The 115,343-nt window shown below is 51.4% G+C and carries 89 protein-coding genes and 1 riboswitch (1 of these 90 cut by a window edge); of the genes, 54 read left to right on the plus strand and 35 right to left on the minus strand.

Going from position 1 to position 115,343, the window contains the following annotated elements; all coding sequences use genetic code 11:
* The first annotated feature begins 1,417 nt into the window (after positions 1 to 1,417).
* Together ACFWUL_RS04925 and ACFWUL_RS04930 are read left to right on the plus strand one after the other, a co-directional pair.
* Complete coding sequence (locus ACFWUL_RS04925) at positions 1,418 to 1,840, plus strand: Rpn family recombination-promoting nuclease/putative transposase (protein ID WP_416177971.1); 423 nt, start codon at positions 1,418 to 1,420, stop codon at positions 1,838 to 1,840.
* Entirely contained in the window at positions 1,833 to 2,279 is a 447-nt protein-coding gene (locus tag ACFWUL_RS04930) for a PD-(D/E)XK nuclease family transposase (protein ID WP_416177972.1), read from the plus strand. The genes ACFWUL_RS04925 and ACFWUL_RS04930 overlap by 8 nt, the downstream gene beginning before the upstream one ends.
* A gap of 666 nt (positions 2,280 to 2,945) precedes the next feature.
* Here ACFWUL_RS04930 and ACFWUL_RS04935 read toward each other — a convergent pair.
* Positions 2,946 to 3,701: an ATP-binding protein gene (locus ACFWUL_RS04935; RefSeq protein ID WP_273185728.1), complete on the minus strand. Its 756-nt coding sequence runs from the start codon at positions 3,699 to 3,701 to the stop codon at positions 2,946 to 2,948.
* Positions 3,698 to 5,275, minus strand: a complete 1,578-nt coding sequence (gene istA / locus ACFWUL_RS04940; RefSeq protein ID WP_416177973.1) for an IS21 family transposase — start codon at positions 5,273 to 5,275, stop codon at positions 3,698 to 3,700. Before istA (ACFWUL_RS04940) ends, ACFWUL_RS04935 begins: the two co-directional genes overlap by 4 nt.
* 657 nt (positions 5,276 to 5,932) lie before the next feature.
* Between istA (ACFWUL_RS04940) and ACFWUL_RS04945 the strand changes: the two genes are divergently transcribed.
* Together ACFWUL_RS04945 and cobN are read left to right on the plus strand one after the other, a co-directional pair.
* Positions 5,933 to 7,870, plus strand: coding sequence for a TonB-dependent receptor plug domain-containing protein (locus tag ACFWUL_RS04945; RefSeq protein WP_416177974.1), 1,938 nt, complete (start codon positions 5,933 to 5,935; stop codon positions 7,868 to 7,870).
* A gap of 80 nt (positions 7,871 to 7,950) precedes the next feature.
* A complete protein-coding gene (gene cobN / locus ACFWUL_RS04950; RefSeq protein ID WP_416177975.1) occupies positions 7,951 to 11,676 on the plus strand; it encodes a cobaltochelatase subunit CobN in 3,726 nt (1,241 codons plus the stop codon).
* An 896-nt stretch (positions 11,677 to 12,572) separates the two neighbouring features.
* A riboswitch (cobalamin riboswitch) is annotated at positions 12,573 to 12,751 on the plus strand.
* A gap of 15 nt (positions 12,752 to 12,766) precedes the next feature.
* Here cobN and ACFWUL_RS04955 read toward each other — a convergent pair.
* Positions 12,767 to 13,987 (minus strand): ISAzo13 family transposase, encoded by a 1,221-nt coding sequence (locus ACFWUL_RS04955; RefSeq protein ID WP_416176758.1) that lies wholly within the window; start codon positions 13,985 to 13,987, stop codon positions 12,767 to 12,769.
* 350 nt (positions 13,988 to 14,337) lie between these two features.
* Here ACFWUL_RS04955 and ACFWUL_RS04960 point away from each other — a divergent pair, with 350 nt between their 5' ends.
* The 22 genes from ACFWUL_RS04960 (at position 14,338) to ACFWUL_RS05065 (ending at position 38,703) form a co-directional block, all read left to right on the plus strand.
* Complete coding sequence (locus ACFWUL_RS04960) at positions 14,338 to 16,506, plus strand: TonB-dependent receptor (protein WP_416177976.1); 2,169 nt, start codon at positions 14,338 to 14,340, stop codon at positions 16,504 to 16,506.
* A 20-nt stretch (positions 16,507 to 16,526) separates the two neighbouring features.
* Complete coding sequence (locus tag ACFWUL_RS04965; protein ID WP_416177977.1) at positions 16,527 to 17,558, plus strand: FecCD family ABC transporter permease; 1,032 nt, start codon at positions 16,527 to 16,529, stop codon at positions 17,556 to 17,558.
* Complete coding sequence (locus ACFWUL_RS04970; protein ID WP_416177978.1) at positions 17,558 to 18,325, plus strand: ABC transporter ATP-binding protein; 768 nt, start codon at positions 17,558 to 17,560, stop codon at positions 18,323 to 18,325. Before ACFWUL_RS04965 ends, ACFWUL_RS04970 begins: the two co-directional genes overlap by 1 nt.
* Positions 18,322 to 19,335, plus strand: a complete 1,014-nt coding sequence (locus ACFWUL_RS04975) for a FecCD family ABC transporter permease (protein ID WP_416177979.1) — start codon at positions 18,322 to 18,324, stop codon at positions 19,333 to 19,335. The genes ACFWUL_RS04970 and ACFWUL_RS04975 overlap by 4 nt, the downstream gene beginning before the upstream one ends.
* Before the next feature lie 89 nt (positions 19,336 to 19,424).
* Entirely contained in the window at positions 19,425 to 20,339 is a 915-nt protein-coding gene (locus ACFWUL_RS04980; protein ID WP_416177980.1) for an ABC transporter substrate-binding protein, read from the plus strand.
* Between the two features lie 443 nt (positions 20,340 to 20,782).
* Positions 20,783 to 21,136 carry a CGGC domain-containing protein gene (locus tag ACFWUL_RS04985; protein WP_416177981.1) on the plus strand — a complete coding sequence of 118 codons (354 nt, stop codon included), beginning with the start codon at positions 20,783 to 20,785 and terminating at the stop codon, positions 21,134 to 21,136.
* Between the two features lie 410 nt (positions 21,137 to 21,546).
* Positions 21,547 to 22,869, plus strand: coding sequence for an IS4 family transposase (locus ACFWUL_RS04990; protein ID WP_416177617.1), 1,323 nt, complete (start codon positions 21,547 to 21,549; stop codon positions 22,867 to 22,869).
* Positions 22,870 to 23,260: 391 nt separating this feature from the next.
* Positions 23,261 to 23,881 (plus strand): lactate utilization protein, encoded by a 621-nt coding sequence (locus ACFWUL_RS04995; RefSeq protein ID WP_297019288.1) that lies wholly within the window; start codon positions 23,261 to 23,263, stop codon positions 23,879 to 23,881.
* 214 nt (positions 23,882 to 24,095) lie between these two features.
* Complete coding sequence (locus tag ACFWUL_RS05000) at positions 24,096 to 25,532, plus strand: IS5 family transposase (protein WP_416176801.1); 1,437 nt, start codon at positions 24,096 to 24,098, stop codon at positions 25,530 to 25,532.
* Positions 25,533 to 26,021: 489 nt separating this feature from the next.
* Entirely contained in the window at positions 26,022 to 26,306 is a 285-nt protein-coding gene (gene gatC, locus ACFWUL_RS05005; RefSeq protein ID WP_296096970.1) for an Asp-tRNA(Asn)/Glu-tRNA(Gln) amidotransferase subunit GatC, read from the plus strand.
* 12 nt (positions 26,307 to 26,318) lie between these two features.
* The gene (gene gatA / locus ACFWUL_RS05010; protein WP_416177982.1) at positions 26,319 to 27,779 is read left to right on the plus strand and encodes an Asp-tRNA(Asn)/Glu-tRNA(Gln) amidotransferase subunit GatA; all 1,461 of its coding nucleotides are present in this window, start codon (positions 26,319 to 26,321) and stop codon (positions 27,777 to 27,779) included.
* Positions 27,776 to 29,221 (plus strand): Asp-tRNA(Asn)/Glu-tRNA(Gln) amidotransferase subunit GatB, encoded by a 1,446-nt coding sequence (gene gatB / locus ACFWUL_RS05015; protein ID WP_297019284.1) that lies wholly within the window; start codon positions 27,776 to 27,778, stop codon positions 29,219 to 29,221. Before gatA ends, gatB begins: the two co-directional genes overlap by 4 nt.
* A gap of 8 nt (positions 29,222 to 29,229) precedes the next feature.
* Positions 29,230 to 29,562, plus strand: coding sequence for a hypothetical protein (locus ACFWUL_RS05020; protein ID WP_297041568.1), 333 nt, complete (start codon positions 29,230 to 29,232; stop codon positions 29,560 to 29,562).
* 1,068 nt (positions 29,563 to 30,630) lie between these two features.
* Positions 30,631 to 31,221 carry a bifunctional adenosylcobinamide kinase/adenosylcobinamide-phosphate guanylyltransferase gene (cobU, locus tag ACFWUL_RS05025; RefSeq protein ID WP_297021980.1) on the plus strand — a complete coding sequence of 197 codons (591 nt, stop codon included), beginning with the start codon at positions 30,631 to 30,633 and terminating at the stop codon, positions 31,219 to 31,221.
* 8 nt (positions 31,222 to 31,229) lie between these two features.
* Positions 31,230 to 32,753 carry a cobyric acid synthase gene (locus ACFWUL_RS05030; protein ID WP_416178116.1) on the plus strand — a complete coding sequence of 508 codons (1,524 nt, stop codon included), beginning with the start codon at positions 31,230 to 31,232 and terminating at the stop codon, positions 32,751 to 32,753.
* Entirely contained in the window at positions 32,754 to 33,731 is a 978-nt protein-coding gene (cbiB, locus tag ACFWUL_RS05035; RefSeq protein WP_297021983.1) for an adenosylcobinamide-phosphate synthase CbiB, read from the plus strand.
* A gap of 309 nt (positions 33,732 to 34,040) precedes the next feature.
* Entirely contained in the window at positions 34,041 to 34,793 is a 753-nt protein-coding gene (locus ACFWUL_RS05040) for an adenosylcobinamide-GDP ribazoletransferase (RefSeq protein ID WP_416177983.1), read from the plus strand.
* Positions 34,778 to 35,665, plus strand: coding sequence for a GHMP kinase (locus tag ACFWUL_RS05045; RefSeq protein ID WP_297021988.1), 888 nt, complete (start codon positions 34,778 to 34,780; stop codon positions 35,663 to 35,665). The genes ACFWUL_RS05040 and ACFWUL_RS05045 overlap by 16 nt, the downstream gene beginning before the upstream one ends.
* On the plus strand, positions 35,646 to 36,725 hold the full coding sequence (gene cobD, locus ACFWUL_RS05050) for a threonine-phosphate decarboxylase CobD (protein WP_416177984.1): 1,080 nt from the start codon (positions 35,646 to 35,648) through the stop codon (positions 36,723 to 36,725). Before ACFWUL_RS05045 ends, cobD begins: the two co-directional genes overlap by 20 nt.
* On the plus strand, positions 36,722 to 37,348 hold the full coding sequence (gene cobC, locus ACFWUL_RS05055) for an alpha-ribazole phosphatase (RefSeq protein ID WP_297041571.1): 627 nt from the start codon (positions 36,722 to 36,724) through the stop codon (positions 37,346 to 37,348). The genes cobD and cobC overlap by 4 nt, the downstream gene beginning before the upstream one ends.
* A 359-nt stretch (positions 37,349 to 37,707) precedes the next feature.
* Positions 37,708 to 37,884 (plus strand): hypothetical protein, encoded by a 177-nt coding sequence (locus tag ACFWUL_RS05060; RefSeq protein ID WP_297021995.1) that lies wholly within the window; start codon positions 37,708 to 37,710, stop codon positions 37,882 to 37,884.
* A gap of 213 nt (positions 37,885 to 38,097) precedes the next feature.
* Entirely contained in the window at positions 38,098 to 38,703 is a 606-nt protein-coding gene (locus ACFWUL_RS05065) for a hypothetical protein (protein ID WP_416177985.1), read from the plus strand.
* Positions 38,704 to 39,104: 401 nt separating this feature from the next.
* Here ACFWUL_RS05065 and ACFWUL_RS05070 read toward each other — a convergent pair whose 3' ends face one another.
* The 4 genes from ACFWUL_RS05070 to ACFWUL_RS05085 all read right to left on the minus strand — a co-directional run bounded on the left by ACFWUL_RS05070 (position 39,105) and on the right by ACFWUL_RS05085 (position 43,706).
* The gene (locus ACFWUL_RS05070; RefSeq protein WP_297022000.1) at positions 39,105 to 39,746 is read right to left on the minus strand and encodes a DNA-3-methyladenine glycosylase family protein; all 642 of its coding nucleotides are present in this window, start codon (positions 39,744 to 39,746) and stop codon (positions 39,105 to 39,107) included.
* Between the two features lie 490 nt (positions 39,747 to 40,236).
* Positions 40,237 to 41,433: an MFS transporter gene (locus ACFWUL_RS05075; protein WP_416177986.1), complete on the minus strand. Its 1,197-nt coding sequence runs from the start codon at positions 41,431 to 41,433 to the stop codon at positions 40,237 to 40,239.
* Positions 41,434 to 42,248: 815 nt separating this feature from the next.
* Positions 42,249 to 42,812 carry a methylated-DNA--[protein]-cysteine S-methyltransferase gene (locus ACFWUL_RS05080; RefSeq protein WP_416177987.1) on the minus strand — a complete coding sequence of 188 codons (564 nt, stop codon included), beginning with the start codon at positions 42,810 to 42,812 and terminating at the stop codon, positions 42,249 to 42,251.
* A gap of 57 nt (positions 42,813 to 42,869) precedes the next feature.
* Positions 42,870 to 43,706, minus strand: coding sequence for an isocitrate lyase/PEP mutase family protein (locus tag ACFWUL_RS05085; RefSeq protein ID WP_297022012.1), 837 nt, complete (start codon positions 43,704 to 43,706; stop codon positions 42,870 to 42,872).
* A 139-nt stretch (positions 43,707 to 43,845) separates the two neighbouring features.
* On the opposite strand from ACFWUL_RS05085, the gene ACFWUL_RS05090 reads away from it, so the two are divergent.
* From ACFWUL_RS05090 to ACFWUL_RS05130, 9 genes are all read left to right on the plus strand, one after another.
* Complete coding sequence (locus ACFWUL_RS05090) at positions 43,846 to 44,772, plus strand: LysR family transcriptional regulator (protein WP_416177988.1); 927 nt, start codon at positions 43,846 to 43,848, stop codon at positions 44,770 to 44,772.
* Between the two features lie 242 nt (positions 44,773 to 45,014).
* Complete coding sequence (locus ACFWUL_RS05095) at positions 45,015 to 45,983, plus strand: NAD(P)-dependent oxidoreductase (RefSeq protein WP_416177989.1); 969 nt, start codon at positions 45,015 to 45,017, stop codon at positions 45,981 to 45,983.
* A 749-nt stretch (positions 45,984 to 46,732) separates the two neighbouring features.
* Positions 46,733 to 47,272 (plus strand): ribosome hibernation-promoting factor, HPF/YfiA family, encoded by a 540-nt coding sequence (gene hpf, locus ACFWUL_RS05100; RefSeq protein WP_416177990.1) that lies wholly within the window; start codon positions 46,733 to 46,735, stop codon positions 47,270 to 47,272.
* A 142-nt stretch (positions 47,273 to 47,414) separates the two neighbouring features.
* Positions 47,415 to 49,892 (plus strand): preprotein translocase subunit SecA, encoded by a 2,478-nt coding sequence (secA, locus tag ACFWUL_RS05105; protein WP_416177991.1) that lies wholly within the window; start codon positions 47,415 to 47,417, stop codon positions 49,890 to 49,892.
* Between the two features lie 488 nt (positions 49,893 to 50,380).
* Positions 50,381 to 51,497, plus strand: a protein-coding gene (gene prfB / locus ACFWUL_RS05110; protein WP_363143116.1) for a peptide chain release factor 2 whose coding sequence is annotated in 2 segments (ribosomal slippage) — positions 50,381 to 50,449 and positions 50,451 to 51,497 — 1,116 coding nt in all. Because the reading frame shifts where the segments join, the coding sequence is not laid out codon by codon here.
* 17 nt (positions 51,498 to 51,514) lie between these two features.
* A complete protein-coding gene (locus ACFWUL_RS05115; protein ID WP_416177992.1) occupies positions 51,515 to 53,548 on the plus strand; it encodes a DUF5693 family protein in 2,034 nt (677 codons plus the stop codon).
* Complete coding sequence (gene csaB / locus ACFWUL_RS05120) at positions 53,535 to 54,629, plus strand: polysaccharide pyruvyl transferase CsaB (RefSeq protein ID WP_416177993.1); 1,095 nt, start codon at positions 53,535 to 53,537, stop codon at positions 54,627 to 54,629. Before ACFWUL_RS05115 ends, csaB begins: the two co-directional genes overlap by 14 nt.
* Positions 54,629 to 55,465 carry a transketolase gene (locus ACFWUL_RS05125; protein ID WP_416177994.1) on the plus strand — a complete coding sequence of 279 codons (837 nt, stop codon included), beginning with the start codon at positions 54,629 to 54,631 and terminating at the stop codon, positions 55,463 to 55,465. Before csaB ends, ACFWUL_RS05125 begins: the two co-directional genes overlap by 1 nt.
* Complete coding sequence (locus ACFWUL_RS05130; protein WP_416177995.1) at positions 55,465 to 56,400, plus strand: transketolase family protein; 936 nt, start codon at positions 55,465 to 55,467, stop codon at positions 56,398 to 56,400. Before ACFWUL_RS05125 ends, ACFWUL_RS05130 begins: the two co-directional genes overlap by 1 nt.
* A gap of 86 nt (positions 56,401 to 56,486) precedes the next feature.
* Here the strand turns inward: ACFWUL_RS05130 and ACFWUL_RS05135 are convergent, their stop codons facing one another.
* Both ACFWUL_RS05135 and ACFWUL_RS05140 read right to left on the minus strand, forming a co-directional pair.
* Positions 56,487 to 57,077 carry an IS630 family transposase gene (locus tag ACFWUL_RS05135; protein WP_416177881.1) on the minus strand — a complete coding sequence of 197 codons (591 nt, stop codon included), beginning with the start codon at positions 57,075 to 57,077 and terminating at the stop codon, positions 56,487 to 56,489.
* Positions 56,959 to 57,582 carry a helix-turn-helix domain-containing protein gene (locus ACFWUL_RS05140; protein WP_416177882.1) on the minus strand — a complete coding sequence of 208 codons (624 nt, stop codon included), beginning with the start codon at positions 57,580 to 57,582 and terminating at the stop codon, positions 56,959 to 56,961. The genes ACFWUL_RS05135 and ACFWUL_RS05140 overlap by 119 nt, the downstream gene beginning before the upstream one ends.
* Before the next feature lie 724 nt (positions 57,583 to 58,306).
* Here ACFWUL_RS05140 and ftsE point away from each other — a divergent pair.
* Genes ftsE through ACFWUL_RS05160 form a run of 4 tightly spaced genes read left to right on the plus strand, consistent with a single transcriptional unit; the run spans position 58,307 to position 62,230 of the window.
* Entirely contained in the window at positions 58,307 to 58,993 is a 687-nt protein-coding gene (gene ftsE / locus ACFWUL_RS05145; RefSeq protein WP_296097471.1) for a cell division ATP-binding protein FtsE, read from the plus strand.
* Entirely contained in the window at positions 58,986 to 59,870 is an 885-nt protein-coding gene (gene ftsX, locus ACFWUL_RS05150) for a permease-like cell division protein FtsX (RefSeq protein ID WP_297022804.1), read from the plus strand. The genes ftsE and ftsX overlap by 8 nt, the downstream gene beginning before the upstream one ends.
* 6 nt (positions 59,871 to 59,876) lie before the next feature.
* Positions 59,877 to 61,076 (plus strand): murein hydrolase activator EnvC family protein, encoded by a 1,200-nt coding sequence (locus ACFWUL_RS05155; protein ID WP_297022801.1) that lies wholly within the window; start codon positions 59,877 to 59,879, stop codon positions 61,074 to 61,076.
* Positions 61,076 to 62,230: a S41 family peptidase gene (locus tag ACFWUL_RS05160; protein WP_416177996.1), complete on the plus strand. Its 1,155-nt coding sequence runs from the start codon at positions 61,076 to 61,078 to the stop codon at positions 62,228 to 62,230. Before ACFWUL_RS05155 ends, ACFWUL_RS05160 begins: the two co-directional genes overlap by 1 nt.
* Before the next feature lie 1,267 nt (positions 62,231 to 63,497).
* Here the strand turns inward: ACFWUL_RS05160 and ACFWUL_RS05165 are convergent.
* A complete protein-coding gene (locus tag ACFWUL_RS05165) occupies positions 63,498 to 64,646 on the minus strand; it encodes an IS110 family transposase (RefSeq protein ID WP_416177997.1) in 1,149 nt (382 codons plus the stop codon).
* A 1,031-nt stretch (positions 64,647 to 65,677) separates the two neighbouring features.
* Between ACFWUL_RS05165 and obgE the strand changes: the two genes are divergently transcribed.
* The 9 genes from obgE (at position 65,678) to ACFWUL_RS05210 (ending at position 72,660) form a co-directional block, all read left to right on the plus strand.
* Positions 65,678 to 66,973 carry a GTPase ObgE gene (gene obgE / locus ACFWUL_RS05170; RefSeq protein WP_297022796.1) on the plus strand — a complete coding sequence of 432 codons (1,296 nt, stop codon included), beginning with the start codon at positions 65,678 to 65,680 and terminating at the stop codon, positions 66,971 to 66,973.
* A gap of 15 nt (positions 66,974 to 66,988) precedes the next feature.
* Positions 66,989 to 67,276: a ribosome assembly RNA-binding protein YhbY gene (gene yhbY, locus ACFWUL_RS05175; RefSeq protein ID WP_297022807.1), complete on the plus strand. Its 288-nt coding sequence runs from the start codon at positions 66,989 to 66,991 to the stop codon at positions 67,274 to 67,276.
* Positions 67,263 to 68,402, plus strand: coding sequence for a glutamate 5-kinase (gene proB, locus ACFWUL_RS05180; protein ID WP_416177998.1), 1,140 nt, complete (start codon positions 67,263 to 67,265; stop codon positions 68,400 to 68,402). Before yhbY ends, proB begins: the two co-directional genes overlap by 14 nt.
* Positions 68,399 to 68,554 carry a hypothetical protein gene (locus ACFWUL_RS05185; RefSeq protein WP_297022792.1) on the plus strand — a complete coding sequence of 52 codons (156 nt, stop codon included), beginning with the start codon at positions 68,399 to 68,401 and terminating at the stop codon, positions 68,552 to 68,554. Before proB ends, ACFWUL_RS05185 begins: the two co-directional genes overlap by 4 nt.
* Entirely contained in the window at positions 68,539 to 69,144 is a 606-nt protein-coding gene (nadD, locus tag ACFWUL_RS05190; protein WP_297022790.1) for a nicotinate-nucleotide adenylyltransferase, read from the plus strand. The genes ACFWUL_RS05185 and nadD overlap by 16 nt, the downstream gene beginning before the upstream one ends.
* Before the next feature lie 3 nt (positions 69,145 to 69,147).
* Positions 69,148 to 69,732 (plus strand): bis(5'-nucleosyl)-tetraphosphatase (symmetrical) YqeK, encoded by a 585-nt coding sequence (gene yqeK, locus ACFWUL_RS05195; RefSeq protein WP_416177999.1) that lies wholly within the window; start codon positions 69,148 to 69,150, stop codon positions 69,730 to 69,732.
* On the plus strand, positions 69,719 to 70,600 hold the full coding sequence (locus ACFWUL_RS05200) for an LCP family protein (RefSeq protein ID WP_416178000.1): 882 nt from the start codon (positions 69,719 to 69,721) through the stop codon (positions 70,598 to 70,600). The genes yqeK and ACFWUL_RS05200 overlap by 14 nt, the downstream gene beginning before the upstream one ends.
* Before the next feature lie 829 nt (positions 70,601 to 71,429).
* Entirely contained in the window at positions 71,430 to 71,786 is a 357-nt protein-coding gene (gene rsfS, locus ACFWUL_RS05205) for a ribosome silencing factor (protein ID WP_297022653.1), read from the plus strand.
* Positions 71,779 to 72,660, plus strand: a complete 882-nt coding sequence (locus ACFWUL_RS05210; RefSeq protein WP_416178001.1) for a S1 RNA-binding domain-containing protein — start codon at positions 71,779 to 71,781, stop codon at positions 72,658 to 72,660. The genes rsfS and ACFWUL_RS05210 overlap by 8 nt, the downstream gene beginning before the upstream one ends.
* A gap of 668 nt (positions 72,661 to 73,328) precedes the next feature.
* Here ACFWUL_RS05210 and lexA read toward each other — a convergent pair.
* Positions 73,329 to 73,961, minus strand: a complete 633-nt coding sequence (gene lexA / locus ACFWUL_RS05215) for a transcriptional repressor LexA (RefSeq protein ID WP_416178002.1) — start codon at positions 73,959 to 73,961, stop codon at positions 73,329 to 73,331.
* A gap of 336 nt (positions 73,962 to 74,297) precedes the next feature.
* On the opposite strand from lexA, the gene ACFWUL_RS05220 reads away from it, so the two are divergent.
* Positions 74,298 to 74,558 carry a LysM peptidoglycan-binding domain-containing protein gene (locus tag ACFWUL_RS05220; RefSeq protein WP_297022645.1) on the plus strand — a complete coding sequence of 87 codons (261 nt, stop codon included), beginning with the start codon at positions 74,298 to 74,300 and terminating at the stop codon, positions 74,556 to 74,558.
* A 643-nt stretch (positions 74,559 to 75,201) separates the two neighbouring features.
* Here the strand turns inward: ACFWUL_RS05220 and ACFWUL_RS05225 are convergent.
* The 4 genes from ACFWUL_RS05225 to ACFWUL_RS05240 all read right to left on the minus strand — a co-directional run bounded on the left by ACFWUL_RS05225 (position 75,202) and on the right by ACFWUL_RS05240 (position 80,661).
* Positions 75,202 to 76,500 carry an IS4 family transposase gene (locus tag ACFWUL_RS05225; RefSeq protein WP_416178003.1) on the minus strand — a complete coding sequence of 433 codons (1,299 nt, stop codon included), beginning with the start codon at positions 76,498 to 76,500 and terminating at the stop codon, positions 75,202 to 75,204.
* 107 nt (positions 76,501 to 76,607) lie between these two features.
* A complete protein-coding gene (locus tag ACFWUL_RS05230) occupies positions 76,608 to 77,363 on the minus strand; it encodes an ATP-binding protein (RefSeq protein WP_273185728.1) in 756 nt (251 codons plus the stop codon).
* Positions 77,360 to 78,937, minus strand: coding sequence for an IS21 family transposase (gene istA / locus ACFWUL_RS05235; RefSeq protein WP_416178004.1), 1,578 nt, complete (start codon positions 78,935 to 78,937; stop codon positions 77,360 to 77,362). The genes ACFWUL_RS05230 and istA (ACFWUL_RS05235) overlap by 4 nt, the downstream gene beginning before the upstream one ends.
* 752 nt (positions 78,938 to 79,689) lie before the next feature.
* Complete coding sequence (locus ACFWUL_RS05240; RefSeq protein WP_416178005.1) at positions 79,690 to 80,661, minus strand: site-specific integrase; 972 nt, start codon at positions 80,659 to 80,661, stop codon at positions 79,690 to 79,692.
* A 365-nt stretch (positions 80,662 to 81,026) separates the two neighbouring features.
* Here ACFWUL_RS05240 and ACFWUL_RS05245 point away from each other — a divergent pair, with 365 nt between their 5' ends.
* Positions 81,027 to 82,169 (plus strand): LPD23 domain-containing protein, encoded by a 1,143-nt coding sequence (locus ACFWUL_RS05245; protein ID WP_416178006.1) that lies wholly within the window; start codon positions 81,027 to 81,029, stop codon positions 82,167 to 82,169.
* 157 nt (positions 82,170 to 82,326) lie between these two features.
* Complete coding sequence (locus ACFWUL_RS05250; protein WP_366461198.1) at positions 82,327 to 82,458, plus strand: LPD23 domain-containing protein; 132 nt, start codon at positions 82,327 to 82,329, stop codon at positions 82,456 to 82,458.
* Positions 82,459 to 83,981: 1,523 nt separating this feature from the next.
* Here ACFWUL_RS05250 and ACFWUL_RS05255 read toward each other — a convergent pair.
* The 8 genes from ACFWUL_RS05255 to ACFWUL_RS05290 all read right to left on the minus strand — a co-directional run bounded on the left by ACFWUL_RS05255 (position 83,982) and on the right by ACFWUL_RS05290 (position 97,235).
* Entirely contained in the window at positions 83,982 to 85,268 is a 1,287-nt protein-coding gene (locus ACFWUL_RS05255) for an amidohydrolase (RefSeq protein WP_416178007.1), read from the minus strand.
* 11 nt (positions 85,269 to 85,279) lie between these two features.
* Positions 85,280 to 86,524 carry an adenosylhomocysteinase gene (locus ACFWUL_RS05260; RefSeq protein ID WP_416178008.1) on the minus strand — a complete coding sequence of 415 codons (1,245 nt, stop codon included), beginning with the start codon at positions 86,522 to 86,524 and terminating at the stop codon, positions 85,280 to 85,282.
* Positions 86,521 to 87,579, minus strand: a complete 1,059-nt coding sequence (gene mtnA, locus ACFWUL_RS05265) for an S-methyl-5-thioribose-1-phosphate isomerase (RefSeq protein WP_416178009.1) — start codon at positions 87,577 to 87,579, stop codon at positions 86,521 to 86,523. The genes ACFWUL_RS05260 and mtnA overlap by 4 nt, the downstream gene beginning before the upstream one ends.
* A complete protein-coding gene (gene mtnP, locus ACFWUL_RS05270) occupies positions 87,576 to 88,373 on the minus strand; it encodes an S-methyl-5'-thioadenosine phosphorylase (protein WP_416178010.1) in 798 nt (265 codons plus the stop codon). Before mtnP ends, mtnA begins: the two co-directional genes overlap by 4 nt.
* On the minus strand, positions 88,370 to 89,242 hold the full coding sequence (locus tag ACFWUL_RS05275) for an Hsp33 family molecular chaperone HslO (RefSeq protein WP_416178011.1): 873 nt from the start codon (positions 89,240 to 89,242) through the stop codon (positions 88,370 to 88,372). The genes mtnP and ACFWUL_RS05275 overlap by 4 nt, the downstream gene beginning before the upstream one ends.
* 219 nt (positions 89,243 to 89,461) lie before the next feature.
* Positions 89,462 to 90,955, minus strand: a complete 1,494-nt coding sequence (locus ACFWUL_RS05280) for an ISLre2 family transposase (protein ID WP_416176748.1) — start codon at positions 90,953 to 90,955, stop codon at positions 89,462 to 89,464.
* A 993-nt stretch (positions 90,956 to 91,948) separates the two neighbouring features.
* Positions 91,949 to 95,284 carry a DEAD/DEAH box helicase family protein gene (locus ACFWUL_RS05285; RefSeq protein ID WP_416178012.1) on the minus strand — a complete coding sequence of 1,112 codons (3,336 nt, stop codon included), beginning with the start codon at positions 95,282 to 95,284 and terminating at the stop codon, positions 91,949 to 91,951.
* A 1-nt stretch (position 95,285) separates the two neighbouring features.
* Positions 95,286 to 97,235, minus strand: a complete 1,950-nt coding sequence (locus ACFWUL_RS05290; RefSeq protein WP_416178013.1) for an Eco57I restriction-modification methylase domain-containing protein — start codon at positions 97,233 to 97,235, stop codon at positions 95,286 to 95,288.
* A gap of 216 nt (positions 97,236 to 97,451) precedes the next feature.
* Here ACFWUL_RS05290 and ACFWUL_RS05295 point away from each other — a divergent pair, with 216 nt between their 5' ends.
* On the plus strand, positions 97,452 to 98,681 hold the full coding sequence (locus ACFWUL_RS05295; protein ID WP_416177577.1) for an IS30 family transposase: 1,230 nt from the start codon (positions 97,452 to 97,454) through the stop codon (positions 98,679 to 98,681).
* Positions 98,682 to 99,373: 692 nt separating this feature from the next.
* Here the strand turns inward: ACFWUL_RS05295 and ACFWUL_RS05300 are convergent.
* Genes ACFWUL_RS05300 through ACFWUL_RS05310 form a run of 3 tightly spaced genes read right to left on the minus strand, consistent with a single transcriptional unit; the run spans position 99,374 to position 100,700 of the window.
* Positions 99,374 to 99,595 (minus strand): hypothetical protein, encoded by a 222-nt coding sequence (locus ACFWUL_RS05300; RefSeq protein WP_416178014.1) that lies wholly within the window; start codon positions 99,593 to 99,595, stop codon positions 99,374 to 99,376.
* Positions 99,595 to 100,188, minus strand: coding sequence for a hypothetical protein (locus tag ACFWUL_RS05305; protein WP_416178015.1), 594 nt, complete (start codon positions 100,186 to 100,188; stop codon positions 99,595 to 99,597). Before ACFWUL_RS05305 ends, ACFWUL_RS05300 begins: the two co-directional genes overlap by 1 nt.
* Positions 100,185 to 100,700: a hypothetical protein gene (locus tag ACFWUL_RS05310; protein WP_416178016.1), complete on the minus strand. Its 516-nt coding sequence runs from the start codon at positions 100,698 to 100,700 to the stop codon at positions 100,185 to 100,187. The genes ACFWUL_RS05305 and ACFWUL_RS05310 overlap by 4 nt, the downstream gene beginning before the upstream one ends.
* A 450-nt stretch (positions 100,701 to 101,150) precedes the next feature.
* On the opposite strand from ACFWUL_RS05310, the gene ACFWUL_RS05315 reads away from it, so the two are divergent.
* Together ACFWUL_RS05315 and ACFWUL_RS05320 are read left to right on the plus strand one after the other, a co-directional pair.
* Entirely contained in the window at positions 101,151 to 102,218 is a 1,068-nt protein-coding gene (locus ACFWUL_RS05315) for an IS630 family transposase (protein ID WP_416178017.1), read from the plus strand.
* 621 nt (positions 102,219 to 102,839) lie between these two features.
* On the plus strand, positions 102,840 to 104,144 hold the full coding sequence (locus tag ACFWUL_RS05320) for an IS110 family transposase (protein ID WP_416178018.1): 1,305 nt from the start codon (positions 102,840 to 102,842) through the stop codon (positions 104,142 to 104,144).
* A 561-nt stretch (positions 104,145 to 104,705) separates the two neighbouring features.
* Here the strand turns inward: ACFWUL_RS05320 and ACFWUL_RS05325 are convergent.
* From ACFWUL_RS05325 to def, 9 genes are all read right to left on the minus strand, one after another.
* On the minus strand, positions 104,706 to 105,425 hold the full coding sequence (locus ACFWUL_RS05325) for a hypothetical protein (RefSeq protein WP_416178019.1): 720 nt from the start codon (positions 105,423 to 105,425) through the stop codon (positions 104,706 to 104,708).
* A gap of 1,029 nt (positions 105,426 to 106,454) precedes the next feature.
* Positions 106,455 to 107,096 (minus strand): ribulose-phosphate 3-epimerase, encoded by a 642-nt coding sequence (gene rpe / locus ACFWUL_RS05330; RefSeq protein ID WP_416178020.1) that lies wholly within the window; start codon positions 107,094 to 107,096, stop codon positions 106,455 to 106,457.
* A gap of 2 nt (positions 107,097 to 107,098) precedes the next feature.
* Positions 107,099 to 107,968, minus strand: coding sequence for a ribosome small subunit-dependent GTPase A (gene rsgA, locus ACFWUL_RS05335; protein WP_416178021.1), 870 nt, complete (start codon positions 107,966 to 107,968; stop codon positions 107,099 to 107,101).
* 3 nt (positions 107,969 to 107,971) lie between these two features.
* A complete protein-coding gene (pknB, locus tag ACFWUL_RS05340) occupies positions 107,972 to 109,831 on the minus strand; it encodes a Stk1 family PASTA domain-containing Ser/Thr kinase (protein WP_416178022.1) in 1,860 nt (619 codons plus the stop codon).
* Between the two features lie 12 nt (positions 109,832 to 109,843).
* A complete protein-coding gene (locus tag ACFWUL_RS05345) occupies positions 109,844 to 110,578 on the minus strand; it encodes a Stp1/IreP family PP2C-type Ser/Thr phosphatase (protein WP_416178023.1) in 735 nt (244 codons plus the stop codon).
* A 1,322-nt stretch (positions 110,579 to 111,900) separates the two neighbouring features.
* Entirely contained in the window at positions 111,901 to 112,935 is a 1,035-nt protein-coding gene (gene rlmN / locus ACFWUL_RS05350; RefSeq protein ID WP_416178024.1) for a 23S rRNA (adenine(2503)-C(2))-methyltransferase RlmN, read from the minus strand.
* Positions 112,936 to 112,937: 2 nt separating this feature from the next.
* Positions 112,938 to 114,287: a 16S rRNA (cytosine(967)-C(5))-methyltransferase RsmB gene (gene rsmB, locus ACFWUL_RS05355; RefSeq protein ID WP_416178025.1), complete on the minus strand. Its 1,350-nt coding sequence runs from the start codon at positions 114,285 to 114,287 to the stop codon at positions 112,938 to 112,940.
* A complete protein-coding gene (gene fmt, locus ACFWUL_RS05360) occupies positions 114,268 to 115,212 on the minus strand; it encodes a methionyl-tRNA formyltransferase (protein WP_416178026.1) in 945 nt (314 codons plus the stop codon). Before fmt ends, rsmB begins: the two co-directional genes overlap by 20 nt.
* Positions 115,202 to 115,343: the 3' end of a peptide deformylase gene (def, locus tag ACFWUL_RS05365; protein WP_416178027.1), read on the minus strand. The gene runs 326 nt beyond the window's last position; 142 of the gene's 468 nt are visible here — the last part of the coding sequence; the start codon falls outside the window, past its right edge; its stop codon occupies positions 115,202 to 115,204. The genes fmt and def overlap by 11 nt, the downstream gene beginning before the upstream one ends.

Raw genomic sequence — 115,343 nt, forward strand, 5'->3', positions numbered from 1 at the left:
TCTGAACGGATGGGGGCTTCTAGCTGCTAGCTTCTAGCAACCAGGAAAGCTGATCCGCCTGCGGCGCTTGTGTGGATGAGGGGCGTGTGAACGGGCGGGGCCTTGAGCATTCAGCCTTGAGCCTTGAGGTGGACAGCCTGCGGCGCTTCCGCCAGTTCCCATCAGCTAACCCCACCCCGTTGGGGAGCCCCTTCCCCGAGGAAGGGGCCTCGTGCTGAGGCATTTGCACGTTATTGGTTCAGAGTCGTTAGGAATCCATCCGCGGCGAAGCCGCTGTTAACCTCAATCTCGATCTCGGTCTCACTTGACGGAGGTTAGCCGTTGGGTGCGCCGCAGGCGAATGACTCGCTTCCCCCTTCGGGGGAAGTCCCGCGAAGCGGGGATAGGGGTGCATTTGCGGCGCCAGCCGCTGTACTTTAACTCTCAACTCTGTCTTTGTAATACCGTCATAGTCAATCACCAGGGAGATTTCTCGACTCATCGTAGCTTTAGCGATTTTTAAAGGTAGAGTCACCTGGCATGCTAACACCGCTCGAAATGACGAGTTAAGGGCAGTGTCAGATGGTGCGGCGAAGCCGCTAATGAATAGCCTCCTTCCTTGGGAAGGAGGTGGCTGCGAAGCAGACGGAGGTTAGCTGATGGGTGCGCTGCAGGCTGATTTATGTGGCGGAGCCGCTGATGGATAGTCCCCCTTTTTCAAAGGGGGATGTCTGCGAAGCAGACAGAGGGATTCTGATGGGTATGCGGCGAAGCCGAGGGGCCTCAATTCTCTTCGTCAAATCTCAATTCTTCTTGAAACCCCGTCATAGTCATTTACCAGGGAGATTTCTCGACTCATCGTAGCTTTAGCGATTTTTAAAGGTAGAGTCACCTGGCATGCTAACACCGCTCGAAATGACGAGTTAAGGGCAGTGTCAGATGGTGCGGCGAAGCCGCTAATGGATAGCCTCCTTCCTCGGGAAGGAGGTGGCGCCGAAGGCGACGGAGGTTAGCTGATGGAGCGCCGCAGGCTGATTTTATGCGGCGCCAGCCGCGAATGGTTAGTCCCCCTTTCCCAAAGGGGGATGTCACGGAGTGACAGAGGGATTCTGATAGAAATGCGGCAAAGCTACAATCAGGCATCATAAGGCGGCGCTATATGAATTGTGCGCCGCCACCGTTACCTTAGTCACTTCAGCCACCTTAGCCACCCCTCGCCGCAGGCGACTGAGCAACCGGTGAGACACTATCCGGCGCAGTCGGTGCGTATTTGCGGCGAAGCCGCTGGGCTTCAATTCTTGATTCGTCTCCATTCAGCTTTGGCTCTGTATCTCTGGAAATATGGTGAAAATATTTTGCATCAGGACCTGCTTATCGTTTCTTGCCACGCCCCTTTTTTTGATTTACAATAAAAATGGGTGAGGAGGTGGATTTTTCTATGGTTAAAGATCTGATGTTTCCCGGACTCGATGAGTTTAATTATAATCCCATGAATGATGCTATTTTTAAATTTATTTTTGGGAAAGAGGAGAGGAAACAAATTACCATTGATTTTCTTAATGCTGTGTTGGAAAAGAGTTTGGGACATCCTATCCAGGATTTGATATTTTCCGGTACAGAAATGAATCCGGAAAATGCAATGGATAAATTGACAAGACTGGATGTAGCTTGCATTCTTGATTCCGGTGAGCAGGTCATCAATGAAAGAAATATGGAGCGGCGTACGCTGTTCTATTGGGCTCAAATGTATCTCATGTCTCTTCCGGCAGGGAAAACCTATGACCAGTTGAAACCGGCAATTACTGTAAATCTTTTGGATTTTATTTTTTTTTCCACAGAAAAATCCCCATGCCATGTATAGTATTTATAATAAAGAAAATGGGGATAGGCTTACCAGGGATTTGGAGATACATTTTCTCGAGGTTCCCAAATATGCGAGAAGACCGGACCAGCCCATATCAGGAATGACTAAAATGGAACGGTGGCTGGCATATTTTGCAAATCAGTTGGATAAAAAGGGGAAGGAGGAACTGGCTATGAGTGATCCGGAAATCCGGAAGGCTATGGAGGCAGCGAGAATTTTTTTGAATAATACCGAAGAACGAAGACTGTATATTAACCGTGAAATGGCTCGTATGGACCGTCAGTCCCAATTGGAGAATGCTAAAGCAGAAGGAGAAAATCGGATGGGGCGGCTGATGATGAGACTGGTGTCAGAAGGAAAAATGGATCAGTTGGAAAAAGCAGCATCTGATAGGGATTTGCGAGAGAGATTATATAAAAAGTACAATATTGAATGATTGTAGAAGCAGTATCTTTAAAAAAGAAGGTACTGCTTCTTATTTTAATTTTGAGAAGATGTCTGAAAAGCAGACAGAGGGATTCTGATGGGTTTGGTCGATAAAGTTGGCTATAACAAGTAGCTGGCAGTTCGGCTCTTAGACGATAGAAGATAGATGGAAGAAGATAGATGCTGTCTGGCCCTCCAGGCCGAGCCCATTAGACCCCATTACCATCTCTCAGCCCGGTGGGCAGCTCTCTTCTGGGAAGAGAGCCTGCTGTAGAGGCAATCATATGTTTTAGGGACAGAGTCATCAGGTCCCATCTGCGGCGCCAGCCGCTGGACCTCAACTCTCAACTCTCAAATCTCAAATCTATCTTTGAAAACCCCGTCATAGTCATCTACCAGAAAGATTTCTCGACTCATCGCAGCTGTAGCGATTTTAAGGACAGATTCACTTATCATGCTCACACCGCTCGAAATGACGATTGATAGGCAGAGTCACTAAGGAAAGTGACCGTATCCGTGAATGGAGAGAGATGGAATCGGCCCGAAGGGCCTGATTGAATATTCCGCAACAGGTGTACCGCCTATCCGAAAAAGCGGTACCGCCTTTCCGCGGAAAGTGTACCGCTTATCCGCCAAGGTGTACCGCTTATTCTTTAGGTTATGATGTTAAAATAATTTAGTCATTTTTCGCATCGGTGCTATTCAAATATTCTCTCATATTCATTGATCCGCAATTGATGTGGTAGGCATTGTGAATGATCCTGTCCATAATCGCATCGGCCAGAACCCCATCACCGAGGCGCGGATACCATTCTGAGCTTTTGTACTGGGAACAGAAAATAGTAGAATGGGCATCGTACCTGTTTTCCAAGATTTCAAGAAGATACTGCTGCTCCACTTCCGTCGGCATCTCGAGAAGCCATTCGTCGATGATGAGGAGATCGTAGCCGGAGAACTTCTTTACAATGCTGGCCACGCTCCGTCCGACTTCGGTTCCATAATTGAACTGTTCCATAAGCTCCGGCATGCGGAAATACTTGACCCTGTACAGATGGCGGCAGGCCTCTTTCCCTAAAGCACAGGCGAGGTGGGTCTTTCCTACTCCGGTAAATCCGTTGATGATCAGGTTCTTATGGCGCTCAATGTAACCGCAGCTGGCATAGCCAAGGATTTCTTCACGGCTGAATCCTCTTCCCTGCAGGATAAGGGTGTGAACATCGGCATCAGGATAGCGGAACTTAGCAATATGCGTAAGCCTCCGGATGCGATCATCCAATTTTACTGAATAGCATTCATCGATGGCCAGTGTCAGCCTCGAATCGAAGTCCAAAGGGGCATAAGATTCCAGATCACTCTGCTGGTTCTGCAGGGCTTCTACCAGAGGTTCCATTTTCATGTTGCGGAGTTTCCGCTGTGTTTCTTCATTGATCATTTTGTCTTTCCTCCATAATAGTCTGCGCCGCGGATGTAAGCGCCTTTTTCGGAAATACTGTGTTTTCCGGTATTTTCATAACGGGCGGAATGTACGCCGTCCAGGATTTTGTCTTGATTGTTCCCTAATACAGCTTTAAGATAGTTGTAGCGGGGCGATGTTGTGTGGGCTAAAGCATACTGGCAGGCATTCTCGAAGCGGTCCTTCGGATATTTCTGACTGAGATGCAGAACGGCCAATGCAGCATTATAGCCCTGCTCTTTTATGGTTACACTGTCAAAAATCCTCCTGATGACTTCCGACGTACAAGGTCCGATCTTCTCTGCCCAGGCACAGATGCGGCCCTTGTCCATTTCCGGCTGGTTGAATGCATCCGGCATATCTCCCGGGCGTGTGGAATAGTGGTTGGTCATGTAGTCAGGAAATCTGATATGGGAGGCAATACGCCGGTTTCCGCAGTAGATTTCCACAAGTTTGTCGGTGTAACGGATGTCCACGGACTGCCCGCGGTATACGTAGGGAACGGAGTACCAGTTTTTCTTAAAGGAAACGTGGAAATTGGGATATACTTTCCTTCCCAGAATAACCGAGGCGATTTCATAAGGAGCTCGTGGAAGAGCCCGGAGATATTTCTTCTCGTCCAGCCATACTTCATAGCGGCTTCCCTGCCTTTTCTGGAAGGGCTGCCGGTTGTACTTATCTGTAGCAGTTACTACATCCTTCTGCAGCTCGCCAAGAGTGAAGTAAACCTTGTTGCGAAGACGGGCGATGATAGCGGTGGCAATATTTCCAACCGTATTCTCCACGGATGCTTTCTGCTTGGGCTTCCGCACACCGGCAGGCATAATAGCAGTTGAATAATGAAGCCCAAGTGCCTCATAGGCGTCGGTGAGAACCACTTCACCCTCTTTGGGATGCTTCACAACGCCGGTTTTGAGATTGTCACAGACTGTCCGCACAGGAACGCCGCCAAATGCCTCGTACATGTGAACATGGCACCGGAGCCATGTATCCATCTTCATATCCAGCGTGGCCTCCACGTAGGCATACCTGCTGTATGTGAGGCAGGAAACAAAGAGATGCACGGAAATGGTCGCGCCGGTGTCACGGTCGATGATCTGCATGGTCGGCCCGCTCCAATCGACCTCGCACTGGGCTCCGGGCTTATGCTCCAGATGATTGGTCAGGTCATGGGTTGTGCAGTACCGGCCGTAATCCTCACAGAACTTGGTATGCCCTACAGCAATGTTTCCATTCTGGTGACACCTGTCACGATACTCCGTCCAGAGCAATGAAAGAGTCACACCCGGCTTCTTGAGCTCTTCATGGATGGATTCGTAATCCGGCAGCTCGTACATGTCTGAACCTTCCGGCCGGTCAGGGAAGAAGAGCTTTTGCAGTGCTGCATCATCCAGCTTGCGGATGCCCGCATAAGTGATGCCCTTCTTCCGCGCCGTTCGCAGTACGGTAGTAATCGTACTCCTCGACATGTGACGGGAGCGGGCAATCTCATCTTGAGACATTCCGCGGTCATGGAGCTCCAGGATGAGCCGGATCCTGGCAAAATTGGCCATATTAAAAGGCCTCCTTTCATAGAACAAAGGGAAATACTATGTCCCTGTTTTCATTCTATGGCAGGAAGCCTAATATTAATATATTTATTAAAAGAATTTAGAAGTATTTTAGCTGGTATGTACACCAATAGTTCAAGAAGTTACCTAAAAATGGCAAGCGGTACACCTCGGCGGACAAACGGTACACCTTGGCGGACAGGCGGTACACCTACTGCGGAATACTCACTGATCACCTGGCCACTAGATCTAGCCACTAGCTACCGATTCGCCGCAGGCGAATCTGCTCAAGGCTCCATCCGTTCGCACGCTCACTCAGCCACACAAGCGCCGCAGGCGAACCGGCTTTCCTAGAAGCTAACAGCTAGCAGCTAGAAGCCCTCATACGTTCGCACGTAATTCAGCCACACGTCACCCGGCCTGCAGGGACTGTTCCGCTCAAGGTTCTGCACTTTTTATTTGACAAAAATTAAGTAAAATACGATAATAATTAGTATATAACAACAAAAATATATTGTAACAATAGTATAACATTTGAAATTATTTGTACGATTTAATAATTTCATCATTCATATGACAGAGGTTATCTGCTGCAGGGGTCATAAATAACGGAGAACCGGGTGTATTTGTTTCTGTATTTATGGTTAAAGGGGAATTATCATGAAAAGACAGACCAAATGGATGATCAGCAGTGCGTTGGCTATGGTTCTGGCAGGGGGAGACTGCTCCGGTGCTTACGCAGCGAATGAAGGAAATGTTTACTCTCTGAACCCGGTGGTGGTAACGGCAACGAGGACGGAGAAGACGGATCTGGATACGCCGGCTTCCACCGATATTATTACGGAGAAGGATATAAAGGAAACCGGGGCGAAGACGGTGTTTGATGCCCTGTCTTTCACTACGGGCATTACGAATTTCTCCTATGGTCCCGGCGGCATGGATTACGGGGCTATGGACAGCCGTGTGAATATCCGCGGTTATGACCGGGGTGCTTTGATCCTGGTGAACGGGGCACCGATCAACCTGAACGGGAAAAACAGTCTCGATGGGATCATGGTGGATAATGTGGGCCATATCGAAGTGGTAAAGGGCGCCAGTTCTGTGCTTTACGGGGCGGAGGCTTTCGGCGGCGTGGTCAATATCATCACGAAGCAGGGGGGTCCTACGAAGATGAATGTCACCGCTGCTGCGGGAAACCGGGGATATAAGAAGTATTCCGCTTCCTACAGGAGCCCGGAAGCGTCTGTGGCTTTCAGCCGGCAGTATTTCGGCGCCCAGGACCGGACGTCTCCGGACCGGGCGGACCGGGGATACTATAATAACCGCAGCAAGGGAACGAAAAATAATTATTCCGCCAATTTCAATTTTACCGATCAGTTGAGTTTCAATGTGATGCGGTCGGAGTCCGATTCCACCTATGGCCAGACCCAGTACAACAAATCCACGGAAGCGGCGAATAAGAAGGCGTCCAAAGATTATAACTACAGGGATATCAAGGATAATCTCAGCTTTGTTTTCCATGATAAAGACAGGAGAATCAGGTCTGTCCTCTTCTACAATGACCGGGATCTCTATGGAAGGACGAGAAATCGGGGCAATTATAAATGGGCGGAAAATACGAGTAACTACAAGGCCTATAATGTGGGCCTCGATACCCAGAAGGAATGGCGGCTTCGGGACGGGAAGGACAGTTTCCTCCTGGGCGGCCTGGTGAGCAAGGAAAAGTACCGGGGTGTCTATAAGGGAATCACCACGGACCGGGTGGCGGACCGGGAAAATTTCGCTCTCTATACCCAGTATTCCTGGCAGGTGACGGATCGGTTCAATGCCACCATCGGCGTGCGGGGAGAGCATATCAATGATAAGGTGAAGGACCAGAATGTATTCCTGCCCCAGTTCCAGACGCTGTACAAGGTGACGGACAATTCGTCCTGGTATATCAACGTGGGGAAGGCTTTCCAGATGCCGGTACTGTCGGATATGATGCAAAAGGCGAAGGACGGTTCCTACCAGGCGGTGTCCGGCAAAAATCTGAAGCCCCTGGAAGGATGGAATTATGAGACCGGCTACAAGATCATCAACGGTGACAGCAGCTGGAAATTTGCCCTGTACCACATGGACTTCGATAATTCTCTCCAGTGGAAGCGGCAGTCCAATGGGGAGTATATCCGAATCAATACGGGTAAGTTCAAAAATACGGGCTTTGAAACGGAATTTGCTTCCAGGCTGAGTGACCGGCTCCGGGTGAATGCAGGATTCAGCTATTCGGACCCGAAGAACCGGACCACCGCAGGGGGCAAGTGGGAGCAGACCTACCCGAAGCTGCAGTTTGATGCGGGCCTGGTCTACAGTTCCGAGAAATGGGATGCCGGTACCCGGCTGAACTGGCTGACGAAGCGGCTGAAGAATCGGGATGGCGGCACGAATCCGGACCTGATCAATCTCAATGCCTTTGCCACCTATAAGCCCAATGCCGATGATGCCATCACGCTGAACCTGAATAATATCCTGGACCGGCACAATGTCATCACCAATGGGGCCTATGAGTATTGGGATCTTCCCTTCAACTGGACCCTGTCCTATTCCCATTCTTTCTAAAAGCAGCGGTCGGCAGCAGGATAGCTGCCGGCCGTTTTTTCGGCAGGGGAAATCCTGCCGGCATGTGATGGAGTATCGATATGGAATGTAAAGATTTTCCGAAAATTATGTACATTACGAATGTGGACCGCCGGTATTTCATGATGAATCGGGCCCTGGAAAACCTGAAGGGCCAGGGTCGGATCGGTGTCTCCTGCGGGACCCTGAAAGCGGCGGATACCGATGTATGGAATGGGGCCTGGGAAAAGAAGCTGTCCGGCGCGTCTCTTGTGATGATCCGTTTCATGGGAAATACGATCCGCACGAAGTTCTGGTCCCGATGCCTCGCTTTTCTGGAGCAGGCGGGGATTCCTTACTATATGGATGCCGCCGGTTCGGCGGAAGAGGAGTGCATGAAATGGGTGGACCGGAAGAATATCGAATTATTTAAGCAGTACAGTTTCTATGGCGGCCTTTCCAATTATGAGAATCTGTGGCTCTTTGCGTCGTCCCTCTTTGATGATTCCCTGGAGATGCCGGCACCGCCGAAGCAGCTCTGCTGGGCCGGCATCTATCGGCGGGAACTGAAGGACCGGTTCACAGAAGACCTTCCCCGGTATATGGCGGATTTCATGAAACCGGGGCGGCCGACGATGGGGCTCCTGTTTTATCGGGATGAGTGGGTGTGGGACGATCTCCACTACCAGGATGCCTTTATCGCAGAGGCAGAGAGGCAGGGACTGAATGTGATTCCCGTATTCACCAATGGCCTGCCGGACCCCAAGCTGGGCATGCCCACCATAGAAGAGGTATTCCGGAAGTATTTCACAAAGGATGGTCATACCCTGGTAGACGCTGTGGTGAATGTGATGAAATTTTCATTCACCACGTCCGGCTCCATTTCCACAGAGTCGCTGAAGAAACTGGGGGTACCGGTGCTCCAGGCCTATTCCCTCATTGCGCCAAAGGAGGAGTGGGAACAGTCGCCGGAGGGGATGAATGCCATGGAGGTGTCCATCAGCGTCACCATGCCGGAAATGGATGGCGTCATCCATGGGATGCCCATTGCCGCCAAGCATATCAAAGGAACGGGGGAGGTGGAGTACCTGCCCATACCGGAACGGGTGGCGGCCATGGTTTCCCGGGCCGGCGCCTGGGCCCGCCTTCATCGCAAGGACAATGGGGATAAAAAGATTGCCATCATTTTTCACAACTATCCGCCCAAAAATTCCAATATCGGCAGTGCCCTGGGACTAGACTCCATTGAGAGTATATGTCGTTTCCTGAAGCGGATGAAAGAAGCGGGGTACCGGCTCGATTTCCTGCCAAAAGACGGGACGGAGCTCATTTCCCTCCTCACGTCCCAAGCTACCAATGACCTCTCCATGATGACGGAGGAGCAGGCGGACAGCTGCCAGAAGGTACCACGAAAATCATATCTGGATTTCTTCGCTTCCATGCCGGGGTCCGCCCAAAGGCAGATGGAAAAGGACTGGGGGAAAGCGCCGGGCAAGGTGATGGTGGATGAGTCGGGAAATATCCTGGCCCCCGGACTGGTGGATGGACATGTTTTTATTTCGGTGCAGGCTCCCAGGGGGTACGGCTTCGATGCGGACAAGGTGTACCATGATCCCTATATATCGCCGACCCACCAGTATTTGGCGTACTACCTCTGGATCCGGGAAATCTGGAAGGCGGACTGCGTGATCCATGTGGGGACCCATGGCAATCTGGAGTGGCTGCCGGGGAAGGGGGCCGGTCTTTCGGCGGACAGCTACCCGGATCTGGCCCTTGGCTCCCTGCCCAATGTATATCCCTACCATATGACCATCACCGGGGAAGGCATCCAGGCGAAGCGGCGGGGCGGCGCCTGCCTGGTGGACCACCTGCCGGCACCTTTGACCGATGCCGGAACCTACGACGAGCTTTCGGAACTGGACAAAGCCATGGATGAGTATGCCCATTTCGAGAAAACCGAGCCGGAGACGGCGAAACGGATGATACCTGCTATCCGGAAGCTGGCGGTGAAGGCGGACCTGGATGGGGAGGTGCCCTATGATGAAAAAGCGCCTTTTGCGGACTACCTGGGGCGGCTCCACAGCTATTTGGAAGACCTGGAGACCAGCGAATGCCATGCAGGGCTTCATATCCTGGGGCAGATGCCGGAGGGGGAGACCCTGAACGATGAAATCCTCCAGATGCTGCGGCTGCCCAATGGAGAGGAGCCTTCCATTTTTGACCTGTTTGCAGAGAAGGAAGGATTCCGGGCGGAGGACCTGGTATCCCGGGCCCAGGAGCTCCTGCCCTGCGGCCTCACGGGCAGTGAACTCATGAAGCAGGTCCGGGAAGAGGCAGGGGCCTTTGTGAAAACCCTGGAAAAGGGACAGTTCACCGAAAAAGCCCTGGACGAAGGGATGAAACTTTCTTTTGTACAAAAGGCTGACGCCGGCTGGCAGGAAAAGCTTAAAGGACTGGGAGCCTGGATTTCCCGGGACCTCTACCGGCGTCTCCGGGAAACAGAAGAGGAAATCACCCATACGCTGGATGGGATTTCCGCCCAGTACATCCAGCCCGGTCCGTCGGGGTCGCCTCACGCCGGCGGGGTCTCCCTCCTTCCGGCGGGACGGAATTTTTATGGCATCGACCCAAGAAAACTGCCTACGAAAGCGGCCTGGGAAACGGGAAAAGAGCTGGGAGATGAGGTCATTGCCCAGTACATCCGGGACGAAGGGAAATATCCGGAAAATGTGGGCATGGTCTTCTGGTCCGGGTCCAATATGAGAAGCCACGGCCAGTGCATCGCGGAATTTCTCTATTTCATGGGACTCCGGCCGGTGTGGGAAAAGGGAAGCCTCATGGTGAAACAGCTGGAGGTGATCCCCCTCTCCAAATTAAAGCGGCCCCGGATCGATGTGACCGCCCGGATCAGCGGCCTCTTCCGGGACACCATGCCGGCGGTGGTGAGCCTCCTGGATCGGGCCGTGCTCCTGGCGGCGTCCCTGGATGAGGAGGACAGTGATAATTTCGTGAAACACCACATTTCCGAAGACAGCCAGGCCCTGGTGGAAAAGGGGATGAAGCCGGAAGAAGCCTGGAGAGAAGCGGCGTACCGCATCTTCGGTGATGCACCGGGAACCTATGGCGCCGGGGTCTCCGCCCTTCTGGAAAACCGGAACTGGAAGAGCCTGGATGACCTGGCCCATGTCTTTGTCCGCTGGGGCGGCCATGCCTACGGAGCCAGGTCCAATGGCATTTATAAGCCTGAGCTCTTTGAAAAACGGCTCTCCCATATGAAAGTGACCATCAAAAATGAGGACAACCATGAAACGAATATGATGAGCAGCGACGACTACAACGCCTACCATGGCGGCCTCATCGCCGCCGTCCGCTCCTACTCCGGGAAAAAACCCCATTCCTATGAAGGAGACAGCACCGACAGGAGTCGGGTCAAAGTACGCACCGTGCAGGAACAGGCAAAACGGGTCTTCCGGGCAGAGTCAGTCAATCCGAAATTTATTGAAGGCATGATGAAACACGGCTATAAAGGGGCGGCGGACCTTTCCAGCCGCGTATCCATCAGCTTCCAGTGGGATGCCACCAGCGACGTCATGGAAGACTGGATGTATGAAAAACTGGCTGAAAAGTATGCACTGGACAGTAAAGTGCAGGACTGGATGAAACAGGTAAACCCCTGGGCCCTGCAGCGCATCACAGAAACCCTCCTGGAAGCAGAAAAACGGGGCCTCTGGAACGCCAGAGAAGAAACCCTGGACCGCCTCCAGCAGCTCTACTTGGACGTGGAAGGAGAACTGGAAGGAGAAGAGTGAGGGGGCTGATGCAATGTGGCTGAGAGGGAATGGGCTGCAGCCAGGGGCAGGTGGTGACGTGAATGAGATCGAGGTCGAGACCGAGATCGAGTTGTTCAGCAGCTCCGCTGCCTTTCTTAGTGACTCTACACATCCCCGTCATTTCGAGCGGTGGTAGCATGCTAAGTGAACCTGTTCTTAAAATCGCTACAGCTCCGATGAGTCGAGAAATCTTTCTGGTAAATGCCTGTGACGGTGTTACAACTCCAGAGAATATTGGTTCTACCGGAAGCGCCACCTTATGAAATACGCCAGCGGCTTCGCCGCAATCCCATCAGAATCCCTCTGTCACTGCGTGACATCCACCGGCCGGGCCACAAGCGGAAGGTGCCTTGGTGTGCAGTAAAGGCACCAACTTGGGCCCGGCTCGAGGGTCCTCTGTGGGCATCCTGCAGAGGATGCCCAAGCCGGGATCTTTTGCGAGCCGTTCCTGCACACTAAGCGAGCACCTTAGAGCCCGGCCGAAGCACCCTCGCCTTCGGGAAAGGGGGACTAACCATTAGCGGCGAAGCCGTCATAGGAATCCTAAAGACTCTACCCCAAAAACGTACCATTGACTCAGCAGGAGGCTCTCTTCCCAGAAGAGAGCTGCCCACGGGGCTGAGAGATGGTAATGGGTCCGGCCCGAAGGGCCTGATCACCTGGCCACTAGATCTAGCCACTAGCTACCGATTCGCCGCAGGCGAATCTGCCCGCAGGGCCTGATCCACTCAAGGCTTAAGGCCCCGCCCGTTCGCATGACACTCATACATAAAAACATTAATATTGATCTATATAAATACTTATAATACTCAGTACTTTGCATTAAAAGATATTGACTTAAAAGTTTTATTAAACTAAAATTTCAATCATAATAGTTTAATAAAAATAATCAAGGCGTCTCATAGGAGACTCAATAGGGAATCCGGTGCAAGTCCGGAACGGTCCCGCCGCTGTAACCGGGAGAGAGGCAGCAATAGCCATTGGAGAAATCTGAGAAGGGCTGCCCCATCGAGGAACGGAAGTCAGAAGAACTACCTCGATTTTGACTCAGGATCTGTGCATTATTAAGCTATTCATATGATGGCCTGATGACATAATTCCAATCAGGATGAAATTCATTTCTTAGCAGATTAATGCCAGCAAATTCCTTGTCAGAAACTTTAGTGCCTTTAGGGTAGACTGCGGTATCCGCTTTACACCGAACCACAAGCCCATTATCGGTAGTTGTTGAAGCGATCAGATTAACGATAATTTCAAGCGTTTCCAAAGGACGGCCTCGCCAGTTCTTTGTAATTTGGCTGAATAGTCGATGCTCTATTTTATTCCATTTGGATGTTCCGGGCGGGAAGTGGCAGACTTCGATTTCAAGGCCACTTTCATCAGCAAATTTTTGCAGCTCAAATTTCCAAAGCCGGCTATGGCTTCCATTGCTTCCACCACCATCTGCCGTAATTAACAGACGGGTTGCTTCAGGATATCGTGGTTTACCCATCTCATCCCACCAGGAGCGGATCGAATTCACTGCGAACTGCGCAGTATCTGAGCCTACTCCCACATTCACAAACCCTTCATTGGCTGCAATATCGTAAACGCCGTAAGGAGCAGCTTTTCCCTTGTCAGGAAGAGGAAAGTCATGGTCAAGAACGTTTACCGGATTTCCTTTTTTGGCATATTCGGCTCCGCTATTTTTGAAATTTCCAATGTTTTCCTTTTTCTTACAGTCTATGGAAATAACAGGAAACCCGTTTTCCATGTATTCTTCAGCAGTTTCGTTGATGTGCCGGAACTGTGCGTCCCTGTCTGGGTGCTGACTTCCAACCTGGTTCATTTTTTGATTGATTTGGAGGCTGTAACCCATATCTTTCAAGAGGTATCCGATTTTACGATATTTAATCTTATAACCACGGGCATTCATTTCCGCTTCGAGGTTACGCAGGCTCTTTGTCGTCCAACGCAAAGGTCCTTGGGGATCTCCAAAAGTGGAATTTTCCATAAGGCTTTCAAGTGCTTCTATAATTCCCGGCTGAGTAACCTCTATGGGCTTACGACCGCCGCCTTCCCTTCGGATACGAGGGGAAGGTGCATCTTGAGATAAATAGGGATGTTCAGAATTCAGATCTTTTATGCCATTCGTTATGGTTACCCGGGATACGCCAGTGGCTTTGCTGATAGCAGTAATTCCACCGTGGCCGAGTGCTTCGGCTTCAGAGGCCAGATATACTCGTTTCTGCGCCTCGTTAAGCAGTGGAAGCATCTTATTGATTTTATCTACAGGGACTTCTTTAACCATGCTGATTTCCTCCTTGGCATCAGCATAGCATTTTTTACACTTTTAATCAATTAAAATGTAAATATTGTTTGTTCACAATTCCTCAGTACCTCCTGCGATGGACAGGGCATGGGACGAAGATGCCGCTTGGATTTACACCTGTCGGTTTGTGCGACGCTTTATGCCTTTTTCCTGTGGGAGAAAGGCTTTTTATATTTTTAGGGGAAATATTTGCAGGGCTTTCTTTTTTATCAGAAACTTCTTTGTGAATAAAGGGTGGAAACACGGTCACACTCCTTGGCATTTCACATTAGAAGAGCCTGATAAAAATGAAATATATTATTTCTATCATTAATCAGGGAGGATAAGTTATGAACAGAAAGAAACTGGCAGCTCTTGTGCTTGCAGGAGTGGCTGCATCCGTATTTGGGGGTATGACCATTCAGGCGGCGGATTCTAGTACCTTGGATGAAGTTGTGGTTAATGCGGATAAGGATAAACAGGTACGTGGCAATGAAAGCATCATTAAACCATTGGGGATAGTAGCTGATGAGGTACAGGACGTTGGACTGCTTGGGAATCAGGATGCTTTATCAGCACCTTTCAGCAGTATGACTGTTTCCAGAAAGAGTATGGATTATTTCGAGGATCCGGCAACTGGCTTTTCAGGGGCTATTTCTTTAAATCCTGCAGTAAGAAACTCATCCAGTGCTATGTATAATGATATTTCTATCCGTGGATTCCGAATTAACGGTCATCAATTCTATGTGAACGGTGTGCCGGGGCTGATGGACCAGCAGCATTCTACCGATATTTTTGCGGATAAAATTACAGTCATTGCGGGTCCAAATTTGGGTATTGAGGGAACGCCTATTTCCCAGTCCGTTGGTGGAACGGTAGATGTTCACTCCAAGAGAGCACAGGATAAAGAAAATCTGGATCTTACTTTTACATATCGTGGTGGACAGTCTTTTCAGGAAGCTATTGACTGGGGAAAACGTATGGGTACCAATAATCGTTGGGGTATCCGGTTGAATGCATCTAACATTGATGGAGATACAGTTGTCGATGGAGAAACTTTGAAACAGAGGGATCTGTTTCTGAATATTGATCAGAAAACATCTAATAGCAATTCAAATTTACTGGTTGGCTATGATTATGTAAAACAGAACGGGGCATTAAGTTCTTTCAGTTTTGCGGATACGGTATCTAAGTTACCGGATGCCCCCAAAGCTAGTGGGTATTATAAGCCAGATTGGTCTTATCAGGAATATGATAGCTGGGTGGCGGCGTTTAATCATGAGCAAAAATTAAATGACCATGTTACTGCATTTTTTAATGCTGGATATCATAGAGAAGATTGGTATGGCTACATCAACGGTTCTCCACGGATTCTTGATGACGCAGGAAATTTCAAGATTGGATTAACCAATTATCCTCTTGCCATTACCAAGAAATATGCAGCTCTTGGAATTAAAGGTGAATTTGATATTGGAAGTACAAAACATAATTATGTAGTGAACTTAGATCGTAACTGGTATAATTACTGGCTCAGTATGGACCCCACATTTGGCAGCTTGAATGGACAATCTGGCGGAACTTATACGGTATATGGCAATTTGAACGGTGGTAATTATTGGCCAGGTGCAATTTTGACACATTCTCATGCAGCACATAATGCTGATATTTATATGAATGGCTGGCATGTGATGGATAATATTTCGGCTTTAGATGATAAACTAAATATTATCCTCGGTGTACATGGCCATGAAGCTACACAAACAAAATATAATACCACTACCGGTGCACAGACGTCCAAGCAGAGCTATCATGGCGTTATCCCCACTTATGCAATCAATTATAAATTTACTCCTGATTTCTCAGCTTATTTCAGCCATTCTGAAAACTTTAATATTGGTACCCTTGTGCCAACAAATAGAGGATATAAAAATGCAGGGGAAGCGTTAGATCCAAATAAAGCTAAACAGAATGAATTTGGGTTTAAATACAAAGCAGGTAATCTCTTACACACCATCAGTTTATATGAAATTAAACAGGCAAATTATGCGGCTACGCCTGATAATTATTACAAAGAATATGGGAAACAGAAAGATAAAGGGTTTGAATATTCAGTAGCGGGCTCCATTACTGATAAATTAGATATTATTGGCGGCTTTACGTATATGGATGCCAAACAGACTTTGAGCGGAGCCAGGGTGAGCGGTGCTCCTCGCTGGTCCGGTACCTTGGGATTTGTCTATAAAGTTAATAATAAATTAAGCCTTATTGAACGGACACAGTATCTTGGCACGGCTCCCATTAAGTCAACCGGTGGCAAGGTTGAGTATAACGTACCTTCTCATACGATTTTTGACTTTGGTGCAAGCTACGATACGACTATTCACAATACACCGGTTACTTTTAATGCTATGCTCTACAATGCATTTGGTAAGGATTACTGGCTTGTAACTTCCGGAAATGACAGCGTTCACCTTGGATCGCCACGGACGTTTGTCTTCTCTGCAACCATGCATTTGTAATGAAATAAGGAGACTGTGAAATGCAGCGGTTGATACGAAGAACATCTCTTTCGGCTATTCTCTGTATTTTATCCGGTCTCCTGCTTATTTCCTGCTTTGCCGGGCTTATGCTTGGTACCCTGGCCCTTGGCCCTGCCGATGTACTTGGGGCGCTTATGGGTGTGGGGGGTTCGTCCGACCTTTATCAGGACATTGTCTGGAATCTGCGTCTTCCCCGGGTTATCCTGTCCGCTGCTGTGGGGATGGGACTTGCCCTTTCGGGGACGCTGATGCAGGCGATGTTCCGCAACCCTATGGCCAGTCCTTATATTATGGGGATTTCGTCGGGTGCCGGTTTGGGTGCGGTTTGTGCAATATTTTTCGGCTTTGGCGCTGCATTGGGCGCCGGCAGTGTTGGTGCCGGTGCTTTTTGCGGCGCTTTGGCTTTATCTTTTGTACTTTCCATGATGGCAGGAAAACGGGGCGGAGATACGGCTTATCTGCTGATACTGGGGGTGGCTCTATCTGCAGTGGCCGCCGGTGTGACCAGTATCATTATATTTTCCGGGGCCAATTCCACCGGTATGGATGTGACTTTGTACTGGATGATGGGAAGCGTGGCTTTTGTGAAACTGGATACGTCCCTGATTCTTCTTGTCCTTGTTTTTTGTTTTACCCTGTTTTTCTCCATGCAGTCCAGGGTGCTCAATCTCATGATGGAAGGACAGGAGGCAGCTTTACCTCTGGGAATGAATCTTATTCCTTTTTATAGGCTCTATCTTGTGCTGAATGCGGTGATTGTTGGAGCTGTGGTTATGGAAGCGGGGCTCATCGGTTTTGTGGGGCTCATCGTCCCTCATTTTTCAAGAATGGTGATGGGGGCGTCCCATCAGCGGCTTTTACCGACTGCCGTACTGTCAGGGGGAATCCTTGCCGTTTGGGCTGATATTCTGGGCCGTTCCCTCATTCCCGGGCAGGATATACCTATCGGCGTTACGCTGGCATTTATCGGGGCACCATTATTCATTTATATGCTTCTTAAAGAAGAGTATCATTTCGGAGGTGAGAGCTGATGGAAATCCGAATTAAAGACCTTACTGCGCGGTATGCGGATAAGACGGTCCTGTCACATGTGAATGTTTCCTTTGGCTCCCATGAACTCACAGGACTGATTGGCCCCAATGGAAGTGGTAAGAGTACACTTCTGAAATGCATTTACCGTGTGCTGAAACCTTCGGGCGGGGAAATCCTGCTGGGGGATAAGGTTCTTTCCCATCTATCCTACAAGGAAAGTGCAAGGCGGACGGCGGTATTGACCCAACATCATGGCAGTGCTTTCGATTTTACCGTCGAGGATGTTGTCCTCATGGGACGTACCCCGTACAAGGGAATAACCGAGGGCAATAATAAGGAAGACCATGAAATCGCAAAAACAGCTATGGAGGAAACCGGTGTCCAAACTATGGCGGATAAGAGCTTTTCCAATCTTTCCGGCGGCGAACAGCAGAGGGTCATGCTTGCCAGGGCCCTGACACAGGAAACTCCTTGCCTTATTTTGGATGAACCGACGAACCATCTCGATATTACCTACCAGCTGCAGATTATGGATCTGGTGAGTTCCCGGAATATGACGGTGATAGCAGCCATTCATGATTTGAATATTGCAGCCATGTACTGTGATCGCATTGTTGCCATCAAGAAAGGGAAAATAGTGGCTGAAGGAACGCCGCAGGAGGTACTGACACCAAAAATTATTTTTGAACTGTATCATGTAAAAGCGAAGGTCATTCCACGGAGCGACGGGCGGCCTGCCATTATTTATGAGAGGGGCAGCCTATGAAATCGATACGCAGAATTCTTTTTCCGTTCGTTCTTATAGCACTTTTCCTTTTGTTTCTTGGATATGGGACGATTTATCTTTCACCGGGGGATATTTGTACAGACATCATAAATTTTGTCTTGGGAGAGACACCTGTAGATCCTGTTAAAAGTGACCTCCTGCGATATATCCGGCTGCCCCATGCCGTATTGGCATTTATCATTGGCGGTGGTCTTGCAGTCACTGGTGCTGTCATGCAGGGCGTTATGCGGAATCCTCTGGCAGATCCTTACCTTTTGGGAATTTCTTCCGGTGCCAGCCTGGGTGCTGTACTGGCTATTGCCTGTGGAATTTCTACCGTATTTGGGTTGTCAGGAATCGGGGCTTTTGCTTTTTTAGGAGCTGGTTTGGTGTCGTTGCTCATCCTGTTTTTTACGAGTATAACCGGGAAAGGTGGGAGTCTTATCCTCATCCTTATCGGGTTTGCGCTCAATGCCCTCTGTTCCGCTGCGGTGAGTTTCATTGTCCAGGCCATGGCAGAGCCCAGTAAAACCAGGTCTATCCAATTCTGGCTCATGGGAAATATTATGGTGGATGACTGGATTTCTATAGGAATTCTTGTCTTTGTGCTGGCGGCGGGAACGCTCTACTTCCTCAGCCAGTGGAGGATACTGGATCTCATGCTGGTGGGGGATGAATTGTCGATTTCTTTGGGGAAGAATCTGGCTTTTTACCGTAAGGTCTACATAGGGGTCACTGCCATTATGGTGGGAGCCATGGTATATATGTGTGGCATGATCGGTTTTGTGGGACTCCTGATTCCCCATATGGTCCGACTGGTGTATGGAAGCCGCCACAGGTCACTTCTGCCTCTTTCCTTTCTGGCGGGCGGATGCTTTCTGGTAGGGGCGGATATGATTGGAAGAAATCTGATTTCCGGTGTGGAACTCCCGATCGGTGTCACGGCATCGGTATGCGGAGCCCCATTTTTCGTGTGGATGCTGCTTTCCGGAAAGTATGGTGCCAAATGAAAAAGATGCTGCTTTGCATTGGCGCGGGGATCCTGCTTTTATCCGGAGGATGCGGGTATTCAGGTTCCGTTTCACAGGACGGCCATTTAGTGATAAAGAATATCCGAGTAGAGAATTATTTTGACCTGGGGTCTAATACCCAGATTTTCTCAGCAGTTCCTCAACGGGTCCTTGTTATCGGGGCATCCCAAACGGAGGCTCTTCTGGATCTGGGAGTGGGGGATTCCATCGCTTATGCAGTGAAATATGAAGACAATGAAGATTTTCCTATCAAGAAATCAAACCAGCCGGTTTTCGAAAAGCTTCATTTCATTCCTAGACAGGAAATTACGATGGAGAACATTCTGAGGCTCCATCCGGATCTTATCGTTTCTGAAGAATCCTGGTATTCCAAGAATAAACTGGGGAGTACGGACTACTGGAACCGGCGGGGCATTCATACCATGGTTTCCCTAAATACTACTAGCCCAAGCAAGGCCAACAAACCGGAGACTGTGGAGAAAGAAATGCAGTATGTTCATGATCTGGGTCAGATTTTCCATAAAGAGGAACAGGCAAATAAGATTGTCAATGATACAATGAATCGATTTTACTTCGTTTCTGACAAGACAAAAGGGCAGAAAAAGCCAAAAATTATGATTCTTGACTTACTCTCTACTACGATTTCCTATGGTAAAAATAAAATTGCCGGGGATATCGCTTCTCATCTGGGAGCGGACGTTCCGGATACTACGGCCGCAGTGAGCGATGAATATATTATGAAGGAAAATCCTGATGTTGTTTTTGTAGTAACCTACGGAGACGAAAAGAGCCGACTGCAGTCAATTGCAAATAAAAAGGCATTCCAGCATCTTTCCTTTATCCGGAATCACAGACTTTATCCTATTCCTCTCAAATATGCCTATGGCCCCATTACGCGGACCATCGACTCCGCCGGCTATATGGCAGAACGCATCTATCCCGGTCAATTCCACTTTTCCAAGGAATATGATTTTCAACCATGATTCGATTGTGAATGGATGAATCTTCGTGCTCAATGCTTTCAGGCAGCGGCGGCAGGAGGCCGGGTATCGTGTAATCGTGTGGAGTCTAGCTGTTAGCCAGCTAGGGAAGCTGGTTCGCCTGCGGCGCTTTTGTGGCTGAGCTCGTGCGTACGGTGGGGCATTGAGCCTTTAGCCTTGAGCTGAACAGGCCCTTTGGGCCGGATCCATTACCATCTCTCAGACGTTGGCAGCTCTCTTCTGGGAAGAGAGCCTCCTGCAGAGATAATGGGATGTTTTTGGTGTCAGAGTCATCAGGACCCCATCGGCGGCTCTGACGCTGTCCTACTCAATCTCGGTCTCATCTGCAGTGTCATCAGGAATCCATCGGCAGCGAAGCCGCTGGACCGGGGCTCGCAACTCTCAAATCTCAAATCTCAATTCTGTTATGCTCACAAGAGGTTCCTATGAAACGTATCGTCATCCTTACCTGTCCAAAGTCTGAAGATGTATGCACCGGCGCCGGGTGCTGCAGGGCATTGAATGAAAGAAAAGCCGCCTTTGCCCGGTACGTGGGGGAAGAGGTGGAGCTGGAGGCTTTTATGAAGTGCAGCGGCTGCGGCCATCTCCTGGAGAATGATAAGGGCCTGGTGGAGAAGGTACGGCGGATTCTCGAAATTCATCCTGACGCTATCCATCTTGGCATCTGCTGCTGCGATGACGGCAGGTCTAAGGAACTCTGCCCGGAAATAGAGGCGCTGGCCGATGTATTCCGGTCTCACGGCATCGAAGTGGTGAGAGGGACCCATGGGGAATTCTGAGATCGAGGCCGACGTCGAGGTGGGACAGGACCGGAAAAGTTAAGAGTGGTGGTGCGCCGTAACATATTTTAAAGCGGTGCGGATTATTGATTCTGCTTACAGCAATCATCTTACGGCTGACAGAGGATAGACAGAAGTTGTTAGACGTGGATAGGCTTTGTTGATCAACCGCACTGCGGCAAATGCACCCCCTCAGCCTTCGGCAGCTCCCCCGGTGGGCAATGCTATTCAGTTAAGCGTTTTACACAAGCATACGTTATAACGACGTGTGCTTTTTTTGTGTCTAAAAAAAGCTTAGGTTTACAAAAAAATATAAAAACATCAAAAAAAGGCTTGACAAATCCTCAAAAATTTGAGGCTCCGCCTGTTAGTAAGGGAACCACCCCAATTGTTAACAAGGAGGATTTGTTATGATCAATTTTGAAAAGCAAGTCAGAAAAATTTTTAGGAGCCACGTTCAACATGTTATTGACAATCCCAAGTTGTATGGGATTAACCCCAGATTTTTTACCCGGGTACGGAAATGGCCTATTGCACGTATTCTTTTAGTTATGTATAAGATGCAGACCGGCACCTTGCCAGATATCCTTTTCAAGAATTTCATTGAGATGGATGAATTTGGTGACTCAACTCCTTCTGCGTTCATTCAGCAGCGGCAGAAACTCACGACGGAAGTTTTTACCACCATTTTCAGGAATGTCCTCAAGGACCTGCACCGGTTACTTGAGCTTAAGAGATACCATGGCAAATTCCTTATCGCCTGCGATGGCTCAGATTCGCCCATGCCTACTCCAGTGTTACCTGTTCCAGATGACTGCAGTCCATTTGGGAGGCCACAGTACCATATGGATCATGTAAATGCTTTTTATGACGTTCTAAACCATCTCTATCTGGCAATTACGACTAAACCAAAGCTGTCATGCAATGAGCAGCGCGAACTTCTGGAGCTGGCCCAAATACTGTCCCAAGAGCATCCTATCTATAAACCCGAGGATACGGTCATCATCAGTGACCGTGGTTATGAAGGCTATCAGGTCCTGTGTCTGCTTACTCAAATGGGTTTTGGATACGTCATCCGGGCAAAAGGTCCGAGTGCAGGCATTCTTTCAGCCAAAGGGCTTAATCTCCCGGATGGCATCACCAACAAAGAAATAACAATCAATGTCCATGTAAGGCGCAGTGCCAAAGGAATCTATCATAAGGAATCCAGTGAAAAGTTCCGGCCTGAGACAGATATGATGCTGAGAATCCGCATCGTGTCCTCGGTTTCGCCAAGTGGGGATGTCCAGTATTACCTTACCAACCTGGATATCCGGTCATTTTCTGCCTCGGAGATTGGATGTATTTACAGAAAGCGCTGGCAGGTTGAAACAGCTTTCCGCCATTTGAAATATGGAGTAGGAGCCATCGTATTTCACTCCAAGTTCCTGCTCTATCAGGAAATGGAACTGTATGCGGCACTTACGTTGTATAACTGTGTTGCAGCCATCATAAACCATATTCCTATTCAGGAAATTGATGCACACCACAAGTACCGGTACAAGGTTAATTTCAAAGCAGGAGTCCTGCCCTGCCTGCACTATTTATTCTGTACGGAAGAGCAGGCGAATTCTTTCAATTTGACTAAGCGACTCGAGGCCTACAAAGTAGCTATCATTCACAACAGGCATTACGACCGTGGAAGAATTGAAAAGAAAGTCCATGCCTTCGAGGGAAAACCTACCGGATTCTAAGGAATATTGTCAACTAAGATACCCAAGCTATTATCACGGATAAATCCGAAAAAAATCCGCAATTTTCGGTTCTTTTCGCATGCAATAATCTAACTTGTAAAAATAACTGATGTAAAAATGGTTGTTTAGGCAAAGCAAAAATGGCGAATTTATGGCAAGTTCACAATAATATTGCATCCCTAAAAGACATATTTTGCTCGTTTTTCTCTTAACTTAATAGCATTGCCCCGGTGGGGGAGCCAGGTTTTTATGTCAGCCGCTTTGTTGTAGAATATATAATCTGCGGCGCTATATGAATTGTGTGCCGCCACATCCACTCCTCATTCCTGACTCCTCACTGATTTTCATCCTTTTTGTGCCAAACACTTATTTATGCATAAGGAGTTAAACTATGGATCTTGAACAAGTTCGCCGTGCATTTATGAGAAACCGTTTTGACTGCTCCCTTTTTGAAACGAAGGAGGAAGCGGCGGAGTACCTGGACCGGGAGATTGACGGAGTGTCTGTGGGATTCGGGGATTCAGAGACCCTGGTTTCCATGGGGATTTCGGACAGGCTTTCGAAGCATAATGTGGTGTACGATGTGCAGAAGTCGGACAACTTCAGGAAAGGAGAGAATTCCTTCCTTTCCCTGGCCCGGAAGGCGCTGACGGCGGATGTGTTCCTCACTTCTGTGAACGGGGCTTCGGAGACCGGGGTGCTGGTGAACCTGGACGGCACGGGAAACCGGGTGTCCGGGTCCATTTTCGGACATAAAAAGGTGTACTTCGTCTTCGGCGTCAATAAGCTGGCACCTACGCTGGAGGATGCCATCTATCGGGCAAGGAATGTGGCGGCGCCGAAGAATGTGGAGCGCCACCATTTTCTCTGCGGCTGCACGGCCCACGGTTTCGACCACTGTTACAACTGCGGGGCACCGGATCGGATCTGTAATGTGCTCGCCATTTATTATAAGAAAATGCGGTTCATGGATATGGAAGTGGTTATTATTAATGAGTATTTGGGGCTGTGAAGGATGGAGGTCCAGGTGGTTAGGCCCTGCGGGCGGATTCGCCTGCGGGCGGATTCGCCTGCGGCGAATCAGTGGCTAGTAGCTAGTGGGTGTTAAAAAACTAAAATAGCCTATTTCCTACAATGAATGCTGATTATTATACATGATAATGTTATAATAAGTGCATAGGTATTTGACACACTAGGCAATTATCTTTGCATTTGGGAGCACAATTATGTATAAAATAACACCTGCAATTCGTGAAACTTCCCTTTTCGGATTCTATCAGGCCTCCGGCATTCAGCTTGATCCTGAAAACCAGTGGGTCAAACTGGCGGATAGCCTGGATTGGAAACGGTATGAAAAACTGTATGCCGCTTTATTTCCATCCCACACAGGCCGCCCAGGCATTCCATTTCGCATTGCATTTGGCGCCTACATCATCCAGAAGTACACGGGAGCATCGGATCGCAAGGTCTGCCAGCTGATTACTGAAAACCCATATTATCAGTACTTTCTGGGACTTGAGGAGTTTCAGCATAAGTGTCCCTTCAGTTTCCCGGCTCTGGTCTCTTTCCGCAAGCGCTTCACTGCAGAATTTATCATGAAGATCAACGAGATGTTTCTGGAAAGCGCAGCTCCCACCGCTCAACACAAGAATGACCAGACTGTACCGGGCCCCAATGCAGATGCTTCCATTAACTTCGGGACATTGATTGCTGATGCGACCTGTTCCCCCTCAAACATACGGTATCCACAGGATTTTTCACTCCTGAACGAAGCGAGGGAAAAACTTGAAGAGATGATTGACTATTTCCATGAGACCTATCATCCTTGGCAGAAGCCCAGAACATACCGTAGAATAGCTCGTAAAGACTATCTCCGGATAGCCAAGGCGAAGAGGCGTCCAGCTAAAGCAATGCGAATGCAAATACGGCGCGAGCTGGGAAACATTGAACGGGATCTTCGATACATTCAGGCTTATCTCGACGCTGGCTTTGAAATGCCAGAGAAGTACCTGACCATGTACGAGACCATCAAAGAGCTTTATGAACAGCAGAAGTACATGTATGACAACAAGGTGCACCGCGTCGATCATCGTATTGTGAGTCTGAGTCAGCCTTATCTCCGTCCCATTGTGCGTGGTAAAACAAAGGCTCCTGTTGAATTTGGGGCCAAATATGACATCAGCATCGATGAGAAAGGCCATGCCCGCATGGAAAAGATATCCTTTGATCCGTATAACGAAGGCGGGTTCCTTATTGATGCTATCGAGCGGTACAAGGCTCGCACAGGCAGGTATCCTGAGAGGGTGCTTGCTGACCAGATTTACCGAACCAGATCCAACAGGAAGTACTGCGAAGAACACGGAATACGTCTGTCAGGCCCAAAGCTTGGCAGACCGCCAAAAAACAAGCCTAAAACAACCAAGGCCGAATACAAAGATAATGTCGATAGGATCGAAGTTGAGCGGGTGTTTAGCCTTGACAAGCACTGCTATGGAGCCGGGCTCATCATGACTAAGCTCTCGGAGACGACGCTGTCTTCCATTAGCATGTCTGTTTTCGTTGGGAACCTGTTCAGTGTCCCAGTTGGGTCGTTTTTTTTACTCTATTTCGCAGATTGCGGTCCGGAAGCTGGCTCCCAACACTACATGGAGCTTATTGACTAGGCTGCGAAGGGGCTAAACTGGCAAGGTGACCGGATTTTTGCTCCGGTGGTGGTGCAAATGCTATTTTGAAAAAAGTAGGTTAATAAACAGCCACTAGCTAGATCTAGTAGCCAGGCGACCAGGCCCTTCGGGCCGGAAATCCACCACCATCTCTCAGCCGTTGGCAGCTCTCTTCTGGGAGGAGAGCCTTGTGCAGAGGCAATTGTGCGGTTTGGGGGCAGAGTCTTCAGGAACCCTACGGCGGCGTAGCCGCTGTAGTCCTGGCTACTAGCCACTATCCACCAGTTGCTTTTCTGCGGCTTCGCCGCTGGACCTCAACTCTCAACTCTTTCTTTTCGCCGCAGGCCGTTGCCCTCGCTCTCGGTCTCGGTCTCGGTCTCGGTCTCGGTCTCCACTTTGTGCCCTCCTTTGCCGCTACTTCCCTATCTATGCTATAATTGATAAAGATTTTCTATTTTAAAGAAAATAATGGAATAAGGAAGTGTGTCTATGAAGATTACCACGGAAGAAGCCAAGAAGATCGCCCTCCTTTCCCGGCTGGAGTTTTCTCCGGAGGACCTGGAAAAGATGCGGGACTCCATGAACAGCATTCTGACCTACATGGAAGAACTGAACCAGTATGACACCACCGATGTGCCGCCTACGGTGCATGCAGTGGAACAGTACAATGTAATGCGGGAAGATGAACCCCATACATCCTTTACAAACGAAGAAGCACTGATGAACGCGCCGGACAGCGAGGACGGCTATTTCAAGGTGCCGAAAATTATTTAAGGAGGAAGAGCAGTGAAGTATACCATTCATGATCTCCATGAACAGCTGGTGAAGAAAGAAATCTCCGCTGTGGAACTGACGAAGAAAATCATTGCTCACCGTGACGCTGTGGAAGGTGACATCCATGCCTATCTGTCCACCAGCGATGAAAGTGCGCTGAAGACGGCGGCCCTGGTGGATGAAAAGATCGGCAGGGGAGAGGAAATCTCCGATCTCGCCGGCATCCCGGGAGCCATTAAGGACAATATGTGCATCAAAGGAGAGACCTGCACCGCCGCATCGAAGATGCTGGAGCACTGGGTTTCCCCCTATGACGCCACGGTCATTGAAATGCTGAAAAAGGAAGACTATATTTCCCTGGGCAAGACGAACATGGATGAATTCGCCATGGGTTCTTCCACGGAACGGTCTGCTTTCGGACCTTCCAAAAACCCCTGGAATACGGACTACGTGCCCGGCGGTTCTTCCGGCGGTTCCGCAGCTGCCGTAGCAGCGACGGAAGCCATCTGGGCCCTGGGCTCCGATACCGGCGGATCCATTCGCCAGCCTGCTTCCTTTAACGGCATTGTGGGCCTGAAGCCGACCTACGGCCTCGTTTCCCGTTACGGCCTCCTGGCTTTCGCCTCCTCCCTGGACCAGATCGGACCCCTCACGAAGGACGTCACCGATGCGGCCATCGTGCTGAATGCCATCGCCGGCCATGACGAAAGAGACTCCACCTCCATTCCCCAGGAGAAGAAGGACTACAGAAAGGCCCTTGTCCGGGATGTGAAGGGCATGAAGATCGGCGTTCCGAAGGAATTCTTCGGAAAGGGCATCAAGGAAGAAACGAAGAATGCCATCCACGACGCTCTCGCTTTCTATGAAAAGGAAGGCGCGGAAATCGTGGACGTTTCCATTCCCCATATCAACAGCGGCGTGTCTGTGTACTACATCATCGCCCCGGCGGAAGCCAGCTCCAACCTGGCCCGGTACGACGGTGTTTCCTATGGTTTCCGTGCCGAAGGGGGCAAGGATATCATCGATATGTACATCAAGACCAGAAGCCAGGGATTCGGCGAAGAAGTGAAGCGCCGCATCATGCTGGGGAACTACGTGCTCTCCGCAGGCTACTACGACGCTTACTACCTGAAGGCATTGAAGGTAAGGACCCTCTTGAAACAGGAATTTGACGAAGCCTTCAAGAAATGCGATGTCATCGCTGCGCCTTCCGCTTCCGGCACCTCCTTCAAGTTCGGTGCTTTCTCGGATCCCCTGTCCCTGTACATGGAAGATATCTGCACGGTACCGGTAAACCTCATCGGTGCACCGTCCATCAGCATCCCCGTGGGATTCAAGGACGGCATGCCCCTGGGTATGCAGCTCATCGGCAAGACCCTGGGAGAAGAAACCATTCTCCGCACCGCCTATACCTTTGAACAGGCCCATCCGGAATTCACAAAGACCGCGCCGAAAGGAGAGATTAAGGAATGAAATACGAAGCAGTCATCGGCCTGGAAGTCCATACGGAACTCCAGACAAAAACAAAAATTTTCTGCAGCTGTAAGACATCCTTCGGCGCAGACCCCAATACCAATGTGTGCCCCGTATGCCTGGGCCTCCCGGGCGTACTGCCGGTACTGAATAAAAAGGTGCTGGAATACGCAGTCCGGGCAGGGCTGGCACTGAACTGTGAAATTTCCCGGTTCAGCAAATTCGACCGGAAGAACTACTACTACCCGGACCTGCCGAAGAATTTCCAAACCTCCCAGTTTGACCTGCCTATCTGCGAACATGGCTACCTGGACGTGGAAGTGGAAGGGGAAAAGCGGAGAATCCGCATCACCCGTGCCCACATGGAAGAAGATGCGGGCAAGCTCGTACATCACGGCACCTCCATCACCGACTCCGATTACTCCCTGGTCGACTATAACCGCACCGGCACGCCGCTCCTGGAAATCGTTTCTGAACCGGACATGCGGTCCGCAAAAGAAGCGGTGGCTTACATGGAAAAGATGAGAGCCATCCTCCAGTACGTAGGCATTTCCGACTGCCGCATGGAAGAGGGGAGCCTGCGCTGCGATGCCAACGTTTCCGTCCGCCCTGTGGGCCAGAAGGAACTGGGCACGAAGACAGAAATCAAGAATATCAACTCCTTCAAAGGCGTAGAACGGGCCATTGAATACGAAGCCATGCGTCAGGCAGAACTGCTGGAAGACGGTGGCAAGGTGGTCCAGGAAACCCGGACCTGGGATGAAAAAGAAGGGGTCACCAAGTCCATGCGGACCAAGGAAGAAGCCAACGATTACCGCTACTTCCCGGAACCGGACCTGGTACCTTTCACTGTAAGCGATGAATACATCGAAAACATCCGGAAATCCCTGCCGGAACTGCCGGATGCCCGGAAAGAACGGTACATGAAGGAATTCGGCCTCTCCTCGGAAGACGCGGTCTTCATGACCAACGACAAGGCTACGGCAGACTACTTCGAAGCCTGCGTAGCTGCCGGCGCCGATCCGAAGGCCGCTGTGAACTGGCTCATGGGCGAATTTGCCAGCCAGCTCTCCAATGACAATATCGAAATCGCGAAGGCTCCGGTGTCTGCCGAGAACCTGGCGGGCCTCCTGAAGCTCATTTCCAAAGGCACCATTTCCGGAAAGATCGCGAAGAAAGTATTTGCCACCATGTGGAAAGAAGGAGGCAAGGCGGAAGACATCGTCAAAGCCCAGGGCCTCGTCCAGATTTCCGACACCGGTGCCCTCCAGGCCCTGGTAGATAAGGTGGTCAGCGAAAACCCGAAGGCCGTAGAAGACTTCAAGGCGGGCAAGAAGAAAGCCGTAGGCGCCCTGGTGGGCCAGATCATGAAGGCCACCAAAGGCAAAGCCAACCCGAGAGTCATCAACGAACTCCTGAATAAGAAACTTGCATCTTTATGAATGAAACTATGAAAAACGATGACCACACCGAGGTCCACGAAGAACCGAGGACCATGTCGGACGATGAGGTCCATGACTACAACGGACTCACCCTGAACGAACAGGGAGAAGAGGAAAAGAAGGAGGAACCGGAGGACGATGGATTCACCATCCACATCCACTCCTTCAGCCTCCACGATATTCCCTGGTGGAAAAAAGCCCTCTTCGTCCTGGGTGCCGCCGTCTGCTTCGGCATCTTCATCCTCCTCGCCATTGCGGCGGCCTGGATCTTCCTCGTAGGAGGAGCTATCGTCCTCGGGGCGGCGCTCATCCTGTACTTGGTCAGAAAATACATCCTGTAACAGGAAATCTCTCTCGCTTCCGGCGGGAGAGATTTTTGCGTAACTGGGCGAATCAGTGGCTAGTGGCTAGTAGCTGGTGGCCAGGCGACCAGGCCCTGCGGGCCGGTCTGTATGTGGCTGAGGGGCGTGCGAACGGATGGGGGCTTTTAGCTTCTAGCTGCTAGCAGTTAGGAAAGATGGTCCGCCTGCGGCGCTTGTGTGGGTAAGCGGCATGCGAAAGGATGGGGCCTTGAGCCTTCAGCCTTGAGCCTTGAGCTGGACAGGCCCTTTGGGCCGGGGGATGGGTGGCTGAGTGAGCGTATGAACGTGTGGGGGCTTTTAGCTTCTAGCTTCTAGCTGCTAGGAAAGATTGGTCAGCGGCTGCGCCGCAAATGCACCCCCTCAGTCGCCTGCGGCGACAGCTCACCCTACGGGAAAGCGACTCACGATGATTTGAGCGTCGCTTCGCTCCTCCGCTACGGCTGTCACCGACTCACGACAATTTGTGCGTCGCTGCGCTCCTTCAAATTGTGTTCGCTGGTGCAACTCATGTTCGCTGCCACCCCGGAGGGGGAGCCAAGAAAAAACTCGCTTCCCCCTCCGGGGTGGCAAGCGAACTGATTTCGTAGGGAGCCATCAGGCGACTGAGAAATCAGTGAGACGCTTCCCTGTGTGGGAAGTCCCGCGAAGCGGGGATAGGGGTGCATTTGCGGCGCTAGCTGCTGTCAGGTAGTCCCCCTTTCCCAAAGGGGGATGTCTGCGCAGCAGACAGAGGGATTCTAATGGGTTTTGTTGCATAACAGTTAAATACTTTTGTGCGAAGCCCCCATCACCATCTCTCAGCCCGGTGGGCAGCTCTCTTCAGGGAAGAGAGCCTGCTGCAGAGGCAATCGCATGTTTTGGGGACAGAGTCATCAGGATTCCAACTGCGGCAAAAGCCGCGGATGGGAACTGATGGAAGCGCCGCAGGCGGGACCTCAACTCTATGCCGCCACCGGCGGCGGTTCCTATGGCACTCACCCCTTTATTATGTTATTATTTAAGGGTAGTATTGCCATTAATCTATAGAAATGAAGGTGATGAAAGGGCATGAAAAATAAGATATTTCTTGTTCTTGGCGGAGCCAGAAGTGGCAAGAGCGAATTCGCAGAGAAGCTGATGTATCATTCCACAGGGAAAAGGAAGGGATACATCGCTACGTCCCAGATCCTGGACGACGAGATGCGGTACCGGGTCATTCTTCACCGGCAGCGCAGGCCGGCGGACTGGAAGACCTTCGAGGTCATGCATGGGGCAGGGGAAGCCATGGAGGGAGTGCTCTCCGAGGCGGACGCCATCCTTTTTGACTGCATTACCATGTATGTGAATAACATCCTCATGGACCACATGAAGGGAATCACTGTGGAAACCCTGGGGGTGTCGGATCTCACCACCCTTCAGACCAGTCTGGAGAGGGACCTGGACCTCATGTTTGACAAAATTTCCAGGGCCAGCGGCAAGGAAATCATATTTGTTTCCGATGAACTGGGCATGGGCATTGTCCCGGCCAACGCCATGAGCCGTGTATACAGGGATCTTGTGGGCCTGGCAAACCAGTATGTGGCGAAGCGGGCTGACAAGGTCTATCTTTCCATTGCAGGGATTACCATGGAGCTCAAAGAAAGAGGAGTGGAGCTATAATGACAAAGATTGCTAAACGCGTAATGTTTCAGGGAATCAGTTCCCATGTGGGGAAGAGTATCCTCACCACCGCATTCTGCCGGATCCTGTCCCAGGATGGCTACAAAACGGCCCCCTTCAAGGCCCAGAATATGGCGCTGAATTCCTATGTCACCCTGTCGGGCGGTGAAATCGGCCGTTCCACGGTGGCCCAGGCGGAAGCGGCAGGAACCCTGCCTATTGTGCAGATGAACCCGGTGCTCCTGAAGCCTACGGGAAATTCCTGCTCCCAGGTCATCCTTCTCGGCCAGTCCGTAGGCAATTACAGTGCTTCCGAATACCAGAACAGTTACAGCCAACGGGCCTGGGATACGGTGAAGCAGAGCCTGGATTACATGGAAACCCATTTCGATGCCCTGGTCATTGAAGGGGCCGGCAGCCCGGCGGAAGTGAACCTGAAGAAGAACGATATCGTCAATATGCGGATTGCCAAAGAATGCCATTCTCCCGTATTCCTCATCGCCGATATCGACCGGGGCGGCGCCCTGGCTTCCATCGTGGGCACTTTGGAACTTCTGGAACCGGAGGAACGGGCTCTCGTGAAGGGACTTGTAATCAACAAGTTCCGGGGCGATATTTCCCTCCTGGAACCGGCACTGACCTTCCTGAAGGAAAAGACAGGCATCCCGGTGCTCGGCGTCATTCCGTACCTGGACAAGCTGGGCATTGACGACGAAGACTCCGTTTCCCTCCAGGACCTGCCCAGTGACCATGTGATGCGGGATATCCACATCGCCGTCATGCAGACCCCGAAGATTTCCAATTTCACAGACTTCGATGCCTTGAACCATGAACCCGACGTGAATGTGCGGTTCGTGCAGCAGGGGGATATGATCGGGGATCCGGACCTCATCCTCCTCCCGGGCAGCAAGAATACCACGGAAGACCTGCTGTACCTGAAGCGGCAGGGATACGCCAAGGAAATCCAGGAAATGGCGGCCAAAGGGGTGCCGGTCATCGGCATCTGCGGCGGTTTCCAGATGCTCGGTGAAAAGGTGTGTGACCCGCTCCACGTGGAAAGCACGAACGATGAAGTGGATGGCCTTGGTCTCCTGCCTTACACCACTTCCATGCACGGCAAGAAGAATACATACCAGGTCACCTTCGACTGCGACGACCTGCCCTTCCTGGGCATGAAATTCTCCGGCAGGGGACTTCGGGGTTATGAAATCCATATGGGAGAAACCACCCTTACGAAACCGGCACAGTCCCTGTTCCACATTGTACAGAGAAGCGAAGATCAAGTGGACCTCCGGGATGGCTATATCAATAAAAAACGGAACGTCTTCGGTACCTACTGCCATGGACTTTTCGATAACGACGACCTCCGCCGGGCGGTAATCAACGCCCTCCGCCGCCGGAAGGGACTCAAAGACCTGCCGGTACAGTTCAAGTACCGGGAATATAAGGAGTCGGAATTCGACCGGCTCGCCAAGACGGTCAGAAGCCATTTCGATATGGATGCATTCTATAAGATTCTGGAGAATGAATAATTGGACGGTCTGATTTATTCTTCCTTTTATGCCCTGATCCCCATTGCGGCCCTGGTGATTGATACCATCTATGGGGATCCCCGGAGCGACTGGCATCCGGTGGTGCTCATCGGGAAGCTCATTTCCTTCTATGAAGATAAGCTCTATCCGGAGCCGAAGACTTCCAATGGAAATATGTTTATCCGGGGCATGGTGACGGTGCTGCTGGTGCTCCTGACGGTGGGACTCATTACGGGGCTCCTCGTATGGCTTTCCGTCAAAGGGGGCATCCTCTTCTACGCCGCCATGGGGGCAGTGATCCTGTACTTCACAATCACCCCCAGGGCCCTTTGCCGGGACGGCATGGAAATCTACCACCTCCTGAAGGCGGGGGATATCGTGGCTGCCCGGAAACGGCTGAGCTGGATCGTGGGCCGGGATACGGAAAACCTGGATGAGAGCGACATCGCCCGGGGCACGGTGGAGACCATTGCCGAAAATACGACGGACGGTATCATTTCACCGCTCTTCTGGTTTCTCCTCTTCGGGCCCGTGGGGGCCATGGTGTACCGTGCAGGGAATACCATGGATTCCATGCTGGGATACAAGAACGACCGGTACCTGTACTTCGGCCGCTTTGCTGCCCGGCTGGATGATGTGCTGAACTACATCCCCGCCCGGATAACGTTCCTCCTCTTCGTGGCGTCTGCGGCTATCCTGAAGCTGGACTGGAAAAATGCAAAGAAAATCGGCCTCCGGGATGCGCCGAAACACCCGTCCCCTAACGGGGGCTACGCCGAAGCCACCGTGGCCGGCGCCATGCACGTACGCCTGGGAGGCTACAACTACTACGAAGGAAAACCGGAATTCCGGGAATACATGGGGGACCCTGACACCCCCCTTAAGGCGGACCATATCAAACAGGCTATCTGTATGATGTACGCCGCCACCATCCTTTTTGTAGTCCTCGAATCGGTGCTGATCTTCTTCCTGTGGTAAAAAGATAGAAATTGAGATTTGAGAATTGAGAATTGAGGTCCAGCGGCTTCGCTGCAGACGGATCTCTTTGCTCCCCCTCCGGGGGAGCTGCCGAAGGCTGAAGGGGTGCATTTGCGGCAAAGCCGCTGCCCAGCTTTCCTGGCAGCTAACAGCTAGAAGCTAGCAGCCCTCGCATGTTCACGCGCCAGCAACCCACATAGCGCCGCAGGCTGGCCAACTAGACCTAGACCTAGACCTAGACCTAGACCTCACACTCTATTGTTTTCCTTTTTTATTTACATAGTATGTACGACTAACAACGGTGATGGCATGAACTCTTTTCTTGTGGGCCTCCAGTTTATGACGAGGATCCATATTTCCAACAATACCATATGGAAGGACGAGGAATTCGGGAAAAGCGTGGTCTGGTTTCCGGTGTACGGCTGGATTCTGGGGGCCTTCATGTGCCTCATTTACTACCTCCTGAAGCCATTGGACGTGCCGTACCTCACCGCATTTCTCATCGTCATCGGGGAGCTTTTCCTTTCCGGAGGCACCCTGGCGGACGGTCTCATGGATTCTTCGGACGGCCTCTTTTCCGGCCGGTCCCGGGAACGGTCCCTGGAAATCATGAAGGACAGCCTCATCGGCTCCTTTGGCATGCTTTCCATCATCATTTTCATCAATCTCTATACCCTGTCCCTGGGAAGCACGGACGCCCTTCTTTACCCGGTGCTCATTGCAGCGCCTACCCTGGGGCGGCTGAACCTGGTCATCAGCATCTGTGAATATCCCTATGCCCGTCCCTACGGCATGGGAAAGGCCTTTGCCACGTACCGGGGAGAACACGCGGTGGCGGGGGCGGTGGTGCTGGCCCTGCTGCCGGCATTATACTTCGGCTTCACTTACCTTGTCCTGGCAGGGGCCGCGGTCCTTCTGGGGCTGTACCTGAACCGGTGGATTGTCCGTAAAATCGGGGGCACCACCGGCGATACCTATGGATTTGTGAACCAGATTACCGAAATGGTGCTGGCTCTTCTGTTTTTACTGATTACCAGGGGGAATCTATGGCATATGTTGTAAGCTCGCCGGGATCCTGCGGTGAATTCATCCAGGGCTATTCCGAAGGTTCTTCCTTTATGGTGACCTGTCCCATCGACCGGTTTTCCTATGCCCTTTCCGGCTTTGACGTGAAGGGGGATGTGCTCCCGTCCAAGGCGGAAATGGCCATGAAGGGCACCCTCCGGTATCTGGGGGAAGAGAGGACATCCCTGCCCCTTCGGCTGAAGTCCTATATAAAAAAAGGAAAGGGCATGGCCTCCAGCACCGCCGATATCAGCGCCGTATCCCAGGCAGTGGCCCTGTCCCTGGGGCGGAAGCTGTCGGAGCGGGAAATCGCCGATATTGCGCTGTCCATAGAGCCCAGCGATGCCACATTCTTCAAGGGCATCGTGCAGTTTGATTACCGGGAAGGCCGGCTTATCCGGGAAATGGGCATCTGCCCGGCCATGCAGATCCTGATTTACGACTGTGGCGGCGAGGTGGATACCATGCAGTTCAACAGCCGGAAGGACCTGGTGGACCTGCAGAAGAGCAATGGAAAAGAAGTTTCCCGGGCCCTTACCCTGTTCCGGGAGGGCATTCGCACCCAGTCCACCGCCCTCATCGGGAAGGCGGCATCTATCAGCGCCTTTGCGAACCAGAAGATTCTCTTCAAAAAGCCACTGGACGATTTCTACCGCCTCGGATTGAAAGAAGGGGGAGAAGGGGTGATCTGTGCCCACAGCGGCACGGTGCTGGGCCTCATCCTTCCGCCGGATCGACCGGCAGGGGAAGTACGCCGCCACATCGATGATGCCATGAAGGGACGGATGACCTTCCTGGACCTGGTACACATTACGAACCGGGGCATGGAATACAGAAAGTGTGATATGAATGACTTTGAAAAGCTCTAGACACGGGGGAGATGTATTCGGATTTTCCCCGGAAGAACGAAATAAAATCCTGGATTTCAGTATCAATATCAATCCCCTTGGCCTTTCTCCCTCCGGAAGAAAGGCTCTTACACGTTATTGGGAAGTGGAGACCCTCCGGTACCCGGACGTGGAAGAAAGGGACGTGAAAGGGGCCCTGTCAAAGGCTTACGGCATGGATAAGGATACCATTTCCCTGGGAAATGGGGCGACGGAGCTCATGTATACCCTCCTTCGCATCACGAAGCCTGCCCGGGTGCTGGTGCCGGCGCCGGCATTCAGCGAATACCGGCTCTCCGCGGAAGCGGCGGGGGCGGAAGTGGTGAGCTTCCGCCTTCCCGTGGAAGACCATTTCAACCTGCCCCTTGATGAAATCAGTGAAAAAATGGGGCCCCATTCCCTCATTTACCTTGGAAATCCGAATAACCCCGATGGCCGTCTCCTTACCCGGGAAGAATTCCATTGTATCATGGACCGGGCCAGGGAAACGGAAAGCCTCGTGGTGATCGATGAGTCCTTCATCGACTTTGCAGGCGATCCCTGCTCTTACCGCCAGGAGTGCAGGAGTTATCCACAGCTGGTGGTCATCATGTCCCTGACGAAGTTCTATGCGGTGCCGGGACTCCGTATCGGCTGCTCCTTTGCGGACCCGCAGCTGGCAGGACGGCTGAATGATGCCCTGATTCCCTGGAATGTAAACGGTCCGGCCCAGCTCTACATGACAGAGGCCGCGGGGGACCGGGACTACATCGAAGGGACCCGGCGCTTCGTGAAAGAGGAACGGGAATGGCTGGCAGGAGAACTGAAAAAGCTGCCGGGCCTTACGGTTTATCCCGGTACCATCAATTTCCTCCTGCTCCGTCTTACGGGAGAAATAAAGGACGCCGCGGACCTGCAGAAGAGGCTCCTGCCGGAGGACATCTTCATCCGGCAGTGCGGAAACTACGAGGGTCTGGACAACAGTTTCTTCCGGCTGGCAGTGCGGACCCATGAAGAAAATGAACGGCTCCTTGCTTCATTACGAAAGGTATGGAAAGAATGATTACACTCTATCTTGTGCGCCACGGCCAGACCGTGTGGAACAGCAGCGGCCGGTACCAGGGGCGGACCGATGTGCCCCTGTCGGATCTGGGGTTGGACCAGGCCAGACAGACGGCCCTGTGGTTTAAGGACGTCCCCCTGGACGGCGTCATCACGAGCCCCCTCATCCGGGCTTCCAAAACGGCGGAGGGCATTGCGGAAATCAAGGGCCTTCCCCTGGAAAAGGAGGATCGGCTGAAGGAGCTTTCCTTCGGTGACTGGGAAGGAAAGACGTACCAGGAAATCGAAGCCATCTGGCCCGGCATGATCGAAGCCATGTATCACGACGCCGGGGACCTGCAGCTGCCCCATGGGGAATCCTTCGAAGACTGCCGGAAACGGTGCATGGAAGCGGTGAAGGACATCATTGCAAGGGGAGATAACAAGACCTGGGCCATCGTGTGCCACGGGGCGGCGCTCCGCACCATTATCTGCTCCATGATCCACATCCCCCTTGCCCGGTGCTGGAACCTGGCCCTGTCCAACGCCTGCATCTCTGCCATCCAGGTATACCCGGGGGATATGAATGTGCTCTACATGCTGAACTCCACGGACCACCTGAAAGGCATGAAATCGGGGAGCTGAGGGGATTCGCCGCCGGCGAATCAGCAGCTGGTGGCCAGGGAAGCTGGTTAGTCAGGCCCTGCGGGCCAGGTTTCGTGTGGCCATGTGAGGTGTGAACGGGCGTGGGCTTCTAGCTGCTGGCTGTTAGCATCCAGGAAAGCTGATTCGCCTGCGGCGCTTTTCGGTCTTTGTTTTCGTAAGTCTCATCATGCCGTAGGCTGTAGTGTTTTACTAGCTGCTAACAGCTAATAGCTAGAAGCCCCCCGCACGGTTACATAACTCTCTGCCACAAACGCCCCCTTAACAAAGGAATTGGAAAAGATTATAATATAGATAGAAGGTGAAAGCCTTCCGCAGTCTTTGAAAAGGAGGTCTTTATCATGGAGAAAAAATTCGATAAAGAAGGAGCAGTCATTGACGAAGAAATCAAAGAGGGTGTGAAAGAACTGAAAAAAGACAGCCCCGCAGCTGCCTATAAAGCGGAAAAGATCCTGGAAACGGAAGACGAGGTTTTCAAAAATAAACCGTCCGATGTGCCCAGTGATTCCGACAGGTAAGTATAAATAAAGATTTGAGAATTGAGTATTGAGAATTGAGGTTCAGGCGCGAGCGCCGGCGCCTCAATTCTTTTTTTATGGGGAAAATTTATAGGGAAGAGAGAAGAGTGAAGAGGAAGAGGAAAGAAAATTTCATAGGAATATCTGTTTGATAGAACGTATGGACTATGGTATAATCCATACAGAACTTACGTTTTCTATTTGGAGGAGGCCATGGACATGGAGAAGGAATGGAAGGGCATGTTTTTCTGGTATACCGACTGGAATCGGGTGCTGAAGCGGCAGCGGACGAGACAGGAGCTGGTATCTCTCCTGGGGACCCTGCAGGACCGGTACAGAGATCGGCAGTTTTTCATGCCCCTGAAGGTGCTGTATCCCACCAGTGCCCGGCGGTATATTGACAGTTGCATTCAAATGGTGGTAGGAAGCGGGACAGAGCTTACGGCAGGGCTCCTGGAGACCCTGAAGTACATGAAAAGAAAGGGGCTCCCTGTATATTACTACGATGAAGAGACCAGGGACATGGCGCCCTGGGAGTCGGTGATGGTGCACCCTTTTCCCAAAAAGGGAGAGGTCTACGTGGATGATCGGGGAAGCGTCATTAAAATCGACCAGTGCCCCGTCCCCTGTCCCGGTGCCCACCAGGCCTATGTGAGCTATGTCAATATCGGTGGCATGGTAATCGATGGTCTCATGCCGATTCGGGGATTCATGGACAAAGTGGCGGAAGGAAAACTGGTGCGCCGGGGAAGAGGACCAAAGCCGCCTGTAAACGGGTGGCCGGCTCCTGTGGAAACGGGTGAAGGCTTCGGTGGATAGACGTCAGATGATCAGACTTCAGAGGTCAGACAGTATCAACCGCTTCGCGGCGGGAATTCATCGTAATCATAGGCAGCACGGTAGAAAATATAACGGAAGTATGAAGCCCCTTAGAGAAGGGGCGCGGCAAAGCCGCAGGATGGATTGATGGGCCTGCGGCGAAGCCGGGGATGGGCAGCCTCCTTCCCTGGAAGGCGAGGGAGGTTATCTGATGGAGGCGCCGCAGGCTAAAGCCTCGGCTCCCCCTCCGGGGTGGCAGCGAACATGAGTTGCACCAGCGAACACAATTTGAAGGAGCGCAGCGACGCTCAAATCATCGTGAGTCGCTTTCCCGTAGGGTGAGCTGTCTGCGAAGCAGACTGAAGAGGTGCATTTACGGCGCAGCCGCTGGACCGGGGCTCTCAACTTTTTCTTTTCGGTGCCGGATCCGTGAGGCCCGGGATAGCGCCGCCGGCTATGGACCAGAGGTAGAGGCTCGCTACGGAACCGTAGGGGGAGTACCGTTTCCTGTAGCGCCTGAATTTCAGGACGTCTATTTTCCGGTGCCTGTAGAGCATGCGCATGCCCCGGTGTATGGCGAGATCTCCATAGCTCACGATATCCGGGCGCTGCATGGAAAAGGTCATGATCATTTCGGCGGTCCATTGGCCGATACCTTTCAGGGAGGAGAGCTGCTTTATGACTTCTTCATCGCTCATGGAATCCAGGGCATCTATAGCAAAGGCGCCGGTTTTTACTTTTTCCGCAAAGTCCTTCATGTAGTCCACCTTTTTGAAGGTGGTACCGATGGACTGCAGTTCTTCCCGGCTCATGGAGAGGAGGGTGTCCGCATCGACGGTGCCCACTTTGTCCGTGAGCCGTTTCCATATGGTTTCCTGGGCGGCGGTGGAAATCTGCTGCCCGATGATGTGGTGGATGACGGAGGAGAACAGGTCCGGATCCACCTTCCGGTAGATGTGGCCGATGCGGTCTATGGCTTCTCCCAGCCTTTTATCCCTGGACTTGAGGTGGTCCGTTTCTTTTCGTCCGTATTCGAAGTACATGGCATATGCCTCCTTGCATAGAGTGGTAACGAATGGGTAAGTGAGCGGATTCGCCTGCGGCGAATCAGTAGCTAGTGGCTAGATCTAGTGGCTAGGTGAATAGGCCCTGCGGGCCGGTCCCATCATTTCCCATCAGCTAACCCCAGCCCGGTGGGCAGCTCCGGTCCGAGGAAGGGGCCTGCTGTAGAGGCAATTACACGTTTTTGGGGGAGAGTCTTTAGGGTCCCAACTGCGGCTTTGACGCTGATCCACCTTATGCCCCCGGTGCGTCAGCACCCACAACCTGGTTGGCGAGCGGCAGCGATGCCAACCCACCACCCTTATGAACCATCCGGTCCTTTGGGGCCACTGGCCATTCAGACGCTGATTGCCTCGATCTCGCCAGTGCCGCCACCTTCTCCTCAGTCACCTGAGTCACTTCAGCCACCTTAGCCACCTCTTGCCGCAGGCTGGAACCTCAACTCTCAAATCTCAACTCTCAACTCTATTCCTATTTTACTCCATTTCTATCCATCTTTTTCGATGGAAGGAGGAATGTGGCTCCGGCACAGATGGCGGAGAGGAGTACCAGGAGGGCCATGACGGCGGTTATGCCGTAGATATCGGCGAAGCGGCCCAGCATGGGAGCGGTGATGCCGCCGACGCTCATGGAGATACCCAGGGTGACACCGGAGGCGAAGCCCACGTTTCTGGCCAGGTATTCCTGTCCCAGCACCACGAAGGACGAATAGGGAGCCAGCATGGCGATGGAAAGGGGAATAAGCATGGCGTAGACGGCGTAAATGCTGCCGGAGAAAGCCACCACCGCAAGGAAGGGAACAAGGAGAACATGGCAGATGCGGAGGGTTTTCCGATAGCCATGGTGGTCTGCAAACCAGCCGCCCACGAGGGTAGCCGCCACGCCGGCGATGCTGACGATGGAGAGGGCGAGGGAGCCTGTGGCTTCACTTGTGCCCAGGGCGCGGATGCAGAAGAGGGGAAGGAAACTGGAAAATCCGGTATATACGGCGGCCCGGAAAAGGATGACCACGAAGAGCCGGCCAAAGGCGGACCAGTCGTTTTGTTCGAGTCCCGTATTCCTGATGCCTTTCCCATCGGCGGCAGCCAGCTTTTCCGCTCTCCGGCTGCTTTCTTCGATGGCCCGGCGCAGGTGGGGCGATGCCAGGAGGAAGAGGAAACTCATGCAGATGGCGCTGATACCGTAGAAGGCAAGGCCATGCATGCCAAAGGTGGTGACAAGGAACACCGCCAGCAGGGGACCGAAGCCGAAGCCCCCATTCCCGCCGACACTGAAGATGCTCATCTCTTCGCCTCGGTTACCCTGGGATACCCCATTCACGCAGCGGGCGGCTTCCGGGTGAAATATGGCGGATGCCACGCCCATAATAGTGATGGCGGCGAATATGAGCCAGTAGTTTGACACGAATCCGGTCAATGCCAGGGAAGTGCCGGCAAAGAAAATACCCAGGGCCATGAACCACTGCCGTGGGCCCCTGTCTGCCAGCCAGCCGAAGAGGGGCTGGATGATGGAACTCAGGAAGGAGGAGGCAAACATGAGTCCTGCGGCGGCGGTGTAGTCCATGCCGTAAAGATTCACAAAGAATGGCAGCAGCGCCGGCAGGGAACCGGCGTTGATATCGTTGGATAAATGGCCTGCTGCCAGTAAATAGAGGTATTTCCTGTTCATTATTTTTTGGGGTGTTCCTTTCTTGTATGAATGGTTGGTGTGGAAGTGAGCGTACGAAGGGATGGGGCCTTGAGCCTTCAGCCTTGAGCATTGAGCTGGTTGGGCCCTGCGGGCCGGGTGGTGGATGGCTGGGCGGCGTGCGAACGGGTGGGGCTTCTAGCTGCTGGCAGTTAGCTTCCAGGAAAGCTGGTTCGCCTGCGGCAAATCAGTAGCTGGAGGCTAGATCTAGTGGCCAGGCGATCAGGCCCTGCGGGCCGGTTCGATCATTTCACATCAGCTAACCCCAGCCCGGTGGGCAGCCCCTTCCCAGGAAAGGGGCCTCGTGCTGAGGCATTTTCACGTTATTTGTGCAGAGTTATTAGGAACCCATCTGCGGCTTCGCCGCGGCCCGATAGCCTCCTTCCTAGGGTAGGAGGTGGCTGCGAAGCAGACGGAGGTTAGCTGATGGAGCGCCGCAGGCTGATTTTTGTGGTGCCAGCCGCTACTGGGTAGTCCCCCTTTTCCAAAGGGGGATGTCTGCGCAGCAGACAGAGGGATTCCTGATGGGTCTGCGGCACCAGCCGCGTAACATCAGCTCTCAAATCTCAAATCCGCCTTTTCCCGTCATAGTCATTCACCAGAAAGATTTCTCGACTCCTCGAAGCTGTAGCGATTTTTGACATCACTGTCACTACTCCGCTTACCACCGCTCGAAATGACGTTAGAGGGGTAGTGTCAGATAGTGCGGTGAAACTGCTGATGGGCAGCCTCCTTTCAGGGCCCGACGGTGGCGCCGCAGGCTGAACACCTAGACCTAGACCTAGATCTAGATCTCATCAGCATCGCAAACTCTCAACTCTATGCCGCGAAGCGGCTGACTTCTCTTTCGGTACATAGAGCCCGGTCATATCTGCTTTTTCTAACTCCAAAAGCGCCACTTTTCTTTCTATACCTCCTGCATAACCGGTGAGGCTGCCATCGGTACCTACTACCCGGTGGCAGGGGATCATGAGGGTGATGGGGTTGTGGCCCACGGCGCCGCCTACGGCCTGGAGGGCCATGTTTTCTTTACGGAGCCGCATTGCCGCTTCTTCGGCGATGGCTTTATAGGTCATGGTGTGGCCGTAGGGGATGGTGAGCATAATCTGGCACACCTGTCTTCGGAAGGGGGTGCTGCCATATTGGAGGGGAGGAAGAAAGTCCGGCTCTTTGCCGGAAAAATAAAGGTCCAGCCACCGTCTGGCTTCCTCCAGAAGGGGCGTAGTTTTTTCTATCCGCTTCTTTGGGAGTCCCTGGCCATAGTATTTCTGGCCAATGAACCAGAGGCCCGTGATGGCGTCTTCACTGGCGGCGATGGTAATCCTTCCCAGGGGGGATTCGTATTCACAGGTGTATACCATATTTTTTCCTTTCCTTCCATAAAAGAGGGGCCCCGTGATGGGGCCTCTTTCTTATTCTTATTTCTTGAAATACTCGTTTGCCTGGCCGTAGGAGAATTGGCAGTTCAGGATGGAATCGCATTTCCCTTCTTTCAGGTCGTCTGCCATGTGAATCAGTTTTTCATAGATGCACCGGGATGGGCCGGATCCTGCACTCAGACGGCGGACGCCGGCCTTTTCCAGTTCCTTGAAGTCGTGGTATTTACCGTTGAGAAGGATGTTAATGGGCGCCGGAATTTCTTCCACGATCCGCTTGACCGCAGGAAGGTCTACAGGACCGGCTACGAATACGCAGTCGGCACCGGCTTCTGCATAGGTTTTGCCCCGTTCCAGGCTGATTTCCAGTTTCCTGTCTTCATCGCCTACATTGTACCAGTACGCATCGGTTCTGGCATTGATGACGAAATTCAGGGACAGTTCCTTTTTCAGTTCTTTCAGTACGTCGATGACCATGAGCTGTCTTTCCACCGGTCCCATGGCACCCTTCGGGTCTCCGTCTTCCACGTTGAATCCGGAAGCGCCGGCCAAAAGGAGGCGGCGGGCATTTTCCCTGATTTCTGCTGCTGTGTCCCCATAGCCCCGTTCAAAGTCTACGGACACCGGGATATTCACACGGCCGGTCATTTTGTGGACCACCCAGAGGAGGTCTTCGAAATCAATCTGCTGGCAGTCGGACTGGCCAAGGCTGTAGGCTACGCCGGCACTGGAGGTGGCGACGGCCTGGAACCCTTCGTTCTGGTAAACCACGGCACTGCCGATATCCCAGGCGTTGGGGAGGATAAACATGCCCTGCTCTTTGTGGAGGGCGGCAAATTTTTCGGTGCGGTGTCTGAGTTCTTCTGAAATAGTTTCCATGGTGTATGTCCTTTCTCTTTATATGACTGGAGGATTTCTTACCTTCTGTTCCTTCATCATACATGGTATACTATAATAATAAAAGTTCATTTTTCCTATAACAGTGTAGGTTATTTTTACAGCAGCAGGAAGGGAGCGGATGGCTGTGACCATTATGCAATTGCAGTATTTCTGCGCTGTCTGCCGGTACGGCAGTATTTCGAAGGCCGCTGAGGCCCTGTACGTTTCCCACCCCACCATTTCCGTGGCTATCAAGTCCCTGGAAAAGGAATTTTCCCTGGAGCTCTACGCCCATACGGGAAACCGGGTCATCCTGACGGAGGAGGGAAAGGCATTCTATCGAAAGGCCGTGGAAATCCTTGAGCGCTGCGACGACATGTATGCTACCTTTGCGGGCCGTCCGGAGGACAGCTACCCGGTGCATGTGGGTATCCCGCCCATCCGGTCCACCGTCATTTTCCCGGACCTGCTCCGGGAATTCCATGACCGGTACCCTATCCCCGTGGTGCTCCATGAATACAGTTCCCGCCGGTCCATGGAAAAGCTGGAAAACCATGAGCTTGACTGCTGCATGGTGAATTTCGGGGCGGACTCCCTGGCCCGCTTCCATTACCGGGTACTCCTGCAGGACCGGTTCGTGTTCTGCGTTTCCAAAGAAAACCCTTTAAGCCAAAAGGAGCAGGTGACGGCAAAGGACCTGGATGGGGTGCCCCTGATTCTCCAGAGCGATGATTCCGTGCTCAACGAGCCTTTGCTGCAGGCTTTCTATAAGGTGAATGCCCGTCCCAATCCTATCCTCTATTCCAGCCAGCTGGAAACGATCCTGAATTTTATCCGGGAAGGATCCTCCGGCGCCTTCCTCTACGGCACCATTGCCGATTCCCTCCGGAAAATCTCGGCAGGCCAGGGGGAAGAGGTTCTGGCAGTCCTTCCTTTCCGACCGGTGATTAAAGAGGAATTTGTGCTTTTCTGGCAAAAGGGGGGCTATATGAACCGGAATGTGAAGACCTGGATTTCATTTGTAAAAAACTATTTCAGTAAATATAAAGAACCGGCGCTCAACTGACTGGTGTGTCATATCAGGCAGATTTGCGTTATATCAGGGAGATCTCTCGACTCTCTCTCACATTCGATTTTTATGTTTCGCGTCATTGCGGCGCTTACCACCGCTCGAGATGACGGGGTGGGGTGGCAACTGATATATTTAATGCCTGTTAGCTGCTGCATTTATCCACCCTGGTCAACGGTAATCATTCATACAAATATATTTGCGACAAGACACTGGCGTGCCATAGAAAGGAGACCATTATGCGTATTGCTGTTTCTGCTCGTATCAGAAAGTCCATGGGTTCCCTGGTGGAGGGGATGCTTCCGGACTGTACCATTGACTGGCTGGAGGATATGAATCCTGAGGACCGTATATCATCGCTTACGGCGGCGGACATTGTCCTTTCCCGGAACCTGGTGGGGGATCTGACGAAGGAGGAACTGGCCCTCCTGGACCGGCCGAAGATGGTCCAGACCACGAGGACCGGCGTGGACCATCTTGACTTTTCGGTGCTGCCCAAAGGGATGCATCTCTACTGTAATTCCGGCGGCTGGGCGAGGGGGATTGCGGAGTCCGCCTGCGGCATGATTATCGCCCTGAACCGGTGCCTCCGGGAGCAGCTCCTGGACCTTCGGGCGGGAGATTTCCACATCCTGGGGTACCACCAGAAACTGCTCTCCGAACAGACGGTGCTCATTGCCGGATTTGGCGGTATCGGCCAGGCGGTGGCGGAAGTGCTCTCTCCCTTCCATCCAAAGCTCATGGCCATTTCCCGTCATAAGCCGCAGTCTTCCCTCCTGGCGGAATCCTTCACCATGGACCGGTGGGAAGAGGCGGTCCGGCAGGCGGACGTGCTGGTGCTGGCCATGCCCTGCACGAAGGAAACGGAGGGTCTCGTGGATGGACACATCCTCTCCCTCATGAAGAAAGACGCCATGATCGTGGACGTGGCCCGGGCGGCCCTCATAGACCATGAAGCCCTGCTGCAGCATGTGAAGGAAAATCCAAACTTCCACGTGGCCATGGACGTGTGGTGGCAGGAAAGCGAGGACTGGCCGAAAGAAGGGGACCCGCTCCTGGCATTCCCCAACGTCATCGGCAGCGCCCACAACGCAGAAATGAGCAGCACCGCCTATAAGGAAGCCCTGAAGAATGCCCTCACCAATATCCGGGCCTTCATGGACGGCAAGCCGGTGAAGGGAAAAGTGAACAGGGAGGAGTATAAGTAAGATCGAGTTCGAGGCCGAGATTGAGGGGGGATGGGCCAAAGGCCCTGAAGGCCTGGATCTAGATCTAGGTCTAGATCTCCAGCGGCTTCGCCGCGGGGTCCAGTGGCTGAGGGGCGTGCGAACATGTGGGGCTTTGAGCCTTGAGCCTTGAGCCTTGAGCTGGACAGGCCCATTGGCCGGATGGTCAGTGCCACATACGATGATTGGCGGTGTGGCTGTTAGACGATAGATGATAGACGATAGAGGGTCCGCCTGCGACGCTTCCATCAGTTTCCGTCAGCTAACCCCAGCCCCGTGGGGAGCCCCTGCCCGACTTCGCTGGGAAAGGGTTCACTGGATTTTCGCTCGCTAACGCTCACTACAGCACGGCTATCAGCGACTCACGACAATTTGTGCGTCGCTGGCGCTCCTTCAAATTGTGTTCGCTGCTGTAACTCCAGCTCGCTTGCTTCCCCGAGGAAGGGGCCTCGTGCTGAGTCATTCTTACGTTATTTGGGCAGAGTCGTTAGGATCCCGACTGCGGCGGAGCCGCTGCAATCCTCGATCTCGATCTCGATCTCGATCTCAATCTCGGTCTCGGTCTCGATCTTTCATCTCACATTTAATCATTTCTATACTTTTAAGTACTGATAAACGTTTTAAATGAAAGCTGAATTTCATAGATAGGGTGATTGATTATTAGGCGAAATATAGTATAATAATTATAGAAGGATAAGCATTCCGCTTATTCAAGAAAGGGGGATTTCGTTATGGAATTAACGGTTAGAGGAAAAAATCTGGAAATCACTGACGCACTGCATTCCTATGTAGAAAAACACACAGGCAAGATTCAGAGATATTTTGATAAACCCATCAAAATTAATGTTCTCCTTCGTATTTCCAATCTCACAAAGACCTGCGAAGTCACGGTTTTCGTGGACGGTGTCATTCTTCGTGGCGTTGAAAAGTCCGATGACATGTACAAGTCCATTGACCTGGTATTTGACAAGGTAGAACGTCAGATTCACAAGTATAAGACCCGTCTTGCAAAACGGTTCAAGGAAAAACATACCTTCAGTCCTGCTTTCATCCAGGAGAAGGAACCGGCGCCGGTTGCTGCGGATTCGGAGTTTGAAATCGTGAAGACAAAGCACTTCAATATCAGCCCCATGTCTCCGGAAGAAGCCATCCTGCAGATGAACCTTCTGGGCCACAATTTCTTCATGTTCTTCAATTCCGACACCGATGCCATGGCTGTGGTTTATCGTCGGGATGACGGCAAGTATGGCCTCATTGATGCGAATAAATAAAAATTTGCATAATTTTTACAGAAAAGGAGCGGTTTTTCCCGCTCCTTTTTTGACTATGGTGGCCTGTTTTGTTAAAATAAACTAGATGTGTTCTGTATTGGAATTCGTTAAGTCTATGAAACTTGCATAAGGAGTTGTTTCAATGTTTGATAAGTTTTTTGACAGGCTGTTCAACGGGTCGAATGAAAAAGAAATCAAGAAGATCCGCAAAATCGTGGAACAGCAGATCAATCCGCTGGAAGACGGACTGAAGAAACTCAGTGATTCTTCCCTGGCCAACAAGACCAATGAATTCAAGGCGCGGCTGGCCAAGGGAGAAACTTTGGATGATCTCCTGCCGGAAGCATTTGCCGTCATCCGTGAAGCATCCCGCCGTGTACTGGGTATGCGTCACTTCGATGTGCAGCTCATCGGCGGCATCATTCTCCATCGGGGCAATATTGCCGAGATGTGCACCGGCGAAGGTAAAACCCTGGTGGCTACGGCGCCGGTTTACCTGAATGCCCTGGAAGGCAAGGGCGTCCACGTCATTACGGTGAATGATTACCTGGCCAAACGAGACAGTGAATGGATGGGCCAGGTGTATAAATTTCTCGGCCTGTCTGTAGGCCTTATCGTTCATGACCTGGATTTCCAGCAGAGAAAGATCGCTTACAATTCCGATATTACCTACGGAACGAACAACGAATTCGGTTTCGATTACCTCCGTGATAACATGGTCACCTCCCTGGACCAGATGGTGCAGCGGCCCCTCCATTACTGCCTCATCGATGAAGTGGACTCCATCCTCATCGATGAAGCCCGTACGCCGCTGATTATTTCCGGTCCCGGCCAGAAATCCACGGATAACTACTACCTCATGGCAAAACTGGTGCCGAACCTGAAGAAGGATGAGGACTACACCATCGATGAAAAGCAGAAGACCGTGGCGCCTACGGAAGCAGGCGTGGCGAAGATGGAAAAAATGCTGCACGTGGACAACCTATACGATGCGGAAAACCTGGAACTGAACCACCTCTTCGTACAGGCCCTCCGTGCCCAAACTATGATGCAGCGGGATAAGGATTACGTAGTGAAGGACGGGGAAGTGGTCATTGTCGATGAATTCACAGGCCGCCTCATGTACGGCCGCCGCTACTCCGACGGCCTCCACCAGGCCATCGAAGCGAAGGAAGGTCTGGAAGTCCAGAGAGAAAGCCAGACCCTGGCTACCATTACCTTCCAGAACTACTTCAGAATGTACGACAAGCTGGCCGGCATGACCGGTACCGCCAAGACGGAAGAACAGGAATTCATCAAGATTTATGGACTCCCGGTTCTCCAGGTTCCGACGAATAAGCCTATCCAGCGTAAAGACCTGCCGGACGTGGTCTTCAAGACCAAGCGGGGCAAGTACAGGGCTGTGGTGAAGGAAGTCCAGCGCCGCCACGCTACGGGCCAGCCGATCCTGATCGGTACCACATCCATCGAACAGTCCGAAGAACTGTCCCACATGCTGGATGCGGCAAAGATTCCCCATTCCGTGCTGAATGCGAAGTATCATGAAAAAGAAGCAGCCATCGTGGCCCTGGCAGGCCAGAAGGGTGCTGTCACCATCGCCACCAACATGGCCGGCCGTGGTACCGATATCCAGCTGGGCGAAGGGGTAGCTGAACTGGGCGGTCTTGCCATCATCGGCACCGAACGTCACGAAAGCCGCCGTATTGATAACCAGCTCCGCGGCCGTGCCGGCCGTCAGGGGGACCCGGGATCCAGCCAGTTCTTCCTGTCCCTGGAAGATGACCTGCTCCGTATTTTCGGCGGTGACAACATCAAGAAGTTCATGGAAAAGATGGGCCTTGATGAAGATGAACCGATTAACAGCAAAATGGTTTCCAACGCCATCCAGAAAGCCCAGAAGCGGGTGGAAGCCAGAAACTTTGATATCCGTAAGTACGTCCTGGAATACGACGATGTCATGAACCAGCAGCGCAAGGTGGTCTATGAACAGCGCCGGAAGATCCTGGAAGGGGAAAACATGAAGGACCAGGTCCTCCGCATGGTGGATACCATCATCGAAAAGGGAATGGAAAAATATGCGGACCCGAAACTCTATCCGGAAGAATGGGATTTCGCAGGCCTCCTGAAGTACAGCGAAAAGTATTTCCTGGCTCCCGGCGATATTACGCTGGATGAAATCGAAGACATGAGCCGGGAAGAAGTAGAAGACAAGCTGAAGACCGTGGCCCATGAAACCTACGAAGCCCGGGAAAAGTCCATCGGTTCCCCCATGATGCGGGAACTGGAAAAAGCGGTCATGCTGAAGGTGGTAGACTCCAAGTGGATGGAACACCTGGATGACATGGATATGCTGAAAGAAGGCATCGGCCTCCGGTCCTACGGCCAGAGAAACCCGATCGTGGAATACAAGGTGGAAGCCTACGATATCTTCGAAGAAATGCAGCAGTCCATGATTGAGACCATCGTGCTCTACCTCTACCATATCCAGATCCGCTTCGCCACCGACGAAGGGGCCCACCTGGAAAAACGGGAAGCCCCGAAGGCGGAAGACCACCTCAAAGGAGCTACCGCCCACTACGTAGACGAAAACCCGCCGGAAGCAGCGGATGAGAAGAAATAAGAGTTTTTGAGACCGAGTCCGAGATCGAAGGGTCAAGCGGCTGCGCCGCATCCATCCTGCGGCTTTGACGCGGCCCTTCTCCAAGGGCCTGCATGGGTACGGGATAGCGCATCTGGAGCTATTGACTGCTGTGGCGGTCTTTAGCGGCTATTGCAGGAAACGTTTACTGCATCTTTAGCGAGAGCCCCCCTCCGCCCTTCGGGCACCTCCCCCATAGATGGGGGAGGTAGATCATGTTGATAACCTCCCCTCTTTAGAGGGGAGGGGGACCGCTTGCGGTGGAGGGGTGTCCGGTGGGTGGCCGTGAAGCGGCTGATCTGCTTAAGGCTGAAGGCTCAATGCCCCACCCGTTCGCATGCCAGTCGGCCACATACGCCGCAGGCGGTTCGCCTCGGTCTCGATCTCGACCTCGATCTGTCACGTATTATGTCAATTTTACTAATAAAAACTATGTAACTATATTACCGAAAGCGAGATGATTATTCAGAATGCTGGAAGATTTGAAAAAAACCTTAACCGAACTCCTGAGTCATGAAAAAGAAATAAGGGATTCACTTTGACTTACCTCAGCTGAAGGAACGTATCAGAAGTTACGACGTTCAGATGAGTGACCCCACATTCTGGGACAATGCAGAAAAGGCCCGCCAGATTTCCCAGGAAGCCACGGAGGCAAAGGATGCCTACGAGACCTACACGAAGCTCTTTGACCGGGCGGAGGGATTGAAGGACCTCCTGGACCTGGCCATTGAAGAAGACGACCAGTCCATGGAACCGGAAATCGCGAAGGAAATCAATGAAGTGAAGGAAATCATGGACAAGAAGGAAATCGAACTCCTTCTGTCTGGCAAGTACGACGCCAACAACGCCATCCTCACGTTCCACGCCGGTGCCGGCGGCACGGAAGCCCAGGACTGGACGGAAATGCTGATCCGCATGTACATGAAGTGGGCGGAGGCGGAAGGGTTCCAGCTGGAAGAACTGAACCGTCTTGACGGCGATGAAGCGGGCATCAAGAGTGCCGAATTCATGGTAAAAGGCAAGTATGCCTACGGTTTCCTGAAATCCGAGAAAGGCGTGCATCGGCTGGTCCGCATTTCTCCTTTTGATGCGGCCAAGAGGCGCCATACCTCTTTCTCTGCTGTAGACGTGATGCCGGAAATCGACGACGATGTACAGGTGGACCTGAACATGGACGATGTGCGGGTGGACTACTACCGTTCCAGTGGTGCCGGCGGCCAGCACATCAATAAGACCAGTTCCGCGGTCCGCATGACCCATATTCCTACGGGCATTGTGGCGGCCTGCCAGAATGAACGAAGCCAGTTCCAGAATAAGGAACAGTGCCTCCGCCTCCTCCGGGCCAAGCTCTATGAATATGAAATGAAGAAACATGAACAGGAAGTGTCTGCCCTGGAAGGGGACCAGCAGGCCATCGAATGGGGCAGCCAGATCCGTTCCTACGTTTTCCAGCCTTATACACTGGTAAAGGATAACCGCACCGGTGTGGAAACGGGGAATATCCAGGGTGTCATGGATGGGGATTTGGATCCCTTCATCGAAGGATACCTGAAGATGAATAAGTTTAAGGCAAAAGCAAAGGCATAATAATAGGGGAGAACTATATGAGGGGCATACAGAACAGCGCCTGGAAGGTGCTCACTGTCCTCATTCTCATCGGCATCATCGCTGCAGGGATTATTTCCCTGCAGCGTAGCCATGTGGAATCGGCAGCAAGCACCGTGGAAAATGTATACGACTATTACAATATCATCGACAATGCGGCGGTGGAGAAGAAATCTCCGGACGCCCTCTTTGACCTGTATCGAAAGAGCGGTGTCACCTCGGTGGCTGTGTACGACGAGACCATGGAAAAACTGGTGAACCACGATTTCCTCCGGGCCTATCGGGGCAGCGATTTTGCGTTCCGGAATCCCGGTGTGGAAGGAATTTCCTATAATAAAATCTATATCCAGCCGGTGATGAATGATAAGGGCAAGGCCTTCTTCGATGAAGCAAAGGAACACCTGGCTCTCGTCATGGACAAAGACGATGTGAAGACCATCACTGTGAACGGCGTGGAGACATTGGAAGTGGATGCGGTGTACAACCAGTTCATGACCATGCCTCTCGGCGTGTTCCAGCAGTCCGTGAAGGATGCCTCCACCCATGGCATGTACGTGGTGCTGCGGCCGAATAACCAGGCCCACGTGACAAAGGCCTATGTGGACCTGTTCCTGAAGGCTTTGGACTCTTCGGATAAGGTGAGCGCCGTCATTTTCCAGGGTAAAGAAGTGCTGGGATATAAGGATTACCTGAAGTATCTCTCCGGTGAACTGGAAAAACGGCACATTCCCATGGCCCTCATTGAAGCCCAGAGCCAGCTCGGCTTCGAGCGGCAGTCGGGAAATGTGGAAATGGCCACTCTCTCGAACTACGACGTGGTCCGTCTCTACGCCATGTCCAAGGATGAACTGATCAAGCTGGATCCGAGGGAAGCGGCATCCCGGTTCTATATTTCCGATATCGAACGGAATATCCGGATGAATCTGTTCCCGTCCTACAAGTTCCCCCTGGAAGGAAAGACCCTGTCCGAGACCAATGCCTCCTACATTGCTGATGTCACGGAACGTCTGGAAAACCACGGCTTCACCGTAGGAAAGGCTTCTGTCATGGATGCCTGGTTCCCGAGGAATATCCTCCGGAGCCTTACCATGGTGGGTGCCCTGTCCCTGGTGGTGCTGACGGTCATTCTCCTCATTCCTTACCTTAAAAAATATGTGTATGTCCTGGAAATCCTGGGACTTCTTGTGACCCAGGGGATGTTCTGGGTAATGCACTCCATCCTGCCACTGCAGATGCTGGCCCTGGGGACCGCCATCTGTACGCCGGTGGTGGTGGTGGCACTCTTCCTGAATTACTGCGTGAAGAAAAAGGACACCGCCTTCAAAGACGTGGGGTGGGGGAAACTGTTCCTCGAATCCCTGGCGGTGCTCTGGTGCGCCGGCATCCTTTCCCTGGCCTGTGCCGCCATGGTGAGCGGCCTTCTGGGAGATATCCGGTTCCTTCTGGAAATGCAGATTTTCCGTGGCGTGAAAGTGACATTCCTCATGCCGGTAATTCTCATTTCCATCATCTATATCCAGAAGTTCCCCTTCTTCGGACAGGTGGTGTCTTCGGATAAGGACTTCATCCGGTTCGTGAAGAAGTTCTGCAGCGTCCAGATCCGTCTTGGCCTCCTCGTGGGCCTTGGCCTCCTGGCCATTGTGGGCTTTGTCTTCATCGGCCGCAGCGGCAACAACGGCGCTCCGGTGCCGGGATTTGAAATCGCCCTGCGCCGTTTCCTGGAAAATCTTATGTATGCCCGGCCCCGGGAGAAGGAATTCCTCTTCGGCCATCCCGCGGTGCTCCTCTCCCTGGCAGCGCTCTATCGGAAATGGCCACAGATTCTCCATTATTTCCTCATCCTGGCAGTCACCATCGGCCAGGGATCCATGGTGGAAACCTTTGCCCACATGCGGAGCCCCTACATGCTGAGCCTCATCCGAGGTCTCGACGGCCTGGCGGCCGGCAGTCTTTCCATGATTGCCGCCCTCATTGCCGTCATGATCCTCGTGCGCATTACCAAGTACTTCGGAGAAAGATATGGCAAAGTATAATATCGTCATCTCCGGGTATTATGGGTTCAATAATGCCGGTGATGAAGCCATGCTGACGGCTATCCTCCAGGCCCTGCGGAAAACATTCGATGATCCCGAGATCACCGTGATTTCCGGAAACCCTGGGGCCACGGCCAGGGCATTTGGCGTTCGGGCGGTGCCCCGATTTTCCATTTCTTCCATATTGTCCGCCCTTTTTCATTCGGACCTTCTCATCAGCGGCGGCGGCAGCCTCCTGCAGGATGTGACGAGTTGGAAGAGTATGATTTATTACCTCACCATCATTACGATAGGTGTGTTTTTCCGGAAACAGGTATTCCTCTATTCCCAGGGCATCGGCCCCGTGCGGTACCGGGCCATCCGCATTATCCTGAAGCATGTGCTGAACCATGTGGATGCCATCACCGTGCGGGATAAGGAGTCCAAGGGATTCCTCCAGCGGCTGGGGGTGAAGCGGAAGATTTACACCACCGCCGATGCAGTGCTGTCCCTTTCGCCGGCGGACCTGTCACTGGGAAAGAAAATCCTTCAGAAATACCATGTGCCGGAGGACCGTAAAAAAGTGGGAATCGCTATCCGCTACTGGGATGGCGCCGGCAGCTGGATGGAAAAGCTGAAAATCTGCGTGGAAAAACTGGAAAAAGCAGGCTATTCTATCGTTTTCATCCCCATGCAGCATCCGGAGGATGTGAAGGCGGCACAGTCCATCGGCGCCCTTGGGGACCATGTGTATATCCTCCCCGACGATTACTCCATCGATGAACTCATGTCCCTCATCGGAAACATGGACGGCCTTCTCGGTATGCGCCTCCATGCCCTCATTTTTGCTTCCCTCATGCATGTACCGTTCCTCGGGATTTCCTATGACCCGAAGATTGATAATTTCCTGGCCCTCATCGACCGGAAACCGGCCTGTTCTGTCTCCCACATGGACGGTGAGAAGTTGTATAATGATACGTGTAACCTTCTCACGTCCCCCCATGATCCGGAGACCTGGGACAGGGTAGATGACCTGAGGAAACAGGCATTGCAGAATGTAGAAATATTGAAGAATCTGGTTAAACAAAAGGAGGAAAACTGATGAGTCACCTTTCCACTGAAGAAATCGCTGCCCTCAAGGACAAAGCAAAACAGGTGCGCATTGATATCCTGAAAATGATTACGAAGGCCAATTCCGGCCACACCGGCGGTTCCCTGTCGGTGGCAGACCTTCTGACACTCCTCTATTTCAAGGAAATGAACGTGGATCCCAGGGATCCCCACAAGGCTGACCGGGACCGGCTCGTCCTCTCCAAGGGCCATGCGGCTCCTGCCATGTATGCGTGCCTGGCAGATAAGGGTTATTTCCCCATGGAAGAACTGAACCACCTGCGCCAGGCGGGCCACATGCTCCAGGGGCACCCGGACATGAAACACACCCCCGGCGTGGATATGACCACCGGCTCGCTGGGACAGGGCATCAGCGCTGCCTGCGGCATGGCCCTGGCTTCGAAAATTGACAATGCCTCCTGGCGGGTGTATGCCGTCCTGGGGGATGGGGAACTGGAAGAAGGCCAGGTCTGGGAAGCAGCCATGTACGCGGCCCACTACAAACTGGACCATTTGACTGCCTTCGTGGACAACAACGGCCTCCAGATCGACGGACCCATTACGGAAGTTATGTCTTCCCTGCCGATTGGTGAAAAATTCAAAGCTTTCGGCTGGCATGTACTCGAAGTGAACGGACACGATTTTGCTGCCCTCCACGATGCCATCGAAGAAGCAAAGACTGTCAAAGGACAGCCCACCATGATCGTCATGAAGACGGTGAAAGGCAAGGGCGTCCCGGAAATCGAAAACAAAGTGGGCTGGCACGGCAAGGCTCCTACGGAAGAAGAATGTGAACGTTTCATTAAAGCAGTAGAGGAGGCACAGTGATGGGTAAGGCAACACGTGATGCATATGGGGAAGCGCTGAAAGAACTGGGCGCTGTAAATCCGGATATTGTGGTGCTGGACGCAGACCTTTCTGCCTCCACGAAGACCCAGGTCTTCGCCAAGGCCTACCCGGACCGTTTCTTTGATACGGGGATTGCCGAAGCCAATATGATGGGCGTAGCGGCAGGGCTGGCAGCAGCTGGGAAGATTCCCTTTGCCTCTACCTTCGCCGTATTCGGCGCCGGCCGGGCTTATGAACAGATCCGCAATTCCATCTGCTACCCGAAACTGAACGTGAAGGTAGCCGTTACCCATGCGGGCCTCACCGTAGGGGAAGACGGAGCTACCCACCAGATGCTGGAAGACATTACCCTCATGCGGGCACTTCCGAACATGACGGTTATCGTTCCTGCAGACGCAGCTGAAACAAAGGCTGCCGTAAAATGGGCCGCTTCCTATTACGGCCCCGTGTACATCCGCATGGGCCGGGCCAAAGTGGATGATATCATGCCGGAAGACTATACCTTCCAGCCCGGGAAGAGCTATGAAGTGTGCGAAGGCAGCGATGTAACCATCATTGCCTGCGGCATTATGGTGGCCAAGGCCAAAGAAGCCCATGATGCCCTTCTCAAGAAAGGTATTTCCGCGCGGGTCATCAACATGGCCTCCATTAAACCGATTGACGAAGAAGCGATTATCAAAGCATCTAAAGAAACCGGTGCCATTGTGACCTGTGAAGAACACACAGTAAAAGGCGGTCTCGGCGGCGCTGTGGCAGAAGTACTCGCCCTGAACGCTCCGTGCCCCATGGCCATGGTAGGCACAGAAGACACCTTCGGCCAGTCCGGTAAGGCCGATGAACTGCTGAAAGTCTATGGCCTCACAGCAGAACATATCGCCGAAGAAGCGGAGAAGCTGGTTCAGAAAAAGAATTGAGATTGAGTTTTGAGAATTGAGGCCCCGCGCTGCGCCGTTGGAAAGTGGCTAGTAGCTAGTAGCTATAGTGAACGACAAAAATAACTTTATTTAAAGCTGCACAGGGTTCGAAGCTGATTATTTGGCTTTTTCCAAGCCTCGAATGCTTTTTCAACTGTTTCCATAAGTTCCATTAAGGTTGCAAAGAAACGATTGTGTGTATATTCTCTGCGGGTTTTTCTCCAAACCTGTTCGATTGGATTCAGATCAGGTGAATAGGGAGGAAGCATCAAAATTGTAATTTTATCTGATATATCCGCATATTCTGGCCGCTTTTCTACAGCAATTAGTCGATAGGCCTTTTTGTGCCAAGGGGCATTGTCCATTACCAGAACATAATGCTTGCCTTCCGGCAACGGTTTTGCAGCCAAGAACTCACGAATAGAGGCTATTGTGGTCTCATAGTTGAATTTCTCCGGCTTTGTCGTAAATAACTCTCCGGTTTCTGGGATAACAAACCCACTATAAGGAGACTTGAAACGTGCCGGGAATGATTTCACCTTAGGTGCACTGCCTTTTTCATACCATCCACGTGTAATTGTAGTCTGAATTTGGAAATGCACTTCGTCCTGAAATGTCAGAATTGCGGTACTGTCTGCTTTTACTTCGTCGATTTTTTTTAAAGGCAATTCGTGCATCCGTATCTTCGTATCCCTTGGATGGATATAGTTGGGGGCGGATAAGGGAAAAGCCCAGACTGTGAAATAGACGTTGGCATTGTCTAACGCTTAGCGTAGTGTTGTACTTACTACTGATATAGTCAGACAAGCTCGGCCCATCCCAGACATTGTAGCCGTATTGTTTTGGCTCGGAAGTAAGGGCCTGCTTGATTTCTTTTAGCTGCCCGTTGGTAAGCTTTGAGGGCCGGCCTTTGTGCCCTTTTAATTTAAGTGCGTCAAAGCCCTTTTCATCAGCAATTTTTACCCAGGATGAAATTGTCATCTTGCTTACACCAGCTAATTTACTGATTTGGGAAGCAGACAAACCGGATAGAACCATGTTTACGGAGAATACTCTGAAATGGAACCTGGCGTCATCAGTAGACGACATAATCTCCTTACCTTGTCTCAAAAGTTCTTCCGGATCAGTGTGATACTTTCGATTGTTCATATGTACTGTACCTCCAATTGAAGTATAGCACATAGATGCATTGATTTAAAATAAAGTAATTAATGTCGTTTACTATAGTAGCTAGTGGCTAGGTGATCAGCGGCTGCGCCGCATCCATCCTGCGGCTTTGCCGCGCCCCTTCTCTAGGGGGCTGCATGGGTACTGGATAGCTCATTTGGAACGTTAAAACTTCTAGCGAGGCTTCCGGACAGCAAGTGCCCCCTTGGAGATGGAAGTGCTTCGGCCGGGCTCTAAGGTGCTCGCTTAATGTGCAGGCTATGCTCGCTGATGAGCCCGGCTTGGGCATCCTCTGCAGGATGCCCACAGAGGACTTCCAAGTTTGGCCTGAGTACAAAAGGCGCTTAGCCTGCACATAAAAGCGCTTTCCTTATAGGCCAAACGGCGGCAGCCCGAAGGGCGGGTTCTGCGAAGCAGATGATGTTGCTTACCCAGCTCTTCACATGCAGCTGTTAACGATCCCGGCAATCCATCCTGCGGCTTTGCCGCGCCCCTTCTCTAAGGGGCTGCATGGGTACGGGATAACTCATCTGGAGCTATTTGCTGTTGTGGTCATTTTCGGCCGCGAAGCGGCTATTCTGCTCAAGGCTCAAGGCTGAAGGCTCAATGCCCCTACACGTTCGCACGCCCCTTGGCCACTCCAGCGCCGCAGGCGGATGCTCTCGATCTCGACCTCGGTCTCCATCTCATGGCGGCGAAGCCGCTATTTCTATTTACATCACTAGAAAGTGAGGATTGAATGATAACTTTTGACCAGGTATCATTGCAGTATGACTCCAAACATACAGCTCTCAAAAATATTTCTATCCACATAGACAAAGGGGAGTTCGTATTCGTTGTAGGCCCCTCAGGCGCCGGTAAGTCCACCTTTGTGAAGGTGCTCACCCATGAACTGGTGCCGGAACAGGGGACGGTCGTCGTCAATGGTATCAATATTACGAAACTGAAACGGAGCAAGGTGCCCTATTATCGGCGTACCCTTGGCATCGTGTTCCAGGATTTCCGCCTTCTTTCTGAAAAGACGGTATTTGAAAATATTGCCTTCGTTCTCCGGGTGACCGGAGCGAAGTCCAGGGAAATCAAGGAACGGGTGAATAACGTTCTGGACCTTGTAGGTCTTCGGAATAAGGCAAAGGAGCTTCCGTCCAAGCTTTCCGGTGGGGAACAGCAGCGGGTGGCTATCGCCAGGGCCCTGGTGAACCAGCCCCTTCTTCTCATCGCCGATGAACCGACGGGCAATCTGGACCCGGTGACTTCGGAAGAAATCATGAAGCTCTTCAACCGGATCAACCACATGGGCACCACCATCATCATGGTGACCCACAATAAGGACCTGGTCAATGCCATGCACAAGCGGGTCATTAACATTGAAGACGGCCGTATCATCGCGGACCAGGAAAAAGGGGGATACCACTTACATGTTTAGTTCTTTTGGTTATTTCTGGAAAGAGACATTCCATTCCCTCTTCCGAAATAAATTCATGGCCATTGCCTCTGTGCTTACAGTGACCCTGTCCATGTTCATCCTGGGTGTATTCCTCTGTGCCGTGCTGAATATCAACCACATGGCTACCTACCTGGAAAGCCAGGTGGAAATGACGGTATACCTGAAGGATGGTCTTACTACGGACCAGGTCATGGGGGTGGGCAAGAAGCTGAAGGCCCAGCCTGAGCTGAAATCTATTTCCTTCAAGAACAAGGACCAGGCCTTTGCTGATTTCAAGAAAAACCTGGGAGACCAGCAGGGCATCCTGGATGCCATCAACGGCAACCCGCTGCCTGCTTCCTATTCCACGTCCTTTGCCAATCCCCAGGCCCTGAAAAACGCAGCGGCCATTGTGGCGAAGTACCCGGAAGTGGATTCCGTCCAGTATGGCCAGGACATTATCGAACAGCTCTATAAGGTGGCCCAGGTCATCCGTATCGGCGGCATTATCCTCATCGTCTTCCTGGCGGGAGCAGAACTGTTCATTATTTCCAATACCATCCGGCTCACCGTATTTGCACGGCGCCGGGAGATCCAGATCATGAAATACGTAGGAGCCACCAATGGCTTCATTCGGTGGCCCTTCATTTTCGAAGGTATGGTCATCGGCTGCATCGGTTCCGGCATTGCCGCCTTTATCCTCTGGGAAGGATACAAGGTAGTACTTTCGGAACTGGTGAGCGCGGGCCTTGTATTCATCCCCATGATTCCGCTTTGGCCCTTCGTGGGCTACCTCACCGCTATTCTCCTGGCGGCCGGTATTATCATCGGGATTCTGGGCAGTACCATTTCCCTTCGCAAGTATATGAAGGTGTAAGAGAGCATGAAAAAATCCCAATCTATTCTGGCTGCCCTCGCCATCTCCATCGTACTTGGCGGAGGCGCCCTGTATGCCCCGGTCCATGCGGATGACCTGGACGACCAGGTCCAGGACCTCCAGGGTCAGATCGATTCCTCCCGTCTGGAGCAGGAAAACTGGGAACAGGTCATCCAGGATGTGAGCGCCAAGCTGAAAAGTATCCAGGCAGACCTGGATGCGGCAACGGCTAAGTTGAAGAGCATCCAGGCCCAGCAGGCCCAGATCAACGCCCAGATTGAACAGACAAAGGTAGACATTGCCAAAGCCGAGGCTTACCTGAAGACGCGGCAGGCAGTGCTGAACCGCCGGGTCCGGGCCATCTACATGCATGGCCAGCTGAATTACCTGGAAGTCATCCTCGGTGCCAACAGCTTCTCGGACTTTGCAAACCGCTTGGAACTCCTGAAGCGGGTCATCCATTCGGACTACAGCCTGATCCTGGAAATCCAGAAACAGAAGGCCGCTATTGAAGCCAAGAAGGCCCAGCTGGAAGAAGATAAGAAACAGCTGGATGCCCTGGCAGCGGAAGCGGAAAAGACGCAGAAAGAAATCGCCGCCAAGAAAGCGGAACAGCAGAAAGTACTGGACGCAGCGAAGAACAATAAGGCCGCCGCAGCCCAGATGGAACGAGACCTGAACTCCCAGCTGGACCAGGTCAGAAACCTGATCCAGCAGCGCCTGGCCGCTGCAGAAGCAGCGCGGCAGGCAGCCCAGCAGCAGGCTGCTTCCGACGATGGAGGCGGCAGTGGCGGAGGAAGCGATGATGGCTACGTACAGGGGACCGGCTCCCTCGGCTGGCCCTGCAGTGGTCCCATCACGTCTCCCTTCGGTTATCGTACCCATCCGATTTTCGGGACTACCATTTTCCATGCCGGTATCGATATCGGTGTAGACTATGGCACGCCGATCCATGCGGCGGACAGCGGCACCGTGGTCTATGCAGGCTGGATTTCCGGTTACGGCAATGCAGTCATTATTGACCATGGCGGCGGACTGTCCACCCTTTACGGCCACAACCAGTCTTTGGCGGTAGGCGAAGGACAGTCTGTATCCAAGGGACAGGTAGTCGCTTATGCCGGTTCCACCGGTAATTCCACCGGACCGCACTGCCACTTCGAAGTGGATGTGAACGGTTCTCCGGTTAACCCCCTGGGGTATCTGTAATGAACGAAAAAAAGAAGCAGATTCTTGTAAAAATCTCATCCTATGCCGCCGCCGTGATCATCGGCGGCGCAGGAATTACATTCGGCGGAGCCGCCCTCCTCACGGGCGGTCATCCGCTGGATTTTTTCCATTTTCTGAAGACCTACACCATGGTGAAGGCCAACTATTTCCGCCCCATCGATGAAGACGCCCTCTGGGAAGGAGCGGCCTCCGGCATGATGGACAGCCTGGACGATCCCTACACGAAGATTCTGGCGGGGGATGACTATAAGTCCTTCATGGAATCCACCAGCGGGGAATACGGCGGCATCGGTGTAGTCATGGGCCTGGACGGGAATTCGAAAATCCGTATTTTCAATGTCTTCCCTGACAGCTCTGCCGAAGAGGCTGGGCTGAAAGAGGGAGATGAAATCCTTTCCGTCGACGGTACCGATGTGAGCGAACTGGGCCTCACCGGCACCGCCCAGACAGTCCGTGGCGATAACGGCACCCAGGTAAAACTGACGGTGCTCCGGGACGGGGAGACCCTGTCCTTCGACGTCCCCCGGTCCAATATTTCCCTGCCCACGGTCACCAGCCGCATGGTGAAGGACAATATCGGCTACATCCATATTTTCTCCTTCAGCCGCCACACGCCGGATGAATTCAAAAAGCTCCTGGTAGGACTTAAAGAAAAGGGCTGTGAAAAACTGATTATTGACGTCCGCATGAATCCCGGCGGTATGATCGACTCGGTGGTGGCCATTGCGGACCAGATCCTCACTCCCGGCACCGTAGTGAGCTATCATGCTAAAGCCATTGGCAGCAAGGTGTACAAAGTGAAAGGGGTGGAGAACCCCATGCCCATGGTAGTCCTCATCGACAAGAACAGTGCCAGCGCCTCGGAAATCCTGGCGGGTGCCGTGCAGGACCGGAAAGAAGGCACCATCATCGGTGAAACCAGCTACGGTAAAGGCACGGTGCAGGCGGTCTTCGACCAGGGCAACCAGACGGCGGTGAAAGTATCCATCGCCGAATACAAGACCCCCTTGGGCCGGTCCATCAATAAAGTAGGCATTACCCCGGACATCCCGGTAGAACAGACCGGAAGCCTCTTCAGTCCTTCCACAGACAACGTGCTGCAGAAGGCAGTAGAGGTACTGGAAGGGGAATAAGGGCATACAAAAAGCTGTGAAGAACTTTCTTCACAGCTTTTTTGATCAGATTGAGACCGAGGTATCAGCCTGCGGCCAAGGGGAACGTGGCGGCGCTAGTGAGATCGAGGTCGAGACCGAGATTGAGTAGATTCGCAACTATGTTGCCATTTCTATTGACATTACCCACACCCCGTCATCTCGAGCGGTGTGATCATGCCAAATGACCGTGTATATAAAAATCGCTACAGCTACGAAGAGTCGAGAGATCTCTCTGGTAAATGCCTATGACGGGCTTTTAATCACATAGGGGAGTGAAATAGTCGGAAGCGTCGCCTTATGAAACACACCAGCGGCTTCGCCGCGGGATATGTCGGATAACTGATTCCCCAGACCGGTGGATGGTTCATAAGGGTGGTGGGTTGGCATCGCTCCGCTCGCCAACCTGGTTGTGGATGCTTCGCACCGGGGGCATAAGGGGGATCAGCGGCTTTCGCCGCAGGTGGATTCCTAAAGACTCTGTCCCAAAAACGAGCAATTGACTCTACAGTAGGCTCTCTTCCCAGAAGAGAGGTGCCCACCGGGCTGAGAGATGGTGATGGGTTCTAAGGCAGTTCTGACGGCTGGGTGTAAGCCATGAATGGTGAGAAGTGGCTAAGGGGTAATGCCCTGCGGGCAATGTGGCTCAGGGGGAACGGGCTTCGCCCGAGGGGAAGGTGGCGGCGCACAATTTATACTGCGCCGCCTTTTGATTTTCCCTCCGTAAAACCGCTATCATCCGTGTGAATCCATACCTTTATCGTCATCTCGAGCGGTGGCAAGCGGAGTAGTGACGGTGCTGTCAAAAATCGCTACAGCTACGATGAGTCGAGAGCCTGCTAACATAAAGTCAAGCCTTTTTTTGTAAATTTTTTTGGCTCTGTTTGCTACACGCCAAAAGCCCACCATTTCAGGTGGGAATAATTTAGCTTATATTAATTTCTACAGTAATTCAGCCTAATGCCGCTAAACTGGCTCTTACGCCATCTTGGACTACATGGGGCCATGTGAGACTAAATCAGATAAAAGCATGGAAAACTGCCCTGACCTGATTTAGACTACATGATTCACCCAATCTGTGCTATATGACTTTTTACGCAGTTTTGGATACATTCATCTGACCTGCTGACGTCTTATCCTGAATAAACGATGAATTCTGTTTATTTTGCATATAATCACGTACTGTACCGTAATAGATCCTCAGAAATTTATTCGCACCAGCTGTCATATAAACGAGATATTTCTTACCTTAATTGCGCTTTTTCACTATAAAGTCATATACCCGGTCTCCTTGAGGTTTTCTGGCCAGCTTTGATGTCATGATAAGGTATAATGCCCGCCGAAGTTCCGGTGATCCGATTTTTGTAGCTCGAGAGCTTTTCGGCTTGTCGTCACCTGATTCATGCTTTTGGGGGTCAACACCGGCGAACGCAGTTATCTGGCTGCGCTTGGCGAATCTGGTAACATCTCCCAATTCCCCCATAATGATGGGACCCGTTACCTCACCAACACCGTCCATTTTCATGACTACCGGATATTCCGGGAGCTGTGATGCCAGCTGGTTCATATGCTTCTTGGTATCTTGGATAGTCTCAAGGAGTTCATTGATTGCATTGACTGCTATCTGTATAGTTTTCTTTATATCCATGCTCTTAGGCATAGCAGCCAGTGCCTTTTTTGCCCAGTTCATGATGTCTTCAGCTTTATCTTCACTGAATTCATAACCATGCTTCTGACACCATTTGCAATACCGGTTAGAAAATGCATTCATAGACATTTTTCTGATGCAGTCAACATGCCACCAGGTATTCACAAAATCTACCCATTTCAAGTGTCCATTCTGATTGGGGTTGCTTGAGAACAGCTTGTTCACTCCTGGGCAGGTGAGATCAGTAAGGGACAGCAGATTATTGGTAAATGTCACACATTCATCAGTATATAGTTTGTACTGCCGCTCACATTCTTTGAGGCATTCTCTTTTAGAATCCATCTGACTAAAAGGTCTCCTCTCTGTATTCCAGTATTGAATTCCATAGCTTGCAATTTTCTGCGCATCTATCGAGTCTGTCTTCGGTTTACGGAGGGAATCGCCATGGAAGTCTGCAAGAAGCTTCGGATTCACCGTATACACGGTATATCCATCCTTCTGAAGACTACTCGCAAGGCCGAGGTGGTATCGACCGGTACATTCCATGTAGATTCTCAATGTACCATTAGCCTTATACTGGTCAAGCTTTCTCTCCAAAAACCTGAGGCCCGGTAAGTCATGATTAATCGTAAATGGCTTCGACGGAGACTTGTCTCCTTCACGAAAAAAAGAAACCGTGCTATGTCCTTTTGAAACATCGATACCTACAGACACTTTCACAGTTTCATTACATTTAGATAATTCCATCATAATGCGCCTCTTTACTACAAAAGAACAATGTACAGACTCCAGCAATTCCCTGATGCCTATCCTATCTACTAAGGTACATGAACTTGGTCATAAAATGACCAGATCCGCCTGCTTAAAACGGACGCTGTACCAGGATGCCGGAAGACGGGCTCTCGAGCGAACGGTGATGTTCCAGATCTTCCCAGTCCATCCATTGCATCTCTATTGTACAGCTTCAACAACAAGGCAGTTAAGAGCTGCTAGCTGGACATCTCCTAACCAAACTCCATTGTAGTAGATCTCCCTGGTAAATGTGACTATGATGGGGTTCAAAAAAGAGTTGAGGAAAGAGAGTTGAGAGTTGAGGTCCCACGGCTTCGCCGCAGACCCATCAGAATCCCTCTGTCTGCTGGCGCAGACATCCTCCGGCCAGGCCAAAAAGGAAGGCGCCTTAGTGTGCAGTAAAGGCGCCAATATGGGCCTGGCTCAGCAGTCCTCTGCAGGACTGCTGCCTTTGAAAAAGGGGGACTACCCAATAGCGCTCTCGTCGCAAATGCACCTCCTTGCCTGCTTCGCGGGACTTCCCACACAGGGAAGCATCTCACTGGTTTCTCTGTCGCCTGACGGCTCCCTGCGAACCCCGTTCGCTTGCCACCCGCCAGAGTGGGGTTAGTTAATGAAAGCGCCACAGGCGAACCGGCTTTCCTGGCAGCTGGCAGCTAAAAGCCAGGGAAGCGCTGATTAAATCGCAGAGTCAGATTTCATAAATATTTTTATGCACTGCTTCGTCATAATCCTCCTTAAATAGCTCGCTATTCGCGTCGGATTATTCCTCGCATTGCATAAAAATCCAAGAATGAAATCTGACAACGATTTAATCAGTGCTTCCCTAGAAGCCCCCACCCGTTCGCACGCCGCCCAGCCATCCGTCACTCGGCCCGCAGGGCCCTTTACTCTCGATCTCGGCCTCGGTCTCGATCGTATATATCCCTTTCCCCCGTTCCATGCTATAATATTATAGATATTTTTGATTTTTTTAGCGAGGTATGATTATGTTTATTGATAGAGCAAAGATTATTGCAGTATCCGGCGCCGGCGGGGATGGGATGGTCGCATTCCGCCGGGAGAAGTATGTGCCCCGGGGCGGCCCCAGCGGCGGCGACGGGGGCAAGGGGGGCTCCGTCATTATTCGGGCGAACAGTGACCTGAATACCCTCATCAATTTCCGGCGCCATCGGAAGTTTGCAGCTAAGGCCGGTGCCAATGGGGGCGCCAAGGAAATGTTCGGCAAAGCCGCAGAAGATGTGATTGTGGAAGTGCCGCTTGGCACCATGGTATACGACGACAAAACCAATGAACTCCTGGCAGATCTCACCCAGAACGGCCAGGAAGTCATGGTGGCCAAAGGCGGCCATGGGGGACGGGGTAATTCCCATTTCGCCACCTCCGCCGTCCGGGCTCCTACGTACGCAGAAAAAGGGGAGCCGGGGGAAGAGAAAAACATCCGCCTCGAACTGAAAGTACTGGCGGACGTAGGTCTCCTTGGTTTCCCCAGCGTCGGGAAATCGAGCCTTCTCCGGAAGGTGTCCGGGGCGAAGCCGGAAGTGGCGGCGTACCATTTCACTACCCTGAACCCCATTCTGGGCGTGGTAAGTCTCGACTATGACCGGAGCTTTGTGATGGCTGATATCCCAGGCCTCATTGAAGGGGCCAGCCAGGGTACGGGTCTGGGGGACGAATTCCTCCGCCACGTGGAACGGACGAAGGTTCTCATCCACGTCCTCGATGCCGCCGGAAGTGAAGGACGGGACCCACTGAACGATTTCCATGTCATCAATAATGAACTGGAACTGTACAGTCCCCTTCTGGCAAAGAAGAAACAGATCGTGGCTGCCAATAAGACGGATCTCATCGAGGATCCGAAGAAACTGGATGAACTTCGGAAGGCTATTGAGGGTGAGGGGTATCAGTTCTTCCCCATCTGCACCCTCACCGGGGAAGGGCTGAAGCCACTCCTGGAAGCGGCCTGGAAGATTCTCCAGGAAGAACCGGATGTGTCCTTCGAAGCGCCGGAAAAGACCATTGTCTACGAGGTGCCGAAGGATGAATTCGAAATCGAACAGAAGGACGGCGTGTTCTACGTGAAGGGCAAGCGGGTAGAGAAACTGGTTGGTATGACCAATTTCGAAGACTACGTGTCCCTCCGCCGTTTCGACAGGGCCTGGCGTTTCATGGGGCTCGACAAGCTTCTGAAAAAGCAGGGCATTAAGGAAGGAGATACGGTGAACCTCTATGGCGTGGAATTCACGTTCTCCGAAAATAAAGATAACAGCGATGACGAAGAATAAGGGAGACTATCTATGCTGACAGGAAAACAGAAACAGTATTTGAAGAGCCAGGCGGTCCAGCTGCCGGCCTATGTGCAGATCGGCAAGGAAGGGCTGACGGATACGGTCATTGACAGCGTGAAGGACGTGCTGCTGGCCCGGGAACTGGTGAAGGTGAAGATCAACCAGAACTCCGACGAAGATATCCGGGATACCGCGGACCTCCTGGCCCGGGACCTGGATTGTGAAATCGTCCAGATTATCGGAAGAAACTGTGTGCTTTTCAAGCAGAAAGAAAAGAAGTCCCACTATGAGCTCCCCTGACATGAGCCGCCGGAGCATTCCAAAGAAGAAACGGGTGGTCATCAAGGTAGGCACCAGTTCCCTCACCTATGCCAACGGGAAGATGAACCTCCGTTTCATGGACCATCTGGCCCGCCAGATTTCTGACCTTGTGAACCGGGGCATCCAGGTGATTCTTGTCACCTCCGGCGCCATCGGCATCGGCTTCCCGGAGCTGGGATTCCAGAAAAAGCCATCCTTCCTGCCCTATAAGCAGGCCTCTGCCGCCGTGGGACAGGGGATTCTCATGAATATCTATGAGCATCTTTTCCGGGAATACGGACACGTGGTGGGGCAGCTCCTCTTCACGAAGGGGGATGCGGTGAATTCGAAGCGGTACCTCTACATGCGGGGGACCCTGTCGGCGCTCCTGGAACTGGGCGCTGTTCCTGTAATCAATGAAAACGATGCGGTAACGGCAGACGAAATCAAAATCGGCGACAACGATACCCTTTCCGCCATTGTTGCCAGCATTGCGGAGGCGGATCTCCTCATTATCCTCTCCGATATCGATGGCCTCTATACGGCGGATCCCAGGAAGGACTCGAAGGCAGAACTCATCCATGAGGTGCCGGAATTTTCCAGGGATATTTTCCGTATTGCCGGAGGTGCCGGCACGAGCCAGGGCACCGGCGGCATGTATACGAAAATCCAGGCCGCTGAAATCTGTGTCCATTCGGGCATTGACATGATTATTGCCAAAGGAAGCCTGCCGGACGTAATCCTCCACATTATGGACGGGGAAAATATCGGCACCCTGTTCAAGGGAGAAAACGTTCATCCCCAGCTGAAGAAGCGGGATGTCATCATCGGTACGGCGGTGAAGGGCAAAATCCTCGTGGACCGAGGCTGCCGGAAGGCACTGCTCGAGAAGGGCTCCAGCCTCCTGGCCGTAGGAATTACGGGCACCGAAGGGACCTTCGAAGAAGGGGATACGGTATCCGTCTACTATGGTGAGGAAGAGCTGGCCCGGGGTATCACCCATTACAGCAGCAGCGATATCCAAAAGATCAAAGGTCTCCACACCGGAGAAATGGCAAAAGCCCTGGGTGGGGAAGCACCCTATGATACGGTGATCCACAGGGATAATCTCCTGGTGATGCGATGAAATTTTCAGAAAAACTGAAATGGCTGGTTTATTACTATACGAAGCATCCGAAGGGACGGTTTGAGCTGTCCCATATTCTGGAGCTTCTTGGATTCCTTGTGGTCTGTATCATCCTTGCGGAAGCGGTGTTATATCTATGGTTAAACGGATAGGCATATTTGGCGGGTCCTTCAACCCCATTCATATCGGGCACCTGGTGATTGCGGAATCGGCGTGGCAGGAATTCGGCCTGGAAAAGGTCATTTTCGTGCCCTCCGGTGATACGCCCCACAAGGATATGCACCATATCGACAAAGAGGCCCGGTATGACATGGTAAAGGAAGCAATTCGCGGGAATCCCATGTTCACCATTTCCCCGGTGGAACGGGACCGGAGCGGCCCCTCCTATACGGTGGACACTATCCATATCCTGAAGAAGGAAATGGGAGAGGATACAGAGTTTTACTTCATCTGCGGCACCGACGCCCTGGCGGACCTGCCCACCTGGAAGTACAACCGGGAACTTCTGGAGATCTGTCATTTCATCTGTGCCAGCCGGCCGGGGTATGAGAAAAAACTGAAACAGGCCGTAGCCTGCTTCGGGGAACTGGGAAGGGAGAAAATCCATTTCCTGAAAATCCCGGAACTGGAGATTTCCTCCACCATCCTCCGGGACCTGCTGGCCCATAATAAATCGGCCCGGTACTTCATTCCGGACGCCGTAATTCGGTTCATTAAGAAAAATCATCTATACGAAGGATAAGAAATGAAACTGGAAGATATACAAAAAGATTTGAAAAAGATTTTGTCCCCCAAGCGGTTCCACCATTCCGAAGGGGTGGCGGACATGGGGAAGCACCTGGCGGAAAAGTACGGGGCAGACCCGAAGAAGGCCTATGTGGCAGGCTGGGTCCATGACTGCGCCAAGGAGCTCTCCCTTTCGGAAATGCAGGACATCGTGAAGGGCGCCGGCCTTTCCTGCGATGATTACTTCCTTTCAAGCCGGGCCCTCCTCCATGGGCCGGCAGGCAGCGTGCTGGCGGAGACGAAGTATGGCATCGACGACCCTGAAATCAAAGGAGCCATTTACTACCACACCACCGGCCGGAAGGACATGACCCTCCTGGAAAAGATCATATTCCTGGCGGACTACATCGAACCTTCCCGGGATTTCCCGGGGGTGGAAAAGCTCCGTAAACTGGCGGAAAAAGACCTGGATGAAGCCATGCTGGCGGCCTACGATTCCACCATATCCCACCTCATGGACCAGAAAGCCTACATTTATGACCTCACCTTTATCGGCAGGAATGATTTGATACTGAAACACGAGAAAGCCCATGAAACAAAATAAAAAGGGAAAAATCAAAACAGGAAAGCTGGCCCTTTTCCTTCTTATCGTGGCGGCAGTCCTCGTGATCCTTGGCATGGCCATCGGAAAAGGGGTCACCTACGTGATGGGGAAGAACGGCAGCTCCGGATCTCCCATTTCCTACTACCTTTTCATCGGCACCGACAAGAACTGGGGCAACGAGGCCGACGCCCTGCTCCTCACCGCCTGGAACAGCAGGGACAAGGAAGTGACATTCATTTCCATCCCGCCGAATACAAAGCTCTCCCGGCAGGAAAAGAAGAACCAGCTCATCAGGACCACCTTCAGCGAAGGGGGAGCGGAAGAAACAAAGAGTGCCGTGGAAAACCTGCTTCACCTCCGGGTGGATGGATATGGGGTCATCGACTTTTCGGATTTCGAGAAATACATGGATAAAATCGGCGGCGTAGACATGTACGTGGAAAAGAACATGGAACATGCAGACGGCAGCGGTAATCCGGATATAGAGATCCGCCAGGGCTACCAGGACCTCAATGGAGAAAAAGCCCTGGGCTATGTGCGGTACCTGGACGGAAAGAACGGAGAAATCGACCGCATCCAGCGGCAGGAACGGATGATGAAAACCCTGGTCACCGCTCTTCATAACCATTTCCCCCTGTACAGCTATATCTTTACCCACCATATCTGGAACCCCTCGGAAACGGATATTCCCGCCGGAGAAGCGGCCCAGCTGGCCTACACCTTCACCGGCTACCCGGAAGACAGCTTCCACTACGTCATCCTTCCCGGCGAAACCCAGATTATCAATAAAGTCCCCACCTGGGTAGTGAACCCTGCAGAACTCCAGAAAGCGGTGGCACTGACTATCGGGTCGGATAATGAGAAATAATTGACAGATCGAGATTGAGGGGATTGGGCCTTGAGCCTTCAGCCTTGAGCATTGAGCTGCTCAGCGGCAAAGCCGCATCCATCCTGCGACTTTGCCGCGGCCCTTCTCCAAGGGCCTGCATGGGTGTGGGATAGCTCATTTGGAATGAATAATTCGCTCTGGTGACTCTATTCGTCAACCCGTGCCCCCTTAGAGAAGGGGGCAGCCCAAAGGGCGGGGGATGGATCCGCCTCGAAGAGGCGGGTTCTGCGAAGCAGATAATGCTGGTTGATTGGCTCTTCATATACAGCTGTTAACGATTACGGCAATCCATCCTGCGCCTTTGGCGCGGCCCTTCTCCAAGGGCCTGCATGGGTGTGGGATAGCTCATTTGGAATGAATAATTCGCTCTGGTGACTCTATTCGTCAACCCGTGCCCCCTTGGAGAAGGGGGCAGCCCGAAGGGCGGGGGATGGATCCGCTTCGAAGAAGCGGGTTCTGCGAAGCAGGTAATGCCGGTTGACTGGCTCTTCATATACAGCTGTTAACGATTACGGCAATCCATCCTGCGGCTCTGCCGCGGCCCTTCTCCAAGGGCCTGCATGGGTACGGGGTGTTATCATAGAAAGCGGTTTGCCATTTCCATGATTTTTCATCAGGCTGATATCCGAAAAATCGGTAAGCTGATAGTTGATAGCGGTAAGCAATATAAATATGCGCCGCCTATAGTTCTGACGCGGCGCACCACCACTCCTCACTCCTCACTCCTCACTCCTCACTCCTCACTCCTAACTTATTTACGAACATCATTTTTCATTACTATATATTTTTATTTCAAGGAGACTATTCTATGGAAAAAACGATTGAAACCATCTGCAAAGCTTTATCTTCAAAGAAGGCCGTACTCATCCGTGCGCTGAACGTACGGGGTCTCACCAGTATTGCTGATGACTTTGTCCTCGCCACCACCCGGAATAAGAAACAGGCCCAGGCTGCAGCGGACGAAGTGGAAGAAAAACTGGGAGACCTTGGCATCCATGCGCTCCGTGTGGAAGGCTACCGGGAAGGAGACTGGATTCTCCTGGACTTCGGCGATGTGATTGTCCATATCTTCACCGATGAAGAAAGACGGCGCTATGACTTTGATTCTCTCTGGAAAGAAGCGCCGGTAGAGGAATACCATGAAACAGGAGAGGACAATGAATAAAGAGGGGAATGAGGGCCTGGGCCCCATGAAACTGAAAGAAAATTCCCTGGCCACCCTTACGGTGAAACGGATTGCTTCCTTCGGCGCCTTCCTGGACGCCGGCACAGGCAATGATTCCGATGATATTCTCCTCCATAACGGGCAGCAGGTGCATCCGGTAAAAGTGGGAGATCAGGTGGACGTATTCCTGTACCATGATCCCCATCACCGTCTCACTGCCAGCATGCGGCTGCCCCAGATTTCCGTAGGCGGTATCGGCTATGCGCCGGTGATGCTCACCACCCGGTTCGGCGCCTTCGTGGATGTAGGAACGGAACGGGGCATTTTCCTGCCCTTCTCCCAAATGGAAGAACGGGTGTCCGAAGGCCAGTCTATCTGGGTCAAGCTCTACGTGGATAAGACCGGCCGCCTGGCGGTAACCATGAAGGTGGAAGAAGACATCCGCCGTATCGCCCTGCCGGCAAAGGATATTAAAGTGGGGGACACCATTAAAGGCACCGTATACAACAAGACCGGAGAAGGCATCTTCATCATCACCAGGGACCGGAATATCGCCTTCCTCCACAGGGATGAAGTGACAAAGCCCATCCCCATGGGGTCTGAAGTAGAAGGCCGGGTCACCTATATCCGGAAGGACGGCCACGTAAATATCTCCCTCCGTCCCCAGAAAGAAAAATCCATGGAAGGGGACATGAAATTGCTCCTGGACTACATGGACCGCCACAACGGCAGCCTTCCCTTTACGGACAAATCGGATCCCACCCTCATCAAATCATCCCTCGGCATCAGCAAAGCCGCCTTCAAGCGGGCCGTAGGACACCTCCTGAAGACCGGCATGATTACCATGGATGAGGGGAAGATCAGGAGAACGTAAGTAAGATCGGGGTCGAGGTGGAAAGCGGCGGAGCCGCAGATGGATTCCTGATGGCTCTGCACACATAACGTGTAAATGACTATGCACAAGGCTCCTTCCTTGGGAAGGAGCTGCCCACGGGGCTGAGGTTAGCTGTAGGAAACTGACGGGAATGGTCCAATAGGCCTGATCAGTTTGGGGAACATCCAATGATTAACCGCCGTTTTGCGGCAGCTTTCAATTTTGTCTCTGTACGTCACTCGTCATCTCGAGCGGTGGCAAGCGCCGCTATGACTGCAATGCCAAAAATCGCTAAAGCTACGAAGAGTCGAGAGATCTCTCTTGTAAATGACTCTGACGGGGTTTTCAAAGAAAGAGTTGAGGTGCAGCCTACGGGGCTGGGGTCAGCTGAGGGGAAGTGATGGAAGCGCCGCAGGCGGTCGAGCTTTCCTGGCCGCTAATAGCTGGCAGCTGGAAGCCTCCATCCGTTCGCACTCCCCTCAGCCATCCGTCACCCGCCCCAAAGGGGCTGATCCGCTCAATGCTCAAGGCTGAAGGCTCAAAGCTCCTGCCCGTTTATCCGTACATTCATCTACACTTATTCACACCAACTGGTCAAACGTAAAAAAACGCCATATCCATGAACGACTTTCATGGGTATGGCGTTTTACTATGCCAATTGCCAAATATCAGAAGTGGCGGTACAGTCCAATGACCTTGCCCCGGATGGTGACATCCTTGGAAATGATGGGCTTATAGGCCGGATTTTCCGGCTGCAGGCGGATATGGTCTGCTTCCTTATAGAACCGTTTTACCGTGGCGTCATCGCTGCCTACGAGGGCCACCACGATATCTCCGTCCTGGGCGTGGTCCTGCTCAGAGACGATGAGGTAGTCGCCTTCCTGGATGCCTGCATTGATCATGCTGTCGCCCCGAACCACGAGGATAAAGCAGTTGTTATCACTGCCCACCATTTCAGCGGGGAGGGGGAACACCGATTCCACATGTTCATCAGCCACCAGGGGTTCACCGGCACGGACAGCGCCCACCATGGGCATGGGAATCATTTTCTTATGGCGCCAGGACATATCATCCACCACTTCGATGGCCCGGGAGCTGGCGGGGTCCCTCTTAATGACACCCATTTCCTCCAGACGGGCCAGGTAACCATGGACCGTAGAAGTGGACCGGAGGTTCACGGCGCTACAGATTTCACGGACCGTAGGGGGATATCCATCTTCATAAATCTTTTTGCGGATAAAGTCGAGAATGCTCTGTTCCCGGCTTGTCAGTTCCTTGTTATTTGCCTTTCTTCTAGCCATGTTCGTCCCTTCCTTATTGAATCAAGAATCATAGAATCTTTAGCTTCTCTATTTCTATTTTTAAAGTCATAAATCTATATTTATTATACAGGATAGGGACGGTGAAATCAAACAGAAGTTCATGGAATAAATGATTCATTTTGCCTATTCCGGAACAGCAAACATCTGAGTGCAGATTAAAAAAGTTTAATTCCTCGTTCTATTGTACGAAACTTTGTTTTGTACTACTATATACATAGAAACGATGTTCTGCGAATGAAAGTTTTGCAAAATAACGTTCCTGCAAATAAAAGTTTGATTGACCCATGCAGTTGTTCAGGAAAAGGGGGAGCTGCCATGAAAAAGATTATATACCTGTTTATTGGTCTGGTTCTATTCTGCGGTTGGGGCGTCAATGCCTCCATGGCCGGAGATGCTGTGCAGTATGAGACGGTGACGGTGGAAGAAAACGATACGCTCTGGGACATCGCTGCCCGACGCACGGACAATACAAAGGATATCCGGAAGGTCATCTATGATATCCAGCAGTTCAACCATATCAATAACCCCGGAGAGCTGGTACCGGGCATGACCATCAAGGTGCCGGTGAATCGCTGATATATTAACGCTGAAATACGAACGCCCATTCTTCTGATGAGAAATATCGTCAAAAGAATGGGCGTTCAGCTTTTGTGTAAGCGAGACAGTGAAGGAGTGGGAAAGTGGATTGGTGAGTTAGTGGGTTAGGAGGTAAGAGAAATGGGTTGAATAGGTTGAATGGGTTGTACGGAGCCTTCATATTTGTGAGATTGGAAGATTCTGTATCCGGTGGGAGCCTGGTTAGCTTGGAAAGGTTGGTCAGGCCGGTCAGGATACATCACAATTTTTCAAATGTTGAACGCCTGTTCTTTTAATCCAAAACCCTGTGAAAAGAATGAATGTTCTTTTTTGCTTTCTTGTGAATCTATAGACCATCTTATCCCGCCTCTTCGAGGCGGATCCATCCCCCGCCCTTTGGGCTGCCCCCTTCTCTAAGCAATGCTATTAAGTTAAGAGAAAAACGAGCAAAATATGTCTTTTAGGGATGCAATATTATTGTGAACTTGCCATAAATTCTCCATTTTTGCTTTGCCTAAACAACCATTTTTACATCAGTTATTTTTACAAGTTAGATTTTTGCATGCGAAAAGAACCGAAAATTGCGGATTTTTTTCGGATTTATCCGTGATAATAGCTTGGGTATCTTAGTTGACAATATTCCTTAGAATCCGGTAGGTTTTCCCTCGAAGGCATGGACCTTCTTTTCAATTCTTCCACGGTCGTAATGCCTGTTGTGAATGATAGCTACTTTGTAGGCCTCGAGTCGCTTAGTCAAATTGAAAGAATTCGCCTGCTCTTCCGTACAGAATAAATAGTGCAGGCAGGGCAGGACTCCTGCTTTGAAATTAACCTTGTACCGGTACTTGTGGTGTGCATCAATTTCCTGAATAGGAATATGGTTTATGATGGCTGCAACACAGTTATACAACGTAAGTGCCGCATACAGTTCCATTTCCTGATAGAGCAGGAACTTGGAGTGAAATACGATGGCTCCTACTCCATATTTCAAATGGCGGAAAGCTGTTTCAACCTGCCAGCGCTTTCTGTAAATACATCCAATCTCCGAGGCAGAAAATGACCGGATATCCAGGTTGGTAAGGTAATACTGGACATCCCCACTTGGCGAAACCGAGGACACGATGCGGATTCTCAGCATCATATCTGTCTCAGGCCGGAACTTTTCACTGGATTCCTTATGATAGATTCCTTTGGCACTGCGCCTTACATGGACATTGATTGTTATTTCTTTGTTGGTGATGCCATCCGGGAGATTAAGCCCTTTGGCTGAAAGAATGCCTGCACTCGGACCTTTTGCCCGGATGACGTATCCAAAACCCATTTGAGTAAGCAGACACAGGACCTGATAGCCTTCATAACCACGGTCACTGATGATGACCGTATCCTCGGGTTTATAGATAGGATGCTCTTGGGACAGTATTTGGGCCAGCTCCAGAAGTTCGCGCTGCTCATTGCATGACAGCTTTGGTTTAGTCGTAATTGCCAGATAGAGATGGTTTAGAACGTCATAAAAAGCATTTACATGATCCATATGGTACTGTGGCCTCCCAAATGGACTGCAGTCATCTGGAACAGGTAACACTGGAGTAGGCATGGGCGAATCTGAGCCATCGCAGGCGATAAGGAATTTGCCATGGTATCTCTTAAGCTCAAGTAACCGGTGCAGGTCCTTGAGGACATTCCTGAAAATGGTGGTAAAAACTTCCGTCGTGAGTTTCTGCCGCTGCTGAATGAACGCAGAAGGAGTTGAGTCACCAAATTCATCCATCTCAATGAAATTCTTGAAAAGGATATCTGGCAAGGTGCCGGTCTGCATCTTATACATAACTAAAAGAATACGTGCAATAGGCCATTTCCGTACCCGGGTAAAAAATCTGGGGTTAATCCCATACAACTTGGGATTGTCAATAACATGTTGAACGTGGCTCTGAATATTCCGCAACAGGTGTACCGCCTATCCGAAAAAGCGGTACCGCCTTTCCGCGGAAAGTGTACCGCTTATCCGCCAAGGTGTACCGCTTATTCTTTAGGTTATGATGTTAAAATAATTTAGTCATTTTTCGCATCGGTGCTATTCAAATATTCTCTCATATTCATTGATCCGCAATTGATGTGGTAGGCATTGTGAATGATTCTGTCCATAATCGCATCGGCCAGAACCCCATCACCGAGGCGTGGATACCATTCTGAGCTTTTGTACTGGGAACAGAAAATAGTAGAATGGGCATCGTACCTGTTTTCCAAGATTTCAAGAAGATACTGCTGCTCCACTTCCGTCGGCATCTCGAGAAGCCATTCGTCGATGATGAGGAGATCGTAGCCGGAGAACTTCTTTACAATGCTGGCCACGCTCCGTCCGACTTCGGTTCCATAATTGAACTGTTCCATAAGCTCCGGCATGCGGAAATACTTGACCCTGTACAGATGGCGGCAGGCCTCTTTCCCTAAAGCACAGGCGAGGTGGGTCTTTCCTACTCCGGTAAATCCGTTGATGATCAGATTCTTATGGCGTTCAATGTAACCGCAGCTGGCATAGCCCAGGATTTCTTCGCGGCTGAAACCTCTGCCCTGCAGGATAAGGGTGTGAACATCGGCATCAGGATAGCGAAACTTAGCAATATGCGTCAGCCTCCGGATGCGATCATCCAATTTTACTGAATAGCATTCATCGATGGCCAGTGTCAGCCTCGAATCGAAGTCCAAAGGGGCATAAGATTCCAGATCACTCTGCTGGTTCTGCAGGGCTTCTACCAGAGGTTCCATTTTCATGTTGCGGAGTTTCCGCTGTGTTTCTTCATTGATCATTTTGTCTTTCCTCCATAATAGTCTGCGCCGCGGATGTAAGCGCCTTTTTCGGAAATACTGTGTTTTCCGGTATTTTCATAACGGGCGGAATGTACGCCGTCCAGGATTTTGTCTTGATTGTTCCCCAATACAGCTTTAAGATAGTTGTAGCGGGGCGATGTTGTGTGGGCTAAAGCATACTGGCAGGCATTCTCGAAGCGGTCCTTCGGATATTTCTGACTGAGATGCAGAACGGCCAATGAAGCATTATAGCCCTGCTCTTTTATGGTTACACTGTCAAAGATCCTCCTGATGACTTCCGACGTACACGGTCCGATTTTCCCGGCCCAGGCACAGATGCGATCCTTGTCCATTTCCGGCTGGTTGAATTCATCCGGCATATCTCCCGGGCGTGTGGAATAGTGGTTGGTCATGTAGTCAGGAAATCTGATGTGGGAGGCAATACGCTGGTTTCCGCAGTAGATTTCCACAAGTTTGTCGGTGTAACGGATGTCCACGGACTGCCCGCGGTATACGTAGGGAACGGAGTACCAGTTTTTCTTAAAAGAAACGTGGAAATTGGGATATACTTTCCTTCCCAGAATAACCTCGGCGATTTCATAAGGAGCTCGTGGAAGAGCCCGGAGATATTTCTTCTCGTCCAGCCATACTTCATAGCGGCTTCCCTGCCTTTTCTGGAAGGGCTGCCGGTTGTACTTATCTGTAGCAGTTACTACATCCTTCTGCAGCTCGCCAAGAGTGAAGTAAACCTTGTTGCGAAGACGGGCGATGATAGCGGTGGCAATATTTCCAACCGTATTCTCCACGGATGCTTTCTGCTTGGGCTTCCGCACACCGGCAGGCATAATAGCAGTTGAATAATGAAGCCCAAGTGCCTCATAGGCATCGGTGAGAACCACTTCACCCTCTTTGGGATGCTTCACAACGCCGGTTTTGAGATTGTCACAGACTGTCCGCACAGGAACGCCGCCAAATGCCTCGTACATGTGAACATGGCACCGGAGCCATGTATCCATCTTCATATCCAGCGTGGCCTCCACGTAGGCATACCTGCTGTATGTGAGGCAGGAAACAAAGAGATGCACGGAAATGGTCGCGCCGGTATCACGGTCGATGATCTGCATGGTCGGCCCGCTCCAATCGACCTCGCACTGGGCTCCGGGCTTATGCTCCAGATGATTGGTCAGGTCATGGGTTGTGCAGTACCGGCCGTAATCCTCACAGAACTTGGTATGCCCTACAGCAATGTTTCCATTCTGGTGACACCTGTCACGATACTCCGTCCAGAGCAATGAAAGAGTCACACCCGGCTTCTTGAGCTCTTTATGGATGGATTCGTAATCCGGCAGCTCGTACATGTCTGAACCTTCCGGCCGGTCAGGGAAGAAGAGCTTTTGTAGTGCTGCATCATCCAGCTTGCGGATGCCCGCATAAGTGATGCCCTTCTTCCGCGCTGTTCGCAGTACGGTAGTAATCGTACTCCTCGACATGTGACGGGAGCGGGAAATCTCATCTTGAGACATTCCGCGGTCATGGAGCTCCAGGATGAGCCGGATCCTAGCAAAATTGGCCATATTAAAAGGCCTCCTTTCATAGAACAAAGGGAAATACTACGTCCCTGTTTTCATTCTATGGCAGGAAGCCATATATTAATATATTTATTAAAAGAATTTAGGAGTATTTCAGCTGGCATGTACACCAATAGTTCAAGAAGTTACCTAAAAATGGCAAGCGGTACACCTCGGCGGACAAACGGTACACCTTGGCGGACAGGCGGTACACCTACTGCGGAATACTCAGTGGCTCCTAAAAATTTTTCTGACTTGCTTTTCAAAATTGATCATAACAAATCCTCCTTGTTAACAATTGGGGTGGTTCCCTTACTAACAGGCGGAGCCTCAAATTTTTGAGGATTTGTCAAGCCTTTTTTTGATGTTTTTATATTTTTTTGTAAACCTAAGCTTTTTTTAGACACAAAAAAAGCACACGTCGTTATAACGTATGCTTGTGTAAAACGCTTAACTGAATAGCATTGCTTCTCTAAGGGGGCACGGGTTAACGAATAGAGTCACTGGAATGTAATTACCAACCTATGTGGGAAAATCCGTACCCATGCAGCCCTTAGAGAAGGGGCGCGGCAAAGCCGCAGGATGGATCTCCGTATCCATAACCGGCATAATGTAACACGAACAGACATTCTTTTCATCTTGGAATCGATTAAAAGAATGTCTGTTCTCTATTTCTTAAATCGAAAACCTGCGGCGAAGCCGCTGGGCCTCAACTCTCAACTCTCAAATCTCAACTCCATGCCGCGAAGCGGCGGATATCACTTAAATATCTTATCAATGGGGTTATTCGTGAAGAGGTCGGCCTCATTGATATAGCGCCGTACCATTTCCACGCTGCGGTGGCGGGTCTGTTTCATGATGAGCCGTTCTTCCACGCCCTTCAGGGCGGCGTAGGTGGCAAAGCCGTGGCGCAGGCTGTGGGCACCGTAGAATTCAGGGTCCAGGCCGATGGAAGCGGCGTATTTCTTCACGATGAGGTTGATGCTTTTATCACTGAGCCGCCGGGCAGAGACCTTACCGTTTTTAAGGAAACTGCGAAACAGGGGTCCCTCTGTGATTTCTGCACCGTTCATCCAGTCCTGGAGGGCGTGGATGCAGTCCATTTTCCGGTTGGAAATATAGGGAATCCCGATCTGCTGGCCTTCCGAAGCCTGGTCGGTCTTGGAGTGGCGGATGGTGATGACGATGCCCTGGGGATACTTCGTAATATCCTCCACATTGAGGCCCGAAAGCTCGCTCCTCCGGAAGGCGCCCATGAAGCCCAGAAGGAGCACCGCCTTGTCCCGGAGAGAGGGGAGAGACGTATCCATATGGGATACGATTTCCTCGATTTCCTCCCAGTACAGAGGTGTCTTGCCTTTCTGCATGGTGCCCTTAAGCCTGGTAAGGCCTATGAGGGCTTCCTTCACAATCCATGCCTTGCAGGGGTTTTCTACGTGGTCCCCGGAGGCGTTGTAGTTTTCTGAGATCGCACTGATCCGGCGCCGGATGGTGGCAGCCTTGGCATAGTCCGCCAGGTCATTGATATAGTTCACCACGGTCTCCGGCGTGGTCGGATAAGAACTGACATGGTGATACCGGCACCAGTCACAGAAATCATTCCAGTCCGACTCATAAGCGTCAATGGTATTCCTGGACTTCGTGACGGACAGGGAATTCACACTCTTGTCCGAAAGCCCGTCGCTCTGTGCATTTTTAGAGAAATCGCGAAGAAAAAAATGATTGTCCATACGTAATCAGCCGCTGTTACGTTAGACTGGCGGCTTTATCCTTTCATAATATAAATGAATCTTTTCCATATATTTATTAAACCACTGATATATACAAGCAGTCAAATGAAAGTGAAATAAATGTTCGAAAAATTGGGAAACAGAACCGCAATGGAACAGGTGAAGCAGGGATCATTGCCCCAGCGAATGACAGCCAGGGAGGACAGTGGGAAACAGCTCGCGTATCGTCCAATGAAGGATGGTACAGCGACGCCTGGAAGCAGAAAGGATCCATACCAACCCAGAGAGACATCCTGGACTATGACCATGACCAGTACCTGAAAGAACTGGAAGCCAGCGTAAAGCCGGGAGACGCCGAAGGGGAAATGGAAATCCAGAGTATCACCGAAGCCAAGAAAAGAGTTGAATCCCTGGAAAGAGTCAATGACATTATCAATGCAATGGATAAAGATGATCTCGTAGCGAGGACACTTTTAGACACCGAAACCTACGATAAAGTGTACAAGCACTATCTCGCCCAGATCCAGACGGCAGCCAAAGGCACCAAGGCTATGAACGCAGCAAAAGACAGCGCACTCATTCTGGCCAAAATCGCAGAGAATCTGAAGAAGAACTATGGAATCCCTCTTGAAAAGAGCCTGGCTGAAATCAACGGAGGAGATACGGTTGCAGATAAAACTTTAGGACAGTACATGAGCCCTGAAGATCAGCTCAAAATCGATGCGCGTTATTTTATGGATCAGGTAAATAAGGCATTGGCCGGGGGTTTAAAGTCCGAATATATTCGAGTCATGAGAACCCCTTTGGTAATGAAGCTCGTAGGAGCAAAAATTCTTCCAATAACACTTTCAGTATATAAATTGAAACTTATTTTATCTGATCATAGTGAGAGCATCAATAAAGAATTTTTTCGGCAGATTCCAGAAGCGTTAGCAGATCCGATGATGGTATTTAAAACGTATAATGGAAAAAATGGTGAAACCAGAAAGGTTTTTGTAATTGACGTAAAAGATAAGCATGGAGCCACGGTAGTTATTCCAGTAGAGCTTGATACCAAAACAGGGGAATACCATGTAAATAAAATTAACTCAATTTACGGGAAAAATGATGGTAAATCAAGAAATCCTACTTATAAGTTTTTTAAGGCGAACATAGAAAGGGGTAACGTTGAGTATGTAAACAAAAAGAAAACTGCTGCATGGTATTCATCCGAGGAGGTCTATTCCTCCATCCCGAAAGAAGCCATGAGCAGTCTTCTTAACTCTAATTTACCAAACGAAAATGACTTTGTCAAATTGAAGGAAGAAAGCCCCACATACTATCAGTATGCTGGCGAAGGAGCGTTTACAGCGAATCATGAGGCGTTAAAAGAGGCAAAGAAGATGCTGAAATCCGGAACAGCCATGTATGAGATCCGAGAGAAGACCGGATGGTTCATAAGTATGGACGGAAGATGTCGTTTCTACATTCCAGACCGCATAGATAAATTTGATACAGGGACTTATTAGATATATAAATAGAAAGAAGCTCCATGAATTTTTCGGTACAGACGAGCGCCTACTGGCTCGATCCTCCAAAAAAATCAAAGAGCTTCAATCTAGCCTCATTATAAAGAATGAAAATGATCTTGTCAAAATTAGAGAAAAGTATCCAACATACTATCAGATGGGTGGGGAACGCGCCAATACAGCACCGAAGGACAAGCTGCAGATAGCAGCATCCATGGAAGAGAATGGTAAATCCCCGGAGGAAATCTGCAAGGCCACCGGATGGATGAGAGGCCCGGATCATAAATGAAGGTTTGAAATCCCGGATAAGCTGGACAAGATTGATTTAATTCCAGCCAAAGATGGGCAGCTACATATAATAAAGGAATAAAAATACTTCAGCATTATAATCAAAGAATGTATGTACTCAAATAATGAAAATGCTTCCGGTGAAATTAATCTCGGACAGCATGCAAATCCGCCGAGAACTTCATAGGAAGCATCTTCTACAGGGATTATATATTAACCAAAAGCCTTTTGCAAGAAAGTCTGAATTAGATATTCAGATATTGAATACATTTTAGCGGATGGATGAATATACTGGCACGTTTATAGGTAGAAAGGCGAGATTTTTTCATTATAGGTTCCGATAACATTAAATTATCGGAACCTATTCATAAAGGCTTTTCCTGCCCCAGGCTCCTGTAAGGCTTCCTTTCTGTTGTATTTGGCCATAAATGGTCTGTAAGTATTATATCATAGAAGAATTGCGATTTGAGGAAAGAGAATTGAGGTCCCCACAGCGGCCAAGCCGCAATGGGTCCGGTGCATGGCTGCAGATAATAAAAAAACTGCAGGAATTTATTGATTGTGTTTGCGTATCAAATAGCGGCACTCTAGCTGCCAGAAATGCTCTATAGCCTGCGGCGCATCCATCAGCTAACCTCCGTCGCCGTCAGTGCTACCTCCTTCCCTGGGAAGGAGGCTGACGATTCGCGGCTACGCCGCAGGTGGATTCCTGAAGACTCTGTTCCTAAAACGTGTAATTGCCTCTGCAGTAGGCTCTCTTCCCCGAAGAGAGCTGCCCACGGGGCTGAGAGATGGTGATGGGTTCTGTGCACAAATCATTTAAATCGATAATGAAGAAACCCATCAGAATCCCTCTGTCTGCTGCGCAGACATCTCCCTTTGATAAAGGGAGACTATCCATCAGCGGCTGACGCCGCAAACAATCAGCCTGCGGCGCTTTCATCAGCTAACCTCCGTCGCCTGGCGGCGCCACCGCCGGGCCCTGAAAGGAAGGTGCCTTAGTGTGCAGTAAAGGCACTAACTTGGGCCCGGCTCGAGGGTCCTATGCAGGACACCTCGCCTTCCCTGGGAAGGAGGCTGCCTCTCAGTGGTTTCACCGCACGATGTGACACTACTCCTCTAACGTCATCTCGAGCGGAGGAAGAATGCTAAGTGTCTCTGCTGGTAAGAATAGCTACAGCTACGAAGAGTCGAGAGATCTTTCTGGTGAATGACTATGACGGGGTTTTCAAAGAGAATTGAGGCCCCACAGCCTGAGCCGCACTGGGTCCGGTACATTGCATATAATAAAAACCCTGCAGGTGCTCCGTACCGGATATACCGGACGAAACACCTGCAGGGTTGTTCTGAGTTTGGATAGACTCACTTGTGCAGGCCTTCCAGCTTCTGGCTGTTAGCTATGAATACCTGTAAAGCTGCTTGACCCGCCCAAGGCTGAAGGCTCAAGGCCCCGCCCGATCACACGCAAGCTTAGCCATCCCAGCACCGCAAGCGAATGCCCTCGATCTCGACCTCGGTCTCGATCTATTTTTTAGTAAACGCATACAGTTTCTCTGTGACCCTGTCCACTTCGGCGTACAGTTTTTCTGTGTCGATGGTGAGGAGTTCCTTATGTTCCATGACGGGCTTGCCGTTGATGATGACGGTGTCCACGTCCATGGAGTTGCCTGCATACACTGCCAGGGATACGCTGTCGAATCTTGGTTTCCAGTTGTATCCGCTCCGATCCACGAGGATGATATCTGCCAGGTATCCTTCCTTCAGGACACCCAGGTCATCGTAGCCCAGGCATTTGGCGCCGTCCACGGTGGCCATGTCCAGGGCTTCTTTGGCGGTGATGGCGAAGGGATCGTAGTTGGCTGCCTTGTGGATGAGGGCGGCCAGCCGCATTTCAGCGAACATATCGAGCTTGTTGTTGGAAGATGCGCCGTCGGTGCCGATGCCTACGGTGATGCCGGCTTTTCTCATCTTCGGTACCGGTGCCACGCCGGAGGCCAGTTTCAGGTTGGATGCCGGGTTGTGGGCTACGCACACATGTTTTTCTTTCATGATACGGATATCATCGTCCGTCACATGGACGCAATGGGCCGCCAGTGTGGGCCGGTCGAAGAGTCCCAGGGAGTCCATGAGGGCGATCGGCGTCTTGCCGTATTCCTTCAGGCAGTTTTCCACTTCTCCCTTTGTTTCGGACAGGTGGATATGGACGGGCATGTTGTATTTTTCTGCCACGTCCCGTACCTTTCTGATGTAGTCCGGTGGGCAGGTATAGGGTGCATGGGGTCCGATCATGACTTTGAAGCGGCCGTCCCCTGCCCCGTTCCAGTTCTTGTAGAGTTCCACGTTTTCATCGATGCCCTTCTGTCCGTTGGGTCCGATACCGGCGAGACCTCTTGCCAGGTTCCCCCGGATGCCGGCCTTGTCTGCTGCCTTGGCGCAGGAATCCATGAACATGTACATATCGCAGAAGGCGGTGGTGCCGCCGCGGATCATTTCCGCAAAGGCCAGCATGCTGCCCCAGTATACGATGTCGTCGTCCAGATGGTCTTCTGCCGGCCAGATTTTGTTCTGCAGCCAGTCCATGAGGGCCATATCATCGGCGTAGCTCCGGAAAAGGGTCATGGCCACGTGGGTATGGGTGTTTACGAGGCCCGGCATGGCCATCATGTCGTGGCCGTCGATGACTTCATCATAGTCTTCGGGTTTTGGGTTTTCCGGGAAGGATTTGATGATTTTCCCGGAAATCTCGATATTCTTGTGTTCTTCTACTTTGCCGTCCCGGCAGAGTCCTACGTTTTTAATGAGAATGGACATGGTTTCCTCCCTCAGTCAATACCCAGGTATTTCTTCTGTTCTTCGGTGAGCGTATCGATCTTGTAGCCCATGGAGGCCAGCTTGATGGAAGCCACTTTGGTGTCCAGTTCATGGGGCAGTGTATATACTTTCGCAGTCATATCCTTGCCGTGCTGCAGGAGGTAACGGGCAGCGAGACTCTGCATGGCAAAGGAGAGGTCCATGATTTCAGCCGGATGTCCGTCGCCGGCAGCCAGGTTTACCAGGCGCCCTTCAGCCATGAGGAATACGGTCTTCCCGTTGGGCAGCACGTAGCCTTCGATGTTCTTCCGGGCTTCGTACTTGCTGGTGCAGATCCGTTCCAGGTCCTTGCGGCTTACTTCGCAGTCGAAGTGGCCGGCGTTGGCGCAGATGGCGCCATCCTTCATCTTCAGGAAATGCCGTTCCGTGATGATATTGATATCTCCGGTGACGGTGAGGAAATAGTCTCCCAGCGGTGCTGCGTCATCCATGGGCATGACTTCGAAGCCATCCATCACGGCTTCGATGGCCTTGATGGGATCCACTTCGGTGACGATGACGTGGGCGCCCAGGCCTTTGGCCCGCATGGAAACGCCCTTGCCGCACCAGCCATAGCCTGCGATGACTACGGTCTTGCCGGTGACCGTGAGGTTCGTGCTGCGGATGATGCCGTCCCATGCGGACTGGCCGGTGCCGTAGCGGTTATCAAAGAGGTACTTGCAGTAGGAATCGTTTACGGCGATCATGGGAAACTGCAGTTCCTTGTTCTTTTCCAGGATCTTCAGGCGGTATACGCCGGTGGTTGTTTCTTCGGAGCCGCCGATGAGGTTCTTTCTCGCATCCACTCTCGTGGTATGGAGCAGGTGGACCAGGTCGCCGCCGTCATCGATGATGATGTCAGGCATATGGTCCAGGGCTTTGTTCAGGAACATGGTGTATTCCTCATCGGTGCAGCCATGCCATGCGTAGACGGTGACACCGTTCTTCACGAGGGCTGCGGCAATGGGATCCTGGGTGGAAAGCGGGTTGCTGCCGGTGCAGATGACGTTGGCCCCTGCTGCTTTCAGCGTGAGAGCCAGGTATGCGGTCTTTGCTTCCAGATGGATGGACATGACGATGGTCTTGCCCTTGAAGGTCTGGTCCTTAATATATTCCTCTCTCAATGCATTGAGGGCTGGCATAAATTTTGCCACCCACCGGATACGCTGTTCCCCGTTGTCCGCGAGGGAAATGTCCCGAATCATAGAATCACTCATAATTGTAAACTCCTTTCATATTTCTTTATAGCAGCATCATAGGGCGGAGTCAGTACGCCTTTCTCCGTGATGATGCCTGTTATCAGTTCATGGGGCGCCACATCAAAGGCCGGGTTCAGCACCGGTATATCCTTCGGCGCATCGTAGACGCCATGGAAGGACCGGACTTCTTCCGGGTCCCTCTCTTCGATTTTGATTTCTTTCCCTGAAGAAATGGAGAAATCAAAGGTGGAAAAAGGTGCCACGATATAGAAGGGAATGTGGTGGTACGCCGCCAGGATGGAAAGGCCATAGGTGCCGATCTTGTTGGCGCTGTCCCCGTTGGAGGCGATCCTGTCCGCCCCCACCATCACCGCATCGATGTGCTCATGGGCCATGACATAGGCCGCCATGTTATCGGAAATGAGGCGGCAGGGAATGTGATTTGCCATGAGCTCCGTCCCCGTAAGCCTTGCGCCCTGGAGAAGGGGCCTCGTCTCATCGGCATAGACGCAGTCAATCTGGCCCCGTTCATGGAGCCGGTAAATGACGCCAAAGGCGGTCCCGATGCCGCAGGTGGCGAGAGCCCCCGTGTTGCAGTGGGTCAGGATACGCAGGTGCTTTCTTCCTTCAAAGAGATGGGCCCCGTTATCAGCCATGCCATCGCAGAGGCGTTTATCCTCTTCCTCCATGGCCATGGCCTTTTCCGTCAGCACCGAAAGGGCCGATTTTTCGTCGGTATGATGGAAGAGATCTGTCATCACCTTCACTGCCCAGGACAGGTTCACCGCCGTAGGACGGGCAGCGTCCAGTTTCCTTCCCTCTTTATCGAAGAAATCGGCCAGCTCTTTCCCGGAAAGGTTCCGGGAGAGCCCCTCCTGGAGAGCCAGCACCATGCCGTAGGCCGCAGCCACGCCGATGGCCGGTGCTCCCCGCACCGCCAGGACTTTGATGGCCGCCGCTACCTGCTCACAGGTGCTGCAGCGGATATAGGTGATGGACCCGGGAAGCTTCGTCTGGTCCAGAAGGACCAGCTCCCCCGCCTCCCATCGGAGAGAATAGAGAGAGCTGCTCATAACAGATGGAATCCTCCGAAATCCTTGGCTGCATGGTGGCACTCGCAGTCCACATCGGGATCATAGGTCTTGGAAAGGATGGTAATGATTTTCTTGAAGCTTTCCAGGTTATGGTTCATGCAGTCCACCACTTCCTTATGGGACAGGGCGGTCTTGGAAATGCCGGCGGCGAAATTGGTGACCATGGAAATGGTGGAATAGCAGATTTCCGCTTCCCGGGCCAGGACGCATTCCGGCAGGTTCGTCATGCCCACCACGTCAGCCCCCCACTGGCGGTATGCCTTGATTTCCGCCGGCGTTTCAAACCGGGGACCCTCGGTGCAGATATAGGTGCCATGGGGATGGAGGGTGATGTGCTCCTCCTCCGCTGCCCTGATGATGGCCTGCCGCAGGGTTTCACAGTAGGGATGGGTCATATCCAGATGGGCCACGCCGTAGTGCTCCCCATCGTAGAAGGTGCCGATCCGGGACTTCGTCATATCGATGAACTGGTCCACCAGCACCAGCTCCCCTGCCTTGTAGTCCGGATTCAGGGAGCCCACGGCGGTGGTAGAAACCACGGCATTCACGTCCAGCATTTTCAGGGCGTAAATATTGGCGCGGTAATTGATCTTATGGGGCGGAATGGTATGGTGTACACCATGGCGGGCGAGGAAAATGATTTCCTTCTTGCCGAATTTCCCGCTTTCATAGCTTGCCCTTCCGTAGGGCGTATCAATGACCTCGGAATGGAGATCCGTCAGGATTCCCGGGTCATAGACCCCTGTACCACCGATAAAAGCCAGTTTACTCATTGCACAGTTCCTCCTTTATCTTCATTAAACCATTTGGTCAGCGTTTCCCTGGAAATTTCATATTTCTTGCCGCAGTAGTGGCAGGCGATTTCGATATGGTCATCTTCCAGGAGGCTTTCCTGCTCCTTCTTCGGCAGGCCCTGGAGGGAATGCTTGATCCGGTCTTCCCCGCAGGTGCAGCGGAAGGAAATGGGAGCATCGCTCAAAAGTACGTAATTATCCTTCTTCAGGAGCCCCGCCAGGGAGTCCTCTTTGTCCGACTCCTCGAAGACATCCCATTTCTTCTTATCGTTAAAGAGCTCATGGAAGAGCTTCTCATCCCCCTCCGGCATGAGCTGGGCAATGAAGCCTGCCATCCGGGTGATATGGCCCGCTTCATCCACCTGTCCTTCGATGCCCACGTAAGACAGGGTCTGGTCCGAAGCATTGATGTAGTCCGACACGCAGCGGGCCACATCCCCCTTCTCCAGGTCCACCGCCGACACATAGGGCAGCTTCAGGAGGGAGTACCGGGTGACGAAGAGCTTCCCCCGGCTGCTCACATAGGAAGGCTCCACCTCCGGTGAATAAGGCACAGAACCGTCATCGGGATTCTCCAGGAATCCCCGGACGTACTTTCCCTCATAGGCGTCGGCATGGATGACACCGAGAGGCGAATTGGTGACCCACTTCAGGGATACCCCCTCATGGTTCTTGAAATCCATGGCCAGTATGGCAGCCGCATTGATCACCTTCCCCATGATCACCGCAGACAGGGAGGGCAGGTGGTGAATCTCCTGCGCCTTCTTCGCTGCGTCCGTCACATCGGCAAAGGTAATGCGGATACCTTCCGTACTCAAATAATGCTGTATGCGATTCAAATGGCTCATCAGTATTCTTCCTTTCTTTCCTTCAGGATGGATCCCGGTTTCCTTACATACAGAAATTAATCAGTGATTTGCTTATGGTTTACCCATAACAAACTACTCTATTATTGTAACACTTCAGAGCCAATGATGCTTGACAATTATTGGAGGTGGTATGTGTCAAGGTTTTCTCGGTACTTTATTTGACAGTCGATGTTATCAGGTTTCCCAGCCTCTGCTTTCTCAATAAATCTGTATCGCTTTAGCAAGCTGGCCCATCGGAGTTGAAGTCGCTCCGTATACGCCTATACGGCCTTCCAGGCACCCGGGACGGTAATTCCGTGCGTTCCTGTGCCATTTAGCGTCCCTGGCGGCTTTGCGGTTCGTTTTTACGGCTGCTACGACCGCCTTATGCATCTGCCGGTCCATCTTCTTGTAGGCTTTGCCTGCAGCACAGTAAATCAGGGCTTTTTCCAAAGTGTCATTCTGGGTAGCAGTAATCAGCGTGCCTATTGAATCCATACCTATCCTGCACCAGCTGCGCCCCTGCTTTTTCAGACGGTAGCTATAGCGTCGGTGGTCGCTTTCAGCTGCCCCCAGGTGGATATCGGTTCGGATTCCGCGCTCCCGGATGCCCGGGATATAGTCGGCGTTGCGGCTCAGATAGTCTGCCAGTCTCCGTACCTGCTCGGCCTGTTCTTCTGTTTCTGCGTAGCTGGCAGCCGTATCCAGATATGGCTTCATATCTGTGATGACATTTCTGCTCTTATTCAGTTCAAGCACGAATTTATCGATGAATCCACGTGGGCAGAAGCTGAGGCGGGTCCGCACTTTCTCATTCACATGGTATCTGTCCCGGAAATGGTAATGTGTCTTGCATCCCTCGACAATATTGTCGAAGTCATCGAAATTATATCCTGCTCCGCCATCCCCGTTGGAAAGTACTGTAATCTCGCTCAGATTGTACCGGCCATGCACCCACACCTTGACGAGTTCAAACAGCCTTTTCCTATCCGTTCCAGAGAAGCAGTGGTACCCTGTCAGTCTCGAACGTTTTCCATTCTTCTCGACGCCCTCATAGACCTGGATTCGGTGAAGTTCTATGTTCTGGCCGCCTTTGGTATCGGTGACGGGGTCCGCCTGCTGCTTCATTACAATCCCATCGCCCTCAATAGCCAGCAGCCCGTCCTCCGGTACTCTCTTCTCGGCCTGCTCCATGGCTGCATCTGCTGCTTCGTATTTTCTAACCATTTGGGCGGCAGTGCGGCTGAGATTTGAAACTGTCTGATGTGAAATATCCGTCTGGGTCAGAGTTTTCACGATATGGCTCACATTACGGAACTGGGTAACCTGGGCAGCCTGGGCAATGCGCAGAATCACTCCCATGCTATAGTGACGGGAAGGCAGAAATCCAAATTTCTTATCTAATGGGTAAAATCCCTGCTTTCCGGCCATCTCCAGCCGCCTCCGCTTGTAGGTGACAGGACCAAACAGGCAGTATATGGTTCTGGAATCCCGCCGGGAAATCCGCCACCCCTGAGGCTTGTAGACCCTCTCATACAGCTCCCCATCGATCATTTCGAAGGCCGTCGCCACAAGAAGGCCAAAGAGTTCCGTGAAGAGGTGCCAGAGAACCTGCTCCATGGCCAGTGAATCCTTGGAGTCCTTGATACTCTTGAGAATTTCCTCCTGAATAAAAGGTTTGAAAAGTTCGATATTCTCTGATAAAATGCTCATTGGGAAGAGTCCTTTCTTTTGATTTGTTGCAAGGAAATTATAACATTTCCATCAAAGGGGACTCTTCCCTTTTCTATCCAGCAGGGGAGAAATCCTCTACCGAGAAACATTTTACACTAAGATTGGAGGTGCCTACGGCCAGAGGCGAGGGTTCTTGTGGCTGAGTATCTTGCGACTGGACGGGAGCTTCTAGCTGCTAGCTGTTAGCACCTAGGAAAGCTGGTCCGCCTGCGGCGAGGGGTGGCTAAGGTGGCTGAAGTGACTAAGGTGGCTGAGGGGAAAGTGGCGGCGCACAAATCAGGAAGCGCCGCCTTACTGATACACGACAGCGGCTTCGCCGCAGACCCATCAGAATCCCTCTGTCTGCTCCGCAGACATCCCCCTTTGAAAAAGGGGGACTATCCATTAGCGGCCTCGCCTCATATGGAGTTCTAAAGACTCTATCCAAATAATGTGCAACTGCCTCAGCACGAGGCCCCTTCCTTGGGAAGGGGCTGCCCACCGGGCTGGGGTTAGCTGATGGGAACTGATGGGCTCGGTCCACAGGGCCTGACCACCTGGCCACTAGATCCAGCCACTAGCTACTAATTCCCTCGATCTTAGCCGCGAAGCGGCTATCCCCATTGATCACCCACTGTGAATAAAACCGGGATCCCTGAATCGTGACCGGAAACGATACAGGGACCACCATTTCTTTTAATACTATACCGGTTGCGCATGACAGCTCATGACATTACCGGAAAATTTCCCACGCAAAAAGGAAGCCAGGAGCGATTCAAGATCTATGGCAAGCCACAGAATCAAGAGATAAAGGTTGTTAGCTGAGTTAAAGAAAGGACGTTCCTGACTTCCTTGGGTCTATTATATCACGGATTTTATGGTTCTCGTAAAAAAGGCGAAACCATATCCATTGCATAGCCACTGCATTCAAAAATCTTTAAATCAGAAAAAGTCCGGGAGCCATAATAGCTCTCCGGGCTTTTCTGCAATTATTTACTTCCCAAACCGGGCATCCACCCGTTCCTGGAGGATTCCTTGTTTTGCATCTTCCGCTGCATCTTCTTCCACGAAGTGGGGATTGTTATTCTTGAAGTGCTCATCGAATCCCATAATATAGTTGGTGGCGATGAGGTAAATGATCCGGGTCGGCGCCATGCCGTAGACCTGTTTTTCCAGGATATGGCGGATACGATCCTTCTTATCCGGGAAAAGGGACTTCATCTTTTTGCTGCGGTAGAGGCGCTTGACGATTTCCGTGATATAGAGGCCGCTCTTCATGTAAAGGTCCGCAAAGGTAGCATTGGGATCGTCGAAGCATCCGGGATTTTCCTTTTCAAGGTCATCCACCATCTTCTCTACCACCCAGCGGGGCGTAAAGATCTGATTTGTCTTCTGCGGCGGGATATAGTTGAAAATATCTTCCGTCTGCTCTTCATCGAAGTAGTTGGCCAGGGTCTCTTTTTTATGGAGGAATTCCTGCACCGAGTCATTGAAAGTCACTTCATCAAAGAGATGTCCCTTGAAAGGTACCTTTTCGCCGGTGTCCGGGTCCACCATTTCTCCCCCATCCCGAAGGAGCCGGAAATCTTCTTCCGTAATGCCGGTGACCTCTTTGAATACATCGTCCTCCGTGTAGTCATCCAGGTTCGCCAGGGTCAGGTTCTTATCTCCATAGGCCATGAGGAAACTGGGAATGGTCCGGGAGAAACCACGGAGATGGTCGCGGATTTTATCTTCGTAGTCCTTCTTCTCCTTTTCCTTCTTTTCCGTTTCCATACGGTCCACCAGTTCCTTCGGCTTATTTTGGATAATGGTGGCCGTAGTCTTTTGGATGTCCTTTGTCAGGTCCTCCAGGGCGCTCTTCATGGCGTCCCCGTAGGTCTCATCCGCCTGCTGCAGTTCCTTTTCATTCTGAGCTTCCTGCTTATGACGCTCATACTCCGCCTTGGCTATGTTGGCCTTCCGGGTATAGTCGTCCTGGATAGTGGAAATCGTATTTTCTACGTCGTGCTTGATATTCTTCTTCATCCGGTTCTGCTGGGCCTTATTCATTCCATATTCATTGGCCAGGGGGTCCAGGAGATGATTGGTGAGTGTGGTACTGATGGTTTCCTTGAAATCATCGAGCTTCTGGTGCACCTCTTCCTGTGGCGTTTCGGGCTTTGTGTTCACGATGTCCGCCATGGGCTTATCCACGTCTTCCGTCATATCGTCATAGATCTTCGGTCCGAAAACGTCGGTGGATTTCCCAATGACCACCTGGTCAGGGATGTCCACATTTCCCTCCTCATCCAGCGGCATATCCGGCTGCTCCGGCAGGTCTGTCTTTTTCGTACCGGATTCTTCCTGAGCCGGTTCCAGACGGTTGATAATATCCTGGATTGCCTTAGGAGCCCCGAAGACATTGGAAATATTGACGAAGAGAAAATTCGACATGAAGCCACGGCGCACCACTTCTTCGCATTTCAGTTTTCTTGGGATAGAGAGGACCTTCGCCGCATCCAGGGCCACCATCCGTCCTTCGCTGTCTTCGCCGAGGACCGGGAAGAAATTGAGGAGCCGCTTGATATTCTTTTTCCGGTCTTCTGTGGTTCCTTGTCCGTTTACCGTATCGGAAAGAAGGTTATTGGCAAATTCATCATAAATGATGAGGGTCCGAGCCGGGTCAAAATCGAAGACATAGGCCGTCTCCTTCTCATACCGTTTTCCTGTTTCATCCGTAAAAGTGCAGGGATTCTGGGCCCGGAAAGCGGCCTGCATGTAAGAGGATGGACTCTTCATGTTGCACAGCATGAGGACGCCGCTCCATTCCGGAATGGTGACGCCCACCGTGAGCTGTCCCACGGTGAGGGTGATGGTCTTGTCATGGGTCCTGATAGCCTCTTTCACCCGGTCATAGGCCTTGGCCAGTTTCGTATTACTTTCTTCCGTTTCTTCTGTCTTACCATCGCCGGCAGCAATGACCACTTCATAGTCTTTGAATACGGGATCTTCATGGAGCAGTTTCGCCAGTGCCTTGGCGCTGGGTACCCGGTTCAGGTACCACATGGTATGGGCCATTTCTTTGCGCAGTTCCTCTGTGGAGAAGGGATATTTATCCCCGGTGTACAGGGTGTGCAGGAACTTTTGGATTTCCTCTTCATGAATGAATTTCCCCTGTTCATTGGTGGCAAAGAATTCATTCAGGTCAAAGGCATAGTTTCCCTTATCTTCGTCAGAAAAGTCCACATCCTGCTTCAGCTTTCCTGTGAGCATGGGGGAAACCTGGTAGGTAAACATGGCCAGTCTCGGCAACCGTTCATAGGGATTGGCCGCCTCGCTTGTCCAATTGTCCTTGGCTTCCTGCTCATCGGCGTAGGACCAGTTGAAAATCTGGCTCTTGGAAAAACGGCCCTCCGCCAGCTGCTTGAAAGGCGTGCCGGAAAGATAGAGAGTATGGTCTCTCTTGATTTCCTTGAAAGCACGCTCCGTCTTTTTCGTATCCACCCCTTCCTGGGATTCATCGATGATGAGCAGGTCGAAGTGGTACTTGGTGATCCAGTCCAGCTTATCATACTTGCCGCCCAGGTATACGGAGCCCTTCATATTCTGCAGGGACTCGAAGGAAATGAAGCCATAGTCCTCATCGTCCCTGAGGCACCGGTCCATATACTCTTTCCGGGTGAGCACCCCTTCCTTCCCCTTCAGGGCATCGGAGTCGGAGACGAAAAACATGGGCGGCTTTCTCCAGCCGATGAACTTCGTGAAATCTTCGGCCCAGGAATTGGCGATGGAAGGGCGATTCGTCACCACCAGCACATGCTTGAATCCCATGTGCCGAACGAGATCATAGGCGGAGAGGGTCTTTCCAAAACGGGGCTTGCAGTTCCACAGGAACTCATCTCCCCCATCCCTGAAATAGGCAGAGGCCATATCCACCGCTTCCTGCTGCTCCTTACGGAGAGTATACTCCGCACCGGACGATGGCATTTCATACCGGCGGCTCGCAAATTCCATGAAATCCAGGAGGGAGTCTTTCCCATCGATCTGGAACCATTCGGTCCCCGGCTCCCGTTTGACCTTCTTATAGACCTCCAGATAATGGTGGAAATCCTTGTCCGTGAAATATTCTCCGGACCCGTCTTTGTACATGGCGTTATCAGACCATGCCAGCACCGGGTGGATATTGGCGGTGTGAGTCTGCTGGTGAATCCTGTCCTTCACCGTCTGCTTTGCAGTATAGCCGATCTTCGTCCAACCATCATGGTAGGAAACGCCCGGCGTATTGTAGGCATAAATCATGGGGATAATCCGCTTGAAGGGATGAATCAGTTCCGAAGCCGCTGTCATATTATTTCATCTCCTTTACATGGGATTCAATAAAGGAAACCTCTTCCTTTGACAGGCCATACTTCTTATAAAGCTGCCGGTCAATATCATGAATAGACTGGGTCCAGTCGATATCGGAATGTTCTGTGAAATCCTGGAGAGGGACATACTTCCAAACTGCTTTTGGATTATGCTGTGTAATCTTCTTTACCGCAAGCATGGTACGAGCAAATTTAGTCTTTATATACTTTAATGCGTTTAATGCTTGTTGTTCACTAGCAAACGGTCCAATACTTATAAACGTGTCTGTTGCGCCAACAGAGGGTGCAGCAACAACTGGTGAACTAAGTACTTCACCTAACGTACCGGATCCATTGGCTTCAGGTAACATAACTTTCCATGAATATACATATTCATTATCCAGTAAATAATCTTTATTTAAAAACCTATATACTCGTTTTGATTGAACTCTCCCGAGAATACAAACGTACTTTTTAGGACTCTCAACTTCTTCTTTTTCAAGAAATGCTTCAGGGATTTGAGTAATCGCATTAGAGACAACCATATTCCCTGACCCTTTTCCAAGTCGATCGGTAGCATATGGATGGTCTTCAAAAAACTTATTCGAAAATCTATACGTACCACGAGAAGAGACTAATTCATCAAGATATTCTTTTGCTTGAGAGCTTACTTTACGAGTAATGTGATTCAATTCCTCATAAGATGTAAATACGCCTATCGGTCCAATAATTTTGGTATTGTCATGATACGATATGGCGACGCCCCCTTTAATATCAGTATTGGTAAAAATTTTATTACTTTTTTGCTCATACATAAGAATTTTAAAGTGCTCATCATTAAGCATCTTCTCATTCCATGGTTTGGGAGTCTGCCCCGCATTAAAAAGAAATCTAGCTGGATGAATTAACTCCACTTTTTTAGCGACCTGAAATGCTTCATCCATAAATTTATGGTACAACGGGTTTGCACGGTCCCCCTTGTTTTGGACATCTTCCTGATAAGGGGGATTACCAATAATATAGTCGAATTTCATTCCTGTCAGCCTTCCTTTAATATTTTCATACACAATGCTCTTCTTTTCATTTCGCCAGTCCATAATCCGACAGAACGATGGTTTTAATGTTGTTTTCGGTAATCCACCATTCAATGGTTGGAACAGGTCCATTTCCACCGGCACATCGGCTTCATAGGGCAGCTGGTTGGTGATGCCATCCATCTGCCACAGGTTCCAGGAGACTTTATTCCCCAGTTTCTTTAAAAGTCCCGGTGAGAGCTCTTCCTGCCACCGTTCTTCATACCATTCCAGAAACGTCATGACCATGTTGATCCGTGCGATGAGAAGGTTATCCCCCTGGAATTCGTAGCCATAGGTCGCCTCCACTGCCCTGAGGGCCCAGTGGAGCCAGTCTTCCTTTGTTTCCGTATAATGGTCCAGTACCCGGAATTTCCTGTCCAGAATGCCCTGCCGTTCCATAACCGGCACCACGTCCCCCGTCACCGCATCGTAGCGCTCCATGAGAAAGGGCCCTTCGCCGCAGGTAATTTCCAGACGCTTGCTGTCCACGTACCGCTTCCATTTTTTCTTTTCAAAGAGACGGTCCATATCCTTGAACCCATCGTCCGGCATAGAGGCAAGTCCAAACCAGTCCGCATCGATGGCATCGATCATCCGGTTACAGATCCACCGGGGCGTGAAAACTTCCGCATGCTGCCTCGTTCTCTCCGACTGCTGCTCGAAGTCCTTCCGCGCTCGGGTCCGGATGACGCCGAGGTTGTCTCCCAGTATGAGACCCCGTGAGATTTCACGGTCCGCCCGGTAAGCCTCCCCCCGGTCCTCATAGGCATTGGTGCCCCAAAGAATCCGCCCGCCGCCGGTCTTATCCACCAGAAGCTCCGGCAAAAGGCCCATCCGATCCAGCCGGATCAGGTCATCCTGTATATTGATGAGCATAGAACGCCCCCTTTCTTATTGATTTCAGTCATTTGTTTTATTATAACTTATAAACCATAAAACCGCAGGCAAAATGCCACGGAAATTAGTGACAGATAGCACTGAGCAATTTCGCAAAGTAAGTTCCAGCTCTGAAGGTCATTCTGGAATTTACTTTGAGAACTGACATTTGGTAGAATTTAACTTGAGAAATACTCGTGGAATATGAGGTTAACTATGAGCAACATTGTCAATTCTACAAGGAAGAACAAACATCTCACCTTTGATGACCGACTCACCATCGAAGCGATGCTCAAATCCCAATCTACTTTCTCCGAGATTGCACGTACTATTGGAAAGGATGCCAGCACAATATCTAAGGAAGTACGTAAACATCGGGAATTGGCTGCAAACAACTGGACTCGCCGCGATGACAGTGGCCGTGTCTTAAACGACGAATGTCCCAAACTCACCCATTCGCCTTATGTCTGCAATGGCTGTAAGCAAAAGCCATACTGTCATCTTAAACGTCTGGTCTATAGAGCCAAATCTGCCCAAAAAGATTATGAGGCCCTCAGGTCAGAATCCAGAACCGGTATTGCACTTAATAAAGCCAGTTTCTGGGATACTGACAGGAAGCTCCGGGAAGGGATAAAGAAAGGGCAGCATATTTACCACATTATGCAGACCGAGGAAATTCAGGCGTCGCAGGCTACTGTTTACCGCTATATCAAGAAAGGATACTGCTCTTTCAGCCCGATCGAACTTCCCCGTATGGTCAAATTCAGATCCCGCAAGCCCCGTCAGCTTGAATATGTGCCGTATGGAGCAAAGAAAGGCCGCGCATATGAAGATTTCCAGCAGCATATCGCTGCAAATCATATTACGCACTGGGTTGAGATGGACACTGTAATTGGACGTGTCGGAGGCAAGGTACTGCTTACAATGCTCTTTACCAACAGCAATTTCATGTTTGGCAGGCTGCTGCCCAACAAGACGGCCCAGGCTGTAACGGAGCAGTTTCAAACCCTCCGTCAGAAATTCACCGATGCCGGCATTCCCTTTGCCAGTTGTTTCTCTCTTATCCTTACAGATAACGGGGGAGAATTCGCCAATATAGATGGCATCGAGATGAATGCGGCCGGAACGAGGGAAACACGCCTCTTTTATTGCGATCCTATGCGCTCCAGCCAAAAGCCCCGCGTGGAGAAGAATCACACACTCCTCCGTGACATCCTGCCGAAAGGAGCCAACTTCGACAATCTGACGCAGGAAAAAGTAGATATAATCTTTTCCCACATAAATTCAACCAAAAGGGCAGTCTTTAATGGCAAAACCGCCTACGAAATGTTTACCCACATCTATGGTACGGAGGCTGCCCACATTTTAGGAATCTGCAAAGTTCCTGCTGAAAACGTTGTGCAGACGACAAAGCTGCTCCAGATACTTGGAGTTGTAGCATTCTAATCCATTTCCGGACTGGCCAGCTGACCGCCTGTTCTCCAATGCTTGTCAAGACATGTCTTTCGTCTTGACAAGCATTGGAGAACAGGCGAAAATCAGCAGCCCCGGAATGGATATTGTCAACTGCTTGCTTTTACCAGCAACAAATTCAACAGCATCTTCTTGTTTTAGAGCCAGGAGTATTTCTCAAAGCAACTTCATGTCAACCGGAATTTACTTTGAAAAATAACAATTCAAAGTTTCTTTTAGCATGCGCTGAAACAGTCTTATTGCTCTAAAATTCACAATTAACAACGAAAATTAAGGCGATTTTTACAATTTCCCAAACTAACTTCTAGCAAATTTCTCGAACTTATCGCCAGTTTCAGGCGACCGGAAGTTACTTTGAGAATTTACGACAGATAGCACTGCAGACTGAATTTTTTAACCTCTCCCATCTATGGGGAGGTGGCGAGAGCAGCGAGACGGAGGGGGCTCTCGCTGAAGGTGCTCCCACTGTTTTCCTGTCAATACCTCAGTCGCTTCGCGACCACCCCTCCACCACTTCGTGGTCCCCCTCCCCTCTAAAGAGGGGAGGTTGGGGTGCTTTTGCGGCTTCGCCGCTGGATATATAAATCAGCGGCGCTATATAATTTGTGCGCCACGCCTTCCCCTCAGCCACCTCAGTCACCTTAGCCACCTCAGCCACCATCTTCTCATTCCATTTCACTCACGAGCTCCATCAGCTTTTCTTTAAACTCCCCATCACAGCTCTCCGCCTCCAACTTCAGCCGGGCGGGGAGCTTCTTTTCATTGGAAAGGACCACGTACACCGTCCGGTCCTTCCAGGTGAAGCAGTACTGCCGCCGGAGGTCGTCGAAGTCGGAGATAGTGACCTCGATGCCCAGGGCTTTGGCTTTTTCTATCAGTTTATCCATTAGAAGTCCTTCCCCATCTGCTGGAGTTTCAGCCGCTTATCTTCCGGTTTCCAGTAGTTGTTGAAGTCTGCATATTTCAGTGGAAGAGATTTCTTCAGGTTTTCTATGACATCCTTATTGACTCGAATGTCGCAGTTGATCTGGAGATTTGTATTGTAGGTGATGATGATTTCCTTTGCCTGCGCCAGTTTCGCCGCAAGGTCCGCGGAAATGGGGAAATACCGGCTTTGGGAAGCATAGTGCATATTGTGGCCCATATCTCCCCGGGTGGTAATAGCGGAACTGCCTGCGTAGTAATGCTTGCTGTCGAAGGGAATGGCAGTGAGGCGGTAGCTTTCCCCGTCAACGGTGATGGTCAGGAAATGGAGCAGCTTTGTCTGGTCGTACCGGCTCGCCACCCGAAGCCAGTATTCATTGCTGCCGTCGGCATTGGCATAATTCACAAATGTGGTTTCCCATTTCCCGTCCAGAACATCATAAACATCGTAGGAAACAGCGGTATCACTTTCCGGTTCTGCATAGAAGCGATAGGCAAAGGATGTAGGCATAGCAAGCAGCGTAGCCATGCCAAGAGCAAGTAAGAATTTTTTCATACAGATACCCCTTTTCTCATAACATTCTTCGATCTCACAGTTTTTACGACGAACCTGGTATCCATCAGGTCGATTTCAACAAATTCTGGTCTCTTCATCAGTCCCATACATGTAACGGGACCGCTCCACATTTTCATTCCATTCGGAGCGGTACGGGGCGTCCCGCAGAGGTTTGTCAGAAATCCAAGCTCTTCCTCATAATCTTTATCCACCGTACCCCGGGTCCTGAATATAGGAATAGTAATCATAATGAGCCGATTGTTTTGGAAAGAGCACACCGTAGAATACATACCCCGCAGCCCCAGTTCTCCGTAGGCATCCGGGATGGTGACCATATACATGTCGATACCCTGGCTCCCATACTTAAAGAAGGTGGTACGGTACCTTTGCTTGACCTGGGTAATGGGTATCCCCCAGTACATTCCCCCAAATCCGCTGGGCTCATGCTGGTAAGCATCAACCATGGATAAAGGTAGAAACAGAAGTAATAAAGTCAGGACAACTTTCTTCATACAGATCCTCTCCCCTGTGAATGAACAATGAATTCCTGCACATGAAGTCAAAAGGACTTCCTCTTAACTCTATTGTAGCTTTAGGGAAGTCATTTCCTGTCATCGAGTCCCATGAAATTTGCGATACTCCTGCCATACATGGGACCGCCATTGATTTCATTATACCCTATGGACAAGCTTCTGGGGCCTGTATGCCATATTGGCAAAGCGAGATTGAAATCGAGGTCGAAATCGAGCGGAATGGGGCCGAAGGTCCTGGGAGTCTGGATCTGGATTCAGGTCTAGACCTTTTGCGGCTTCGCCGCGGATGACCTGTGGCTGAGTGTACGTGTGAACGGGCAGGGGCTTCTAGTGTCTAATTTCATAAATAATAGATTGTATTGCTGGCTATAGTAAATAATGGTATACTTATTCTAGATAAATGCAAATTGCAGGGGGAGGAATAACGTTATGCCAAAAGTTGCTAAGCAAATACACTGCTCCGAAAGCGAACGCATAGAACTGCATAAAATCGTAAACTCTCAAAAAGCAGAGCATCGTATTGTAAGACGTGCAAAAATGGTTCTTCTATGTCTTGATGGAATGCAAATCAAGGATATCGCAGCTAAGTTGGGGGAACGCCCCAATACCGTTAGCCTTTGGCGGAATCGTTTTGCTGAACAGGGCATTCCTGGACTACAGGATAAGAAAAGGCGGGGCCGTACTTCTCAATATGGACCGGAATTCCGCAAAATGGTGTTAAATAAGCTGAAGGAAGCGCCTCCAGACGGTCTAGCACACTGGGATGGTCCTACACTGGCAAGAGTTCTGAATGTCTCAAAGGCTGCCATTTGGCGACTTATGAGAAAGGAAGGAATACAGCTGGCAAGGCAGCGTTCCTGGTGTGTCAGTACTGATCCGGAGTTTACTAAAAAGTCTGCTGATATCGTGGGACTTTACTTGGACCCGCCAGAGAATGCTGTCGTAATCAGCGTTGATGAGAAACCATCGATACAGGCCTTAAGTAGAGCCCAAAGATATGTACTTACTCATAACAAGAAAATTGTGCGCGGGTTGAAAAGCACATACCGGAGAAATGGAACAATAAATTTATTCGGTGCACTGGAGGTAGCTACCGGACAAATTTATGGAAAGACAACAAAGAGAAAAACCAGAGAGGACTTTGAAGAATTTTTAGATGACTTATTGAAAAGTGAGCCGGGTGGAGACAAAGTGCAATATCATATTATTGTCGATAATTACTGCACGCACAAGCGCTTAAACGACTGGCTGGAAAAGCATCCTAATGTCCATTTTCATTACACACCAACGTCAGCAAGCTGGCTGAATGAAGTGGAAATCTGGTTTAACATTATGTCGCGAAAAGTGCTCCGAGGGGCAAGCTTTGACTCTGTTTCGGATCTTGTGTCAGCGATTAAAAAGTTTATTGCTGCCTACAATGAGCATGCAGAACCGTTCCGCTGGAAAAAGCGTGAGGTCAAGGGTTCACAACTTAGAGATACAATCGGAAACTTATGAAATTAGACACTAGCTGCTAGCTGTTAGCGGCTAGGAAAGATGGTTCGCCTGCGGCGCTTCCTACCGAATCCCTCACCCCGGTGGGGAGCATTCCGGTAGAAATGCGGCAGAGCAGCTGTCCGTTAGCCTCCTTCCTTTGGAAGGAGGTGGCTGCGAAGCAGACGGAGGTTAGCTGATGGGCGCGTCGCAGGCTGATTGTTTGCGGCGTCAGCCGCTTATGGTTAGTCTCCCTTTCCCAAAGGGAGATGTCTGCGCAGCAGACAGAGGGATTCTGATAGGTCTACGGCGAAGCCGCGGGATCTCAAATCCGCCTTTTTCCCGTCATAGTCATTCACCAGAAAGATCTACTACAATGGAGTTTGGTTAGGAGATGTCCAGCTAGCAGCTCTTAACTGCCTTGTTGTTGAAGCTGTACAATAGAGATGCAATGGATGGACCGGGAAGATCTGGAACATCACCGTTCGCTCGAGAGCCCGTCTTCCGGCATCCTGGTACAGCGTCCGTTTTAAGCAGGCGGATCTGGTCATCTTATGACCAAGTTCATGTACCTTAGTAGATAGGATAGGCATCAGGGAATTGCTGGAGTCTGTACATTGTTCTTTTGTAGTAAAGAGGCGCATTATGATGGGATTATCTAAATGTAATGAAACTGTGAAAGTGTCTGTAGGTATCGATGTTTCAAAAGGACATAGCACGGTTTCTTTTTTTCGTGCAGGAGACAAGTCTCCGTCGAAGCCATTTACGATTGATCATGACTTACTGGGCCTCAGGTTTTTGGAGAGAAAGCTTGACCAGTATAAGGCTAATGGTACATTGAGAATCTACATGGAATGTACCGGTCGATACCACCTCGGCCTTGCGAGTAGTCTTCAGAAGGACGGATATACCGTGTATACGGTGAATCCGAAGCTTCTTGCAGACTTTCATGACGATTCTCTTCGTAAACCGAAGACAGACTCGATAGATGCGCAGAAAATTGCAAGCTATGGAATTCAATACTGGAATAAGGAGAGGAGGCCCTTTAGTCAGATGGATTCTAAAAGGGAATGCCTCAAAGAATGTGAGCGGCAGTACAAACTATATACTGATGAATGTGTGACATTTACCAATAATCTGCTGTCCCTTACCGATCTCACCTGCCCAGGAGTGAACAAGCTGTTCTCAAGCAACCCCAATCAGAATGAACACTTGAAATGGGTAGATTTTGTGAATACCTGGTGGCATGTTGACTGCATCAGAAAAATGTCTATGAATGCATTTTCTAACCGGTATTGCAAATGGTGTCAGAAGCATGGTTATGAATTCAGTGAAGATAAAGCTGAAGACATCATGAACTGGGCAAAAAAGGCACTGGCTGCTATGCCTAAGAGCATGAATATAAAGAAAACTATACAGATAGCCGTCAATGCAATAAACGAACTTCTTGAGACTATCCAAGATACCAAGGAGCATATGAACCAGCTGGCATCTCAGCTCCCGGAATATCCGGCAGTCATGAAGATGGACGGTGTTGGTGAGGTAACAGGGCCCATCATTATGGGAGAATTGGGAGATGTCACCAGATTCACCAAGCGCAGCCAGATAACTGCGTTCGCCGGTGTTGACCCCAAAAAGCATGAATCAGGTGACGACAAGCCGAAAAGCTCTCGAGCCACAAAAATCGGGTCACCGGAACTTCGGCGGGCATTATACCTTATCATGACATCAAAGCTGGCCAGAAAACCTCAAGGAGACCGGGTATATGACTTTATAGTGAAAAAGCGCAGTGAAGGTAAGAAATATCTTGTTTATATGACAGCTGGTGCGAATAAATTTCTGAGGATCTATTACGGTACAGTACGTGATTATATGCAAAATAAACAGAATTCATCGTTTATTCAGGATAAGACGTCAGCAGGTCAGATGAATGTATCCAAAACTGCGTAAAAAGTCATATAGCACAGATTGGGTGAATCATATAGTCTAAATCAGGTCAGGGCAGTTTTCCATGCTTTTATCTGATTTAGTCTCACATGGCCCCATGTAGTCCAAGATGGCGTAAGAGCCAGTTTAGCGGCATTAGGCTGAATTACTGTAGAAATTAATATAAGCTAAATTATTCCCACCTGAAATGGTGGGCTTTTGGCGTGTAGCAAACAGAGCCAAAAAAAAATTACAAAAAAGGCTTGACTTTATGTTAGCAGGCTCTCGACTCTTCGTAGCTGTAGCAATTCTTACGGATAGAGTCATTCAGCATGCTACCACCGCTCGAGATGACGTATTAGGAGTAGTGTCAATTGGAATGGCAACGTAGTTGCAAATGCCCTCGACCTCGGTTTCGACCTCGATCTCACCTACGCCGCCACCTTTGCGGCGTACGCCGCGGAGCGATTCAGCTCAAGGCTCAAGGCTGAAGGCTCAATGCCCCCATACGTTCACATGCCCTTCAGCCACACAAGCGCCGCAGGCGGACCACCTAGATCTAGACCTAGACCTAGATCTTCCCCACTATTCTTTCCGATAGTACTCCGCCTCATACCCGTCTGCCCTCATCACCAGCCCCGGCATCCAGTCCGGCATCCCGGCCATGGTCTCCGTAATTTCATAAATCGGTGTGTCCTCTGGGCACTCAATGATCAGTTCATCATGGACGTGGCCGCAGATATATCTCCCCTGCAGGTTCTTCATGGCGTGGCAGAGGATATCCCGGGATACAGCCTGGATAATGTTTTCCACGAATTTAGGGCCATAGGACTCGATACGTTCCCACTTTTTTGTAGCTCCCACGCCCATGTAGGTAATGACTTTGTACCCTTTCTCCCCCATTTTCATGGCAGCTCCCACGTAGGCAAGTCTCCGGCCCGAGGGAAGTTCGATGAAGAGGATGCCCTTCTGCATGAAGATGGTGAGGGTCCCTACTCTCATGATGCGGTGGTTTTCTATGGCCTCTTTCACTGCCCGGTCTACTTTCCACCAGTAGTCCACGATGTGGGGGTTCGTGGTCCGCCAGGAGGTGACCAGGGGCTTCAGTTCTTCTTCCGTAAGTCCCATGTCCAGGGCTCCCATGGCTTTCAGGGCTCCTTCTCCGCCGCCGTAGCCCAGGGCGAGTTCTGCAATCTTTCCTTTCTGCCGGAGGTCGCCGTGGATGCCGTGCTTTACAACGGGCACGTGGAACATAGCGCTGGCAGAGGCGGCGTAGATATCGCCGTCCTTGGCGAAAACTTCCATCCGCCACCGTTACATATGACCTTTAAAAGGGCATACCCAAAATTGAACAGAAATAACCTACCTTTCCACCCACGCAAAAAGCAGAAAAGCATCCGGAAGGGCACCAGGTAAATGCAACCGGTGAATCAGGCGTCCGCGCTTTGGCAGTCTGCACCGGATTTGTGCTCTCGAAGAAACCGGTATCGGTCATCACCCATACCTATTCGGAGCTCTCCGCTCAGTGTTGCTCGGAACTGTCGTCAAGGGAGGAAAGTCCTGCGACTGCGCTTCCATTCTGCTTTTCTGTTCTGATTTTTTCTCGCTTTTTCTTTCCGTCATTTTCCGTCCGGACGGATTCTTTGGGAAGGGAGAGGCTCCTGAAAGGGAAATTTCCCAGCTCCTCCGGTCCTCCCCGCTCCCTTCGGTACCATGGATGGAAGGAAACATTGAGAAAACCTTCGGAACATCTCATGAGGTCTTTCATTCACCCCTCTGATACTAATATCGTAAAAAGTTGTCTTCAGTCACCTCTCCTTTTTCAAAAAATTGTTGGTGTAACTGCCCAACAGTAAGTGACCGATGGAGAATGGAGATTGAGCCCGAGGTCGAGGGGAATAGCGTCTCTGAGGCTGCAGATCTAGACCGCAGCGGCTTTGCCGCGGACCGTTTGGCCTAAAAGGAAGGCGCTTTTATGGGCAGGATAAGCGCCTTTTATATTTTTGGGCCAAACTTGGAAGTCCTATGCAGAACTTCCATCTCCAAGGGCCTGCATGCTGGGGTTATCCGCATTTTATCAGATTACCCTTCCGGTAATCCCTCCTGCGGCGGAACCTCTGCTCCACCTTATGCCCCATTCGTAGGATCGGGCAAAATCTCCAAAATACAAAAAGGCGGCGCTTCCCATCTGTGCGCCGCTACCACCCCTTCAGTCACCTCAGTCACCTTAGCCACTCTCCAACCACAGGCTGATGCACTCGATCTCGATGTCGACCTCAATCTTGGGTCCCTGCCATTATGGGCACACTAAAAAAGCGGCTTTCGCCGCTTTTTTTATACCCGTAATGCTTTTATGGCTGCTGTCCGGTCTTCTTTTCCAAAGACCGAAGAGCCTGCTACGAGGATGGAGGCGCCCGCTTTTTTGAGGAGCGGCGCATTGTCCTTATTGACTCCCCCATCCACTTCGATGGGAATGTCTTTTCCCAGTTTCCCGATGGATGCGGAAAGCCGTGCAATTTTATCAAGGCTGTAGGGAATGAATTTCTGTCCACCGAAGCCGGGGTTTACAGACATGATAAGGACGAAGTCGATGATGGGCAGGATCTCTTCGATGGCAGAAAGGGAGGTGCCCGGGTTCAGGGCGATGCCGGCCTTCATGCCCCGGTCCTGGATGTTGTGAATCATGCGGTCCACATGGGGCACCGCTTCCACGTGGAAGGATACCATGTGGGTGTGGCAGGCTTCAAGGCCATCCAGGTAGGCTTCGGGGTGGTAGGTCATGAGGTGCACATCGAAGGGCAGGGATGTGCATTTCCTTAAGGACGAAATCACCGGGACCCCGAAGGAGAGGTTCGGCACAAAGTGGCCGTCCATGACGTCCAGGTGGACATAGTCGGCGCCACCCAGTTCGATGTCCATCAGTTCCGATGAAAGTTTTGAGAAATCAGAAGCCAGTAATGACGGTGCGATTTTCATAGTTACCTCCTGAAGTCCCCGGACTTCAATTCTTCCAAAATCTGTTTGTACGATTCGTAGCGGCCCTGCTGGATCTTTCCCTCTTCCACAGCCCTGCGGACAGCGCAGTTCGGTTCCCTGTCATGGATGCAGTTGTTGAAACGGCATTGGCCAAGGAAGGGGCGGAAATCTTTGAACAGGTACGACAGATTGGAGGGATCCATATCGGTGAGTTCCAGGTATGTATAGCCCGGCGTATCCATGACGAAGTATCCCTTTTCACAGAGCACCAGCTCCGCATGGCGGGTGGTGGTTTTGCCCCTCCCGGTCTGCCGGCTCACTTCGCCGGAGAGGAAATGGGACCGACCGAGAATCCGGTTCAGGAGGCTGGACTTTCCTGCCCCCGAGGGACCGGAAAAGGAGACCACCGGACCTTTCAGGGACTCTTCCAGAAGGGAAATGCCTTCGTCCTTCACCAGGGATGTGGCAAAGGCCTGGTACCCCGCTTTCCGGTAGTAAGCGGCGGCTTCCGCTGCTTCTGCTTCCGCCAGGTCCGCCTTGCTGATCACCACCACCAGTTCGATGTCTGCCGCTTCGGCGAGAACCACCATTTTATCCAGGAGGAACCGGTTGAAATCGGGGGTCCGGATGGCGGAGACCAGCACCAGCTGGTCGATGTTTGCCGATGGCGGACGGTGGAGGGAGTTTTTCCGTGGATACACATGGGTAATGACAGCTTCGCTGCCTTTCCCCATTTCGAATTCCACGTCGTCCCCCACGAGGATATTGGTTTTCCGTTTCAGGGCGCCCCGGGAACGGCACAGGGACAGGGAGCCCCCTTCCCTGTAAATGGTGAAGTAGCCGTTCTGGTTTTTCAGGATTTTTCCCTTCATCGGTCAGAGCTCCCGGTCCTGGACGACAGAGCCGTCGATGACCACCTGTACGTGGACATTGCCGGTGCCGGAGACATCCTTGCTCACCGTGGTACCCGGCGCTGCTTTGGCGCTGTAGGCGGTGTGTTTGCCGGTATCATCGGTGACGTAGATTTCCACCTGCCTGGAGCTGCCGCCTTTCGGAATGGAGATATTCACAGTGCCCGTCTTCGTCTGGGCTTTCTTCTTGCCGCTGATGGTGAGGTTCACCACATCGGAGGAAGTGGATTCTCCGCCTGCCGGATCCTGGGCGGTGACTACGGCGCTGGTATCATCGGCGGAGGTACCGTCGGTGGAATTGATGGTGCCCACGGAAAGCTTCTTCGAAAGGAGTGTATTCCGGGCGTCGGAGAGGGACATGCCGATGACGTTCGGTACACTGGTCTTCTGTTTCATATTGATGACGATATTCACCCTTGTGCCCTTGGTGGCTTTGGAACCGGAGTCCGGGCTCTGGGAGATAATCACATTCGATGGTTTATCGGGATCGTTCCCGTTTTCCACGGCGCCCAATGTGAGGCCCAGCTTGTCCAGCCGTTCCTTGGCCTGTTCCAGGGTGAGGCCCTTCAGGTCAGGAATGAGCATGGCAGAGCCCCCCTTACTGACAGTGAGGTGGATAATCCGCCTTGCCTTTACGTTCGTTCCGGCGGCAGGGGTCTGGGAAATGACCTGGCCCGCCGGCACGTCGTCGCTGGCGATTTCATCCACCGATACCTTCAGGTCCAGTTTCTTCAGGGTCGTTTCCGCCACTTCCACCGGCTTCCCTACTACGTTCGGCACGGTGATGTTCTCGGAGCTCCAGAAATTGCCGAAGCTGAAGAAGGCCCAGGCAAAGCAGAGGATGAAAAGGATGGCCATGCCGATCCAGATGTACTTCTGGGGCAGGTTCGTGATGAAATTGGTGAATCTGCTTTCCTTCTTTGCCTTATGGCGGCGCACTTCCTTCTGGGGAATGGGCCGGGTCATGGCGGTGAAGTCATGGGACGCAGGCTTGTAGATGGTGGTGGTAAAGCCCTGGGCGATTTTCAGTTCCGAAATGAAGTCGGAAACGCTGTCGTACCGTTTGTCCGGATCCTTCTGCATGGCGGTGAGAAGGCATTCTTCCAGCATGGGAGAAATGGCGGGATTGTACTTCGTGGGCCGGGGAATGTCTCCCTGCATATGCTGCAGGGCAATGGACACTGCCGTTTCCCCTTCGAAGGGAAGGTGATGGGTCAGCATTTCATAGAGCACGATGCCCAGGGAGTAAATATCCGTTTTCTCCGTAATCTTATCCCCTGCCGCCTGTTCCGGTGACAGGTAATGCACGGAGCCGAGGATGGATTCCTTATCAATGACGGTGGAAGAATTGATGGCCCGGGCAATACCGAAGTCCGTGACCTTCACCTTTCCCGTCTTTGTGAGAAGCACGTTGTGGGGCTTGATATCGCAGTGAATGATGCCGTTGGCATGGGCATCTTCCAGGGCGTAGCCGATTTCTATGGCAATCCGTACAGCCGTATCGATGGGAATATGAGGATGGCTGTCGATGTACTGCTTCAGGGTCTCCCCTTCCACATACTCCATGACGATGTAATGGATATCCCCGTCGCAGCCTACGTCGTAAATGCCCACGATATTCGGGTGGGACAGCTTACCGGCGGACTGGGCCTCATGGCGGAACCGTACAATGAAATCATTGTCCTCTGCAAAGCTGCTGTGCAGGATTTTAACGGCCACAATCCTGTCAAGCAGGATATCCTTAGCCTTATACACATCAGCCATGCCGCCTGAACCGATTTTTTCCATCAGTTCATAACGTTCATCTAGAATTTTACCTGGCATATTTCACTCCACTCAGTTCCAAAATTGAATCAAAATCAGCGATGCGTTATCCCGGGCTCCGGCGTCATAGACCTTCTCCATGATGGAGGACGCCAGTGCCTTCAGGTCATCCTTTGTTTTCCGGGGATTACCAGAAATCAGGCGGGCCAGGTCTTCATCTTCCACCATTCCCGACACGCCGTCGGAGCAGATGAGGATCAGTGTCCCGTCGGAAAGGGAGAAAGAGCCTGTGTCCACTTTCATATTTTCGTCGATGCCCACGGCCCGGGTGATTTCATTTTTCCGGGGATGCCGGCGCATTTCTTCTTTCGTAAGCTTCCCTTCCGTCACCAGTTCCATGACAAAGGAATGGTCCGTGGTTACCTGGGTGAGCTCCCCTGCTTCATAGCGGTAGAGGCGGCTGTCCCCCACATGGGCCCAGAAGAGATGATTTCCCTTTACAGCGGCTCCTACCATGGTGGTGCCCATGGACTGGAGAGCCGGGGAATCTCTCTTCTCCGCCAGGATAGCCCGGTTTGCCGCACAGAAGGCTTCCTTCAGCCCCTCTTCGGAAAAGGCTTTTTCCGAAGGTAGGGATGAGAAATAGCGGGCCCCACTTTCCACAGCCAGGGAACTTGCAATCTGTCCCCCATCGTAACCACCCATGCCGTCAGCCAGGAGGTAGAGCCCATCCACCTTCATGCTGATGGCATCTTCATTGGCCCTGCGCACAAGGCCTTTTTCCGAATCTCCGTAAGTCAGTATCATATAAGTCTTTCCATAAAAGAAACAACTCCATGCTCCGCAGTCGGTACGGAGTATGATAAACCTTAACTTATCCCAATAATTTTATACTATCATCAACGGGGTGGATAGTCAATTTTAGCACCCTGTAAATGAGGATTTTTCTGTTTAAAGTGGGGAAAGACTTATAGGAAATGGGGAATTTTTGTTGGATAGCCCCAAAATGGTGGGAAATGGGTGTAAAAAGTGGCAGAGGGATAACGCCTGCGGCGAAAAGAGAGAGTTGAGATTTGAGAGTTGAGAGTTGAGGTTAAGCCTGCGGCGCTTCCGTCAGCTAACCCCACCCCGTTGGGGAGCTCCGGCCGGGCGATAAAAGGAAGGCTCTTTAATGTGCAGTATAAGAGCCAACTTGTGCCCGGCCGTCGGTGGCTGCGAAGCAGACGGAGGTTAGCTGATGGATGCGCCGCAGGCGAATGACTCGCTTCCCCCTTCGGGGGAAGTCCCGCGAAGCGGGGATGGGGGTGCATTTGCGGCGCCAGCCGCTGTACTTTAACTCTCAACTCTGCCTTTGCAACACCGTCATAGTCATTTACCAGGGAGATTTCTCGACTCATCGTAGCTGTAGCGATTTTTAAAGGTAGAGTCCCCCGGCATGCTAACACCGCTCGAAATGACGAGTTAAGGGAAGTGTCAGATGGTACAGTGAAGCCGCTAATGGATAGCCTCCTTCCTCGGAAAGGAGGTGGCTGCGAAGCAGACGGAGGTTAGCTGATGGGTGCGCCGCAGTCGGATTTTTTGCGGCGCTAGCCGCAAATGAGTAGTCCCCCTTTCTCAAAGGCAGCAGTCCTGCAGAGGACTGCTGAGCCAGGCCCATATTGATCGGCCAGCCGCCAAAAGGAAAGCGCTTTGATGTGCAGTAAAAGCGCCAACTTGCGGCTGGCTTGCAGGTCCTATGCAGGACCTGCACACCTTTACTGCACACTAAGGCGCCTTCCTTATGTGGCCTGGCCAGAGGATGTCTGCGCAGCAGACAGAGGGATTCTGGTGGGGTTGCGGCGAAGCCGCGGGACCGGGGCTCTCAACTCTCTTTCCTCAACTCTTTCTTTTCCCCTGTCATAGTCATTTACCAGAGAGATCTCGGGGCTCTATCTCACATCCTATTTTTATGTATTACATCATTACGACGCTTACCACCGGAGGAAGCGTCTCACGGGATTCTCAGTCGCCTGCGGCTCCCTGCGAATCCAGTTCCCTTGCCACCGCTCGAGATGACGTTAGAGGGGAAGGGTCAGATGGTGCGGCAAGGTCTTCGGCCTTCTCTCCTCGATCTCAATTCGACCTCGATCTCAATTTCCCTCCAGATACCTTCTCTTCAGCTGGCCGCAGGCGGCCTGGATTTCGTCGCCCATCTGGCGGCGGACGGTGACGCTTTTTCCGTGTTTTTCGAGGACCGATACGAAGGCCCGGATTTCTTTCATATCCGGCGGGTACAGTTTGATATGTTCCGTGCCGTTGATAGGGATGAGGTTGAAGTGGCAGTTCATTTTCCCCGTAAGCCGGCACAGTTCTTCCGCATTTTCTACGGAAGCGTTCACGTCTTTGATGAGGATGTATTCGAAGGTCACCCGGCGTCCCGTGGTTTTGAAGTAGTACCGGGAAGCCCGGACCACGTCTTCAATCTTGAAATTTTTACTGATGGGAAGGATCTGATTGCGGATGGTATCGTTCGGGGCGTGAAGGGAAATGGCCAGGGTAATGGGCAGGTGCTCATCGGCAAGGCGGTAAATCTGTGGAACGATGCCGCAGGTGGAGAGGGTAATATTCCGGAGACTGATGTTTAAAAGACCGGGATCCCCTGCCAGGCGGATGAAGCGGAGCACCTCTTCATAGTTCGTGAGGGGTTCTCCGGAACCCATGAGGACGATGGAATGGATGGGGGCATCCAGCTTTTCTTTGAAGGCGTAGACCTGGGCCAGCATTTCCCCGGCGGTCAGATTCCGCTCCAGGCCATGCCTTGTGGAGGCGCAGAAAATACAGCCCATGGCGCAGCCCACCTGGGTGGAGACGCAGATGGAATTGCCATAGACATGGTGCATGCATACGGTCTCGATGAGGGAACCGTCGGAAAGTTTCAGGAGGATCTTTGTGGTATCTCCGTCGTTGGAGGCGATGGAATGCATGATTTCCGGCTTTTCCAGTACCGCTTCGGCATTGAGGAAGTCCCGCATGGCCGCCGGAAACTGTTTCATTTCCTGAAAATCGTAGACGTGGCGGCGGTACAGGTAATCCTGCAGCTGTTTGGCCCGGAATTTGGGAAATCCCTTGGACACCATCCATTTTTCCATTTCAGGGAGGCTGTGGCCCCAGACGTTAAAAGGCATAGTTACTCCTTTACCAGTTTTGCAATAAAGAAACCATCGCTTCCCGTTTCATCGGGCCAGATGGTGATCATTCCGTTTTCCGATTTCCCAAGGCCCGGAATTTCGAAATCCAGGGCATGGAAATCGGCATGCTTTTTGAGAAAGGCAGAGACCCTTTCCTCATTTTCTTCCCGGTTTAACGTGCAGGTGCTGTAAACCAGAATGCCCCCCTGCTTCACATAGGAAGCGGCGGCGTCCAGCAGTTTTTCCTGGAGCGGTGGAAATTCGGCGAGTCCCTCCTCTTCCCGGCGCCAACGGATTTCCGGCTTATGAGAGAGCACCCCGAGACCCGAACAGGGAGCGTCAAGAAGGACCTTATCATAGGTTCCTGCCAGTGCGGGGAATGGTTTCGAAGAATCCCGGGCGCCTGCATGGATGATGGTGATACCCAGTTTCTTCGCATTGTTTTTAATGAGGTTGATTTTATGGGGATACAGGTCCCAGGCATCGATGGAGCCGGTATTCTTCATGAGCTCAGCCAGCTGGGTGGTTTTGCTGCCCGGGGCGGCGCACATGTCCAGCACCTTTTCCCCCGCCTTCGGCGCGAGGACGTCGGGAGGAATCATGGAAGACAGGGACTGGGCATAGCCATAGCCTTCATCCAGGAGTTTCCAGATGGCATGGGCACCTTTGGTGATGCGGAAGGCCTCTTCTTTCCAGGGAATAGGCTCTGCCTCAATCCCCTCTTTTTCCAGAAGGGCCATAAAGGAGGCCCTGTCCGTTTTGAGGGTATTCATGCGTACCGTAAGACTGGGCACCTGGCTCATGGCTTCCAGCACTTTTGCTGCCTTTTCTTCGCCCCATTCCTTTTCCCAACGGGCCACGAGCCATTCCGGCTCATTCCATTTCAGGGAATCGTAGAGCAGGGGATTTTCTTCCCGGGGAAACAGGTGGATTTCCTCCTTCCGCCGCGTATAGCTGCGAAGGATGGCATTCACGAATCCCGCATTTCCCATATGGGTCACTTTCTTTGCAATCTTTACGGATTCATTCACCGCTGCGGATTCCGGAATCCTGGTGAGGTACATAAGCTGGTAAAGTCCCAGGCACAGGAGGATCCGCACCGAGGAATGGAGCTTTTTCACCGGCCGGCTGCTCAGGCGGGAAATGACCCAGAGGAGAACATTATACCGCCTGAGAACTCCATAGACCAGTTCTGTGAATAAGTGGGTCTCCGCCTCCGTAAGGGTATAGGTCTTCAGGGCCTGCTGCATGGTGAGATTGCCATAGGCCCCTTTTTCCAAGATGTCGTAGAGGGCCTGGTACGCCAGCCGCCGGGCGGAGGGAGCCGGTTTATTCGCCGAATGTTTCATTCGCTTTCACCTGATATCCGTTGATAAAATCGGAGGCTGCCATTTTCCGGTGGTTTTCGGGCTGCAGCTCGGAAATAGCGATGGTCCCCTTTCCGCAGGCCACGTGGATGGAGCCGCCAGCGGTAGAAATGACGGTCCCTGCGGGGAGGCCGGAGTCCTTCTCTTCCATGGAGGCCCGGTGAATCTTTACCCGCTTCCCCCGATAGAAGGTATAGGTGCCGGGATTGGGATACATGCCCCGGATAAGGCAGTCCAGGGTGGCCGCATCCTTTGTCCAGTCGATATGGCCCATATCCTTTGTCACTTTTTCTGCGTAGGTGGCCTTCGTATGGTCCTGGGGAATGGAATGGGCCAGCTTTTCCGGCAGGTCATCCAGGACGGAAATCAGTTCCTCTGCGCCAAGAGCGCCCAAAGCGTCGAACAGTTCCCCCGCCGTCATGTGGGAAGGAATGTCCATTTCCCGGACAGAAACGATATTTCCCGTATCCATGCCTTCGTCCAGCTGCATAATGGTGACGCCGGTCTTCTTCTTTCCATCAATAATGGCCCGCTGGATGGGCGCAGCCCCCCGGTATTCCGGAAGCAGGGAGGCATGGACGTTGATGGCGCCGTAGGTGGGGATGTCCAGTACCGCCTTCGGCAGGATTTTGCCATAGGCAATGACGATGATGAGGTCCGGAGCCAGGTCCCGGATCTTCTGCTGCTCCTCTTCCGATTTCAGGGTGGTGGGCTGGAACACGGGGATATCATTGGCCAGGCCGAAGGATTTCACCGGGGAGAAATTGATTTTCTTTCCCCTGCCGTTGATCCGGTCCGGCTGGGTATAAAGGGCGATCGGCATATAGCCATGGGCTTTGAGAGCTTCCAGGGCAGGGAGGGCAAAGTCCGGGGTGCCCATGAAAAGGATGCGGTAGTTATTCTTCATTTTTCGGTCCTTTGTGCAGGGAAATCGCTTTTTCAATAAAGAGGATACCATTCAGGTGGTCCGTTTCATGCTGGATGCAGCGGGCCAGAAGGCCGGAGGCTTTCTTCGTCTTCTTCTTGCCCCGGATATCC

Source organism: Dialister sp. (genome assembly GCF_047832375.1).
Lineage (GTDB): Bacteria > Bacillota > Negativicutes > Veillonellales > Dialisteraceae > Dialister.

What these genes read in the sequence shown, in the direction of transcription:
- ACFWUL_RS04925 (WP_416177971.1), top strand. Translation starts at nt 1,418, where the DNA reads ATGGTTAAAGATCTGATGTTTCCCGGACTCGATGAGTTTAATTATAAT.
- ACFWUL_RS04930 (WP_416177972.1), top strand. Translation starts at nt 1,833, where the DNA reads ATGTATAGTATTTATAATAAAGAAAATGGGGATAGGCTTACCAGGGAT.
- ACFWUL_RS04935 (WP_273185728.1), bottom strand. Translation starts at nt 3,701, where the DNA reads ATGATCAATGAAGAAACACAGCGGAAACTCCGCAACATGAAAATGGAA.
- istA (WP_416177973.1), bottom strand. Translation starts at nt 5,275, where the DNA reads ATGGCCAATTTTGCCAGGATCCGGCTCATCCTGGAGCTCCATGACCGC.
- ACFWUL_RS04945 (WP_416177974.1), top strand. Translation starts at nt 5,933, where the DNA reads ATGAAAAGACAGACCAAATGGATGATCAGCAGTGCGTTGGCTATGGTT.
- cobN (WP_416177975.1), top strand. Translation starts at nt 7,951, where the DNA reads ATGGAATGTAAAGATTTTCCGAAAATTATGTACATTACGAATGTGGAC.
- ACFWUL_RS04955 (WP_416176758.1), bottom strand. Translation starts at nt 13,987, where the DNA reads ATGGTTAAAGAAGTCCCTGTAGATAAAATCAATAAGATGCTTCCACTG.
- ACFWUL_RS04960 (WP_416177976.1), top strand. Translation starts at nt 14,338, where the DNA reads ATGAACAGAAAGAAACTGGCAGCTCTTGTGCTTGCAGGAGTGGCTGCA.
- ACFWUL_RS04965 (WP_416177977.1), top strand. Translation starts at nt 16,527, where the DNA reads ATGCAGCGGTTGATACGAAGAACATCTCTTTCGGCTATTCTCTGTATT.
- ACFWUL_RS04970 (WP_416177978.1), top strand. Translation starts at nt 17,558, where the DNA reads ATGGAAATCCGAATTAAAGACCTTACTGCGCGGTATGCGGATAAGACG.
- ACFWUL_RS04975 (WP_416177979.1), top strand. Translation starts at nt 18,322, where the DNA reads ATGAAATCGATACGCAGAATTCTTTTTCCGTTCGTTCTTATAGCACTT.
- ACFWUL_RS04985 (WP_416177981.1), top strand. Translation starts at nt 20,783, where the DNA reads ATGAAACGTATCGTCATCCTTACCTGTCCAAAGTCTGAAGATGTATGC.
- ACFWUL_RS04990 (WP_416177617.1), top strand. Translation starts at nt 21,547, where the DNA reads ATGATCAATTTTGAAAAGCAAGTCAGAAAAATTTTTAGGAGCCACGTT.
- ACFWUL_RS04995 (WP_297019288.1), top strand. Translation starts at nt 23,261, where the DNA reads ATGGATCTTGAACAAGTTCGCCGTGCATTTATGAGAAACCGTTTTGAC.
- ACFWUL_RS05000 (WP_416176801.1), top strand. Translation starts at nt 24,096, where the DNA reads ATGTATAAAATAACACCTGCAATTCGTGAAACTTCCCTTTTCGGATTC.
- gatC (WP_296096970.1), top strand. Translation starts at nt 26,022, where the DNA reads ATGAAGATTACCACGGAAGAAGCCAAGAAGATCGCCCTCCTTTCCCGG.
- gatB (WP_297019284.1), top strand. Translation starts at nt 27,776, where the DNA reads ATGAAATACGAAGCAGTCATCGGCCTGGAAGTCCATACGGAACTCCAG.
- ACFWUL_RS05020 (WP_297041568.1), top strand. Translation starts at nt 29,230, where the DNA reads ATGAAAAACGATGACCACACCGAGGTCCACGAAGAACCGAGGACCATG.
- cobU (WP_297021980.1), top strand. Translation starts at nt 30,631, where the DNA reads ATGAAAAATAAGATATTTCTTGTTCTTGGCGGAGCCAGAAGTGGCAAG.
- ACFWUL_RS05040 (WP_416177983.1), top strand. Translation starts at nt 34,041, where the DNA reads ATGAACTCTTTTCTTGTGGGCCTCCAGTTTATGACGAGGATCCATATT.
- ACFWUL_RS05045 (WP_297021988.1), top strand. Translation starts at nt 34,778, where the DNA reads ATGGCATATGTTGTAAGCTCGCCGGGATCCTGCGGTGAATTCATCCAG.
- cobD (WP_416177984.1), top strand. Translation starts at nt 35,646, where the DNA reads ATGACTTTGAAAAGCTCTAGACACGGGGGAGATGTATTCGGATTTTCC.
- cobC (WP_297041571.1), top strand. Translation starts at nt 36,722, where the DNA reads ATGATTACACTCTATCTTGTGCGCCACGGCCAGACCGTGTGGAACAGC.
- ACFWUL_RS05060 (WP_297021995.1), top strand. Translation starts at nt 37,708, where the DNA reads ATGGAGAAAAAATTCGATAAAGAAGGAGCAGTCATTGACGAAGAAATC.
- ACFWUL_RS05065 (WP_416177985.1), top strand. Translation starts at nt 38,098, where the DNA reads ATGGACATGGAGAAGGAATGGAAGGGCATGTTTTTCTGGTATACCGAC.
- ACFWUL_RS05070 (WP_297022000.1), bottom strand. Translation starts at nt 39,746, where the DNA reads ATGTACTTCGAATACGGACGAAAAGAAACGGACCACCTCAAGTCCAGG.
- ACFWUL_RS05075 (WP_416177986.1), bottom strand. Translation starts at nt 41,433, where the DNA reads ATGAACAGGAAATACCTCTATTTACTGGCAGCAGGCCATTTATCCAAC.
- ACFWUL_RS05080 (WP_416177987.1), bottom strand. Translation starts at nt 42,812, where the DNA reads ATGGTATACACCTGTGAATACGAATCCCCCCTGGGAAGGATTACCATC.
- ACFWUL_RS05085 (WP_297022012.1), bottom strand. Translation starts at nt 43,706, where the DNA reads ATGGAAACTATTTCAGAAGAACTCAGACACCGCACCGAAAAATTTGCC.
- ACFWUL_RS05090 (WP_416177988.1), top strand. Translation starts at nt 43,846, where the DNA reads ATGGCTGTGACCATTATGCAATTGCAGTATTTCTGCGCTGTCTGCCGG.
- ACFWUL_RS05095 (WP_416177989.1), top strand. Translation starts at nt 45,015, where the DNA reads ATGCGTATTGCTGTTTCTGCTCGTATCAGAAAGTCCATGGGTTCCCTG.
- hpf (WP_416177990.1), top strand. Translation starts at nt 46,733, where the DNA reads ATGGAATTAACGGTTAGAGGAAAAAATCTGGAAATCACTGACGCACTG.
- secA (WP_416177991.1), top strand. Translation starts at nt 47,415, where the DNA reads ATGTTTGATAAGTTTTTTGACAGGCTGTTCAACGGGTCGAATGAAAAA.
- ACFWUL_RS05115 (WP_416177992.1), top strand. Translation starts at nt 51,515, where the DNA reads ATGAGGGGCATACAGAACAGCGCCTGGAAGGTGCTCACTGTCCTCATT.
- csaB (WP_416177993.1), top strand. Translation starts at nt 53,535, where the DNA reads ATGGCAAAGTATAATATCGTCATCTCCGGGTATTATGGGTTCAATAAT.
- ACFWUL_RS05125 (WP_416177994.1), top strand. Translation starts at nt 54,629, where the DNA reads ATGAGTCACCTTTCCACTGAAGAAATCGCTGCCCTCAAGGACAAAGCA.
- ACFWUL_RS05130 (WP_416177995.1), top strand. Translation starts at nt 55,465, where the DNA reads ATGGGTAAGGCAACACGTGATGCATATGGGGAAGCGCTGAAAGAACTG.
- ACFWUL_RS05135 (WP_416177881.1), bottom strand. Translation starts at nt 57,077, where the DNA reads ATGCACGAATTGCCTTTAAAAAAAATCGACGAAGTAAAAGCAGACAGT.
- ACFWUL_RS05140 (WP_416177882.1), bottom strand. Translation starts at nt 57,582, where the DNA reads ATGTGCTATACTTCAATTGGAGGTACAGTACATATGAACAATCGAAAG.
- ftsE (WP_296097471.1), top strand. Translation starts at nt 58,307, where the DNA reads ATGATAACTTTTGACCAGGTATCATTGCAGTATGACTCCAAACATACA.
- ftsX (WP_297022804.1), top strand. Translation starts at nt 58,986, where the DNA reads ATGTTTAGTTCTTTTGGTTATTTCTGGAAAGAGACATTCCATTCCCTC.
- ACFWUL_RS05155 (WP_297022801.1), top strand. Translation starts at nt 59,877, where the DNA reads ATGAAAAAATCCCAATCTATTCTGGCTGCCCTCGCCATCTCCATCGTA.
- ACFWUL_RS05160 (WP_416177996.1), top strand. Translation starts at nt 61,076, where the DNA reads ATGAACGAAAAAAAGAAGCAGATTCTTGTAAAAATCTCATCCTATGCC.
- ACFWUL_RS05165 (WP_416177997.1), bottom strand. Translation starts at nt 64,646, where the DNA reads ATGATGGAATTATCTAAATGTAATGAAACTGTGAAAGTGTCTGTAGGT.
- obgE (WP_297022796.1), top strand. Translation starts at nt 65,678, where the DNA reads ATGTTTATTGATAGAGCAAAGATTATTGCAGTATCCGGCGCCGGCGGG.
- proB (WP_416177998.1), top strand. Translation starts at nt 67,263, where the DNA reads ATGAGCTCCCCTGACATGAGCCGCCGGAGCATTCCAAAGAAGAAACGG.
- ACFWUL_RS05185 (WP_297022792.1), top strand. Translation starts at nt 68,399, where the DNA reads ATGAAATTTTCAGAAAAACTGAAATGGCTGGTTTATTACTATACGAAG.
- nadD (WP_297022790.1), top strand. Translation starts at nt 68,539, where the DNA reads ATGGTTAAACGGATAGGCATATTTGGCGGGTCCTTCAACCCCATTCAT.
- yqeK (WP_416177999.1), top strand. Translation starts at nt 69,148, where the DNA reads ATGAAACTGGAAGATATACAAAAAGATTTGAAAAAGATTTTGTCCCCC.
- ACFWUL_RS05200 (WP_416178000.1), top strand. Translation starts at nt 69,719, where the DNA reads ATGAAACAAAATAAAAAGGGAAAAATCAAAACAGGAAAGCTGGCCCTT.
- rsfS (WP_297022653.1), top strand. Translation starts at nt 71,430, where the DNA reads ATGGAAAAAACGATTGAAACCATCTGCAAAGCTTTATCTTCAAAGAAG.
- ACFWUL_RS05210 (WP_416178001.1), top strand. Translation starts at nt 71,779, where the DNA reads ATGAATAAAGAGGGGAATGAGGGCCTGGGCCCCATGAAACTGAAAGAA.
- lexA (WP_416178002.1), bottom strand. Translation starts at nt 73,961, where the DNA reads ATGGCTAGAAGAAAGGCAAATAACAAGGAACTGACAAGCCGGGAACAG.
- ACFWUL_RS05220 (WP_297022645.1), top strand. Translation starts at nt 74,298, where the DNA reads ATGAAAAAGATTATATACCTGTTTATTGGTCTGGTTCTATTCTGCGGT.
- ACFWUL_RS05230 (WP_273185728.1), bottom strand. Translation starts at nt 77,363, where the DNA reads ATGATCAATGAAGAAACACAGCGGAAACTCCGCAACATGAAAATGGAA.
- istA (WP_416178004.1), bottom strand. Translation starts at nt 78,937, where the DNA reads ATGGCCAATTTTGCTAGGATCCGGCTCATCCTGGAGCTCCATGACCGC.
- ACFWUL_RS05240 (WP_416178005.1), bottom strand. Translation starts at nt 80,661, where the DNA reads ATGGACAATCATTTTTTTCTTCGCGATTTCTCTAAAAATGCACAGAGC.
- ACFWUL_RS05245 (WP_416178006.1), top strand. Translation starts at nt 81,027, where the DNA reads ATGGAAATCCAGAGTATCACCGAAGCCAAGAAAAGAGTTGAATCCCTG.
- ACFWUL_RS05250 (WP_366461198.1), top strand. Translation starts at nt 82,327, where the DNA reads ATGGGTGGGGAACGCGCCAATACAGCACCGAAGGACAAGCTGCAGATA.
- ACFWUL_RS05255 (WP_416178007.1), bottom strand. Translation starts at nt 85,268, where the DNA reads ATGTCCATTCTCATTAAAAACGTAGGACTCTGCCGGGACGGCAAAGTA.
- ACFWUL_RS05260 (WP_416178008.1), bottom strand. Translation starts at nt 86,524, where the DNA reads ATGAGTGATTCTATGATTCGGGACATTTCCCTCGCGGACAACGGGGAA.
- mtnA (WP_416178009.1), bottom strand. Translation starts at nt 87,579, where the DNA reads ATGAGCAGCTCTCTCTATTCTCTCCGATGGGAGGCGGGGGAGCTGGTC.
- mtnP (WP_416178010.1), bottom strand. Translation starts at nt 88,373, where the DNA reads ATGAGTAAACTGGCTTTTATCGGTGGTACAGGGGTCTATGACCCGGGA.
- ACFWUL_RS05275 (WP_416178011.1), bottom strand. Translation starts at nt 89,242, where the DNA reads ATGAGCCATTTGAATCGCATACAGCATTATTTGAGTACGGAAGGTATC.
- ACFWUL_RS05280 (WP_416176748.1), bottom strand. Translation starts at nt 90,955, where the DNA reads ATGAGCATTTTATCAGAGAATATCGAACTTTTCAAACCTTTTATTCAG.
- ACFWUL_RS05285 (WP_416178012.1), bottom strand. Translation starts at nt 95,284, where the DNA reads ATGACAGCGGCTTCGGAACTGATTCATCCCTTCAAGCGGATTATCCCC.
- ACFWUL_RS05290 (WP_416178013.1), bottom strand. Translation starts at nt 97,235, where the DNA reads ATGCTCATCAATATACAGGATGACCTGATCCGGCTGGATCGGATGGGC.
- ACFWUL_RS05295 (WP_416177577.1), top strand. Translation starts at nt 97,452, where the DNA reads ATGAGCAACATTGTCAATTCTACAAGGAAGAACAAACATCTCACCTTT.
- ACFWUL_RS05300 (WP_416178014.1), bottom strand. Translation starts at nt 99,595, where the DNA reads ATGGATAAACTGATAGAAAAAGCCAAAGCCCTGGGCATCGAGGTCACT.
- ACFWUL_RS05305 (WP_416178015.1), bottom strand. Translation starts at nt 100,188, where the DNA reads ATGAAAAAATTCTTACTTGCTCTTGGCATGGCTACGCTGCTTGCTATG.
- ACFWUL_RS05310 (WP_416178016.1), bottom strand. Translation starts at nt 100,700, where the DNA reads ATGAAGAAAGTTGTCCTGACTTTATTACTTCTGTTTCTACCTTTATCC.
- ACFWUL_RS05315 (WP_416178017.1), top strand. Translation starts at nt 101,151, where the DNA reads ATGCCAAAAGTTGCTAAGCAAATACACTGCTCCGAAAGCGAACGCATA.
- ACFWUL_RS05320 (WP_416178018.1), top strand. Translation starts at nt 102,840, where the DNA reads ATGATGGGATTATCTAAATGTAATGAAACTGTGAAAGTGTCTGTAGGT.
- ACFWUL_RS05325 (WP_416178019.1), bottom strand. Translation starts at nt 105,425, where the DNA reads ATGGAAGTTTTCGCCAAGGACGGCGATATCTACGCCGCCTCTGCCAGC.
- rpe (WP_416178020.1), bottom strand. Translation starts at nt 107,096, where the DNA reads ATGAAAATCGCACCGTCATTACTGGCTTCTGATTTCTCAAAACTTTCA.
- rsgA (WP_416178021.1), bottom strand. Translation starts at nt 107,968, where the DNA reads ATGAAGGGAAAAATCCTGAAAAACCAGAACGGCTACTTCACCATTTAC.
- pknB (WP_416178022.1), bottom strand. Translation starts at nt 109,831, where the DNA reads ATGCCAGGTAAAATTCTAGATGAACGTTATGAACTGATGGAAAAAATC.
- ACFWUL_RS05345 (WP_416178023.1), bottom strand. Translation starts at nt 110,578, where the DNA reads ATGATACTGACTTACGGAGATTCGGAAAAAGGCCTTGTGCGCAGGGCC.
- rlmN (WP_416178024.1), bottom strand. Translation starts at nt 112,935, where the DNA reads ATGCCTTTTAACGTCTGGGGCCACAGCCTCCCTGAAATGGAAAAATGG.
- rsmB (WP_416178025.1), bottom strand. Translation starts at nt 114,287, where the DNA reads ATGAAACATTCGGCGAATAAACCGGCTCCCTCCGCCCGGCGGCTGGCG.
- fmt (WP_416178026.1), bottom strand. Translation starts at nt 115,212, where the DNA reads ATGAAGAATAACTACCGCATCCTTTTCATGGGCACCCCGGACTTTGCC.